Below are 114,517 nucleotides of genomic sequence, written 5' to 3' on the forward strand. Positions count from 1 at the left end.
ATGCTTATCAAAAACAAGTCAAAGAAAGAGGCATGACTATGAGTATGTCCCGAAAAGGGACGCCCGCAGACAATGCCTCCATTGAATCGTTTCACTCTTCTCTAAAGACTGAAACCTTCTACCTCGACAACTTAACCTGTACTACGACCGCCATCGTAAAACAGATTGTCGAAGACTACATCACTTATTATAACAATATCCGTATCCAAACGAAACTAAATAACCAGTCTCCGGTCCAATACCGAAAACTGGCTATTTAGATGGTGTTTTGATCCCTGTCTCAAAAACGGGGGGCAGTTCCTAAATTTATTTTATGGTCTTTTTTGTGTTTAAGTATCTACATATTTTTAATAAGAGAGAGTTTAGAGATAAATTACATCTATCAATATTATTTTTTTAGACCAGCTGCAAATAGAGGACCATTATAGGTCATCGTTGATAGGATACGTGCCATTTCTTGAGGAGATTCTTTTCTGCCATATTGGAGCCATTGCTGAACGACCCCTAAATGTGCTGAAGAAATATAGGAAGTTAAATATCTTTCCGGAACGAGTAAAGCTTCCTGTTTAATAAAGGAATTTTGTTCACCATCTTCAAAAAGTGTCTTTCTCATAAATTCTTTTATTTTTATTTGAAAAGATAAATCTCCTTTTGGTCCCAATACAGCTTTCATAAAGTCTGCATTTTGACTAAGATATTCAAATATGGAAATTGCAAAAGAAAAGGCCAATTCGCTATCCAATACACCTTTTGAAAGGGTGGTCTTTGCAATAGTGGCCATCTGATACATGATTTCCTGCTGACATTTATCCATGAGATCATATTTATCCTGATAATGTAAATAAAACGTTCCTCGATTAATCTCGGCTTTTACCGTGATATCTTTCACAGTTATGGCTTCAAATCCTTTTTCTTCTATGAGTTCGGTTAAGGCATTTCGAATGGATGTTTTCGTACGTAGTACTCGTAAATCCGTATTGAGCTCTTTCAATAGATTTCCTCCTAAATTTTATTCAACAGATATAGATCATGTGTTCAATATGCATCATATCTATGATTTCTGTTTATTGAATAACTCTATATCTATACTTATAATCCAAAGTACAAGTAAATCAACACAATGTTCATTATAATTTAAATTAGGAAGAAGGTATATTCACTTGTTAAAAAATAAGCTACTTTTTATATCCCCTTTAGTGGTGCTTTTAGTTATTGCTTTATTTGGTTTAACTCTGATCCCTTCTGTTCAACAGAAACCAAAAAATCTCCCAATTGCTTTAGTCAATGAAGACATTGGTGTTGTAATTCCCCATCAGGGAAAAGTAAATATGGGAAATACTATCACAAACATGCTGAAAAAGAATATAACTTCTACAGATGGTGAAGTCCCCCCCGTTAAGTGGAGTGATGTGGAGAGTAAGGAAGACGTGTTGAAAGGATTAGATAATCAGGAATACTATGGTGCTCTTATTATTCCTAAAAATTTTAGTCAAAAACAATCATCCTTAATGACTTCAAAACCAGAAAAACCTGAAATCAGTATCCTTATCAACCAAGGAATGAACCCTGTTGCAGTTAATGTAACAAGTCAGATGTTAAATACGATGGGGGATAATCTAGAGAATGGAATACAAACACAAGTCCTACAAGGGTTAGCCAAGCAAAATGTTTCTTTGAAAGCCAATCAACTAACTGTACTGACAGATCCTCTACAAGTTAATGTAAAGAATGTGAATGGGGTCGGAACAGCAAGTATGAATGGGAACGCTCCTGTGGCCTTGTTTCAGCCTTTATGGATGTCAAGCATCGCCGGAGCAGTCGTACTTTTCTTTGTTGCCAATTCGCTTACTTTTGTGAATAAAAAGCAAAAGCTATATACCGTGCTTACCCAAGTTCTTGCTGGAACTGTTTTAAGTCTAGTAGCCGGTTTTGGTTTAACATGGATTGCAGACCTATTAGGCATTCGCATCTCAAACTTTATGGATATCTCTTTATTCTTAACCATTACTTACTTTGCATTCTTCTTGCTTATTACAGCTGTTCTATCTTGGCTTGGAATGAAAGGAATTCCAATTTTTGTTCTCATTCTTTTCTTTGGGGCTCCACTACTTTCAATGGCGCCAGAGATGATGTCTACTTTCTATCGAGATTATATTTATTCATGGTTACCTATACGATTTATGGTGGAGGGACTACGAGAATTATTCTTCTTTCATCAGGGCTTTAGCTTTAGTAGTCCAACGTCTATCTTATTATGGATTGCTTTAGGAAGTTTCTTGATGCTCATATTATCTGTTTTGAAAGTACAAGGTTCAGCTTCAGACAAGAGTTCCTATGGGAAGGGAGAAGCAAGAGCTACTAAAGGATAAAGGAAATGGGAATGGTTGTTCGTAATATTTACAGAAAGATTCATGTATGTAATGGTTTGTTTGTCATCTATTCCTATTCTTTTTATAGATGAGATTCTTATAATACTTAAGTAGAACTTTTAAACTTCTTATAGACTACGCGGGATTTGTTATTTAAATATTTTAAGGAGGAGAAAGTGATGAAACCTCAAGTATTAATTGTTGGAGCTGGTCCAACAGGATTAGCGTTAGCCCTCGGGCTTCAGAAACAAGGAATTCCCTTTAGAATTATTGATAAAAACCAAGGACCTGGAGAAGCATCTAGAGCGATGGCTGTTCATGCTAGAACATTAGAATTTTATCGTCAACTTGGTTTTGCAGATGAAATAGTTCAATTAGGAATCCCCGTCCAACAAGTTCAAATTTATAAAGATAATAAACAAAGAGCGAAGATGAACTTGGGCCACATTGGAAAAGGACTGAGTCCTTTTCCATACGTATTGAGTTTTCCACAAGATGAACACGAACGTATTCTAATAAATCAACTGAAAGCAAAAGGGATTTGTATAGAGTGGGATACAAAGCTAATCTCATTTCATCAGGAGGAAGAACGAGTTCGTGTCATCACTACCAAGCAAGGGAGCGAAGAAAAGCATCATTATGCTTATTTATGCGGGTGTGATGGATCTCATAGTTCAGTTCGAAAGGGACTTGGCTTCGATTTTGCAGGTGGAACATACAAGCAGGTTTTTTACGTGGCTGATGTTCTAAGTGAAACACCTATTGATGGTTTACAGATGAAACTCTTCAAAGATGGTTTTGGTCTGATTTTTCCTATTCGGACCACAAATTCTCTGCGCTTAATTGGTCTTGTTCCTCAGGCATTATTAGATAAAAAGTCAGAGATTGATTTTACTGAAATTGTTCCTTATATAGAAGAAAACTTAGGAGTGTATACGAATAAGGTGAACTGGTTCTCCACCTATAAAGTCCACCATCGAGTAAGTGAACACTTTCGAAAAGGACGTGTATTTATTGCGGGAGATGCTGGACACGTACATAGCCCAGCAGGAGGACAGGGAATGAATACCGGGATTGGGGATGCTATAAACCTTTCATGGAAGCTTGCTGCCGTTCTTAAAGAGAAAGCAAAAGAAGAAATTCTAGATTCCTATGAGGATGAGAGAATGGCTTTTGCTAAGAATTTAGTTGCCACAACAGATAGAATGTTTTCCGGAATCGTTGGAAAGGGTTTTTCCACGAAAATGATTCGTGAAGTATTGATTCCTTATGTAGTTCCAAAAATGACAGGCATCTCTTCAATTAGAAAAACGATATTTAAAGCTGTATCGCAGATCCGTATTCATTATCGTAATAGTATGCTCAGTACAGGAATGGCTGGTGCTATTCATGGGGGAGATCGTTTGCCATGGGTACACAGGCAAGGCGGGGACAATTTTAAACCACTGCAAACCTTTGATTGGCAGTTCCATGTGTATGGAGAGGTAAAGGCTGATCTTCGTGAACTTGCTAAAACTGCTACTATTCCCCTTCATGAATTTCCATGGACAGAATCCATGAGGGAAGCTAGGATTAATCCAGGATCTATGTTCCTCGTTAGACCTGATGGTTATGTAGCATTGGCTGATTCCGAACAGGATATTAAAAAGATTAAATCTTATCTTGATGAATTAAAGGTAGTTCAAAATTAATTTAATAGTCCCTTCACATACAATCAGTAAGCTGTATATTTACGTTTAGATAATCTAATTCTAAAAAAGAAAAAGGGAAATATACTTTTATATTTTCACCTATATATTGTCTTGATATCTGATTAACATAAAACATGTTAGAGGTAGTAAAAAAGAGCACAAACTCGTTTAGTGACCACGAGTTTGTGCTCTTTCTTTTCATATAGTTATACCTTTTCGAACGTGAAGATACTTGCTAACTCTAAGGGAAATATTAAGAAAAGCAGTAATTTGTTTTGAGTCTACATAAAGAACAAGGAGCAGAAGGTGGCTGTCCTGGGTGCTTTACTTCAGTAGGAAATAGATGTTGATAAAGTGTATGATTATATTGAATATCCTGATAAAATTCTATCTGAAGTACAATAAGAAGGGAATAGATAGTTTAATATATACCTGTCTATCTTCTTATATTTTAAACTAACTAGAGGCTAAACAAACTATGCAAATATTAACGGAGCAGCTTTGTGAATTACTTTAAAATAGGAGTGTGTAAGGATCCAGAGCTAACTGCATTTGATATTTATTTACTTGGTCATGATGCAACGGCTTTTCATACGATTAAGTTTACTAAGGTAGAAAATCAGACTTATTAAATTAACTGGAAAGGGAAATTAGCACTTACTTATGCAGGTGATTACGAGTTCCGATATGACTTTCATACATTGATTTCTTCCACGTCATTCATTGGAATTACTATTCCTGATGAACTACCTGACCTTAGAGCTTATGAACTTCTGGAACGCTTTGTTAGTAGACCTGCATTATTTGAGTTGAAAAATGATAATGGTAGCAGATGGTTCGTATTAAAATAATGGGGTACTTTTATTTGCAAAAGCTGCTTCCTATAATAAAACTTATGTAAACAAACTTCATATATAATATACAGGCTAAAAAAGAAAAAACTCCTAATGCTTTTATAAAATAGGAGTTTTTCTTTGAAGAAGATAATTGGTCTTTTTATTTATCAAAGAATATGGATTTGTGAGGTGTTTTTAATCAAATTTTATTACAAATCTACATCTAGAAAGTAGTATATATTTGCATCAGAATCGAAAAAACAGCCTTGAAATGCTTTTCTCTAACAATTATATAAAAATATTAGTTTCTTGGATCTACATAATCCGGATAATCCGTAATTATTGCGTCAACTCCCACATCTAATAAAAAATCTGCGGCCTCTTGACTACGTACTGTCCATGATCCAATTTTCATACCAAGGGAGTGAACTTGATTTACTAAATCTTCAGTAACAATTCCGTAGCTTGGGTTAAAGTAATCGGCATAAGTCGAAAATTCTTGTAAGGCTTGTTCGGTTGTGTCTGCACTTGAAGATGTTAAAACGCCAATTGAAACTTTGGGAAGAAGCTCATTCATTTTTTTCATTGATTTATGATTAAATGATTGGACAATTATTTTTTCATTTTGTGGTTTATCAAGATTTCGTTCTTTTAATTCTTTAGCTACATTTTCTTCAATCCCAGGATAAAGCTCTGGAGCTTTTAATTCTATCAATATTCCAATTTTCCCATGGTAACGATCAAGTATCTCATCAAATGTTGGGATTTGTGCCCCTGCAAATTGCTCGCCTTTCCAGCTACCTGCATCTAGGTTTCTTAGTTCTTTAAACGTGAGATTTCCAACCTTTCCGGATCCATCCGTTGTACGATCAACTGTCGTATCATGGATAAGAACTAGTTTGCCATCCTTACTTCTTTGAACATCAATTTCAATATAGTCCGCCTTCATTTCTACTGCTTTATCAAAAGCAGCAATCGTATTTTCAGGTGCGTATGCTGATGCACCGCGATGGGCAACATTATCAACCTTTCTTAAATCCCCTGTTGTTTCTGCTGCAAAAGCCTGACTTAGTGGACTGAATAACAAAGTAAATGCTAATCCGGCAACTGCCAATAATTTTGTGTTCATGTTCTTCATCTCCAATCTAAAGTATGAATACCTCTATTATTTTAGAAAAAGAATGTTATCGAAGTATGTAGTTATATTTACATCCACATAATGATTTTGTAAATAAAAGTAGACATTTTGACTTAATTTTATTTACGAATATTACATTTATTGGAAAAATAAAGACCTCTCTACTATTTCTTACTGAACTGTTGCATCTCTATAGTTAAGTAGAAACCTTTACAGTTTCTGAAGCTTATGGTTCGAAAACCTTATCCCTTATAAGCTAATATAAACAGAAAAAGAAAAAACGACCTTCATGCGAAAGGAGAAAGGTCGTTTTTTCTTCGTAGGCATATTATATATGACGTAGCAACTTGGATGCTTTATAAGTAGCCTTTAGGCTATAGGTAAAAGCCCTTATCCTTCTTGAAATAATAGTCATACCCATACATAACAAAGATCGCCCCGTATTCATTAAGTGTATAAGGCGGTCTTAAGTATATTTATAACCTATGACTATTCATTTTTTCATGACTTGAATTTAAATGAAATTAATAATTTCTAGTTTACATAAAACATGTTCGAGGTAGTAAAAAAGCACAAACTCGTTAATTAGTAATGGATTTGTACTTTTTCTTTATAATATCTTGTAATTTAAGTAAAATTAACAAATTTTTTCACTGTTAATACTTGCCTTAGAGTCCACTCTAACATTTAAAATATCGTTATATCCCTTAAAGAATAAGTATTTAAAGAAATCTTTAACAAAAAGTGAGCTGCATTACCAACTATACAGCTTAGAAAGAGAAAAATAAGTGGACAGGAATAAGGGGAGAAAATATGTTGATGAAGAATCTTATTGTTCAACTACCACGAGGACTTCAAGCGAGACATACAGCTTTATTTGTATGCAAAGTGGTTGCATTTAAAAGTGAAGTCATTCTTTCTAAAGATGGAAAAACCGCAAGTGGCAAAGACATCATGAAGATTATGGATTTAGTCGTCAGAGAAGGGGATGAAATTACATTATTGGTAGATGGGTGTGATAAACAAATGGCAATGGAAACCTTAAAAAAATATCTTTCAAACCTTACATAAATATAATGAGTAAAATCTTAGAAACAATACTGAGATTCGAAGGGATGCTCCAATGATAACAATATGATCACATGTAGCAGATTACTTTGTAAGTTATGTAAAGAGTATGAAGATAAGGATCTTATATGTCTCAGTTTTTTATTATAGAAAAGGGTTTATATAAGATAGGAGGTTTCTTATATTGAAGAAGTATAAGTGGGGATTGATGTTATTAGTATTAGCATTCTTCATAGAATGGTCTTATCATTTTCTGAATTATGAAAGAGAGGTTGCTAAGAACTTCGCAGACAAACTCTTCTCTTATCCACTTCCTCCTAAAACAGAGATCACAGATAAAGGTTTTGATTATGAAGTTTTATATGGAGAAGACCTTTGGGGAAGTAAAGATCAACCCACGGTCGTTGCTTACATGAGGCTATCATCTAAACTTAGTGAAAAAGAATTAATGGACTACTATAAAGAAAACAATGATGTAGAGTCTGGGGTTAGTTCCTTAAAAGGCTTTGAGGTTAAAGTTGAAGAGGAAATAGAGAACCGAGCCACATTCATGAGTGAGAAAGATTGGTACGAAGAATTAAATAAAAGAAATAACGAAGAAAACCCTCTAGAGCTTATTGTCCAGGTGAAAAATAGATCTAACTCTAATTCGATAGAAATGACTTGTTCCTAGAACTAGGTAGAAAAGGTGTCTCCATTATTACTTGATTTTTGGAGTTCTAAGCCTAGTCTTCCTTATAGATAAGTAGGAAATGGTTATAGATTCCTCAGTAAAGCTACAGAAAAGCCGATCATCTTAATTAAAATGATCGGCTTTTTTTCTTTAATTGTTTTGTAAACAATAACAAATTGCAAAAGATCGTTTCATTAAACCTCACTTAAACACCAAATTATTTGCTTCTGCTGTATTGTTACCAATCGATGCGTTTTCCATCCCTGAAAAATTCTCCGTTAGGTCCTTCAGGTCCAATCGTTGCTAACCAAAGGATAGACCTAGCAGCTTGCTTTGGAGTTCTTGGGGCAGATGGTCCACCCATATCTGTACTTACCCATCCTGGATCGACTGCATTTATTTTGATATCACCATTCATTTCTGCAGCTACCAATTGTGTCAATCCATTTAGGGTAAGTTTAGACAACTTATAAGCGCCTACTCCTGGAGATGACATTTCACTCATTGCCCCATATTCTGAGGAAACATTAATAATTCTCCCATAGCCTTGCTGTTCCATGAGGGGAATAAAGGAACGGATCACATGGTAAGCGCCGAAGAAATTTGTTGCCATCGTTTTCTCTAGAACTGAAGGTTCCATGTTCAATAACTTGTCATTTTCATCCAAATACACGCCGGCATTATTAATCAATACATCTAATCTTCCGTATCGATCACTTACTGCAATCGCACCTTGACGGATGCTTTCTTGATTGCCTATATCCAACTCCACAAACGAAACATCAAGATTTGACTCCTTGAGTTTTTGCGCAGCTTCATGACCCATGTCTGGATCCCGACTTGTCAAAATGACTTTAAAATCATTCAACGCCAATTGTTTGACTAGTTCATATCCAATACCTCGATTCCCGCCGGTGACAAGTGCAACTTTACTATCCTTTGACATTTTAAGCCCTCCATTTTTCAGCTATTAAGCTTGTAATCTTTTGCTAGAGTAGATCTCCGCACCCTAGAAATTTAGTAAAAGAAAGACAGGGAACATAAATGAATCATGCATAGGGATCCCTTAAAGAATGTTGAATTTATTCCTTATCTAGAAAGTTGCTTTGTAGGATTATTTGTAGGATTATACATGTAGTTTCTTAACATAATACATGGCAAACCTAAAAGTAGGGATAATAATCCCACTAATACAATGTATTGTATACCCATTTCTGATATAAATAACCCGCCTGCAGCTGTACCAATGGTTGTTCCTACGTTACAGGCTGATATGAATAATCCATTGGCGAAATCAGGAGCTTCGGGAGCTGAAGACGCAATCAAATATTGATTAATATTTGCCATTATCCCTCCAGCTAATATTCCCCAAATTAAAGTTATCATTTCCATAGGTACTGTAAACTGTCCTGTGAAGAATAAAATGATGTAAACAGCCCCCAATACCAAAGGAAAAGCTCCTACAGACTTAATGGGACTATGAGTAAGTAACTTTCCTGTGACAATGTTTCCAATAATACTGGCTCCACCGAAGAGGAATAACGTTAAACTTATGGTATTCGGAGACATATTTGTTACGGTTTTCAGATATTCAGCAAAATAACTATACACCCCAAATACAGCTGAGTTTAATAAAATGACGGTTACGATGGAAAGCCATATCATAGGTTTTTTTAATACGGAAAGTTGTGTACCATAAGAAAGTCTTTCTTCAACAGGCATAGATGGTACAAAAATCAATGTAGCAATGAATACAATAGAATTCACAATAGCAAAGAATGCCATTGCCATTTCATACGAAACCGCACTATCAATAAAACTTGCGATTGGTACGCCGGCTACCATACCAGCAGATACTCCTATAAATATTTTAGAAACAGCTTTTGGAGCTTCTTCTTTACTTACTGAGTCAGCAGCTACTGTAAATGCTAAAGAACAATAAATGGGATGAAAAAAGGCTGGGATGATACGGGCAATCAATGCAATGGTAAAGTTAGTTGTAAATATGGATATAATGTTACCAAAAACGAAAACTCCTAATACAAGTAACATGACCTTTTTACGATTTATTCCTGAAAATAATAACGGCAAAACTGGACCAGATATTGCAATGCCAAGGGCAAAAAGGCTCACCAGCAACCCTGCTTGAGTTACACTGACATTATAGTGATCAGCGAGGGAAGGTAATAACCCAATAACCCCCATTTCGGTATTTATGATGCCGAAAACTCCTATGGTCAATATGAAAATCAACACATTATTTCGTTTAGCCAAAAAAACAACTCCTATCTTTACTTATATCCAATTACGTAGTAGATTTTTCGCGATCTTTTAAAGGGATAGAGAACTAACAATGCAGTTTTTGAGACATACATTTCGGTTTTATAAATAAGAACGATTTAAAATGCCATCAGTTAATAAAATGCTCTCCGAAAACTAAGGAGACATTTTTTATTGTCTTGTAGGACAAATCATTATTTTGTTAATCCATACAGCTATTAGATATTTTGTTTAGTTGAACGAATCATCATTTCGTTTACCGCAACCGTTTCATTACTGGCTACAGTTATACACCAAACTTTATGATCAGACATGTTGATTACCTCCTGTCATTATAATGAGCATCCATTACATGAGTAAGTATAAAAGTTATAGTCAACTCTAACGCAAGAGAAAGTTTTAGAAAAAAGGGAAACTAATCTAACAACTTGACTAATCGTTAACTCTATCTCTATGTTGTAAAGTCTTTTTGAGTTAGTTATAAGGAGGGAATTTAAGGATAAACCTTATGATGACTCCATAGTGGCCATGGTGGGGCTGTATATTATGTTACTAAGTTTGGGGTGGGGATAGGGCAATTATGTAAGGGTGGTGTCAGGAGGAAGGGGAAAATGAACTGCTGATAACGTGTCAGTGAGTGAAATGATGATTCGGCCAACTAAGCAGGAAACATAAAAATCTCCAATAAAAATAGGGGAGAATGAGTAAATTTTCTTTCATTCTCACCTATTTTTTTGAATTAGTAAGCAAAGGTTAAGGATTTTAATTGAAATAAACAAGTATGGTGGTGAGAGAACAGAGATAGAACATGTTCCATACAAATAGAGCCATCTGTCTTTCAAAGCAACAGTTATGAAGGACAGGTGGCCCTCTGTTAATTAAATTTTCCTATTTTATCGTTTTTATGAATATCTTCCGTTCCAGCATCCAATGCAGTCTTATAATACCAGCATTTATGCTCGATGACTTCCATTGTTTTTTTTAGTTCTTCCATCTGAGCCTCTACATTAGCTTTTCTTTCCATAAACATGTCATATCTTTGTTGCAACGTAGAATCCCCATCAGAACACCAATCGATAAAATCTTTAATTTCCTTGATAGGCATCCCAGTGGCTTTCAGGCATTCAATTATTTTTAAGGCGTCGATATCAGATTCTTTAAACAACCGTGTTCCGTTGGGTGTCCGTTCTACAAAAGGCATAAGTCCCTCCTTGTCGTAGTAACGCAAGGTATATGTTGTAAGATTCAATTCTTTTGCCACTTCACTAATAGAGTAGGTCTTCATTATTTATCTCCTCTTTTTAAATATTTACACTTAGAGTTAACTCTAATTTTTGTGAACAATCCTATCACGATATTTGTTAATTGTCAAATTCAACGTATAGGGCAAAGGAGAGATTGGCTCCATTTAACGGAGATATACTTATTTTAAAAAACGAATTATATGGATAGAGGATATCAAACCTGTATCGGCACGAACCGTCAAAAAAAATATAAAATAACCACTTGACTTAGAGTTAACTATAACGATTAACATGGTTTTTCAAGAGAAGAAGTAAGGATAAAAATGAATGAAAGGAAATTTTAATCTCAGTTATTCATTTATATCCGATACAAACATGTTCTCTTAAAAAATATAAATGAAAGGATGTTATTTAATATGCCAAACTATATTTTTAAGTTAAGCGATAAGGTAACAAGGAAATCTGTTTCATACCATAACAGGTTTGGAATCAAAATTGCGGCAGACCTCTACTTGCCAAAAGACTTTGATGAGTCAAAGAAACACGCAGCCGTTATTATAGGGGCACCCTATGGTGGTGTTAAAGAGCAGGGGTCGGGTATTTATGCTCAAAACATGGCAGAGCGTGGTTTTGTGGCTCTTGCATTTGACCCATCGTACAACGGATACAGTGGAGGAGAGCCACGACACCTTTCTTCGCCTGATCTATTCGTAGAAGATTTCAGTGCAGCCGTCGATTATGTAGGTACGCGTCCATTTGTATATAGAAATCAAATTGGTGCCATCGGTATGTGCGGTAGTGGTGGCTTTGCGATCAGTGCAGCGCAGGTTGATAGACGTATCAAGGCCATAGCTACGATCAGCATGTACGATATATCTCGTGCGCAATCCAATGGCTTTAAGGACTCGTTTACCGAAGAAGATCGCAACACCGTACTCGATGCCATTGCCGAGCAACGCTACGCGGAGTTTGAGGGCAACCCTCCAGCGCTGACCGAGCGAGGAGCACCTATTGGATTTGATGATAATACAGACCCTATCGGTCGCGAGTTTGGCGAGTTCTATTCTACGCCTCGTGGGTACCACCCAAACTCCATTACTCAGTTTACCGTGACAAGCAGCATGTCATTTATGAACTTCCCTCTGCTTACGTACATTAAATCAATTTCACCGAGACCAATTTTGTTTATTATGGGGGAACATGCTCACTCACGATACTTTAGTGAAGATGCTTATGAATTGGCGGCAGAACCAAAAGAGTTGTACATCGTTCCAAATGCAGGACACGTTGATTTATACGACAAGACGGATGTGATTCCATTCGACAAGTTGGAAGCATTCTTTACCGAGAATTTGAAGTAACAATCGCTTCAAAGTAAAAATAAGGATTTGCAACTGGAAAAGATCAACGTTAAAAGGTGATAACGTTGAGGATTTATTCCCTAAAAATAGAGATAATAAAACACCATTGTTAGAGAATCCTTAAATCGGACAAAATTTGTACTCAAAACATTTTCATTAAAGCTAGATCTAAGGTTTAAAATAACGACATTAAGTTTGAAAGGATGAAAAAACGAAATGACAATTGAAAACAAAGTGATTGTAATTACAGGAGCAAGTTCAGGTATTGGGGAAGTCACAGCTAAGCTGTTAGCTGAGAAAGGCGCAAAAGTTGTACTTGGTGCAAGACGTGAAGAGCGTTTAGTACAATTAGTTGAAGAAATCAAATCAAATGGTGGTCAAGCGACTTATCGTGTAACAGATGTGACCAATCCAGAGGATAGTCAGCAACTTGTTCAGCTAGCTAAAGACACTTTTGGTGGTGTTGATGCGATTTTCTTGAACGCTGGAATTATGCCTAATTCACCACTTTCAGAATTAAAAACTAACGAGTGGAACAGTATGATTGACATTAACATCAAAGGGGTTTTAAACGGTATTGCAGCAGTATTACCAACGTTTACAGCACAAAAGTCAGGACATATCATTACTACTTCATCAGTAGCTGGACTTAAAAATTACCCGGGTGGTGCGGTTTATGGCGCAACGAAATGGGCTGTGCGTAATTTAATGGAAGTTTTACGTATGGAATCTGCCCAAGAGGGTACCAACATTCGCACGGCAGCGATTTATCCAGCAGCAATCAACACGGAATTGTTGAATACAATAACTGATAAGAATACGGCAGAAGGTATGACTGCGGTGTACGAGCAATATGGTATTACACCTGATCGAGTTGCCAATGTTGTGGCGTTCGCGCTTGATCAACCAGAAGATACTAATATTAACGAATTTACAATTGGACCAACAAATCAACCTTGGTGATATTTAACATTTAACAAAGAGTGAATCCAATTTAATCAATCTTTTTTGAATTTACAATTTATCCTACAAAACAAGCATAAAACTACTAATAAAAAATCCTGTCTCTTAAAGTAAAGAGACGGGATTTATCTACTATTATTAAGTATAGGAAGAGGGATATAATCATGAACGTACTTATCATAGGAGCAAATGGACAAATCGGCCAACGCCTTGTGAGAAAGCTACAAGAATCAAGTCAGCATAACCCCATTGCCGTGATTCGCAAGGAAGAACAATTGGCAAGATTTGAGGAACAAGGAGTCAAAACAGCACTCGTTGATCTGGAAGGAAGCATTGATGATATTGCCAATGTAGCGAAAAATGCGGACGCAGTTGTATTTACAGCTGGTTCAGGCGGTCATACGGGTGCTGATAAAACAATGTTGATTGATTTAGACGGAGCTATTAAGTCAATGAAAGCAGCCAAACAAGCTGGAGTAAAACGTTTCATCATGGTTAGTGGAATTGGGGTTCACAGATGGCATGATAACAATCACTTGGAGTGGATGGACAGCTCACCATACTATAGTGCAGCCAAGTATTATGCAGATGTTTGGTTAGAGAGAAGTGGTCTTGATTATACGATTATCCGTCCAGGAAGTCTCACCAATGATCCTGGGACTGGAAAGGTAAAAGTGGCGGATGACCTTGAACATGAGCAAATTTCTCGTGAAGATGTTGCTTCAGGCATTATTGCCTCACTTGAGGATGACCAAACAATCGGCAAAGCTTTTGATATGATTAATGGAGAAACGCCAATTGTAGAGGCATTAAAAACATTATAAGTTGCTGCTCTATCAAGAAAACAGAATGTTAATACTAAAAAATTTAGCAGTTCACCCTAATATAAATGAATGGAGGTCAGCAAAAAAATTAGTCTGACCTCTGATAAACTTCTACGAATTGTCAAAGAGCAATATTTTAATTGGAGATGACCTTGAATTTAAATTTGAAAGAATGAAAAAACGAAATGCCAATTGAAAACAAAGTGGTTGTAATTACAGGCGCAAGTTCAGGCAAAGGAAGATAGGTATGTTACTTTTGGTGATTAATAAAAGTAACTTCGAAAAATGTTTCATTTCTTGAAATCAAATAATTTTTCAATCAAAAATATAATTTAATGAATAAGGGAGGTACCTTAATTATGAAAAAGATAGTATTGAATAATGGTGTAGAAATGCCAATGCTAGGTTTTGGAGTATTTCAAGTATCCAATAATGAACAATGTGAGCAAGCTGTTTTAGAAGCCCTTAACACGGGTTACCGACTACTTGATACAGCAGTAAACAAAGGAGAAACCTTTAAATGAGGGTTCTCCTTTAATCAACTCCATAAATTAAGATAAGCAAGTCCCTTTTAATCCAATGTAGTATATTCTTCTGATTTTATTTGTTTTGCTATAATGTTAGTAACGTTTCTTATAAATTCCTCTTTTGTTAATGACGCAGTCCCTCCACCTTGAGCTAACGTTTTATTTCCTCCACCTTTTCCATCAATAAGAGAAAGGCTTTCTTGCATAAGGGTTCTCATGTCCATTTTATTTGTTGCTCCTCGCCCACAAACCAATTGGAAGCGATTGTCGTTCTCTGATAAGAGAAAAATAAGGGCTCGTTTTTCTCGATCAGCAATCATTTTTGCTAGTTTTTGAAGTTCTTGGATAGGTCGATCTGAAAACGATTCTATAATCTTTACAGTATCATTTTTAATGACGCTTTTGGCTAATAATTCATTGGCTTCATACTGAAGTATTTTTTCATTAGATTCTAGAAGCTCTTTGTCTAGCTTTTTTACATTTTCAAGTAAACGTTTTACAGATTCACTTAATTCCCCTTCAGGACGATTAAGTAATCCAGTCAGTTCAACTATCACCTTTTGTTTTTGATCGAATTGGGTCATTACCCGATTACCACATACAAAATACAAACGGATTTTTTTTCGTTGTCTTTCCCAATTCAATACTTTAATTGCTCCGACTTCACCTGTAGCATTAGGGTGTGTTCCACCACATCCGTTGTAATCAAATTCATCAATAATGACAAGACGAATATTTTCTTTTACAGATGGGGTTTTACGAATTGGATAATTTACTAAGTCATCATATTCTATCCACTTTGTGACTATTGGTCTGTTTTCAATTATAATGTCGTTTGCAAGCTTCTCTGCTTTGCTTATCATTTCCTCTGTTAATTCTGATATGTTAAGGTCAATGGTAACTATATCTTTTCCAAGATGAAATCCAACTGTACTAATATCATATAACTGCGCAAATGCCGCCGACAAAATATGCTGACCTGTGTGCTGTTGCATGTAATCAAAGCGTCGTTCCCAGTCAATAACCCCAACAACCTTATCATCTGAATCGGGTAAAGTCCTCTCTGTATAATGACGAATTTCTCCATCTAGCTCTTCAACGGTTAAAACTTTGATTCCATTCAATGTCCCTATATCATGTGGCTGGCCACCACCTGTTGGATAAAAGGCTGTTTCTTCTAAGATAATGTAAAAATCACCTTTTTTGTCCTGTAGTTGTTTCAAGATTTTAGTTTCAAAAGTTTTTTGATAGGGATCTTTGTAAAATAGTTTATGATTATTCATGTCATCGCCCCTTATATATAAAGATTTCCAGATAAGTTAAGGATATTTTTAATTAGGTGTTTTGTTCTTCGATTATTGAAGTATTCCTCTACCTTCAATGTTTAATTTGTCTACCACCTCTCCATTAGAGACTAGATAGGCTTTTTCATGTAAATTAACAACCGAACAAATATGATTAGGGATTATTTGAATCTTGTCTCCTATATTCACTTGTTTACTAAAATCTTCATTGTAAATAATAGCATCTGTTCCTGTTACGGTTGGTCTCCTTTGAGAACCTGTCACAACTATAGGTCTTTTATCTGAAATTACTAAGTCTAGAAAATACGCAGTTTCTTCTAACGTATCCGTACCAGGAGTCACTACAATTCCATTAATTTCTTTATCGCTCAGTATTTCTTCTATTTTCTCTTTTAATGTAACAAGGTGTTGAAACGTCATGTGATTACTAGGAAATTGAAAGATAGAAATAACATCTACATCTAGATTTGAAGGTAAATCGCACATTTCTGAAAGTTCTTTATAGGACATCACACCAGCTGTCAATAAGCCTGTATCAGCATTCTTCTTACTAGCAATCGTTCCACCGGTACTAATTAGGCAATTTTCTTATTCATACCCTTTCTCTAAAAGAACTGAAAATATGTAGTTGACTGTTAATTAAGATACTACGCTCTTCTTCAATCAGCGTCAATATAAAAAAATATAAATAACAACTATAAGACTACTATTTTATATAATTTATTATCTGTTTTTTATATAAAAAGCTTGGTTTTTTAACAAAAATGAACTTTTTATATAATATTTTATCATTTTTTGTATAAAAAATTATATACTTTTATAGACGTTTATGTAAGAATGGATATGAGAATTAGGATTTGTTACAAACAACACGAAGAGATAAGGAGAAATAAAATGAACGAAGTTTTAATTTTAAATCAAGAAGAGGTTAAAGAGATTTTGCATTTAGAGAAAGCGATCGAGTTAGTTGAAGAATGTTATACAGAATTTAACGAAAACAAAAGTGTAATTTATCCAGCTGTCAGAGAGATAGTTGATGAACATGAAGGTATTTTTGGTATTAAGTCTTCGTACTTAATTGGTGATAAAATGATTGGCTTGAAAGCAGGAGGTTTTTGGAAAAACAATATGGCTCGTAAGCAAAAGATGAATCACCAATCTACGATGGTCTTATTTAATGCAGAAACAGGAGAGCCTACGTGTTTACTAGATGCTAATCATATTACCATTACTAGAACAGCCGCAGCAGGAGCCGTTGCAGCCAAACATCTTGCGAAGAAAGACAGTCAAACCGTTGCTATTATAGGTTCAGGTGTTCAAGCAAAGGTACAATTATCAGGTTTACTTCACCAATTCTCTATTAAGAAGGTTTATGTATATAGTCGAGCAACGGAAGCAGCAGAACAATGGGTAACGGAATTAATTAACCAAGGTATCTCAGCTGAAAATGCTCAAGAAGCTGTAGTTAATGCGGACATTGTGGTAACGACTACACCAAGTTACACTCCTATTGTTAAAACATCTTGGTTAAAACAGGGAGCTCATGTTAATGCCATTGGAAGCGACACAAAAGGAAAAAATGAAGTTCAAATGGATAAATCCATTGATAAAGTAGTTTGTGATTTATGGGAACAAAGTTCAATTATGGGTGAACTACAACATGGATTTGCTAAAGAATTTTTATATGCTGAAATTGGAGAAATTACAGGGCTTGTTAAAAAAGGGCGTGAAACAGATGAGGAAATCACAATGTTTGATTCAACAGGAATTTCCGTACAAGATATGAAAGTAGCAGCTTATGTATATAAAAAAGCGAAAAAAGAAGGAATTGGTCAAATAATTAAGTTATAAAAAGAATAGGAATTAAAAAATTCCATTTATAATCCTTGTAACAATAACGATTCACAAATAGGCAATAAAGCAAGAAGGAGATACAGGATGAAGCAGAGTAAGCCAACTATTAAGATTATTGCAACGGGCGGAACCATTGCAGGATACAATGACCACTGGCTACCAGCCAGGAGCTTTACACATTGATGAATTACTGAAAGAGATTCCAGATCTAAGCAACCTCTCAAATATAGAAGTCGAACAGTTGTTTAATATTGATAGTGTAGATATGACAACGGAGCGATTATTGGAGTTGGGTAATTATGTAAAACAAATATTGCTAGAGGATGAAATCGATGGTGTTGTCATTACACATGGTACAGATACCCTTGAAGAAACAGCTTATTTTTTACATTTAGTTGTTAAAAGCTCTAAACCAGATGTTATAGTTGGGGCAGTTAGACCTGCAACAGCCCTGAGTGCAGAGATGGTCCTTTAAATATATACAATGGGGTAAAAGTTGCTTGTAATAAAGAATCACACGGAAAAGGTATTCTTGTTGTTCTTGGTGACCGAATTGGGTCTGCCCGTTATATGACAAAAACACACGCTACAACGGTTGATACGTTTAAAGCTCTTGAACAAGGGTGCATCGGATCAATTGTTGGAAGTGACGTGCACTTTTTCTATAAAGATATTACGTACCTTCATACTACTGAAACCATTTTTGATATAACATCCGTTCAACAATTGCCTAAAGTTTCAATTATATACGCCCATCAAGGAGACGAGTCATTTTTATATGACGCGGTAATTCAATCTGGAGCAAAAGGAATTGTGATAGCTACGACTGGAGGATATACATTGTCCAAAGAAGCTGCTATTGGAGCTCGTAATGCTTTAAACAATGATATTGTTGTTGTGCGATCATCACGATTAAGCTCGGGAGTTGTTAGTCTTACTCATATGGATACTCATCATGGTTATATTGTAGCTGAAGCGTTAAATCCTCAAAAAGCACGCATGTTGCTTATGCTTGCGTTAACAAAAACAAATGACAAAGAGGATATTCAGCAGTTTTTCTGTACGTATTAAAAGAGGTCTTGCTACAAGAGTTCTTCTTTTATTGATCAAAGAAATCTAATTGAGAAGTTTTTTTTGCTTATTACAACTTAAATTCTTCATAAAGATGCTTTCTGTGCTTTAAACTATGGGGAAGTTAATAACAAGCATCATTTTAAAATGTTCTAAGGTTTTTGTATAAAAAAATACACATATTGAATAAATGTATAAAAAATTATATAATTTGAATTAATATTTATAAATTAGACTTCTATTCAGTAAGTTCTAGAAGGAGAGTAATCAAGGGAATGATTAGTGAAGCAAGACAATTATTAAATAATTACATTCCGGTAGCTAAAACCATTGCAAAAATGTTTGGTTCACAGTGTGAGGTAGTAATTCATGATTTAACTCAGCCTCAGTCATCGGTCATTTTTACAATCAATAATCATGTAACAGGGAGAGAAATTGGCCAATCGTTTGACCATTTAGTAAAACAGGTTCTATTATCTGAAAGTTTTAAAGAAGACCACTTAGCAGGTTATGAGATTGAGACGGATGATCATCGAACGATTAAATCCTCTACAGCTCTTATAAGAGACCAACATCAACAAGTCGTCGGGGCTCTTTGTATTAATTATGATGTTAACTTAGTAGTACAAATGAAAGAAATGTTAGAGACGTTATTACCAGGAGATTTTGTACAAAAAGTAAATGCTGAAGAAGTACAGGAATCTGAGGATTCTATTCAAAATGTAGAAGAAATTACAGATCAATTAATTCAAAAAATTATTGGGAATAGCCGACATCCTTTGATGAAGCGTCATGAAAAAATTGAGCTAATACGATTTATGGATAAAAAAGGGATATTTTTAATGAAAGGATCTGTGGAAAAAGTAGCAGAGCAGTTAGGTATCTCAAAAGTCACCGTATATAGCTATTTAGATGAAATCAAGAAAAAGTAAGAAATTAAAGCTTAGAATAAGATAAAGAATAGATTTAGATAGGAAATCTATATTCAAATTCACCTTGTATATAGGTAACTATTTATCAGAATAATATGAATGTATCTGGACAATTCATCCTTCACCTAACAAATTGGCACAATTGAAGAAGAGAAACCCCAAACATTAGAAACTAGAGGGTTTTGTAAATTCATTTTATAACGTTTTTTAGGATCATGAACCAATGTGTTCAATTGTGCCAAGAAATAAGTGAAGAATATTTTAAATTTAATATTGAAAGATTATGATTCTTAGTTTGGGGTAAAATTTTTTATTCATTTCATATAAAAAAATATATAAAATATAAAAAGATATACAACAAGGAGTAGAGAAAGATGAGCGAATATTATGTATGTCATTCATGCGGGACTAAATATGAAATAACAGAAAATGTATGGAAATGTAAGTGTGGAGGTATGTTGGATTTATTAAAACAGAAAGTAACACTTGATCCATCAAAACTTTCAGAGCGTCCTCCAACTATGTGGCGATACGTAGATACGATGGCATTTGAAAATGATTCAACAATTTGGAGAAAAGTTACGATGGGAGAAGGATATACTCCTTTAATTGTACTAGATGAAACGAAGCCAAATACACTTGTTAAAGTGGATTACATGATGCCAACTCTATCTTTTAAAGATCGGGGAGCAGCCGTACTTATTGCTAAAGCAAAAGAATTAGGCGTGACAAGGGTTATTGCTGATAGTAGTGGAAATGCAGGTACAGCAATCGCGGCTTATGCAAAACGAGCTGGTATAGCATGTGATATTTTTCTAAGAGAAGGAACTTCACCGAAGAAAATTGCCCAAGTAAAAGCTCATGGTGCAAATGTTCGAACAGTAAACGGTACAAGAGAAGATGTAGCTGCAGCTGCTCAAAAAGCTATAAATGAAGAAAAACACTTCTATGCAAGTCATGTCTATAATCCTTTCTTCTATGAAGGAACCAAAACATATGCCTATGAAATTTGGGAGCAAATGAAGAGTGAGCCTGACACTCTTATCATTCCTGTTGGAAATGGTACATTACTATTAGGAGCTTATTACGGTTTTAAAGAATTATTAGAAAACGGATTAATTAAGAAAGTACCTAAAATAGTGGCCATTCAAGCAGAAAATTGTGCTCCTCTAGCAAAAGCTTTTGTAAATAATGAAATTGAAGCAGAGGAGATTAAAGGGAAGGAAACATTAGCAGAAGGAATTGCTATTGCAGCCCCAGCTCGCTCAGTTCAAATTTTAGAAGCAGTTCGTACTACAAACGGTGAAATTCTCACAGTAAATGAAGAGGAAATCTTACAAGCTCGTGCTGCATTAGCTGGTAAAGGTTTTTATGTAGAAATAACAACAGCTGCCAATTACGCTGGATACTTAAAATATAATCATTCACTTTCTGAAAAAATTATTATCCCTTTATGTGGTGCAGGCATTAAATCAAACTAGTGAAAGATGTTAAAAAAATATCTTTTTCGCGCGATTTAAATGACACGACAAAATGAGTTTATAGGACATGAAGTATAAGGTAAAACCCCAACCATATTTTTATAGTTGGGGTTTTACAAGCTTATTTATCTTCTAAGGAAATTTCTTTATATTTATCATCATTCTAATGAATAGAAGAATCATATCTTCACATCATTCTTCTACATTTTATTCTTGAATACCGCGTATAGTTTTAGTTAACATAACCTATATTATTGACAATATACTCGATCTTCAAGAAGCGCGGATAGGGCTTCTTTTTTTTATGAAACCATGCTATTATCGTTAAGGTTTGTTGAGAAAGGAAGGTTTTTGTCCTTAAGCGCATTTTTTTGGTATAGTGTAAAAAAAGTAAGGAGTGGATAGGTTGTTTTTCTCTGGACTGTTCCAGCAGTTCCCTGTAAAGGTTTTAACTGTGGCGCTGCTGATTATACTCATCGTTTATTTTATCCGCAAATCCATCAAGCTTTTCTTTGACAAAACGAGCTTCTTGGATGAAAAACGAGAAGAGACATTGATGCATTTCTCCAACCAAGTGACAAAAGTATTAGGACTGGCTCTCTTCTTTATTTATTTGCTTAGCCATTTCTTCAAACTGGGAAAGCTTATCACAGGTTCGGTTGTATTGGCAAGTGCCTTGGCATTGATTTTCCAGCATATCATCCGCGATTACATAATGGGGCTGACCTACTTGCTTGAACGTCAGATCCATCACGGGGATTATGTCATCCTTAATGGAAACCGTCAGGGGAAAATAGAGGAAATTAGCATGCGTTATCTAAAGATTCGCCAGTATGACGGATACCTCTATACAGTCTCCTATAGCAACATCACGGAACTTCAGAACGGGAACCGAGGAAGGCGCCGAGTAAACGAAAGCCTTGTCCTCAACTATAGGCAAAATCCGGATGATGCCTTCAAGGTGATGGAGGAAGTGGCACGAATATGCAACGAGAAATACGGTCAATATCTGTTAAAAGATGAGAACGGAGTTCCCGAGGAGAGTTTTCAATTCAAGCAAATCACTGAACTGAACGTGGATTTCAGAGGTCACCAATATTCATTATCAGCTCTTGTAAAGGAAAATGATTTTGTGGAAGCAAGCAAAAAGGTGAGGTATGAACTGGCAATGGCTGCCTACAAGAACGACTTGATGATGGCTGAGAGCTTCAACACAAATTAAACGAAGACTGTAAAATGGATATAGACAAGGTGAAAAGGGGGAGATTTTTTGAGCGAAAGCATTCCGCAGGGCAAAAAATACGACCTGTACCTTGTCTATATCCAAGCTTTTATAGTTACCATAATGAGTGTGATAAGAACCAAAACGAGGAGATTTTATTATAAGATCCTCGTTTTTTTAGATTGATAACTTAGCATGGCTAATAACAGTGCTATCGAGAGATAAACAATACCTATGGGGATAATACTGAGAGGAATTAAAATTTTTCTCGCTTTACTCTTGCTGTATTTTATTCATTTGGAAAAAGAATATGAAATATAAATAGATTTATTAGTTTAAATAGTCGGAATATTATTTACTTTTTGTAACATCTCATGTTATATTTATTTACATCTTTTGTATATATTAAGGAGGTTTATAAGATGAGATTAACAGAAGTAGAGAAAGAAAAATTGTTAATTGTTGTTGCTGGTCAATTAGCTCAAGATCGGAAGGAGAGAGGGGTTTTACTAAATTACCCTGAAGCAACAGCCTACCTAACTTGCTATGTCATCGAAAGAGCCCGAGAAGGAAAAAGTGTTGAAAAGATTATGGAACTTGGTCGTAATGTGCTTAGCGTAGAAGATTTAATGGAAGGTGTTCCTGAAATGCTAGAGAGCATTCAAGTAGAAGCAACGTTTCCGGATGGTGTAAAGCTTGTAACGATTCATCAACCAATACGCAAGGAGGTAAAAGCATGAAACCAGGGGCATTTCAAATAGGAGAAGGGAAAATTGAAATTAATAAAGGTAAACCTCATTGTGAACTTATCGTGAAGAATACAGGATCACGCTCCATTCAAGTTGGTTCACATTTTCATTTTGCAGAAGTGAATCGAGCTCTCTCATTTGATAGAGAAAAAGCGATTGGGATGCGCCTTGATATCCCATCAGGTACAGCAGTTCGAATTGAACCTGGTGAGGAAAAGAAAGTAACCCTAGTCGCATTAGGAGGGCGCAAGACGGTATACGGGTTAAATGGTATAAGTGAAGGGTTTATTGATGAACGACGTAAAGAAAAAATGGTAGAGAAACTGGAAACCTATATCACTAGCACAGAGGAGGTTTTATCATGAGAATGTCTAAGCAACAATATGCAGATCTTTTTGGTCCTACAGTAGGGGATAAAGTACGACTAGCTGATACAGATTTATGGGTTGAAATTGAAAAAGACTGCACTGTATATGGAGAAGAAGTTATCTTTGGCGGAGGTAAAACGATTCGCGACGGTATGGGACAGAACGGACGCTTAACAGCTAAAGCAGGTGCTCTTGATTTAGTGATTACAAACGTTATTGTGATTGACCATACAGGTATTATAAAAGCCGATATTGGAGTTAAAAATGGAAGAATCGTAGGGGTGGGGAAAAGTGGAAACCCAGATATTATGGATCATGTTGACCCTAACTTAGTTATTGGTGCTGGCACTGAAGTGATATCAGGCGAAGGGAAAATTTTAACAGCTGGTGGAGTTGATACTCATATCCATTTTATTTGTCCACAACAGATGGAGGTAGCATTGTCTTCAGGTATTACGACAATGATTGGTGGAGGAACCGGACCAGCTACAGGAAGTAAAGCCACAACTTGTACTTCAGGCCCTTGGTATATGGAAAGGATGCTTGAAGCTGCTGAGGAATTCCCTGTAAACGTCGGATTTTTAGGGAAAGGAAATGCTTCTCATAAAGCTCCTTTAATAGAACAAATTGAGGCTGGAGCAGTCGGTCTTAAGCTTCACGAAGATTGGGGATCAACACCTCGGGCAATCGAAACGTGCATGGATGTCGTTGAACAAGCTGACATTCAAGTTGCCATACATACAGATACACTAAATGAAGCTGGATTTCTAGAAGATACACTTGAAGCGATTGGAGACCGTGTCATTCATACGTACCACATTGAAGGTGCAGGTGGAGGTCATGCTCCAGATATTATGAAACTAGCCTCTTACTCCAACATTTTACCTTCTTCAACAACACCAACAATGCCTTACACAACAAATACAATGGAAGAACATTTAGATATGATGATGGTATGCCATCATTTAGATGCAAACGTGCCGGAAGATGTTGCTTTTAGTCGCTCAAGAATTCGCGCAGCTACGATTGCAGCAGAGGATGTGCTTCATGATATAGGGGCCATTAGTATGATGTCTTCAGATTCACAAGCAATGGGTCGAGTTGGTGAGGTGATTATCCGCACATGGCAAACAGCTGATAAAATGAAAAAACAGCGCGGCGCTCTTCCAGGTGAACGAGGGAATGATAATGAACGTGCGAAACGTTACGTTGCCAAATATACGATTAATCCAGCTATTACACATGGCATAAGTCATGAAGTTGGTTCAATTGAGAATGGGAAGCTTGCAGACCTTGTTTTATGGGATCCCATGTTCTTTGGCGTAAAACCAGACCTTGTTTTAAAAGGTGGAATGATTGCACGCGCTCAAATGGGAGACCCTAACGCTTCTATTCCAACTCCAGAACCTGTCTTTATGCGCAGAATGTATGCGTCATATGGTAAAGCTAACTCTTCTACAGCCATTACCTTTATGTCACAGGCAAGCATTGACCGTGGTGTTCATGAAAAGTTAGGATTATCCAAAATCATCTCACCCGTACACAACATTCGAAACTTAAGTAAGCTCGATATGAAGCTAAATCATGCTTTACCTCAAATTGAAGTAAATCCAAAAACATATCAAGTATTTGCCGATGGGAAAGAAATTTCATGCGAACCTGTTAATCAAGTTCCGTTAGCACAGCGTTATTTCTTATTTTAAACGCCCTCCAATATAAACAAAGAAGCATAAGTGAAGAACTTATGCTTCTTTGGATTTTAAATCCCTAATCTAACGTCTTTTACATAATTTTTTCTTGCTTGCAAATCGTATAATCATTTTTGTGTTTGTCTATTTTAGCATCATATACTCAACAAGTTAAAATAATAATCCCAGACTTTTTTCCTTAATCAGAAAGTATATTTTAGATTATATATCGTATACAAAACTAGTTTACATAAAATATGTTCGAGGAAGTAAAAAAAGCGCCAACCTGTTGAGTGACAAAAAGTTGGCGCTTTTTCATTTCCTTTAGGAATACGTTTACGGACTGTTTTAACTTATCCATATCCTCTTTCTCTGTAATCTTTTTAAGACACTTGTAAGTCAACAAAAGGTTGAGCTAACGGATGCAATGTGATTCTGGAGAAACATTACCATTCTTCTCACATCGTGTATCTACTTAACTTGATAAGGATGCAATACTAAACTAATATAAACAAGTACAACAATTGATTTCAAAATAAGAGGTGTATCTATGAAACTAGATGAGTTCACAATTGGACAAGTATTTAAAACTAAGTCTTTTAAATTAACAAAAGAGAGGATTATGGGATTTGCAGAAGAGTTTGATCCTCAATATATGCATTTAGATGAGGAAAAAGCGCAGCAAGGGAGATTTAATGGAATCATTGCTTCTGGAATACATACAATGGCACTTTCATTTAAACTTTGGATTGAAGAAGGTATGTATGGCGACGATGTTATTGCTGGAACTGAGATGAACAATATTAAATTTATAAAACCTGTTTATCCAGGAGATGAATTACATACTATTATAGAAGTTATTGATAAAAAAACGAAAAAAAGCGAAACCGGAATTCTTACTGTTTTATTATCTACTTATAATGATAAAGAACAAAAAGTATTTGAAGGTGACTTGTCGGTACTGATTAGAAGATAAGGTCTTATTGAAAATAAGTAAAATCCTCTAATAATTTTTACAGGTATATGTCATATGCAAAATTAGTTTGCACAACATCGATTATCAGAAGAAAAAAAGCGTAAGTTCATTGAGGGATGATGAGTTTGCGTTTTTTCTTTATGTCTCCTTTTCCGTACTAAAAGAAGCCTTATAAATTTCATACGGCTTCCTAATCTCAATGTTTCTTGTTATATCCATTTTTTGTATAAAGAGTAATCCTAATATAGGTCCAATCAAAGCACCGAAAATAAACAAATTAAAGGATTCACCAATAAACTCTTAAAGAATAGCGCGAAACTATAACCATTAAAATCTCATTGAATAGATTATGATTACTTGTTTAGAGACAGGATTAATGTATTCAAAGCTTCGTTATATAACTTTTCAACACCTGTTGTAATTCATATAAGAAAAGGGGAGGTTCACTGAAAACTCTATGACATATAAAAAATAACGTATTTATTTACCAGCGGTAATCTTTATATGATTATTGAATATGTCCAAGTTATGAAAAGAATCAAAATACATCTCAATTAGGAAAGGAGAGGGTCAAAAAACCTTCTCCTTTTAATTACTTACTTATGTTTAGATACTCTTCTTCATTCCATATACTTGTACACTTGGCCTTCACGTAAGAAAACACCATGCTTTATCAAACAGTTAAAGAAAGCTCAATGACCTTAATCATCTTTGTCCTGAAAGAGTAAAATATCAATTACTTATTCTTTACTAATCGTCTCATTATGGATCTTTTCGATATGCTCCCAATTCAATACCTGCTTGATTTCTTTGTAAACTTCCTCACCACTAAGCGTCATCCCATTTTCGATCCACCAATTTAAAACGCCTAGAGTAGCTCCGGCAAGTGCGGCTATCCCAATTTCAGAAGAGGTAGAAATGGATGGAGTTTTAGCGTCACTCGAAATCTCCTGCTTCATCCCCATAGTCATTTCTTTTCTTATGACATACCTCAATGAATCCCTTTCTTCTAAGAATAGCTGAGAGAATAATCGTTTATATTTAATCGCCACATTAAATAATTTTAAATGCACCTCTTCAAGGTTACTATCCGTAAAATGAAATTCCTCGGCAATTTCTTTTAATGAGTAAGCCAACAAATCATACTTGTCATTAAAATGTGTATAGAATGTAGCACGATGAACCATTGCTTCTTCGCAAATTTCTTTTACAGAAATGGAATGAAAGGAATGGTGCTCTATTAAAGAAAGCAAAGCTTGAGAGAGAAGCTTACGAGTTCTTTTGACTCGTAAGTCTTCTTTTTTTTCTTGTCCCATATACATTACCTCGTTTCTGTATCGTTAATCGACAGTTCCCCTATATTGTTTATTGATAAAAATAATTATACAACCTAACATATAAATTACAAGAATAAATAAAGTATACACATGTCTTAAAAAGTTATGTGTATCAGAAAAATCTTAATGATAACAAATCTACATTCACTAGGTACTTCTACTCTTGTGAAAAAAATTCAAAACCAAAGTGACAGAATCACTTCCATATTAACCACTATCTAAACCGTATCATTTGCACATCAAATCATTACTATTTACGCTTCCAATCGGAAGATAGAAAAGGAGACCGTAAAAATGAATACACCGTTAACATCTCATCAACCAAAAGAAGAAAAAGCCATTGTGATTGGAGGAGGCATTGCAGGTTTGCTCACGGCTCGCGTTCTTTCTGATCATTATGAAGAAGTAATAATTATAGAAAGAGATGAGCTACCTCAAGAGCCATCTACTCGTTCAGGTACGCCTCAAGCTTTTCATCCTCATCGCATACTGCCACGCGGAAGTATGATTATGGAACGTTTCTTCCCTGGCTATATTGATGATTTATTAGTTCAAGGAGCTCCTTCTACACAAAATGAAAAAATGAGCCTATTCACTTCGTACGGAAGTCTACAAATGGTTCCTCCTGAGAAAAATGCATCAAGTAGTCGAGCCCTATTAGAGTGGACGTTCCGCCAGCGTGTACAACAGATTTCAAATGTACGTTTTCTTTCTAAACAAGAAGTGACAGGTCTTCAAACATCGGCTGATCAAAGCCAAGTGACAGGTGTTCATATAAAAGAACGAAGTGAACAAAAACAAGAAAGAACAGTGACTGCTGATTTAGTAGTGGATACAAGTGGACGCTCTTCAAAGTTGATTAAATGGCTTGAAGCTATGGGACTTGAGGTACCACAACCAGAACGTTTAAAAGTATCTCTTGGCTATAGTACGCGCTATTATCGAATACCCCGACATGTTAAGGAGAAATGGGGAGGGGTGGTTTCGGAAGCACAACCGGATAAAGGGATTGGCACGGGAATGCTAGGCTATATCGAAGATAACATGGCTCAAACATTATTATTTAGTGCAGGTGGTGCGCACTATCCGTCAACGAACCCAGAAGAATATGAAAAAGAATTACAGGCACTCGCTACCCCGATGATCTCAGAAATAGTCAAAGAGCTAGAGCCAATGGGTGTTCCGCGAGGCTATCGTACACCTGAATCGGTTCGTCAACACTTTGAACAAATGGAAGATTGGCCAGCTGGTTTACTTGTAGTCGGCGATGCATTTTGTAACTTTGACCCTATTCATGGACAAGGAATGACGGTAGCTGCGATTGAAGCTGAAATGTTAGACATTTGTTTGCATGAAAAACGTCATACCTCTCAATCTCACTTTGAACGCCACGTATTGCAACGTATGCAAGAAGCAATTGAACCGGCATGGTGGCTGAGTTCAGTTGCAGATTTACGTTGGAAAGGCGTTGAACATGTGGGAGCTGAGCCCTTAAAAGGTGTGTCCTTTGCACAGAAGTACTTCAATTTGTATGTTAAACAAGCCGTGAAATTGGCGAACGAAGAGAACAATCCTTCTATGTTCCAACAGTATTTTATGATGAATGCATTAGTCCTTTCCCCGCGTGACATTATTAATGCTCATACACTGAACATGTTATTGACAGGGAATGGATCCCTAGAGGAGAAGCAATTGTTAGCTGAATTAGGAAACGTAGACGAACAACAAATACAAGAAAGATTAGATGAGCTGATTCCTTCCTTTTCGTTGGCAGTTGATGAGAAGGCCTTACATTCATTTCCTTCCATACCCCTTTCGAATACCAAGGCATGAAGATGGACCAAAAGGCTAATATGTTGTTCAAGATTCTTAAAAAGAACCTGATGCTTCAAGAAATTAAATCAGAAAGTAGAAGAGGGGACGTTCATTCGTAAAACTTATTACTCAAATCATTGGTCAAGTTTCTATGATTGCCTTAGTAATAATAGAGACTGACTCATAGAAAGGAAAGAAATATGCGTATTTATACTAAGGTAGACCAAGATACATGTATTGCATGTGGGGCTTGCGGAGCAACAGCTCCAGATATTTATGATTATGATGACGAAGGCATTGCGTTTGTATTAATCGATGAGAATCAAGGTACGCTACCTGTTCCTCATGAAGTAGAAGAGGATGTTCAGGATGCGTGTGAAGGATGTCCAACGGATTCCATTAAAATAGCCAATGAAGCCTTTGATAAGTAATATATTTGCTTGACTTATATATGAGTCTATAAAAATAGAAAAATAAGAAAATCCTTTGCTGATTATAAGCAAAGGATTTTTTTATTAAAGAGTATTTAGGATAAATCAATTATTATAAAATTAGTGGTTAGAGGTAACTAAAATTCTCTGGCTAATATAAATAGGAAGAGTCTATACAATACTAATAAAGATTAGTTGTCAAAACGTATGGTATCTATAGGATAATTGCTACATTTTATAAGGTCAATGAGCGTTGCCAATAAACATGAAATGGATAATCTTATTAATTGAAACGTCTACCTTAGAAAAGAACACTGAAGAAGAGGATAATGGTAATGAAATGATTGAATATTTTACAGACTCGCTTGATGAGGTTGTATATTCAATCATTGATCCAACCCTCTTAAATCCAAATGTCGCGTTAAAACAAGAACAAAAAGTTGAAATTATAAGTCAGTTATACAAAAAAGGAATATTCCAATTAAAAGGGGCCGTCTCTCAAGTTGCTGAGTTACTGAACATATTTGAACCTAGTGTGTGTCGATACTTAAAAATGATTGATAATAATAAAAAATAAGCAAGAGGAACGATAAAGTTCCTTTGTTTATCTTTTATTATTCAACCCGCTGAAGTATCCCTTTAAACGTATGCTTCTAGTTACTATAATGTTGATTATTGACACAAAAACAGGAGAGAAGCTTTAAAACTTCTCTCTTGTTTGATGTCTAAACTTAATCTTATAAGGTAGTGTCCTCTGAAGTTAATCCAATTCGATTTTAGCTCCATCTAGTCCAAGAGTTTTCCCTTGGACTATATCATCCTCTCTTTCTACAGAGTTTCCTGTTCCTATTGGTCCATTTGTTTCAATGCTATCTTCTCTTAATTAATAAATAAACGGTAATTTATGTTCATAGAGCCTAATATGCATAGAATCACACTTCCTAAAAAAAGGTGGTAAGGTTTTGAACAATATAATGGTGAGAGAGTTTAGCATCCTTTTGGTCTTTGTCTTTTTAAAAATGAATTACAACATATCAATATTAAGGTTATTATTTTCCAACTCCCCACAGTAAGCCCTACCTTTATGGACACTCCTATCAAAAGTGCATCAAAAGGGGAAGTTCCAAGGGATGATTGTATAGTGAAGGATATACCAATTTGACTTTACTCAACATCTTTATCATTATTTTTATTGCAAATGCAATAAATTTAAGTTAAGTTTAATATATGTTATTTTTGTTGCGTTTGCAACGAATTATGCGCTAAGGAGTGAATTATGAAGGGAATTCTTCGTGAAATTGGAATGATAGCAAGGGCATTAGATTCTATAAGTAATATAGAATTTAAAGAATATGACCTTACAAAAGGACAGTATTTGTACCTTGTGCGAATATGTGAAAACCCAGGAATCATTCAAGAAAAGTTAGCTGAGATGATAAAAGTAGATCGAGCAACAGCCTCTCGGGCTATCAAAAAACTTGAAATGAATGGCTTTATTGAAAAGAAAGAAGATACACATAATAAAAAAATAAAAAAACTCTTTCCAACAGAGAAAGGGGAAAATGTGTATCCTTTTATAAAAAGAGAAAATGATTATTCCAATACCGTGGCATTAGAGAGGTTTTCTGAAAGAGAAGTAGAAACCATTTTCCATCTTCTTCAAAGAGTAAGAAAAAATATAGAAAAAGACTGGGAATTTGTAAAAAAGGGCAACAAGAGAAATTATTGATGACATAAAGGAGCGACTGATTCCAATGACGATAAATCTAAAAAAATGTACCCTTGAAGATTTACGTAAACTTCAAGAAATTAGTTATGAAACATTTAATGAGACATTTAAGCATCAAAATTCACCAGAAAATATGAAGGCTTATTTGGAAAAGGCTTTTAACTTAGAACAAGTAGAAAAAGAATTATCTAATACGTCTTCCCACTTCTTTTTTGTTTATGTTGATAACAAAATTGCAGGCTATTTAAAGGTCAATACCGATGATGCTCAGTCTGAAGAGATGGGGGATGAATCCCTTGAAATCGAAAGGATCTATATAAAGAACAACTTTCAAAAACATGGGATTGGTAAATATCTGTTCAATAAAGCAATAGATATGGCAATGGAACATAATAAAAAGAAAATCTGGCTAGGTGTATGGGAAAAAAATGAAAATGCCCTTGCTTTTTATAAGAAAATGGGATTTGTTCAAACAGGAGTCCACTCTTTTTATATGGGGAATGAAGAACAAGTAGACTTCATAATGGTCAAAACACTCGTATAACTTCTTTGGAGAGGAGAGGTGGAGGATTATGTATATTCCACGATATTTTAAAGTCACAAATGTTGATGAAATATGGGAGTTTGTTCAAGAGAACTCCTTTGGCACGATGGTCACAACAAAACAAGGGAAACCCATTGCCACCCATTTGCCCTTGCAATTAGTGAAAGAGGGAGATACTTACTATATAACGGGGCATGTGGCTTATGGGAACCCTCAATGGAGAACATTTGAAACCTGTGAAGATGTATTGGTGATGTTCCAAGGACCGCACGCTTATATCTCTTCTTCTTGGTATAAGCAAGAAAATGTGCCGACATGGAACTATCAAGCTGTACATGTATATGGTACAGCTAGCATTTTGAACGAAGAAGAGTTAAAACAAGACCTGACAAAGTTGCTGCAAAAATATGAAAAACACCGTAAGAATCCAGTTTTATGGGATAAGCTTTCTCCTGAAGTTTTAGAAAAACAACTAAAAGGGATTGTTGGATTTAAGATTAAAGTACAGGAAATTCAAGCTGCCAATAAACTAAGTCAAAATCGTAATGAAGATGACTATCAGAACATCGTTAATAAACTCTATGAAGAAAAGGATTTGAATTCCCAACAAATGGCACAATTGATGGAGAGGAAGTTCAAAAAGGACAAATAAGTCTTATAAAAAGGCTGATCGTTTTAAAAAGATTGATCAATACCGTTTATTCATTTTAAAGGTTATCTTTTTAACCTTAAACTACAATACTATTCTACTAAAGGTTGCTTTTCTAAAGTAAGATTATTATTTATGAACTGAACGGTAAAAAACGTTCAGTCTATTTTTTATCAATAAAGTATATTCTATTGATATAGTTGTTGTACTTCTGAATAAATGGGAATAAAGTGAGAAACCTTTCCTCTTCAGTAGCAAGAATTACATTACTGAAAAGGAAAGGTTTTGTGGTGTATACTTACTTTTTCGAATGGATTTATAACACCTAAACGCCTAGTTCATATAACTTACATTATTGGAAGTTTGAATTCCTATTTAATGTTTGAAATTCGGAAAACTTGAATGATTAATATTATTAAAATTTAATGGATTTACTTTTAGAAATGTGATTTAAAACCGTAAATAATTGAAACAAGCAGTGCAGTCACTACTATTCCAGGAAGAAGATTAGCCACTTTGATTTTTGTAATTCCTACTAAATTTAAACCGATGGCAATAATCATAATTCCACCGGTAGCTGTTATTTCTGTAATAAAACTATTCATTAAAGCCTGAGGAATAAAACGCTCAATTTGAGTTGCAAAAATAGCAATTGAACCTTCATATAAAATGACTGGAATTGCAGAAAATAAGACCCCAATCCCTAGTGTTGTAGTCAATATTAACGCTACAAATGTATCTATAATAGTTTTTGTGTATAACACATCATGATTACCCCTAATTCCACTATCTAAAGCACCAATGATACCCATTGCTCCAACAACGAATACTAAAGTACCTGTTATAAATCCTTGAGATATACTTCCCTCTTTATTTGAGCCGATTTTTTTCTCTAACCAACCTCCTATGTTAGTTAGTTTATCTTCTAAGGCAAATAACTCACCAATTACTGCCCCTATAGCAAGACTTAAAATCACGATAAGGAAATTCTCACTTTTAAATCCCATTTGTACTCCCATGACGATAATGGCTAAACCCATTACATTCATGACAGTGTGTTTCATGCTATCTGGTATACGACGAAGCAGACTGCCTAATAAAGTACCGATACTTACACCTATTCCGTTTAATAAAGCCCCTATTAAAATCATTTTCTTTCACCTGTCCGTTTCTATACAGCTGTATTTTCTCAAATTATAGAGGTAAACTACATATAAATAAAATCAAAGTTTTCAATATTTAACATGAATAAAATTTATGGATAGGAATGATAAAAATGAGTCTTGCCAAATATGAGGTTTTCGACACTGTTGTTGAACTAGGTAATCTAACCAAAGCTGCGGAAGCTTTAAATTTAACTCAGTCTGCTGTTAGTTATTCTATCGCAAATCTTGAATCTGAACTTGGATTTCCTCTACTTATTAGAAGTCGATCTGGTATCACTTTAACAAGCAATGGGCAGAGAATCTTAAAATATATACGAACGATTCTACATTGGGATGAAAAAATGAAGCAAGAAGCCGCCTGTATCAACGGACTTGAAGTTGGTTCAGTTCGGATAGGGGCATTTACAAGTGTTTGTATTCAATGGCTTCCTAGATGGATAAAGCATTTCAAACAAGAGCATCCCTTTATAGAAATTAAGATTTTACAGGGAGGCTATCAAGACATTGAACAATGGATTGCTAATGGAGTTGTAGATTTTGGTTTTGTTAGCTTACCTACATTAGAGGGTTTTGAAACGATACCGCTAAAAAAAGACAGATTGGTTTGTATCCTTCCATACAATCATCCTCTGGGTAATCAAGATAAGATTCGTATTGAACAATTAGAGAATGAATCCTTTATCATACAAAAGTCTGGTTATGACCACGATATAAAACGTATATTTAAAGAGACCGGTGTTACGCTCAAAAACGCATTCGAAATGGCTGATGACCAAGCAATTATAGCCTTGGTGGAAAATGAACTAGGTGTGAGCGTCATTCCTGAATTAGTTCTGCAAGGTCTGCCTCATAACGTTACCATTCTTAGTATAGAGCCAGAACAGCATCGATTTATCAGCATTGCTGCACCATCTCTAAAAGAAATCTCTCCTGCTGCCAAAAAGTTTATTGAATATGTAAAAACGTTGTTAAAGTCAAACTAATATATCTAATTATGTATATGGTATTCCTATGAAGTTAACATAACAGCTCTTATCGGCAATCATTTTAGGAATTAATAGATAACTAAAGTTATTATCTACTACCTCGACATAACAAAACTCCAAAAGTATAAAGAATGAATGTATTTTTTTGTAAAAGGAGAAGAGTTATGAAAGAATTATATAGCGTAGATAAAGATACAGTAGTTGACATCAATGATATTACTAAATTAAGAGTATGTTTGCTTAAAGAAATAAAGGAAATTTAAACAAAAGAAGAAGAAACTCAACTCATAAATGCTACCAAGATCTATTTAGAAACTGAAATCTCCAATAATCATTTTGTTTCTTATATAGCTAAAAATGATGAAGGAGTTGTAAGTGTAAGGGGAGTGTTTTTTAAAAAAAGACCTTCTTATTTAGAGGATTTACAAGGCATAGAGGCTTATATCTTTAATATGTACACCTTACCAGCGCATAGAAGCCAAGGGTTAGCTAGACAATTATTTGAGAAATGTATTGAAGAGTGTAAGAAAAGAAATGTAAAGGGAATCTGGTTACATGCTTCTAAAGATGGTGAACCATTGTACGGGTGTAGGGGCTTTAACTTTAAAGGTAGTGAGGAGAGTTATTGCTCTAAAAAAGCATGTATATGATATACAGAGCTAGTTTACATAAAATATGCTTAGGGAAGTAAACGCTGCGTAGACACTTTGAGCATCAAAAAAACTATGCCTTCTGTTTTCCCTTCATTGTGGATTATTAATTTTCCCTTAGAATCTTATAATTTAGGAAAACATTTGGGAGAATGGTAATAGATGAACTTTCAAAATAAATTCTTAATGATTAATATTAGGTTTTAATATTCTCGCAGCATATAAAAATGTTAAAATATATGTGTTAACCCAGTTAGTGTAATAGATTTGCACTTGCTAATAAAAGCATCATGCTTAAACTCACGGAGGGGATGAATAAAATGAAAAAAGTATTAGCAGCTTTACTTACGACAGTACTTATATTTTTACCCGTTGGAAACTTTGCTTTCCAAGATCATTCAACAACAGTGGAAGCAAAATCTTACAGGTCAGGTAAGAAAAGTTTTAACAACGATAACAACAGTACAAATAACAATTTAAATTTCCAAAAGAAAAAAGAGGACTCTACTACAACAAATAAATCCACAAACGCTAAAAATAACAAAGGCGGATTTATGTCGGGTGGTCTAATGAAAGGCCTTATGATAGGTGGACTTGCTGGATTATTATTTGGTAGTCTATTTGCAAATATGGGTATATTAGGATCTATTTTAGGCTTACTAATTAATGTTCTAGCCATTGTCGTTTTAATTGCTGTTATTCGCAAAGTTTTTGTGTTTTTCAGAGCTAAAAAGAAAAATAAGGATACTAATCCATGGGGAGCTTAAGCATTTCTGAGCAAGATATTATTAATGCCCTTTGTGTTTATATCTCTCAAAAAAAGCAAATAAAGCCTGAAGAAGTCGAAGTAGAACTAATGTATGATGATAGCTGCGGATTTTCTGCGGAAGTTTTTGTAGACGGGCGAAAGCAAGTTTTAATTACTGCAAACTTAATTGAAGCTATTCGATTATGGCTTGACGAATATCTGAATAGAGATCCTTACGCTGGAATTAAGCTAGTGCTAGATGATGAAGAAGGGATTATTGCACTAATTAATTGATAAATGGAAGATAACCAGAACAAAGAGTTTTACTGGAGTAAGGACTAGGGAGTCTATCAAACTTCATGAAAACAATTTATATTTTCATCTAAATTTAAGGGGAAATAATACTCTCTTGCTAACTATGTATGCTATATATATCAGGTGTACATAACGTACATAGTAAGATGAAACAAATTCAGGGGAGTAAACGAAGAAGCCCAAACCCGTTGATTGACAACGGATTTGGGCTTTTTCTTTTCCCATAGGCATACTTTACGGACTAATTTTAATTTCTTCATATCCTCTGTCTTGTGTACTCTTTAGAGTATGGTAAATTTAGAAGAATGAATAGAAGAATGAATAAAAGTAAATTGAGGTGTTTATGATGAAAGAACTTTTTACGATTGGAGAGATATCAAAATTATTTCATGTGAAAATCTCCACTCTCAGATACTATGACGAAATTGGTCTTTTACGACCCCAGTTTACAGATGATAAGACCCATTACCGTTACTATTCAACCCAGCAATTTGAAAGACTGGATTCAATTAAATATCTAAGGGCACTAGGTATACCAATAAGCGAGCTTTTAGAGTTTTTTAACTATCGGGACATTGATAGCCTGGTTGTGATGTTAAAGAATCAACAAGCCGAAATAGCTCAGAAAAAGATGGAGTTAGAAACAATTGAAAGGAAAATTTCTCAGCGTCTACTGCAGATTAACCACGCTATACATACACCACTTAATACCATTACTGAGGTGAAACTACCCCAGCGGCATGTAGCTTATCTTCAGCATGATTATAATCCAAGTGAAGATATTGAATTTCCTATTTCAGAGTTACGTACTAATTTCAATCTTAAAACAGATATTTTTTTAGGGAAAATAGGCCTTTCCATTTCAGTCTCTGACTTGTGTTCGGGTACTTTTAATAAGTATTCAAGTGTTTTTATGACAGTGGAAGAGGACGATGAGGTCGCATCTCCTACCAGTGTTTTTCCTCCTAGAGAATATCTTCAAATTTGCTTTAAGGGCACTCATATGGATGCTCCTCCTTATTATAAGAAGTTGATGGAATATATGAAAAATCATCAATACAAACTGATTGATGATTCGATGGAGATAACATTGATTGATTATGGAGTTACGAACGACTTAAATAAATATGTCACCGAAATATTATTACCTTATAGTCGTTTGTGACATTTTCTGTGTTCCAAAAGTTAAAATCTCACTTGACCCTCCAGCTACTGGAGGGTTTAATGTTTTATTACGTTCTAAGTTACTTTATAAACAGAAAGGAGAACATACAATGTTTGGAACAATTTTCAATACACTCACAATCGTAGTAGGGAGTGTTATAGGTAGTATCTTTAAAAAGGGAATAAAACATGAGTATCATAATATTTTAATGCAAGCTATGGGATTGGTAGCTATTGTTTTAGGAATCGAGGCTGTCGTACATCATTTACCTTCGAGTAAGTATCCTGTACTTTTCATTGTAAATTTAGCGATAGGAGGGTTAATTGGTCAAAAGCTTAATTTAGAAGTAAGATTTAACAACTTAGTTAATAAATTTTCTAAAAGTAATCTAGCTGAAGGTTTGTCGACGGCCATTTTATTATTCTGTATAGGATCTTTATCTATTTTAGGACCGATAGAAGCAGCTTTAAAAAAAGACTATACCTACTTACTTGCTAATGGAATCTTAGATGGAATCACTTCCATTGTTTTAGCTTCAACCTTTGGTATAGGAATAGCTATTGCTGGGATTGTATTATTTATATGGCAAGGCTCTATTTATCTCATTACAACTTTACTAGAAGGTGCTATTAATCACAGCCTGTTAAATGAATTGAGTATTGTAGGTGGAATACTCATTCTGGCATCAGGTTTAAATATCTTAGAAATTAAAAAGTTCAAAACATTAAACCTTATTCCTTCTTTACTTGTTTCACCTCTTCTATTCTTAATCATCCAATTATTTTAATTCTGATATTGATGAAAGCCGAAAAGAAGGCGGAATAAAACCTAATTAATTTTAAAAAAGAATAGAAGTGATATAAAAAAGAGCTGGTTTAAGAACCAGCTATATATACCTTTAGTTCACATAGCTTCTATTCTAGGTAGTTTTATCTCTGAATATTATATAAACTAATATTGAGTTCTAGATTTGAGTCAATAATAAGGAGTTCGCTTTTTTCGCTTATTGAGAAAGGAATATCCTTGTCTCTTTTCAATTGATTTGATTAAGTTAAAATAATAAACATATCACTATTTGGAAAGGTGAAGAAATTGAGAAAACCTTTCTAGATCCTCAAGAACTAAAGATGATAAAACAATAAAATCTGATGACCTTGTTAAAAAGCCGTTTAAATAAAATGAGGTACCCCCGCTAGGGATACAGAAACTTTAGCCTTAATATACATTCGTTTTAACAAGAGTAAAAAAGAGCTCTTCTCGGTAATAAGGAGAGTTCTTTTTCTTTTATAAATAGCATATGAATAGCAAGGTATAAATTACGAATCGATGGATAATAAAGCTGTATAAAAACAGTTATAACAGGAGCGAAGGGCTAACGGTAAGGGAATTCACTTTCAACATATAAGGGGTTAACGTTTGCTGTTCATCTATCATTATAGTGTTTATTTTTGAGGGAGTGAAATTATGGGCGACAAAACTGGAGAAAAATTTAGCTATATTGATTATTAGGAAGAGAATTATGCAAATGGAGGGAATTCGGGAAACGGGTCTTACGGAGTTTTAGCACAATTCAAGGGGGATGTAATTAATCAGTTTATAAACAAGAAACAAATTCACACGGTGATTGAATTTGGATGTGGCGATGGAAACCAATTGAAATATATGAATTATCCTAACTACTTAGGTATGGATATTTCATCAACGTCTATAGATATATGCTCAAAGATGTTCGAAAAAGATGAGGCAAAAAGTTTTCTCCTATATAATCCTAAATATTTTATTAATAATGGATATTTCACAAGCGATTTAGTAGTGTGTTTAGACGTTTTATATCATATTACAAATGAGGATGATTTTTGGAAAACTTTAGATGATATTTTTTCTTGCAAAGCTTCTTTTATTATTTTGTATACGAGGATTACTAAACCAGAAGAGTTTGTGCATGGTATTCCAACAATTCAGGATCGGGATATTTTAAATTGCTTATCTAAATACGAAGACTATAAAATTACTGAAATTATTGAGCAAAAATATATAAAGAATTGTCAGGAGCAAGTTTTATTATCTTAGAAAAAGTTTAGTAACATGATTTATCCTCATCCAAAGGAGGAGAACGATGAGTATATTTACTTCAAGATTTATTCTTAAAGATGATCCGTATTCAAAGCATTTTGTCTTTAATTTGCCAAATACCTGGGAGACTAGACCTCATGAATATGAATGGGCAAAGCATTTTGCTGAGACTGGGGATATTGTATTAGATGCAGCCTGTGGGCTTTCTCACCCACTGAAATTTTATTTAGCTGATAAATGCAAAGAAGTATACGCTTGTGATATTGACAACAGAATTCTATCCAAATCCTCTATCCTTAAAGATATTGAGGATACTTATGGAACCGTAATTGAAGATTCTTTTCTTAATCATTATTTCAATCCCATCCATTTTTCCCAGTCCTCTTTGACAAACCTCCCATATCAAAACAAGAGTTTTGATAAAATTTTCTGTATCTCTGTTTTAGAACATCTAAGTAAAGAGGATATGGAGCAAACCTTTAAGGAATTTAGGAGAACATTAAAAGATAAAGGCTTACTTGTTGTTACCTTTGACTATCCTACTATTAATTTAGAGGAATTAAAGATCCTGCTTGATAAGGTGAAATTGAAATTTTACGGTGATTACTCATTTGATAAACCTGATAATGTTTTAGTTTCAACAATATGGGGAGAGCTAAATTGTTTTAGAGCTGTGTTAATAAAAAATGAAGATGAAGGTTTTAGTATGTAGATAATTTGTTAAAATGACGGAGCGGGAGCGCAAGACTATATATTAAAATGTAATGCTATAAAAAATAAATAATAGAAGTAAAAAGAGTAAGTTCGTTCAAAGACAACGAACTTGCTCTTTTTTGTACTGCTGTACACTTTTATGGGCTTATCCTAAATCTTTATGAACGAAGTGTTTCAAACATTAGTGTTTAAGATATAGAGATTTTAAAACGTGATGAGGCGAACAGGATGATTATGTATGTTTGATTTTTGAGTCTTTTCTCTTACATAAACCTTGTATGGTTCCAATAAGAAATAAAATATAGTAAACTACTGTCATTTGTAACAGAAGAAATCCCATCCCATAATCATCGTCTGGAAAATTAGGTTTTGGTAATAAAGGAATACTCGCTATTGAAAGCATTAGAGCGAGGTAGGCCACAATATTAATAAAAGGGATAAAGAGTAAAAATCTCCATATTCCAAACTGAAAGCGTCTACTAACTTTTGCACAAATAGGGATGTATAAAATAATGACTACACCTGTAATAATCAGTACGAACGGAGTAACCAGGCCATACCAAACAAAGAGAAATGTCTGATTTATAATAAGTAATAGAAAAGCTGAAATAGATAAATAGAGGATGAAGAAAAAGAAACCTATTGCTTGTTTTTTTATATGTTCTACCATAAAAATACTCCCTTTGACATCATTTGCTGTAAAATAAACGAAGCTCATCCTTATTTCTTTGCTTAGATGATGAGAAAATAATATTTAAAAAGATTGAATGGTGTATTGAGTGAGGAAGTGTACGAAAAACAAAAACTAAATGTAAAATTTCTTATATGTTGTTTCGTTATGTTTCTGAAACAGGTGGATAAGGAAGAAAAGATTTTCTGCTTATTAGGTAGCTGCTTTAATTTCTCTTTTTCGACTCAGCATATGATCTACGATACAAAACAAGAGGGCAATTCCTAGCGAATAAATAGTAAGAAACCAAAGAATGAAACAGGGAAGGATACCAAAGAATGCGTGTCCTATAATAGAGAACTGAAATTGCCCAGCTTCCATCTTGTTGGTTACGGCTCCAATTAGGAGAGAGGTAGGTAAGCCGTACAAGAAAACACCTGGAAGTACATACATAGCATAAGCTAAAGGACTGTATAATACACTCTTCCAATAGTTGTCCATTTCCCCAAAAAGGCTATCTATTGGAGTGAGAAAAGAGATAAGGATAATAGACAAGATACTTGTAATAAAAGCCGTTAACAATTTTCTTTTAAACACGTGCTTGCACCTCCTTTTTAAAGTGGAAACCTTTAAACTCAGCTTCTCCTATATCTAACTCCAAAATTAAGATAAACAAATAGACAATTAGAGAGGCGGAAGTAATAGTGATCCAAAAAGGTCAATTCTTCGCTTATCAATGTTAGTGTAAAATAGAGAAAGAAGCCTTCACGTAATGTTGATTATCGGCATACAAAAGGGATCTTTGATGAAAGATCCCTTTTGTATCTATTTTTGATAAGGGATCCAGCGAAGAGGAATTTACCACAGCGGTTCTTCCTCGTTGCTAAGTTTATAAAACAATGGCATACAAATAAAAACTGTAATAAAAGATACGAGTTCAACAGTTAAGACATATTGAAAGGGCATACTAAAAGATACTAAAGGTATCCAAATCAGAAATGGAATCATTGTAAATACACTTAATTTGTTTCTTGATTGCTTTGAAATATATTGAAATTCTCCACATGATGAACATTTTAACTTATTTCTGAACGTAAACATTTTTATAAAAGTTTCTCTCCAGGTCCACTTATATCCGCAATTTTGACAGGTTGGCATCAAAACCAGCTCCTTTCAAAGTTATATCCTAATATTATTTTAACACATATTACCAAAAGAGATTTTAAAATCGAATGTATACTTCATTCATTTTCGGTCTACATAAAACAAATGATAGACAGTAAAAAGCTTGGATATTGCCTTCCAAGATTTTTAAATTCATTAAATACAGACGTCGATTGATTTTTACCTTTGTTCTATGCATTCTCTGCACCCTCTTTCACAAATCCCTCTTTAGAGTCATTCTTCTTCTATCTATCCTGCGTATAATGATAAAGATATGATGAGTAAATATTCTTAATAGGACTACTTAACGTAGAGGAAGGAGCTTATATCTCAACATTTAAACAAGCTATTATCACAGAATGTTATTATTGAATCTTTTGACGTCCGAGACTAGTAAGGAGGAAAAAGAAATGGAAATTACAAGAGAAGAGAATCAGGCTTCTGCTCAAAATAATACGAAGAAGCAAAATCTAGGAAACTCCTTATATCGTACTGTATGGCGATGGCATTTCTATGCGGGAATTTTGTTTACACCGTTCCTTGTTATTTTAGCTGTGACAGGTTCTGTTTATTTATTTAAGCCCCAAATTGAACAAGTCCTTTATCAAGAGTACTATGAAATCAATCCTCAAGGAGAAAAAGAGCCTGCCTCGCAGCAAATAGAGGAGGTCAAAAAACTGTACCCTGACGCTTTAGTCACCTCTTATCGTCCAGGAGAAACAGACGATCGATCAAGTGAAGTGGGCATCGTTTCCCATGATGAATCTCTTACTGTTTTTATGAATCCTTATACAGGTGAATCTATGGGAACGTTGAAAGATGAAGATCGTATCATGGATAAGATTGAAGAAATTCATGGAGAATTGATGGCTGGGACGCTAGGAGATCGAATTGTAGAATTGGCAGCCTGCTGGGCCATTGTTCTTATTGTAACTGGGCTATTTTTATGGTTTCCAAAAAGGAAAAAAGGGATGGGCGGAGTATTGTTCCCCCGATTTAAGAAAGGAAGCAAGATTTTAAGAAGAGACCTACATGCTGTCCCTGCATTTTGGATTACAGCTGGTATGTTATTCTTGATTTTCACTGGTCTTCCTTGGTCAGGTTTTTGGGGAACCAATTTCCAATCGATCGCTACGAATTCAGGATCAGGATACCCTCCTTCCATCTGGACAGGAAGTGCTCCTACTTCTGTTGTAAAAACAAAAGACGTTGCAGAGGTACCTTGGGCAGCGGAAAACTTAGATGTCCCTAAGTCTGAACTTCAGGGATTAGTCCCGCTCTCCATTGACAATGTAGTGGATATTGCAAATCGCAAAAGAATGCATCCTAGTTATACGATTAGTATTCCAAATGATAAAGAAGGCGTATATACGCTATCAGCGTTTCCACCTAAAGCACAAGATGAAGCGACCATTCATATTGATCAATACTCGGGTGCTGTGCTAGCTGATTACCGTTATGATCATTACGGATTTATTGGAAAACTAGTGGCATTGGGAATTACATTACATAAAGGAACCCAATTCGGTTTCCTTAACCAACTTGTTAGTCTTGTCATTTGTTTAGGTATTATTTTTATTGCCGTTAGTGGTTTTTATTTGTGGTTGAAACGTAAACCGAAAAAAGAGATGGGCGCTCCTAAAGCTCCTAGTATCAGAACCATGAAGGTTTTTCTCGTTGTTTTAATTGGATTAGGCATTGTATTTCCTTTGGTAGGGCTATCTCTTATCTTTGTTTGGTTGTTGGATTGGCTCATTATCAAAAGAATTCCTTCTGTTAAGAAGTTTATGAATGCTTAATTCCAATATAAAGGAGGTTTTAATCCTTGAAAAAGAAACGATATATGTATATAGGATTCTTTTTTCTTCTCAGTCTCTTGCTTTCGGCTTGCTCTATTAAACCAGATGCAGCGAAACAATATAAGATGGAACATCCTCTTCAAGCTGAGATTATTCTACCAAAATCGTTATCAACGAATACAGAGACAACCTTTAGAGTCAATCTAACTCAAGATGGAAAAAAAGTTGAGAATCCAGATTATGTCCATTTTGAGATATGGAAACAAAATGGCTCAGTAAAATTTCCAATGGAACAAGCTAAGAAAGAGAAAAACGGCACTTATCGTTTAACGAAAAAGCTAAATCAAGATGGGCTATATTATGTACAAGTACATGCCAGTAAAGGCGAAGATCCTATTATGCCGAAGAAACAGTTTATTGTAGGGGAATTATCTAAGAGTGAATTAGAATTTCTACAAGATGGCGCTCCTAAACCAGAGAATGGACATCAACATCATCACTAATTTAGTAAAAACCCCTCCTTCTAATAAAGGTAGGGGTTCCTTACTATCTTTTACATCCATTCAAAAACAAGCATAATACCTAAAAGGACCGAGCGTTTTAGGTCTAGTTTTTCTTAGGTTTCTATAAAAAGTACCTTGTTTCATTTGTTCAAGCTTGTGCACTTTGAATAAGGCAATAAGTCCATCGTCTATCATAGTTGTTCGGATTATATCGAAACATCGCTTTCAATTCGCTTCTTATAAACAAACTTGGAAATGGTGATACTCAATTCATACAGAAGCAGCAAAGGAACAATCACTAGAATATCCGAGATAAAATCAGGCGGAGTGATTAAAACCGATACAACAATGAGGGTGAAATAGGAGAGTTTCCTTGCTTTAGCTAATCTCATTGGATTAAGAATTCCCAGTCTCGTTAAAAACATTACGACCAAAGGCATCTCGAATAAGAAACCAAAGGGTAAACTCAAATGAAGCATGAAGCGAAAATATTCCTCTGCCGTAAACATTGTTTCGAACTGCCCAACGGACAAGTTTGTTAAAAATCCTAATACGGTCGGGAACAGTACAAAATATCCAAAAGATATTCCTGTAATAAATAAAACAAATATCCCTGGGATAAAGCTTAAAGTCACCATACTTTCTTCTCTTGTCAGAGCCGGCTTTACAAATCGCCACACCTGGTATGAAGCTACAGGGATAGTAAAAGCTATGGCGCATATAGTCGAGATAATCATATATACCCATAAAATATCACCCGGACCCAAGATAGCTAATTTCCCATCAAGATCTCTAACTAACCAATTATACATATCCTCTACAAAAATGAATGCAGTCACAAGGAAAATGATAAAGGTAAACAAGATTTTAATAATTCTTTGACGAAGTTCATTCAAATGTCCAATAAGTTCTCCATGGTCGTTTTCCATGTCAGTTGCCTCCTGCTATCATATAAGTATGAGATAAAATAGAAATAGACGAGTTACCCCGTCTATATATTCCTTATTTAATTACCGATTTCTCTTGCGGCTTTTCAACAGCCGTTAATTGAGGTTTTTTCTCTTCCTCTTTATCATCCTCATAAACTAACCCCTTAGTTGCGCTCTTAAATTCGGTCAAAGTTCGACCAAAAGCTCTCCCGATCTCAGGTAATTTAGAAGGTCCAAAAATCACAAGGGCAATAATAAGAATTAGAATCAAGCCTGGAATACCGATATTTTGAAACATCACTTAAATCCTCCATTCAAAAAAATTCTTCTACACATAAGCTCTAGGGCACTACTTTTCAAAGTTTTCGGGTAGGATCACCTAGTAGCACTTTTCGCACGGTTGACAGTCGTAAGGAAGCCGTTTATTTATAATTCTTTTCATATATTCCCAAAGCTGTTCATTTTTTATACGTGATTCAAAAAGACTAACAATTCTATCCACATATTTATGAATAAATAACCAAATTATAGGCTTTTTCTAAGTACTTTAATCTAGTAATACATGTTTCTTATTACATAGGGAATCGTAAAGAATTAAAGATGATATAAATCAAGAAAGGGGAATGACCATGAATAAAAAACGGTATCTTATCATGACAAGTATATTTTTATCCGCTTTGATGGTAGTTGGCTGTAATGCGAATCAGGATCCTAATCCTCAAGACGGTCAAAATCAGGTGGATGAAAATGAAAATGCGGATAATATTGATAAGATGAATGATCACATAGATGATACAACGGAAGATGTGGATGATATTAATGGTGATAAAGAAAACGAAATGCCATCTAGAATTGATGAGGATAATAAAGCAGAAGAAGATGCAGTTTCAGATCCAGAAGATCCAGTAGGAGATCTAGAAGATTTGAACGATGAAAATAAGAGAGAGAATTAATAAAATGCTTTAATAGAACCATAAAAAAAGAAACTCTGATTCAGAGTTTCTTTTTTTATAATCTTGGCTATATTAAAGTCTCAAAAATCAGCATGTTTCTTTAACAAGGCTATAATTTTAGGAGTTGATTAAAAATAAAGGATGGGAGGCAAAAGAAGCAATAAACCTATTCACTCTTACCCTTTACGCCTCTCCATATCAACATAAATCTCTCTACTACATTAATTCATTCAAAAAGTTGTAATATTTGTATTAATTCACCTGGAGATACCGATACTTTATTAATAAATGTAAAAATGGAGGAAATTACATGACTAATGAAAAAGATACCATAAATCACTCGCGCAGACGCTTTATAAAAAAGTCTGGTTTAGTAGTGGGAGGTACCCTATTAGGAACCTTTATAGGCACTAGTGTCCAAGGGAATAAACAACAGTCACCTCCTCCTCCAACAAGCGAAAAGAAAAATTACAACAGAGCTTTAAAATTTTTCACCCGTCGTGAGGATTTTGATACGCTAAGCGCTGCCACTGAACGTATTTTTCCTGAAGATGAAAATGGACCAGGAGCTATTCAATTAGGCGTTCCTTATTTTATTGACCATGAGTTGGCAAGTGGATATGGACATAATGATAGAGAATATATGAAAGGACCTTTTTTCTTAGGAAGTGAATTTCAAGGTTACCAATCACCACTCAAACGACGTGACCTTTTCTTAAAGGGGCTTCGTAAAATTGAAGAGGTCAGTAAAAATGATTATAATGCTTCCTTTGTCGATCTGAAGGATGAACAGCAAGATGAATTGTTGACTAAGTTTGAAGAAGATAAGGTAGAGATAAAAGGCGTAAAGGCTTCATTTTTCTTTAATACGTTAATATCTGCCACTTTTTCCGGTGCTTATGCCGATCCTCTGTATGGCGGAAATGCCGATATGAAAGGTTGGAATATGAAGGAATTTCCGGGCGCCCAAATGAGCTATTTGAATGAGATCGAAGAAGAAAAATTTATAAAAAAAGGACCAATTGCATTAAATGATCATATGTAAAGGAGAAAGTCTATGGTTACAAAATTGGACAAGGTTGATGTTGTAGTAGTAGGTATCGGTTGGGCAGGGGGCATTATTTCTGCGGAACTGGCAAAACAAGGCTTAAAAGTCGTTGGCCTTGAACGAGGAAAATATAAAACAACTGAAGATTACCAAATGGTGCATGATGAGTATCGATATGCTGTTCGTTATGAGTTAATGCAAGATTTGTCGAAAGAGACCATTACTTTCAGAAATAACCCAGATGAGCAGGCATTACCGATGAGACAGCTTGGAGCGTTTCTACTTGGAACTGGAGTAGGCGGAGCGAGTACCCATTGGAATGGGGATACGTGGCGTTTTCTTCCATATGATTTCGAGCTGAAGTCAATGACCGAAAAAAAATATGGGAAAAATAAAATTCCTAATGAGTATACCATTCAGGATTGGGGCATTACATACAACGAATTAGAACCTTATTATGATAAATTTGAAAAAACAGCTGGCACAAGCGGGGAAGAGAGCCCTCTTGGACCACCAAGAAAGAATCCATATCCTAATCCACCAATGAAAACTACACCAATGCTGGAGCTTTTTACAAAGTCCGCTAAAAACCTTGGACTTCATCCGTTCCGTCTTCCATCAGGTAATCTTTCACAAACATATACAAATCCGGATGGTCAAACGCTAAATCAGTGTCAATATTGTGGATTCTGTGAAAAATTCGGTTGTGAATACGGAGCAAAATCTACTCCGGTTGTGACAGTTATTCCGACAGCTGAGAAAACTGGTAATTTTGATTTACGTCCATATTCCAACGTAACGGGTATTATTCATGATGGGAAAAAAGCTGCCGGAGTACGCTATGTAGATGTACAAACAGGAGAAGAATTTGAACAGGCTGCAGATGTAGTTGTTTTGACAAGTTATACAATGAATAATTCCAAATTGTTGCTGTTGTCTGAACTTGGTCGCCCATATGATCCAAAAACCGGTGATGGCGTGATCGGTAAAAACTACTGTTATCATATCACTGCAAAAGCAACAGGCTTCTTTAAGGATAAATATAATGCTTCTATGGGGGCAGGAGCCCTCGGTGTAACAGTGGATGACTATAACGGCGATTTCTTTGATCATACTGATCTAGATTTCATTCATGGTGGGTCCATTTCAATTAAACAATTAGGCAAACGGCCAATTTTAGAAAATGCTGTTCCTAAAGGAACTAAACCATGGGGGAAAGAATTTAAACAACAATCCATCAAGTACTATAACCGTTCTATTGCTGCTTGGGCTCAGGGAACTTCTTTGCCACATCGCAATAATTATATTAGTTTGGATCCGACCTATAAAGACGCATATGGACTCCCACTGACCCGATTAACCTATGATTTCACTGAACACGATGCTAAAATTTTTCATTTTCTTACTGACAGAATTGCAGAAATTATAGAAGAAATGGGCGCGGAATTAGTCGAGAAAGGGGAAATAAGTGAGCACTTTGATATCGTACCAGGATGGAATGACCATATCACTGGTGGAGTTATCTTAGGAGACAATCCAGAAACATCTGCACTCAATAATTATCTCCAAATGTGGGATGTAGAGAATGTTTTTGTCATTGGTGCGTCTGCTTTTCCACATAACGGAGGCTATAATCCTACAGGAACAGTAGGTGCATTGGCGTATCGGGCTGCTGAAGGTATTCAAAAATACTTAGAAAAAGGCGGGCAACTTGTGAAAGCCAACCTCAAAAATAAGCTTGCATAACATAAAGAAAAACGAAGCGACAAAGGACAAGGAACCATTAACTTTCGGCTTAATGGTTCTTTATTTACTGTGAGTTTTTAGATAGATAATAGAGATAATAATTGCCTTGGATGTAAATAATAAAATATGACCGAAACAGGTGCTAACGTTATTAAGCTAGAAAATAGTTTTCACCTTCATTGCCCACCATAATTAAGTTGTCATAGAAAATTTCGATTCGGAGGTTATAATATGAAAAAAATATTGATTACTTCTGGAATCAATATTGTTCTCATAGGATGTCTATTATTTTTACTGTTTTTTTATAAAGGATCTCAAGATCTACAAAATGAGGACGGGGAAGCAACAACTGTCGGTAATCCAGAAGAAATTGTAAGTCAAAACTGTATAGCTTGCCATGGAGACAACTTACAAGGTGGATCTGGACCTCCTTTAAATAGAGTAGGTTTAAAATATCAACAAAATGAAATAGAAGATATTATTAATAATGGTAAAGGCGCTATGCCAGCGGGGGTTATTTCTGCGGAAGAGGCTAAAGTTGTGGCTGAATGGTTATCACACAAAGAGAAATAAGCATACATGGAGCGATGGGGCAATGAATAAAAATATTTTTATGATTTAAATGAAATACAAAGCGGCCTGTGCCTAATAAATGTGACGCAAGCTGATTTATATTTTACAAATGCATATAGTTAGAAAAAAGAAGACCAATTAAAAAAGACAGACCAAACAATGGTGTTAACTAATAAGCCACTAACTAAAAAAATCCATTGGTTTTCTTTCTCTTCCCAGCAAGTAACAATAAGGGCAATTCCAATTAGAACTCCGATAAAGGAAAGCCATGGGAATGGATCAAAGGTTTTTAAACAATAAATACCTAAGCAAAGTGTTAACAGTAAAGACAATAAAAGCTCACTGAATAATGATAATTCAGTTTTAATATGATTATTCATTTTTATCCTCCTAAAAAGTATTTTATCTTCAATATCCTTATGACTTAGAATGCCGTGAAACTTTCTTAACAGCTATCCAAATTTAATTAAAAGCAAAGTGTAAATGTAACCTAAAGAGTAAGGCATCTTTAATTTACTCAGATATAAAGACGTTTATACGATGGGGAAATATCACAACGATTTCAAGAACATGGCATATAGGAGGCAATTTTTAAAGCCCTTAATGCAAACCAAAGAATTTTTTGATGTTTAGATAGTAAGGGGACATTATCTCTTTAATTAGATAAGAAGTGTGTAAAAGGAGAATGCTTTATATTTGTTGCAGAAGCTAATGTATATGAACTATAAAACTGCTCAAACTAATAACATATTTCCCATTTATATAAATTTGAGAAGCCTTTGCTAGCGATAAGCAAAAGATTCTTTTTACTGTCTTTTATTTAGTATCTTTAGCATAAACTTTCACTGCACATAATGTTGGTTATCAGAAGAAAAAAACGTAAATCCATTGAATGACACCAGGTTTACGCTTTTTCTTTTCCTTTAGACAGATCGGTTTAATCTATATGTAATTCAGCAACTAAGAGTAGAATGAATCTACAATAGTATATACAGCTTGTTTTTATTCATAAAGAAGAAGACCGCGTATCTTCCCCTTTATCTTGGATACAATAACCTTTGACTTATAGGTGAGCATTTTATTAATACTAAAAGTCCTATAAAACTTCTATAACTAAGAAGGTCCAATATCAAGATGGGAGAAGATTAGTTATCATGAAAAGCAAGGATATACACCCTGCGTTTCTTATTCTAGGAACAATTATTGTCCAAATGGGACTCGGGACAATTTACACATGGAGTTTATTTAATCAACCATTAGTTAATAAATTCGATTGGGAGCTTAGTTCCGTAGCTATAACGTTCTCTATCACGAGTTTTGCCTTAGCTTTTGCTACTTTATTTGCGGGAAGACTACAGGAAAAATGGGGAATTCGTAAATTAATTGCCTTATCTGGTTTTATTCTTGGGTTAGGGTTAATTCTTACCTCACAAGTTTCTTCGCTCCTAATGCTTTATTTGCTGGCGGGTATTGTTGTAGGTTTTGCTGATGGAACAGCTTATATTACATCTTTATCTAACTTAATTAAATGGTTTCCGAATCGTAAAGGTCTCATTTCTGGAGTTTCTGTATCTGCATATGGATTAGGAAGCTTAATTTTTAAATACATTAATACAGCTCTCATTAATCATGTAGGTATCTCCCAAACCTTCTTCTACTGGGGTATCATCGTTATGGTCATGGTAGTTGGAGGATCTTTACTTTTAAGAGAAGCTATTATAGAGGAAACACCTATGAATACAGAGAATACGCAGAATAAACGAGATTATACAGTTAAAGAAATGCTAGTAACAAAACAGGCTTACTTACTTTTCATTATGTTCTTTACAGCATGTATGAGCGGTTTATATTTGATTAGCATTGTTAAAGACATAGGTGTTCAATTAGCTGGTTTAAATGTTGCTGTGGCTGCTAATGCAGTGGCTATGATTGCTATTTTTAATACAGTCGGTCGCCTTATTCTTGGTTCACTCTCTGATAAGGTTAGTCGTTTGAAAGTTATTGCCTTCACTTTTTTAATTACAGCTATAGCTGTGCTTATACTGAGTTTTGTTCAGTTGAATTATGAAATTTTCTTTGCTTGTGTCGCAGCCATCGCTTTTTGTTTTGGTGGGAATATTACTATATTTCCTGCTATTGTAGGTGATTTTTTCGGTTTGAAAAACCATAGTAAAAATTATGGAATTGTCTATCAAGGCTTTGGTTTAGGGGCACTTGCTGGCTCTTTTATTGCAGCATTTCTAGGAGGATTTAAACCAACATTTATTATTATAGGGATTCTTTGTATTCTATCCTTTATTATAGCTATCGTTATTAAACCACCTAGTCACTCAAAGGGAAAAATAAATTAGATAATACAACAAAAGCGAAATTAATGTAACAACAGTGGAAGTAGAGCTAATCTATTTTTATCAATCTATTCTATATTTGAATGCTGTATAAATAGCGAATAATTAGACATGTTAAACAAAAATATACACATGGCAAACATTCATATAAAATTGACTCTCGCTAGCAAAAAGAGCATCTAATATCATTATTAGATGCTCTTTTTGCTTCCCTAATCCAGTTAGTACTAAAACCGACCACATTTTCTTCATGTGACACAGCTGACCACGAAAAGGTTAAGAACTCTTTTTATGAAAAATTCTCAAATATTAATGATTAGAAAGGGAGATAAATAAATACAAAAAGGGATTTTAATTGAACATTTAGGATTGACAACAGATTGTTTAACCCTATAAACTATACTTTGTGATATTGTTTATCCCTATAAACTATATAGAGAAAGGGGAGAGGAAATTGACTAAAAGAAATTTATACCAAGCGGTTAAACTTTTTGAAGACGTTTTGCTTACAGGCTCTGAAGTGATTAGTAAAAAAGTGGACCAAAACTTGTTTGATCACGTTTCTAAACAGCAGTTTGAGCTGTTAAACACGCTCAAAATTAAAGGTCCTTCTTCACCAGGGAATTTGGCTCTTGTGCAATGCGTACATAAAAGTGCGATTTCAAATCGATTGAAAAAATTGCTAAATAAAGGCTTGGTTCAATGGGAAAACCCTGATGCAAATGACGATAAGCGCTCAAAATTAGTAAGCATTACCCCTCAAGGTGAAAAGCTTATTAGTGAAATGGACAAAGCGATTTTTGCTGTCATTGAGGACATATTAAGCAACATAGAAGATGAAAAAATTGATACATTTATCGATATTTTCACAACCGTAAAAGAAACGTTGATTGCAAAAGGAGATAGTACAGATGAGACTAATCATTAAGTTTAAATGGGTAATCGCTGCTTTATTGATTGTCCTAACAGCTGCGTTGATGCTAACGGCTCCTAATTTAACAAAGCTTGCGAATGAAAAAGGGCAAACACAGCTTCCAGATGATGCGGTTTCTCAGCGAGCCGCCGAAATCTTAAAAGATGCAGGAGAAGACAATAACACGATAAGCGTTGTTGTTACGCTAGATAAAGCGTTGGATGAACAGCAAGGAAAAGATATTCAAAGCTTAATAGACAAAATGGAAGATATTAAAGGAGTGAAGTCGATTACAACTCCTTTAACAGAAGACAAAGAAGTACGAGAACAGCTGATGTCAAAAGATGAAAAAACCGTACTTATTCCGGCAACTGTTGAAGGATCTGATGAAGAAGTTGAAAAAATTGCAGATGATATTTATAAAGAAACACCAAAAAGTTTAACAACATATGTGACAGGGGCATCGCTCATTAATCAAGACTTTGCACACAGTTCTGAAGATGGATTAAAGAAAACAGAAGTAATTACAGTCTTCTTAATTTTAGGATTGCTTCTTGTTGTATTCCGTTCAATTGTGACACCATTCGTTCCTATTTTAATTGTCGGTGTTACGTATTTAATCAGTCAGTCATTGTTGGCCATTTTAGTGCACAGTTTTGACTTCCCAATTTCTACGTTTACACAAACGTTTTTAGTAGCAATCTTGTTTGGAATCGGCACAGACTACTGTATCTTAATTCTCACTCGCTTCCGTGAAGAGCTTGCGAACGGACATGATAAAGTAGAAGCAACATTAATTGCTTACCGCACAGCAGGACGAACATTATTCATTAGCGGGATTGCCGTTTTAATTGGTTTTGCAGCCATTGGATTTGCAAAATTTGCGATTTTCCAATCTGCTGTTGGTGTAGCCGTTGGAGTTGCTATTTTACTTCTTGTGCTATTTACGCTTTTACCATTGTTCCTCGTTACGATTGGTCCGAAACTTTTCTGGCCATCGAAAAAAGTTATTTCCCATAATGAAAATAAGCTGTGGGGATTTTTAGGAAAACATTCTGTAAGAAGACCATTTTTATTTTTAGTCATCACAGCGATCGTCACAGTACCGTTTATTCTCACATATGACGAGGAAATTTCATTTGACTCAACGGCGGAAATTAGCAGCGACTATAAATCGATTAAAGGATTAAATGCTATGAGTGAAGCGATTGGAGAAGGAAAGGCATTCCCTGTTACAGTCGTCATCAAAGGCGATAAAGATTTAACAACAGCCAAAAGCATTCCATACTTAGGAAATCTCAGCAAAGAGATTGAAAAAGTAGATAACGTTGACTCCGTTATGACAATTACACAGCCAACAGGTGAGCGTATTAAAGATTTATACGTTGATTCACAGCTAGGGATTGTTTCAAATGGTCTTGGAGATACAATTAATGGTCTTAACGATGTGAAAAAAGGGTTAACAACGGTCCAAAACGGATTAAATCAAATTTCAAGTGAAACAAGTGCTTCATCAGGAAACAGTGGAAGTTCTCTTTCACAAGCTGGGGACGGTTTGGCACAAGCAAATGAACAGCTTGGACTTGTAAGTCAAAAACTTGCTTTAACAGGAAACGTTGACGAAGCTCTTCCGCAAATTACAGCGATTAATAGACAACTTGGCACAATTGCAGAAGGTCTACAAGGAGCAAACACGCAAATTGAAGGAGCACAGCAACAAACAAAAGCGCTAAGTGAAAACTTAAGCAAACTTTCTCAAGGAGTGAAAGATGCCAATGATGGATTAACACAAATTTCGGATGGTCTTACAAAAGCAAAAGACACGTTAGGGAATATGAGCAACAGTCAAACTGTTCGTGAAACAGGCATTTATATTCCAGAAGAAACAATACAAAATGAAGATTTTAAACAATCAATCGACACATATTCATTTGATGATGGAAAAGGTTTAAAACTAAGCGTTGTGTTAGATTCAAATCCGTATTCTGAAAAAGCGATCGCAACGGTGAAAGATATTGAAGAAGCGGTAGATCGTGCTGTTGTTAATACACCTTTTGAAGGTGCTGAAATTATGTATGGCGGCATTTCAAGTTCGAATGCAGACTTAAACGATATTTCCACAACAGATCTTTCAAGAACCATGATTATTATGATGGTTGGACTTTTCGTTGTGCTTACTATTTTATTCCGTTCGATGATCATGCCCGTATATATGATTGCTTCACTGCTTGTCACATACTACACAGCGATTTCGATTTCAGAGTTTCTGTTTGTAAATGTGATGGGTGAAAGTGGTATAAGCTGGGCTGTTCCATTCTTTAGCTTTGTTATTTTAATTGCATTAGGAATTGACTATTCTATTTTCTTACTTGATCGTTTCCAAGAAGAAGTTAGGGAAAGCATACCAGATGCAATGGTGATATCAATGCGTAAAATGGGATCTGTCATTATTACAGCATCCATTATTCTAGCAGGAACGTTCGCAGCCATGATTCCATCAGGCGTGCTTACGCTTGTTCAAGTTGCAACAGTCATTATTATTGGGTTGCTTCTATACGGAATTGTCATTTTACCACTGCTTATTCCAGCCGTAACTGTTACGCTTTCTGAAGGAAACTGGTGGCCATTTCGCCGCAAGAAAAGAGAAGAATAAGTAAAAGAGGAGCTTCCTACATGGAGGCTCCTCTTTTACTTTTAATATTCAGGATGGTGATGGCGCGGACATCCAAATAAGTAACAAGTAGTTTGAAAAGAAGGAGTGAATTCAAGCTCGGGGTGAGAAAGGGAAGCAACGTTTTTCATCATATTTTCAAATTCTTTAAGGTGCTTCAATTCGTCTTTTATATATTCTTTACGATCATCTTCTGACCAGCTTTCATCTTTATCTTCCTTAGCATCTTTAATGTTTTGCTTTTTCTCCATAATGAGGCTTTGTAATAATTTCTGAGCACGAGGCATATCGTTCATTTGAAAGAGAGCATACATAAATCCGCTAATCCAATGAGGATCTTTAAAATAGTCATTCCAACCGTTCTCATACCAAGTGACAGCTTCCTTGTAGCAATGTAACTCCACATACAGTTCCGCCACTTCAATTTCTCCGACAAAGTTAGGAGCGTCTCTTCGAAAAGCTTTCATTTGTTTTTTCGCTTCGCTTTTTCTTTCGTCCTTAATGAGGCAAACAACATAGCCATAAAACGAATAATCAGAGTCATCAGATGACTTAAGGAAATAAGAAGCCGCTTTCTTGAACTGACCTAACTTGTAATAGGCAATCCCAAGGTTGTAATAAGTAATCTTAGAAGGAGCAGTGTTAATAGATTTAATTAACATCTTTTCTGCAAGTAGCCATTTTTCTTCTCTTAAGTACATTTCTCCGAGCAATCGGAACGGAAAAGGAGAAGTCGGGTTTAGGCTGATGGCTTCTTGTAATAAAGGAAACGCTTTTTTCATCTTCTTCCATTTCATTGCAGTACATCCAAGCAAGATTTGTTAAAGACTGAACAGTGCGTTTTTGTTGAACAGCTTTTTGAAACTGATCTAACGATTCTTCATATCGATTTTGTTCGAGTAATTGTAGTGCTCTTTCATTTGTATTCAAAAGATAGCTCCTTTTTTAGAAAATATAAAGATATTTGAAGGAATAAGAAGAAAAGGTCAGAAGTTATGACTAAGACCTTTTTTAGTTTATCACGTTTTAAAAGTGTGAAGGAGGGATGAAAACAAATTTACTTGCAAGACAGGAGGAACAAAAAATGCCCCCATGTTATATCATAAAGAGGTTGAGGAAAATATGTTAAAATAGAAACACTCCTAATTCTTATAAAACGTATGGATGGTGTTCAAAAAACGAGAGGAGGGATGAGAGAAGTATATTTTCATACAAACTCTTCTCTATATTGTTATATGAAAAATATTTCGTTAATTTTTGTGTTTGTGCTTTCTGCTCTTTCATTTGTTTTATTTCTTCTCACAGGTCTTCAGTACGTTCTGAGCCTTTTTCTTGACGTGCACTACACCCATCAATATAGTTCGCTTTTTTTATCTTTGCACGTTTGTCTTGGGTTCCTAATTCTTGTGCCTGTGGACGTTATTTTAGAAGATATTATGAGACACTTTCAAGGAAACAACAAAAAGAGGGTTATTTTATCTCACATTTTTCAGTTTCTTTTATTTTTTCTTTATATGAAAACAATGGTAGCTTTTATGAACATTGCGACATTTGACTCTATCGTTTCAGAAGTCTTGCTCTATACCATTATGTACGCTATATTCTTTGCTCTTGAACTTATAGGAGATAAGGTGAAAAAGGAAGATGAGCAGAGATTTCAACTTCACAAATAATGGGAGAGAACAGCGTTTACTCGGTACATAGAGAAAATAATAAAAGAAATTGAACTGTTTCCTGTACAAAAATATCCCGCGATCATTTGGTCGCGGGATATTTTGCTTATTTAGATGGCACTTTTTCTTCTGTTAAATCATGGTGAAGCGCAGGATCCGGAACATTTGGATTTGGAGCTTGTCCTTGTGGCTGAGGATTTTCGACGTGAACGTACTTTCCAGTTCCGTCTGGTGATGTTCCTTGTGACCATGGACCTTCTTTTGAAGCTGTTCCTTCTGAGAGATCCCAGAACTTATATGCTTCTTCTTGGGCTTCTTTTTCAGCTTCAGGTGGGAATGAAGAAGGAACAACAACGCCATTCTTTTCTTCTAATTCATTGATAGCTTCCATCCACTGATATTGATGATAACGGTCGCGAGCAAGCATTTTACGGAACACTTTGCGTACCCCTTCATCTTTTGTCATATGATATAAACGCGCTACTTGAAGTCTCCCTTGACTTTCCGCATGTAAATTTGAACGCATATCTGCTAAAAGGTTGCCACTTGCTACAATATAGTTTCCGTTCCACGGAACTCCTTGAGAATTTGTTGGCAAACCGCCTAATCCACTTACAAGTAGATGTTGAGGGTTGATTCCACCCATAATAGCTGCTGTTGCTGGATCTTTAGCTGCTTCTGCTTGATCTTCTGGGGAAGCTCCATCTAAAAGCTGGCTAATAAGAGAACAAAGCATTTCAACATGACCAATCTCTTCTGTACCAATGTCCATTAACATATCTTTATACTTTTCATTTCCGCGACAGTTAAACCCTTGAAAGAGATATTGCATCATAACCGTCATTTCTCCAAATTGTCCGCCTAAAACTTCTTGAACTTGTTTTGCTAGCATTGGGTCTGGCTTATCCACTTTTACTTCGAACTGTAATTCTTTTTGATGACGAAACATAACACAAATTCCTCCTCTAGTTTAATAGAATGTCCCTTCTCACTTACCCTGTTTTTCTTTCCTTTAATCACTTTATTATCCAATCATGCACATTGACTAGGTTAGTTTTTTTAAACTTTTGTTAGATCACGTATTGTTTAACTTTCGTTACTAGGGGAAATAGAAACTATAGAACAAGACAAGTAAAGGAGAGATAACAATGCCTTATCAATCGCTAGAAGAGCTTCCAAAAGGAGTCAGAAACAACGTTCCAAAACACGGACAAGAAATCTTTAAAGAAGCCTTTAATTCAGCTGAAAAAGAATATAAGAAGGAGGAAACGGCGTTTAAAGTAGCTTGGAGTGCAGTTGAAGAGAAGTATAAAAAATCAGATGATGGAAATTGGGTAAAAAAATAAAACAAGCATGAGAAAGACGACGAGCTCCTTGTTCAAATAAACATTATAAATGTAAAAAAGAGAAGACAAAATCTGTCTTCTCTTTTTTATTTACGTTTGATTCGTGAGGAATGGGCTAACTAAGATGCTTATAAAAATAAGGAGATAAAAATGGAGATAAAAAGTGGCTGTTCATAATTAATGAAATTACACTAGCAGGAGGCATAATAATCGTAGAAAACACCTTTAGGATAAAGATAGGAGTTAGAGAACTTTTAGAGTTTTTCGATGGTTTAAGAGTAAGACGGTAAAACCTCGCATAAAAGCATGGGAACGAGAAAAACACGCTTTTATGCGAGGTTGTTTAAATAAACAGGAGAAAAAGAACAGCAATTAGAATACTTTGAACAAGATGTACAATACGCACCTTTATTTTATTTCCTTTTTTGCGTAAGAGGAAAAGGTTTAATGCAAACCCTGTTACACTCACAGCTAAAAAAGCTATAATGAACGTTAGCATAAAATCATACGTCATCATGTCAACTCCTTGTTAGGCTATGTTGATTTTAAGCGTTCTTCATATCCTATTATCGGAGCTTGTCGAACATGATAAACAAATGGAGAAATAGAAATTGAACTAAAAAAACCCCCGTCTTCAGATAAAGAAGACGGGGGAGGGATGATCACTTTGTCTTTTTGAAAAGTTTATAAATTCGAGCAGCACTCGCTACAGCAATCAAAATGCTTAAAATAATAAAAGCTAATCCATTATCTGTATTTTGATAGTTCACGATATTTGCAACTGTCAGCAGTACAGCAAATACAAAGATAATGATATTAAAAATGATAATAAACTTATTATAGTTTTGTGGAGAAGCCATGTTAGAGTTCCTTTCTAATTAACCTTACCTTTATGTTACCGCAAGAACGAGCACTTTTAAACTAAATTGCTAATTTATTCAGTTTACATAATAATATTCTAGTAAATAAAAATTATATTTTTCGTTTACTGAATAAGAGTTGTCCGCCTGTAAAAAAACAAGTGCTAATTGATTGTATAATCGTAAAATTTCCATCTGCTTACTAGTATTCTTTAAGATGAAGGGAAGAGGTCTTCGTTTTTGCAGCTTCCCTTATAGCGAATGCAACGATTGAGAAAATTGTTCAATAGCATCTCTTATTTTTTCCTTTTGCAGCCGTGCAAATGTAAATCTAGCATAGCCGTCACCCATTCCATATACGCTTCCTGGCATATATAAAAGCTTGTTTTTTATCGTTTGTTCTACAAGCTGTTTATCGCTTACTTTTTTGCTTAACTTCCCCCAAATATGAAGACCTCCCATTGGGGTGGAAAAGGCTATTTCATCTCCCAATATGTCTTTCAAAGCCTGTATCATCTCATCCCGTCGCTCTTTTAATTGCCGGGTAAGCTGTTGTTGATGAATGAGGAAAGAAGGGGATTGTAAAAGTTCATTTGCGATAGTTTGAGGAAACACGCTTAGCCCGAAATCCATTTGCTGTTTTGCTTCTCCAAGTCGTTGAATAACAGCTTCAGGTCCTGTTATCCAACCAATTCGTAAGCTTGAAGCTGCTACTTTAGAGAGGGAGCCGATATACAAAACATTTCCGTTTGTATCATATGATTTGATCGGTTTATGATGAGGTTCTCCGAATGAAAGAAAACTAAATGGATCATCTTCCACCACGGGAATGCCAAGAGACTCAGCTATTTCTAAAATGTGTTTCCTCCGTCTTTTATTTAAGACCGTTCCAGTTGGGTTTTGATAGGTTGGATTTAGAAAAATCATACGGATGTTTTTCTCTCTGTAGAGCTCTTCAGCATCTTCTGGAATGATGCCATTCTCATCAATAGGAAGTCCAAAAATCCTTAAACCTGCTGATTGGAATAAAGGAAGCGAGTAAAGATAGGAAGGAGATTCAATTGCTATAGCATCGCCAGGGCTTAGCAAACATTGTGTAATAAGATAGAGAGCCTGCTGGGCGCCTGATGTAATTAAAATGGACGAAGGTGAGGCTTTAATGCTATACGCTTCTTTCAGATGAGAAGCAAGCGTTTTTCTTAGTGGCAAGAATCCTTGTTGATGAACATAGCTCAAGTCTTCTGGGAAAGGGCAAGTTTTTACACAATGTTGTAAAAGCTCTGTCGGAAACAAATCTTTTGAAAGTTCGCCGCTTGCTAAATCAAAGTCAATATCTCCTTCGCTCGCCATCTCGCGGATCCTTTGCACAAGAGGATAGGAAGTCCGAAAAGACCCACCTTCAACATAGCGCCGCCAGTTTGTTTCATTTTTCGAAAATACGCCCCAGTTTGTTGAACTAACAATCGTCCCGCTTCCACGTTTTCGTTCCAGAAATCCTCGGGCAAAAAGCTCATCATAGGCATGTACAATAGTCATTCGGTTCACTTCAAGTTTTTCGGCTAACTTTCGTTCCGAGAGAAGGCGTGTTCCTGGCGGATATTCACCATAGGAAATTTTTCGTTCCAGCTCATCTACAATTTGTTGATATAAAGGGGTGCTGCTTGTTTTATCTAGTTTCCATTCCATATAAACGCTCCTTATTTTTTCTTGATTATAATTTTAGTAATTGGATTAGTCAATGATAATCCAATTGGATGCATACAAAATGATCGCTCTCTTTTAAAATAATCGTAAAAGAAAGGAAGCGATAAATATGGAAAAAGTGAGAGTAGCAGTTGTACAAGCAGCTTCTGTTATTATGGATAGAAAAGAAAGTATCAAAAAAGCCGTATCTTTAACAAAAGAAGCAGGAGAAAAATCGGCAAAAATTGTTGTTTTTCCAGAAGCATTCATTCCTGCTTATCCAAGGGGCTTAACGTTTGGAGCAACGGTTGGCAGTCGTTCAGAAGAGGGAAGAAAAGATTTTTTACGCTACTTGGAAAACGCGATTGTTGTTCCAAGTGAAGAAACGCATATTCTCGGTGAAGCGGCTAAAAAAGCGGGAGTCTACTTAATTATTGGCGTTATTGAACGAGAAGGAGATGGAAGCAGAAGCACGCTTTATTGCTCTGTTTTATTTTTTGGACCTGATGGTAAGCTTCTTGGCAAACATCGTAAGCTAAAGCCAACAGGTTCAGAGCGTCTAATATGGGGAGAAGGAGATGGAAGCACGCTCCCTGTTTTCCATACTCCTTATGGAAGAATTGGCACGCTTATCTGCTGGGAAAATTACATGCCGCTTGCTCGTGCTACAATGTATGCAAAAGGAGTTGATCTTTATATTGCTCCAACAGCAGATGCAAGAGAGGTATGGCAATCCACAATTCGCCATATTGCAGTTGAAGGCCGATGCTTTGTACTTTCATGTAATCAATATGTAAATAAAGAGATGTATCCAAAAGATTTAGCATGCTTTTCTGATTTGGAATCTTCTCCTGATGAAATGTGCCGAGGGGGAAGTGCGATTGTAGGTCCTCTTGGAGACTATATAAAAGAGCCTGTATGGGGAAGAGAAGAAATGATGATAGCTGATCTAAATTTAAAGGAAATTGCGGCAAGTCGCTTTGATTTTGATGTTGTTGGCCACTATGCAAGACCAGATGTGTTTCATCTTACAGTAAACGAAACAAAGAGAGATCAAGTAACATGGGAAAATAAAAAAGAAGCAAATAGATAGAAAAAAAAGCAGCGTAAAGCTGCTTTTTTGCCATAAAAGAGTTATAACTTTTTGTAGCGCCGAATGGTTTTATACATATCTAAGTTTTTGAGTTTTCGAAATCCTTTTGTACCTGGACGGGAATTTACTTCAATAATGAAAATACGCCCCTTTTGATCAATACCAACGTCAAGTCCCCAAATCCGTTGATGAAGAGAAATATCTCCGAGTTTTCCTGCTGTTTTAAGGGCAATAGAGTCTAAATCTTGAAGAAGTTTTGTGATATTGAGATGACCAAGCCCTGACTTTTCAACAGCTTCTTCGATCGATAATACATCGGCATCTGTTGCAAGGTTTGTTGTAAAATAACCAAGACTTGCAACTTTCGCATACTTTCCAGTCACAATCCACTCCGAGTGTTCGTTTCGTTGGACAATGATGCGCAGATCAAGTGGGCGCCCTTCAATCGTGGCAAGATCAATATATTGTTGAACAAGATAAGTTTGGTTCTCTATCATAGTTTGTAAAAATGTAAAAGCTTCTTTCTTTGTTAGGAATTGCTTATTTTCGTTTCGATATTGAATAAGATAAGAAAGTGGTTGAACCGAAACTTTAATGACTCCTGACCCTGAGCGTCCAAAAACAGGCTTTAAAATAATTGTTTTATGCTCATCAAGCATATTCCATAAAACTTCTTCACTGTTCATGACGTTTGTTTGGGGTAAAACAAGTTGAAGAGACTCATCACTTTTTAAGACAGTATAAACATTTTGTTTTTGCTCTTTGATATAAAGGGGCTTTGAATTTGCTTTTGTTACCCAAAGCTTCTTTTGTTCATCAATTCCGATGCTTATTTCCCACATGGGATATCTCGGAGCCTTCCTTTCTAGTTTTTTTACGACTTTTAGAATGTTCTCATCAAGAGAGATAAGCGTTTCAAGCGGAAGGTTTAAAAGGGAAAACGTTTCTTTTACGCTTAAAATATCTGTTTCTTGCTGTGATATACTTTTTACTTTTACATATTTTTCTGTTATCTCCCAATTTCCTTCTGGTCGTTTTTCAACTTTTATCTTTAAAGAAAAAGGACGGTTTTTTAATTGGAGGAAGGGGATATGTTGTTGAATAAGATAAGAAGTCTTGATTTTAGAGGTTAAAAAAGTGAATAGGCCTTCTTTGTTAGCGAAAAGGAAAGACCCTTCAGAAGTAAGCACTTTGTAAGAACCCTTCTCATCTTTTAGAACTTGAAAGGTAGGCGAACTATGATTAGAAGTGGGTTTCAATAAAATATTTTCATAGTTACTTAAAAATCGAAAAAACGCTTCCCTTTTGGTAAATTTGATACTTTCCGGAAATGAGATTCCTGAAGAAAGAGAAAAATGATTACGTTTTCCGTTAAAATGAACAACTTTCCTTTTTCTATTAGTTTTGAATGGTTTACTAGACATCGTACTCCTCTTTTCTCAATAAGCTAGTATTACTATATGAAAAAAAATGATATTCGTATGGGTTATGATGGAGAAATTGAAGTTTCTTAAAGAAAACAGAAAGATTTTTATATAAGTATAGAGCCTTCTTTTTTTGGACGAACATCTCCTTACTCTTTAAAATATAAAGATTGGGAAGTTCATGGTAAGGGATTTTTTTATGTTCATGAGATAGCCTGACTTCGTTGAACACCTCCTTTTGTAATGTCATATATTACAAAAGAAAAGAGGAGGTTGAGTATGAAGCAAAAGGTCAAAATAAAACAGTGCTCTTATGAGCAAAAACAATCAATTAAAATAGGCGAAGATGTTAAAATATTCAGATTTAGGACAGAAGATGTAGAAGATTGTGCAACAGACATAGTGGGAGTTATTGAGAATGTAGGAATAGATTTTGTTGAATTAATAAAACGAGATCATACCGTAATTAGTATTCCAATGAATCGAATTGAAAATGTGACGTGGTTAGAAAAAAAGGTATTCTCTCGTTCTGATGACTATGATCGAGCAGACACTTGCCTACATTGTGAGCAACAAGAGTGTAGGTGCGTTAAGAAAAGAGTGTTTAATTTTCGCCCATGTAATTGCGAACATAAATCCCGCTGCAATTGTCAGAAAAGATTTATAAGATTTCAAGACTGTGTGATCCCTTTTTGCGACAAAAGGGTGGAATTACGATTAGGTGGTTTAACAGATAGTCTGAAATTTGAATTATTCCGTCATATAGGAAGCAAAGTAAAACTGCACGTTCTGTAACTAAACTTGTTCAAAAATTTTACAAGTTAAGAAGTTATGTAACTTAAAAAGGAATCCAGTACTGGATTCCTTTTTAAGTTGTTATTCTGTTGAGGGAGTTAACATTTTAATGAAGTTATTTCTGGTTGTTTCATCTTAATGAAGCATATTTTTTCAAAGTCTATTCCTTTTTTCTTTCTTGGGGTTTCGATTAATAAAGATCGTTCTGACACTTTTACTAAAGTCCCCTGAGTTTCTTTATTATCAAATGTTTTCACACAAAGATCGCAATCTATAAAACTTTTTAACAAAAAAGAAAGTTGCAAAGGAAAGAACAATTTTAAAAGAAAAGGACTTTTGGGAACAATTTGACCGAAGTTAAACGTAATTTCTCTTCTGAGACATGGATCAATATTTAACAATGGTTGATCTTCATTAAGTACTTCTTCTTGTTCTTTTTGAATCATCCATCTAATTTTTGCAAAGGGGATCCATACTGTTTCATCATCCTTTGTGTGTAAAATAATAAAGTCTATACCACTATAGATAAATTTCCCACAAACTTTTTCGAATTGATTTTCACATGTTAACGTTTCTTCAGACTCTATGTCTTCTTCTGTACAACTTATTATAACTTCAACCATCTGTCCTTTTAACGTATTCAAGTTTTGTAGAAGAACATCATCTTCTCCTACTTCTCCATCCTCTTCTTGCTGAAGACCAAGCGTTAACAGCAGTTCATTTGCCTCTTCTATACATGCATCGATTACTTCTAATTGCTCAGGTGGAAAAGAACTTGTTGCTGAAGGGAATTGTGGTTGTATAATCCGTTCAGGACATGTATCAGGAAGACAAAAATCATCTTCTATTCCTCCCGGTTCACAATCAAAGCACTCTTCTTCTCTTTCTATTTTAGGGACTACATCGCGTTTTCTTCTAAGATTTATAGGTTTGGAATATCGAATAATAAACACCCTCTCCTTAGTTCATACACCTAATATATGGTGAATAGTTGAATCTGGTTGGGCAAATGTCCCATAGTGACCCGGATAATCATAAAAATCTCTGCAAGGAAGAGAAGGAACTTGCATGGAGTTTTCTTTTTGTTTTTGATGAGTAATGTCATAATCTTTAATCCGAAATGGGAAATATTGAAGAATAAGGCAAGCCTTGTGTTCATAATTGTTTATAGAGTTTACTTCAGCACTTTTACTATTCCTCAGTTAGGAATAAAGATGAGACAGAGGGAACGCAACGTAAAGAGGGAAAGAATGATGCACATTGTTGGGGTGATATAATTGCTGATCCAAAACCTTGGTTTTTTGCTTTGTGTCAATCTTCTTTTAACAGGTTCTGCTTATCTTTTCCTTTTTAAAGTTCGAAAACTTATTGGGTTTCAGTTAGGAATGAATATTTCAAATTTAGCTGGAGGCTTCTTTGCTATTGTGACAGGCATTATTTTGATTTATCAATTTCCCTTACATTTTGTTCCAATAACAATGATTACAACCGTTATTGGAATGGTTGTCGGAGCACTTTTTGGAGGGTTATTTGATTATCAAACACTATTAACAGGAATGATTAACGGATTGATGATGGGAGTTATGGCCCCTATGGTTGGCGCAGCTTCTCAAAACAATCTTATCTTTTTAGTTTTTATTGAACTTGTCTTTATATGTAGTCTTTTTTTGCTCCTCTTTTCTGCCAAACGTACATAGCTTAAAGGAGGGAGTGATATATGCTTTTCTTTCTTTATGGAATGCTTATTCTCAATGGTTTAATTGGGGCTTTCCTTTATATCATGATGCACAAGAAAAGAAAAATATTTAGTGATCGATATGGAATGATTATGGCGATGTGTGCAAGTGGAGTTTTGAGCTTTGCGTTAGGAATGGTAATTGAATTTTTGAATAAAAATGATTTTATCGTTATTACGATTCTTGTTCTTGTAATAAGCGGGACGCTTGGAATTACTTTTGGAGCTCTTGTAAGGTTTCAATCTTTGCTTTCAGGTTTTTTTCAGGGGACTGTAGGAGGAGTAATGGGAACGATGTTTGGCGCTGTTGTGAAAAACCCTTCTTTATGTAATTTACCTTCTGAATCTCTATATACTGTTGAGCAAAGTATGGTGATATTCAGTTTGTTTAGCACCGTTCTCGTCATCGTTACAGCGAGCCTACTTCTTTACTCATTTAGAGTGTGATACTAACGTCAGGAGAGGAGCCTAAATGGAAGATAAAAAAATTCGGTTAGATGAATATAGAAAGAAACTGTTAGAAAAACGAGAAAACGAAGAGCTGAAAAACGATATTATCAACGAGTTCAACAGTCAAAATGGAAAAGGGTTAACATCGCCAACAACACCTACAACAACAGAGGAAACACGGTTATTAATGGAATATATTGATCGAGCTAACTTATTTAATATTTCTAAGCAAAATGAAAAACGAGGAAAAACCTTAAAATACCGTAAGTTTTTTAAATCCAAAAGAAATCAGCAAGTTGAAATCTACTTTAAATGTGGTACCCAGTCTCTTTACACAGAAGGTAAAGTGAGTACAGTTGGGCGAGATTTTGTAATGCTTACAAATTTAAAGGAAAGAAAATGGATTCCTTATCCTATTATTGAATCTGCTAACATTCCGTTCGGCATTCCAAACTACTCTAATACTCATCAACATTATATTTTTGATAATAATTTACGGAAAAAATTGCTATATGAATTTGGGGAAACCATTTCAAAACGGGATATTCTACGCCAACAATTTTTTGAAGAAACACTTCAAACGAATTTAGATTCTTGGCAGGAAACATGGGTGATAGTGCACCTTAGTGAGGAAGTTCGAAAAATAGGGAAAATTTCAAGCGTAGCGAACCAGCAGCTCACCCTTACTTTTTTTAAAGAAAAAGAATGTATTGATTTAAAAAGCGTTAAGTACATTAGCACAATAAGACTTACTAGTTTATTTTCACACGTGTTTAAACGTTTCTCACATAAAGAAGGCAACCAGTAGGAAAGTAAAGGAGGACTTTTCATGTCATCAAATAAAAAGGAAACAGGAAAGAAAAAGAGCGAGTATAAAGAACAGGAAAAGTATCGTTTTGGCGAAAAGATAGTAGATAAAAAGGTAGATAAAAAAGTAGAGAAGGTAGAGAGAGAAGAGAAGATAGAAAAAGAAGACAAGGTAGAAAGAAAAGATCGACGAATTTTGGAGGCTCCTGTACGTGTAGATATAGAAGGTGTGGAAGATCCATTATTCGATGAATTACAGGGGTTAATTGGAGAATCTATTCTAATTATCACAGAATCAGATCAGCTGAATTTATTTGGGCAAGCATTTCGTCCGATTTTTTGCGGAACCATCTTTAGCGTTGAGCAAGGAAATATCACATTATTCCCTGTCACAATTAAAATGGTAACTGCTCCATTTTTTCAGTTTCCAATTCCGTTAAGTATTCCTTTAGAGAAAATTGCCCAGTTTACGCCTAATTTTGATTGTGATATGAGAATACCGCTTACATAAGTGCAAGGAGGGAGTTAAACATGAAGCATAATAATGATGATGAGAGAGTCACAGAAATACAGTTACCTTCAAATAATGAGATTCATGATGAAGCGCTTATTCAAGAGTTTGAGAGAGGGATTGGGAGTCAAGTATTTATATTAACCCCTTCTTTCCCATTTGTCTTCATTGGAGAGATTACGGCAGTAGTAGGAGACAATGTTGTGGTAGACGTTCAAACGACAACAATTGGAGAATTAGAGAATCGAATTTGGTCGATTCATATTCACCAAATTGAAGTGTTTTACATTGAACAAGAAGGATTGCCGGCAATTCCAGAATTAAGAGACGATATGTAAAAGGGGAAGGATATATGAAACGATTTTACCATGTGGTAGCTATTGACATTCGCATTGTATTAAACACTTTTGGAGATCACAACGAACATGGGAAAATATATATCTTAAAAGAAAATGTTGATAAAGTGAGAAGAGCTGTCGAGAAAAACCCGTTTACACCTGTTGATTTAGTTGAACCACTTTGTATTCGAGCGAATAAAGGAGATACAATTGAGATTTTATTTGAAAATCAAATCAAAACTTCAGCTGGGATGCATTTTCAAGAAGTAGACTATGATGTATTGAATTCAGATGGAGCAAATGTAGGGTTTAATCCAAATACACTTGTGAAGCCCGGGGAGAAGATTCTCTACCGTTTACGGGCAAATCATGAAGGAATTGCTTTCTTCTCTGACTTAGGAGATCCAGATAGTAGTGATGATGGCACAAACATTAACGGTTTGTTTGGAGCCTTATTCATTGAAAAAATGGGATCCACTTGGACAGATCCTGTGACAGGTGGCCCTTTAAAGAGTGGACCAATTGCGGATGTTCATCATCCTTTTGCTCCATCGTTTCGGGAATTTGGTTTTATTTTCCACGATGAAATGCCAACGCAAGATATTACAGGAAATAGACCTCTTGATCCTGTCACAAATCAAGAAAGAGAATCTACTCATGCCATTAACTATCGTTATGAACCTCTGCAAAACCGTAAAAAACTGATCGAAGAAGGGGTTGTATGCCCAGATTGTGAAGGAGAGGAAGTTCATCATGATTCATGGGTATTTGGCGACCCTGCAACACCTATTTACCGAGGATATAAAGGAGATCCTGTAAAGTTTAGACTTGTTCATGGTGGCGTAAAAGAAACGCATGTTTTTCATTACCATGTTCATACTTGGTTTAGGGATCCGCAAAATACAGAGTCTAACATTTTTGATGCCCAAGCGATCAGTCCACAAAACTGGTATACAATCGACGTATTATATGGTTTAGGATCATTACAAGAGGCAATTGGAGATGCTATTATTCACTGTCACTTATATCCTCACTTTGGGGTTGGCATGTGGGCTCTCAATCGGATTTTCGATACTCTTCAAGACGGAAGTCAATGTTACCCAAATGGAATTCCAATTAAACCGCTTCAACCTTTACCAGATCGTCCTGCTCCACCCCGGCCAACCAAAGAAAGACCAGGATTCCCCAATTTTATTCCTGGGAAAGTAGGATGTAAAGCACCAAGACCGCCACTTGGAATTGTGGGAGGGCGCGGGTTAACAGAACTTGAAAGAAATGCAGCTGTTCCTACTGCAAGACCTGGCGCTGTTTTTACAGATCCTTGTATTATTGAAGAAAATCCTATTGTGCAGGAATTCAATGTTTCTCTTATTGAGCTGCCTCTTGTCTATAACCGAGAAGGATGGAATGATCCGAAAGGAAGAATTTACGTTCTTGATGAAGATCTAGACGACATTTTAGCAGGACGGAAGGAACCAGAGCCTCTTGTTATTCACATGAATGCTGGAACATGTCTATCTGTTAACTTTACAAATCGTCTTAACGAAGTAGCAGGAGGGGATGCCTTTCAACTTGTGACACGAACGTACGAAGTAGGATTTCACGTTCATTTCGTTAAATTTGATGTTCTAGTTAGTGATGCAGCGAATGTTGGGTGGAATTATGATTCAAGCGTTCTTCCTGGTGAAACGATTCGCTATGAATTTTTTGCAGACACGGAACTCAAAGCATGGTTTCTACACGACCATCTTTTTCCCAACTATCATCAGCAACATGGGGTGTTTGGCTCAGGGAATGTTCATGCTAGATTTTCAAAAGTGTTAGATTCGAAAACAGGAGAAGAAGTGCAGTCAGGCGCACAAGTTACTGTCACACATCCTTTAATTCCAGACTACCGAGATTTTGCTCTATTCGTCCAAGATTTCACTCTTTTATTTGATAAAAACGGCTGTCCACTTGAACCACCGGAGTTTCCTGGATCTGAGGACGACCCGGGGTTGTTTGCTGTAAATTATAAAAATGAACCGCTTCAGTTCCGTTTAGGAGAAGATTGTGACCCGGCGTACTCCTTTAGTTCGTTTGTAAATGGAGACCCTGTAACACCTATCTTAAACTGCTATGAAGGAGACCCTATTAGAATTCGCGTACTGCAAGGATCTCAAGAAGAATCTCACAGCTTTAACATGCATGGTTTACGCTGGAAAGCAGAGCGGCCTGATAGTGAAACATCCTTTGTTTGTCAAGAACATATTGGAATATCTGAATCCTTTACATTCGAATTGGCTGTGCCGAACTCAGGAGATTATCTTTGGACGTTTGAGACAGAAGAGGATTTGTGGAACGGCTGCTGGGGACTAGTGCGTGCATTTGACGAGGAAGTCGATTTTCTTATTCCTCTTCCAGACAGACCTGATCCGCCAAAGCGAACAAAAAATTTACCTGTTTGCACAGGAAAACCGCCAGAAAAAGCAAAACTTGTTGAAGTAGATGCGCCACCTAATGCCCCTGTGAAGCGCTTTGATATTGTTGCGTTTCATATCCCGATTCCTTACAGCAAATGGGGAGAGAAAGATCCATTTGGAATTGTTTTTGCGCTTAAGAAAGATGTAAAAGCTATTTTAGCAGGAAAGAAAAAGATACAGCCGCTGATTATCCGTGCTAATCAAGGCGATGTAGTGGAAGTTAACTTAGAAAGCCGACTAGAATTCGATGAATTCCCGTTTCCTGATGGAATTTGGCCATACCCCCCTGTAAAAGAGCAGGCGTTTTATCCACCATCTGTCCGAATTTCCTTGCATCCTCAGCTTATTCAATATGATGTGAAATCTTCAGCAGGAGAAACGGTTGGCTTTAATCCAGATCAGACCGTGGGACCTGGCGAGAAGATTACGTATCGCTGGTATGTTGATCTTCCTGTTGGGGCATGTGGGATGTGGGATATGGCCGATATTCGCAATCATCGTTCGTTAGGGACTTTTGGAATGTTTATTGCTGAACCAAGAGGGGCTCAATTTTTAAGCCAGAAAACGTTAAAACCGGTTATTACAACAGATCGAGCTATTATAAAACAACCTTTTTTACCGACTACACGAGAATTTGCGCTTATTATGTATGATGGAGCTAGACTAGTAGATAAAAACGGGAAGTTAATTATTGACCCTGTTGATGGCATATTAGGTGGCGTAGATCCAGAGGAGTTAGGTGATCTAGTTGATACGTATGATAACGGATCAAGAGGATTTAACTACCGGACAGAACGATTAATTAATCGTCTTAACCAGGTGCCTGTATTAAAAGACTTATTTAGTTCAAAAGTACATGGAGATCCTTCTACACCAATTCTTGAGGCTTATCCTGGTGATCCTATTACAATTCGCTTTGCAAATCCATCTGAACGAAGACGTGCCCACGGATTTCATGTGCACGGTCACTATTGGAATACAGATGATAAGGATATTTTCTCACAGGTGAAGTCCATCCGAGATCATATCGTCTTAGGAGACGCCTTTGATATTCAGCTGCACTACGGGGCAGGAAGTCTTTTTAACTTCCCTGGTGATTATATGTACCGCTCTGGGAATATTCGTTGGGATATTGAACAAGGCATGTGGGGAATTCTTCGTGTCCATAAAAAACTACAAAAAAATCTTCAGTCCTTAAAAGCGATAAATGATGTGAAAAAGCGAAATAAAAAGAAATGACTTTTTCTTGAATTGAAATAAGAAGGTGTACAACATGAAGAGAAAGTATTTGTTAGCCATCTTTTTAACGATCATTGTAATTGCTTTTGCGCTCGTTTATTGGCTATGGCCAAACAATGAAAAGCTTCCAGTACTAGATGAATTAAAGCCTGTAGCATTACAAAATGTTCATGGTGGAGAGTATGATTTTAAGAGTGAAAAAGTTAAGCTTGTGACTTTTTTTTATACGAATTGCCCGGATATTTGTCCGTTAACAATGAGTGATTTTAAAGATTTACAAGCAGAGCTAAAAAAGGATGAGATATTTGGTTCAAAAGTAGAACTTGTAGCTATTTCACTTGACCCAGAACAAGATACACCCTCTGTTGTAAAGAAATATGCAGAATCTTTTGGAGCGGACTCTTCCGGATGGAAATGGTTAAGAGGTTCTTTAAAGGATACGAAAAAAATTGCAGATGATTTAAAAATGCAGTACAAAAAAGGGGAAGGAAATTTTCTCTCTCACTCTACAACGATGTATCTTATTGATGAAAATAATAAAATTAGAGCGCTTTATGATATGGCTTACTCGGAGGAACCGATTGATAAGAGGAAAATCTTAAGGGATATCCAGTATTTAGTGAACCAATAAGAAAAAAGGGCTTCAATCTTCTACTGTTATGAAAAAATAAAAATCCCCCTTCTTCATCTTTTTACAGATAAGAAGGGGGATAAAACATGGAGCTAGCGAGAATCGAACTCGCATTACTTGACTGCCAGTCAAGCGTAATCCCATTATACCATAGCCCCATTTTAGAGATATTTAGCGAATATTCTTTTATTATAAAGGAAACTGTTACACAGTACAATAAAAAAGAGAAGAGGAGGAGAGAAAATCTCATTTTTAGCCGACTTAAATGAGATTTTTTAATCATGAAAGTGTATGAGAAGAAAAGGGATGTTGCTCATCACCATATATGACTTCGCTTAACAAGGAAATATCTTCTGAAATTTCTTTTTTCAATGAAGGTTTTTCACAATTTCTATAGTCATCCAGCAATCGGGCTAGCTCTTTTCGAAAAAAGAGCACTTCTTGATTGTCAATCATCGTAAAAACCCCTTTTTTAAATCAACTTCACTAAAGGTCTAACGTCACCGTATACTTATTAAAGTTGCCCATAAATATTATTTTCAAACCCGTTTAGAAGTATTAAGAAATTTTCGAAAGAATAAAAAAGCTGAATCTAGGCTTTTTTTACTATATGCAAATAGAAAAAAAGAGTGCCTATCTGTTTTTTCTCTTTAACACGTTAAATTGGTAAGGAGTTCATTTGAACTAATTTGTTTGAGTAAACGAAGGGACGGGTAGAAGTATAGGGGATGGAAAACTTGAAGGTGAAGGAGGAGGTTTAAATCGTGAAAAAAGCGAAAATGATTGCTGCTACAGCTTTAATTGGAGTATCTTTTACAGGCGGTATTGGCGCAACTGTTCATGCAGAGAGCCCAAACATGACAAAAACAACAAATATTAAAGATGAGCAAAAACAAATGGCGCTAAACACTCTTCTAGGCTTGTATAGTAAAGCACAAGAAGGTAAAGTTTATGGAGGGTTTAGCGATCAGTTTGTTGTTGGAGAAACAACGCGTACAGAGGTATATAACAGCATTGGTAAGCCTTATTCGGTAGAAGGTAACTTTGAACATTATTCAGGTTCAATGGGGCAAGCTTCTTACGACTTCTCCTATGATAAAAAAGGAGTGTTAAAAGAAGTGCGCTACTTTGGTACAAATGTGGAACGCCAAACAAATCTTGGCGGCATTACACCTGACATGATGATAAAGCATTTAGGGAAAGAAGACCGCACACACATTATTACAGGAACAAATGAAACAAATCATATTTATGATTTAGGAGACTACACACTTGAATTTGTGGAAAGCGCTGACCATACGATAAGTCACGTGAACTTAGTCGCACAATAAAAAAGAGAGAATCCGCTCTCTTTTTTATTGTGTTTTTATAGGTGCTATACAACTAAATAAACTAAAACCGCTAGGACGTTTGGAATGGCAATCGATATAAATCTCTTTGATTCTTCCACACGTCCGATTTTGCGTTTTTTTCGATGAGAAGACATTGTGCCTTTATTTCCTAGAATTAGACTGTCAAGGAAGTAGGCTAGTGCTAAAACGAGATTAATAAAGGCAAATCCCCCGCAAATATAATAAACATATTTCCATTCTCCAATAAAGTAGGAAGTGATGAGCACAACAAGTAAAAGAAGCATGCCTGATATTAATCCTTTTTTTACGATAATTATCCCTCCTCTTTGAACTTATATACATATTTTACCATAAATTTATTTTTATAGAAATAGTAAGGAAATCATTCTCGTACAGGTAAAAGGGGAGAAGCATTAGTAATAACGGAGTTAAGTTGTAAAGGAAGCATTCTTACAGACTTCAGGAAGAGAAGAGGTGTGACTGGGAATTTCATTTACATATAGGCTACTATGAAAATGGTTGTAAAGTAGTCGCTCATAAACGAAAAAATGAATAATTTGTATTTTGTCAAACAGTAAGATCATCTCTTTTATGTTATAATTTGTATATGAAATGAAAAAACACAATTCGGTTGGTAGTCCGGATGCATCATAATAAATGAATGTCAGTAGCCTTCCCCTCCTCGGGATGTCCATCATTTCATAGTAATTTGTAGAGGAGGGAATCGTTATGAAATTAACGATTTACCATGATGGTCAGTTCTGGATAGGGATGATTGAAGTTGTTAGTGACGGACATTTAAAAGCATTTCGTCACGTGTTTGGAGGAGAACCGAAAGATTCAGAAGTGTTAACTTTTATCTATAATGAACTTTCAACTCTTATTCATACTTCACATCAATCAGGTGTCCATGTAAAACAAAACTGCTCCAACCGCATCAACCCTAAGCGTTTACAGCGTAAAGTAGCAAAAGAGATGAGAAGAACCGGAGCATCAACAAAAGCCCAAGAAGCGGTTAGACAAGAATATGAAGAACAAAAAAAGCAGTGTAAGCACATAACAAAGCAGCACCGTGAAGAAGAAAAGCAGCGAAAATATCTCCTTAGAAAGAAAAAGGCAAAAGAGAAGCACAAAGGAAGATAGAGAAAAAAAGATCCTCCGAAAAGGGGGATCTTTTTTGATTTAATGTTATTTCACACTTTCACTAAGCGCTTGATGTTTAAAAGAAAAAATTTCGTCTACAGCTTTTTTATATCCACCCGCATTTTTGAAAGAGGTGCTAATTTTTGTAGCCTTCTCTTTGTAAGAAGATTCACATAAGAGGGTATGAGCTGTTTCTTTTAATTTCTCTGCAGTAATACTGTTAAGATCAAGATGAATACCTGCTCCTAGCTCTGCAATACGCTTTGCAACAATAGGTTGATCAACACTTACAGGAAGTACAGCTAATGGAATATTAAAATATAATCCTTCACTTGAACTGTTCATTCCTCCATGTGTAAAGAACACATCTGTATGTTCCAGCACTTCTAGCTGAGGAACATAGTTTTTCACAATGAAGTTTGCAGGAATAGCGCCAAGCTCATCTATTTTTAATTTCTTACCGATGGACATTACAACGGTTCCTTCAAAATCTTCAAAAGCTTTAAAGCATGTTTGATAAAATTCAATGTTCTCATTGAATATTGTTCCAAGTGAAATAAAGATTACAGAATCGTTTTCTAGCTTTTCTAATGGAAACTCGATATTATGCTGTCTTTTGACAATAGAGGGACCAACAAATTTAAACGTATCATCGAGCTCTTCACGATACATTTGATAATGTTCAGAAGTGTAGACAATCGTTAGATCGCCAGGGTTTGGCATAATAGAGCCTTTATGACGGATAAAGGTTAAATCTACGTTGTGTTTCTGTTCAATATCTGCTAATATTTTTTTACTTTCTTCATCAAAACCTTCTATATCTTCTGTTATATTTAGATGTTTTTTCATATCTTCTAACATGTTTTTTGTAAAAGCAAACGTTGTGCAATTGCAGATTTTAGGGATGTTTAGCATTTTCGCTAAAATGATGCCGGCTAGACAAATTTCATCGTAAACAATATAGTCATATGTTTCATCTTGAATGTCAGCCACGATCTGGTCTAACAGAAAACTGTTCGCTTCTAAGATCTTTGACATGTTAGGAAGAGTATTGGCATTCATCGTTTCTGAAAAATCTTCGTATGTTCGGACAACGGCACCAACGTTTTCGAGACGCTCTCTAAATCGTTCTGCGCAATAATATGTAATTGTTTCGCCTCTCTCGACTAACTCTTTAACTAATCCAACGGTTGGATTGACATGTCCTTCGGCTGGTAAGTTAATAAATAATACATTAGACATAAAAAAGCCTCCTTTTAAATAAATACTCACATTTAGAGATAATTTTAAATTTTATTCACGTGAAAATCTGAATGTGGAGATTATATCACTTTATCATAAAGTAATTCTAGTGAATTTGTTGGATCAGGAAGATGAACCTATTTTAGTGAGAAAGAATGTCTTACATAGTTTAGGTCAATAGTAACCTAATACATTATGTTTCTTTTACTTTAGGGGGATGTTTCACCTTAAATCCAAAAAGCATGCGGTTTATTATAAGGTTCAAAACAAAAAAGCACGATAACAATGAAAAGATGCATAAGCAAAAGAGCTCCATACTAGCTATGGAACTCTTTTTGTCGTTAATAAACAGCATATACTTTTACTTCAAAATCTTCGGTAGCACCTTCCGGATTAGCAATCATAAGAGCTGGAGAAAAAAGTGGTGAGGAAGCAAGGTCTGTCGTCACTCCATTCGTGACATTGTGGAAAACTGGAACATCCATAAAAGGTGTTAACCCTCTGTACACATCAAACGTTACGCCTTCCGGTGCTACCCATTTAAGTGCATAGATACCTTTTGGTAGGGAGTCTAGAAAGAGTGTATCTGATGAATGTAGTTGTCCTGGCATATTCTCATAAGACGGTGGTCTATTAGTTGGAGAACTAATAACCGTGCCAACAAGTTTTAAGCGCTCTTCTTGTTGCGCTATGTTCACTTCTTGTTCAGAAGTGAAAGTTTGAGCAAAAGTAGAAACTTCACCTGTAGATAGCACAAAAGGTACGACAAGTGACGCAATTAGAAGCTTTGTTTTCTTTTTCATCCTATTCTCTCCTTAAATATAAGTAGTGGGTAGCTACTTATATTTAAGAATTAGTCAAAGAAAGGAAAAACCCTTTAAAATTTCTTTGTTTTTACATTTATATCTAAAAAAATCATTTTATTATTTATATGAGATTCGAAAATTTAGAATATCGAAAAAAGAATGATTGCTATCATCGTTTGCATGCATGATACAATGCCTAACCTTTTTAATGAGCTTTCTTTTTTCATAAGAAAGGTGTCGCATAAAAGATTAAGCATAAAGAAAATAATTAGGGTAAAAAGAGCTTCACCAATGATCATCTCTCTCTGCTCCCATCTTTAAAGACTGATTAATTCTTCTCCTATTATATAAGAAAACTTTATTTTTATGGAAATTTATTGAATTAACTTTTCTTTTAATGTAATCTATATATAACAATAAGTAATATATAGATTGCATTATGTTGAGAAGGTGTTAGTTTGGAAAATAAAGTGAAATTAGCGCGCGTTGAAAAGTCGATGACTCAGCAAGACTTAGCTAAGAAAGTTAAGGTGACAAGACAAACGATTGGATTAATTGAAAAAGGAGAATATAATCCATCGCTAAAGCTCTGTCTTAATATTGCACATGCTTTAGGAAAAACATTAGATGATCTATTTTGGAAAGGGGAAGGAAGATGAAAAACTCATGGCTATCGCTCTTTTTACCAGAAGATGAATACAAAGAAAAAAGGATTTTATACTTTTTAGGGGAATCTGCTATTTTAGGGTTATGTGTCAGCCTTTTATTTCTAATTGTAAGCTATATTTATCCACTTCGTCTGATAGAAATGAACATGTTTTTTAGTTTCGTTGTAGTTGGACAGGTTATCTATGTCTTTTTAAGATATATCTTCTCTGGAATGGAATATACGGATACGTTTAGCAGCAAGGATTATAAAAGAGAAATGAAAAAGATCTTTTTTCAATCTTTGACATTTACGCTTGTATTTTTTGTGCTCTACGTATTGATTAGCGGTTTTCCGCAAGAACAGCCCGAGTGGAGAGACGTGATTGGTTTGCCAATTATTAGCGGTTTTTTAATGTTTTTAATTAACTTCATTTCTCTTAAATCATCGTATAGAAAAAATAATGGATAGGTACATGAGATAGGAGAAAGCAAAATAAAGAAAATAGGATTTCTTGTCCTATCATTGTTTGTTGTTTCTTTATTACTTGCTTGCAGTGATAAAACAATAACAAGTGAGCTAGCTAAGTCTAGCTAAGTCAACCGTTAAAGAAGTATTAAAGGAAGACAAAGTAACGAAAAAAATAAAAATCGGGGAGATTGATTCCACGTTTTCGAAAGGACAAGATATTCGTTCTTTTCAAAATGAAATGATAACTGTTTTATCTGTAGGAACGGAGATCTATTCTCCTGGAGAAAATAAAGATATTTTGATTGCTGAAGTAAAATGGTGAAATGAAGAAGGATGTAGCATTAGCGGAAGGATAGGAAGTACGATTAGAGATAATGCAGCAAAAAAATCATAGGGGGTTAACCCCCTATGATTTTTTTGCTATAATGCACCTATTAGAACATTATAAACATTATACGATTGAATTTTGTTCAACATCTTCTTTAAGAAGAAAATAGTGTTGCGGAAGTTCTGCAACTGTGAACAAAATAGCTGTAAACACTGCGCCAGGAAAAAGGACGTATGCATTTTCAAATCCGTACGGCAAAATATAGGTAAGAAAGAACGCCGTGAAGAAATCGATAATGAGCGTAATAATCTTAGTATGAGAACGAAGCAAAATGCGTTCCACATACCTTGTGACAAGAGCAATCGCCACACCAATGACAATTGGTTGCCAGTAGGAAGAATAAAAGATACCGGGGAAAATAAAGGCCGCAAATGTTGCTAAAACAGGGGTTAAAATAAGTTTGATAAGTAAAATAGTCATTGTGCGTCTCCTTTTTATAAGTTAACGCTAGTATGTGTAATAAAAAAGAATTCACGCATACTACAACAAAAAAAGGCTCCTAGATGGAGAAGCCTTTTTCCTTTTATGCCGAAGGTTTATAATTTGATGCGGGTTTTTTTGCGGGTTTTGGTCTTAAATTTTTAAGCTGTTTTTTCAAGTATTCTTTTAAAAGTCGCTTCTTCCGGATACTTTTATCTCGATTTTTCATTTCACATCACCACCTCTATTGTACTCAAAAGGGAGGCATTTCGTGCTAGATAAAAGACATAAAGATACTATCGACCTTGCATGTTTGTTAATTTAGATAGCATGCGCTCGCCGCTTTTCATTGAGGAACCACATAAAGGGCAGCTTGGCTTTTCATCGAACGAGAAGTTTTTTCGCATCCATCCTACGCATTCCGTTGATTCACATTCCCATACAGCAACTTCTTCTTGTACTTCTTCTTCGGTATTTCGTTTACTCCAATGCATAACACCACTCCTCTTTTTTGACAGAGTACGTTCACGTTTGTCACGCTTTGTAAGGAGAACGAATCTGTTTGTTTGCTTAATTTATATTGCCATTAGATGAAAGCGATTCAGCCTGTCTAAGCATTATAAATAAAAAATTCACATATCTCCTTGTATTCGCTAAGATGGTACTTTTATGAATACTGTTAACATGTGAAGGAAATCTGTTATAATTTTTCTAACTAATCTTAATTATACGCTTATTATTCATCCTTTTCAATGTATATTTATTACAGAAAAGCATGCATATAAAGATAAATGCGTCATATATGCTCTATAATGTTTAATAAGAATATTTTTAACATCTTGTGTAAGACAAGTGGAGGGGAAGTTGTGAAACAAAGATTTGATGCAACAAATATTGCTTATACATCTATTATTACATACAGTATTACTGTTTGGTTTATCCAGTCCGAATGGCTTTTGTTGCTGCTTTTACTTGCGGTTATTAGCTTTTGTTGGCCACATCGGCATATGTTAAAAAAGCTCCGTTTTTACGAACTAGCTCTTTTAGTAGTTGGTTTTGTTGTGCTTATTACCATTGGTTCAGTGCTTGTATGGGGAAGCGATGCGCTCATTTCAAGAGAGATTACAATTGGAGATAATGGGAAAATTGGCGTTCAGTTCTTGTTGATTTTAATGGTGTTGTTCGGTCTAGGGTACTTATTTAAACGTCTATTCAAAAAAATGTTCGGAAAAAGAGTAAATAAATAATAAAAAATAGCGAATTCTCATTTACTTATTCATTTTTTCGATGTAGTCTTATAGAAATAAAGCAATTTAAAAACATAATGAAAAAGTGGGGAACGCAGAATGATTAAAGCTGTTTTTTTCGATCTTGATGATACGCTGCTTTGGGACAAAAAAAGCGTAAAGGAAGCCTTTGTGGCAACATGTACATATGCAAGTCAGAAATATAATGTAGATGGAGAAAAATTAGAAGAAGCGGTAAGAGAAAAAGCCCGCGGACTTTACTCTTCTTATGAAACGTATGAGTTCACTCAAATGATTGGAATCAATCCTTTTGAAGGACTATGGGGAAACTTTTTAGATGATGATGATAACTTTCGCAAAATGAAAGACATTGTACCAGCTTATCGAAAAGAAGCGTGGACACAAGGATTAAAGGAGCTTGGCATTGATGATGAAGCATTTGGAGCGGAGCTTGCAGAACGCTTTCCACTTGAACGTCGTAAGCATCCGTTCGTATATGAAGAAAGCTTTCGTACGTTAGATAAGCTAAAAAAGAATTACCGTCTTCTTTTATTAACAAACGGTTCTCCAGATCTTCAAAATACAAAGCTTGAAATCACACCTGAGATCGCTCCTTATTTTGACGAGATTATTATTTCAGGAGCATTTGGTCGAGGTAAGCCTGATCCAACCATTTTCGAACACGCTCTTGAAAAAATGGGATTAGAAAAAGATGATGCCATTATGGTAGGAGATAACTTAATGACGGATATTTTAGGTGCATCGCGCATTGGAATGAAATCAGTGTGGATTAACCGTGAAAATAAAGAACATACTGAAGTTACCCCAACGTACGAAATTACCCATTTAGAAGAGCTATATCCCCTGTTAGAAGAGTTGAATAAATAAAAAAAAGCCTCCGCAACGCGGGAGGCTTTTTTTATTTCAGTAGGTCGATTGTCTTTTCAAGCCAGACAATATATCCTTTTTCTCTTTCAATGGCTCTCGTTAAGACGAGGTAGTGGCCAAATTGAGGAGAGGAGAACGTAATAGGCATTTCGCCTTCTTCTTCTAATAAGGATAGCGTTTTTTGAAGCTTTGAAAGCTTTTCTTTCCGCTTAACAAGCTGATCATTAAAAAGGTCATATGCTTCTTCTTTCTCCATAGCTGAAATAAAGTATGTTTTTAGCATAAATTCATCTTTGTTTACACTTGAATCTCGCTCCACTTTTTCAAGCCACTCTGAAAGCTCTTTTTCTCCAAGCGAAGTGATTTCATATACTTTTTTTTCAAGTTTTGTTCCTTGAACAACGACTTCATATTGAATAAATCCTTCATCTGTCAGCTTTCGTAATTCAGGATAAATTTGGCTATGTTTTGCTGTCCAAAACTGCCCAAGTGGCCCCTTAAATTCACTTGTAATATCGTACCCTGTTAATTTCTCGTTGTAGAGAAGTCCTAGTATCGCATATTTTAAAATCCGCATGCTTTGCCTCCAGCTCTATTATTTGACACTATTATATCATAGTGTTAATATGAACATGTAAATAGTTACATGTTTTCTTCTTACCTAAAAGAAGAAGGGGGAAAAACTATTATGAATAAGCCGTCATTGAAAAAAGTGACTTCTGCAGAAATTGAAGTTGCCACACCGATGGTTGTTGGCCACACAAAACTTGGAAGACGACAGTTTATTCCAATCAAAGGTGGGAAAATAACCGGAGAGATAAATGGCAACATTATAGACGGTGGAGCCGACTCGCAAATCATTCGTGCTAACGGACGAACAGATTTATCTGCCCGTTACGTTATCGAAACGAACGATGGTGAACTTATTTATATCGAAAATAACGGTATACGCCAAGTGAGCGAGCGTTTTAGAGATCGTGCCTCAAAAGGAGAGATTATTGATCCTGAGCACGTTTATTTCCGCACAGTCCCGACGTTTGAAACAAGCAGTGAGAAATACGAATGGCTTGAAAATTCCCTGTTTGTTGGAGCGGCTCTTCGTACAGAGACAAAGGTAGTATTAGATATCTACAAGGTACTTTAATCAAGAAGGAGAGAGAAATATGGAAAACTTTATTGGAAATCACATGATTTATACGTATGAAAACGGTTGGGAATATGAAATGTATATTAAGAATGACCATACAATTGATTATCGGATTCATAGCGGAATGGTTGGTGGACGCTGGGTACGTGATCAAGAAGTTGATATTGTAAAATTGACAAAAGGCGTTTATAAAGTATCATGGACAGAGCCAACAGGAACAGATGTATCCCTTAACTTTATGCCTGAAGAAAAACGCATGCACGGCATTATTTTCTTCCCAAAATGGGTACATGAACATCCAGAGATTACGGTTTGTTACCAAAACGATCACCTTGATTTAATGAAAGAGTCAAGAGAAAAATATGAAACATATCCAAAATATGTTGTACCTGAATTTGCAGACATTACGTATCTTAAAAACGTTGGAAAAGATAACGAAAACATAATTTCAAAAGCTCCATATGAAGGAATGACAGACGATATTCGTGCTGGAAAACTTCAATAAGTATGAAAAAAGCCAAGTACATGTACTTGGCTTTTTTAGTGTATTTTATTTTCAGAATAGTTTTATTATAATGAGAGGAGAAAAACTGCAGAATTTGTCATCTTTTTTGTGCAAACTCTAAAAGAGAAAAGAGGGATGTTCATGAAAATTGTTCAGTTTGAAGTCTTGAGAGAACGAAGAAAGAGGCGCCGACGGATAAAGGTCGCTGAAATCGGAGTCATTTTTCTTCTTTTATTGGCCGAGCTCTTTCTTGTATGGAACGGAGATTTTATGATGCATGAGGCATTTGAAAGGGGAAACGCACTTTATTATACCCTTATTCTTCTTTCGCCTTTTTGTCCCATTTTGATGCTTTTTCTATTTTTAAGAGTTTTTAAGCAAAAAGAGAGACGTTTATCATAAAATGGTCCATATTATCTAATAACGAAAAAAGCCCTGACTAAAAGTCAGGGCTTTTTTGTATTATATACCAAGCAATGAAAGAATATATGTCCATAAGCTAATAAGTACAAGTAAAAATAAACTATATTTAAGCGTCATTGTAAGCAGTTTAGATTCTTGACCTGTTTCTTTAACAGCAGCTGTTGCAATCGCAATAGACTGTGGTGAAATAAGCTTAGCCATAACACCTCCGCTCGTATTAGCTGCTAGAAGAAGTGATGAGCTTGTGCCAATTTGAGCGCCTGTTACCACTTGTAAGTTACCAAATAGCGCATTGTTGCTAACAACAGAGCCTGTAATAAAAACGCCAATCCAGCCTAGCACAGGAGAGAGAAGGGGAAAGATATCACCTGTTTTAGCTAGCGCAAGCCCAATAGAAGAAGAAAGACCAGCAAAATTGGCAAGATTTGCAAAGCCCATAATCAAGCAGATTGTTACAATCGGAAGCCAGAGCTCTTTTACGGTTTCACGAAGTCCTTCCCACGTTTTTTTCCCATTCATATTACGACTTAAAAGGGCTGTTAACAATACGGCAATAAAGATAGCTGTACCTGTTGCCGCTAAAATATCAAATTTGAATATGGCATCAAGCGGCATTTTTTCAGCTGAGATAGGCGGTATTTTCATAACCTCTTGATCTAAGTTAGGAATGTGAATCATCAGCGTTGTTTTCGCTAGAGAACCACCTTCTGCAAAAAGAGACTTAAAAGCAGGTAAGCTCCATAGCATAATCATGATTGTTAAAATATAAAAAGGTGACCATGCAAGCACAATATCTTTAAATGAGAAATGAGGTTGTGTGCTGATTTTTTCTTCTTTGTTTTCTCGATAAATATGTTTTGGCTGCCATTTTCGAAGGAAAATGGCTAGAGCTGTCATGCTGAGAAGAGCAGGAATGATGTCGGCAAGTTCTGGACCTAAAACGAACATTGTTAACATTTGAAAAATTGAGAAAACTAAACTTACAACAAGAAGTGCTGGAAGCGTCTCTTTAATTCCTCTCCACTTGTCTAAGATGAATACAAGTAAAAAGGGAATGATAAAAGAAATGAAAGGGAGAATGAAAATAAGCGTATGTGATAAGTCCAATGTTTTTAGATTTCCCATTTGTGCTCCTACAATAACAGGAATGCCAATAGCTCCAAATGCTCCAGAAGCAGCATTTGCAATTAAACAAAGCATAGCAGCTTTCAGTGGACGAAAACCAAGTTCTGTGAGCAGAGCTGCACAAATAGCAATTGGAACGCCAAAGCCTGCTGCTCCTTCTAAAAAGGCATTAAAGCTAAATCCGATTAATAGCACTTGCAGGCGTTGATCTCTTGAAATGTTAGCAATACTGCCTTGTATAATCGCAAACTTTCTAGACTTCACGGCAATTTTATATAACCAAACAGCCACAATAATGATGTAGCCAATTGGCCAAAGTCCGTTCGCGATGCCTTGTACAATCGCTGCTAATGCTTTTGTGATTGGCATATGAAAGCCAATCACAGAAACACAAGCACTAATAAGTAAGGTAAGAAGGGCGGCTATGACGCCCTTCATTTTAAATAAGGTGAGTGAGAGCAAAAAGAATAGTACAGGTAGAGCTGCAAGTAGTGCTGATAAATAAACATTATCTAAAGGATTATAGTTTTGAACCCACATGATGACCCACTCTTTCTTTTACGTTATTTTGTTACTTCTTCAAAGTGTGGAGCTAAAATCTCTTTTAATACATGTGCACTATGAGCAAACTTTTCTTCTTCTTCCTTATTTAAATCAAGTTCTACAATTTCTCGAATTCCATCTCGATTAATAATGGCTGGAACCCCGATATAGACGTTTTCTTCGTTATATTCACCTTCTAAGAGGGCAGATACGGTTAATATGCTGTTTTCATTGCGCAAAATAGCTTTTGTAATGCGGACAAGTCCCATCGCAATGCCATAGAAGGTAGCACCTTTACTTTCAATGATTTGATAAGCAGCGTCACGTACGTTTGTAAAAAGTTCATCTAAATCTTCTAATTGGTATTCTTCATTACGTTCAATCATTTTAAGAACAGGGATGCTGCCAACATCAGCAGAGCTATAAACAGGGAGCTCGCTATCGCCGTGTTCTCCAATAATATAAGCATGCACATTTTTAGGAGCAACATTGAAATATTCACCAAGAAGGAAGCGGAAGCGAGCCGTATCTAAAATTGTGCCAGAACCGATTACGCGTTCTTTTGGCAAGCCGCTAAATTTCCAAGTTGCATAGCTTAAAATGTCTACTGGGTTTGTTGCGACAAGAAAGATGCCATCAAATCCGCTAGCCATTACGTTATCAACAATGTTTTTAAAGATTTTTAAGTTTTTTTCAACAAGATCAAGGCGAGTTTCGCCAGGTTTTTGGTTAGCCCCTGCACAAATCACGACAAGGTCTACGTTTTTACAATCTTCATAATTACCAAATCGAACGTGAGTCGGATGAGGAGCGAAAGCTTTTCCGTGATTAAGATCCATCACATCTCCCATTGCTTTCTTTTCATTCAAGTCAATCATAATTAGTTCATCTGCAATACCTTGGTTTACAAGAGCAAAAGCATAGCTTGATCCTACAAATCCTGTTCCAATTAATGCGACGCGGTTTACTTTTTCCATGAATAACTCATCCTTTCTGACGTTAAGAAAATGTATAAATTTGTTTGTGAATCATTTCACAATTAAATCATACATTATATTTTTATAGTTGACAACAAACAAAATCCAATCATTTTGTCTAATTTGTGAATAATATCACAAATTGATTTTATTCTTTAAAAATAAAGAAGAAACAATATTACGTTTTCCTCGAAAAACCAAAAAATAAACATCAATCAGTTGAAAGGGAAGAATAACCTAATAAAAAGAACAGTAATTCAAGAAAACTATGTTCTAAATGATATTAAATAAAAAAACTCAAAGAAAATTCTTTGAGCAAAAATTAACGACTTGAAAATAATAAACTAATACCAAGTAGTCCAAAAACCGTTCCTTTTGTATATTTTAAAACATGCTGAAAGCGTAAGCTTTGAATAAACTTTTGACCAAGCTTAGAAGCAAAGAAAGCAATGATACTAAAAATGATCAACGTTTCGATAATAAAAATAAAACCAAATAAGAGCATTTGTAAATTCATATGTCCGAGCTCTGGACGTACAAATTGAGGAAGAAACGTCAAGAAAAACAGGGCACATTTGGGATTCGATAAATTCATAATCATACCTTTTCGAAAATAGTGTTCTTGCTTTTTATGAGAAAGCACCACTAATGGATTCTTTTCTCGGAAAGCTTGAAAAGCTAAGTAGAGAAGATAAATGACCCCAACGATTTTTAAAATGTTAAAAGCAAGAAAAGAGCTTGCAAAAATAACGGAAAGACCAAAAGAGGCAAGCAGCGTATGAAATACTGTTCCTGTAATGGATCCTGCAACAGTTTGCAGTCCTGCTTTTTGTCCTGAAGATAGGCTTTGGGTAAGAACAAAAAGCATGTCTTGACCTGGGATAAGGACAATCGTGACGGATACAAGTATGTAGGGTAAAAGCCATGAAAGTTCCATATTTTTTTCTCCTTTCTTTTTATTCAGCTTTTTTATTCTAATTTCTTTCGACAATCTTCTCAAGAGTATCAGATAATGAATTAATATAGTAGTTTGGTGAAGGATTGAAGGGAACTTTGTCACGTATTGTTTTAAACGAAAGAGCAAGCATGATAAAATGAAAAAATAACCATAAAATAAGAAGTGAAAGTAGAGGATACAGCGATGAAAAGAGAACCATCTTTTGCAACAGGCTGCTTTTATGGAATACTGATGTCGATTCCACTTTGGTTAATCATTTTATGGGGCGTAAAAAAATGGATTCTATCATAAACATCAATATAGAATGCACAGAAAGAATCCTGCTTCTTGTTTTATAGCAGGATTCTTTTTAGTAGAAAAAGGGAAGAAGTTAGAGAAAATATAGGTTGAAGGGTGTAGAACAGGATGGGATCAATTATAAAAAGACGAAATATTATTAAATTTACGAATGGAAAGACAATAAACATAGAAGATTCTGTTGTTACAGAATTTCCAGTTACAATCAAAGTAAATGAAAAAGAATTTATGACAATGGTATGCACACCTCAGTATATAGAGGATATGGTAATTGGCTATTTAGCTTCTGAACGAGTGATTCAGTCCTACAAAGATATTAAAAACTTATGGATTCAAGAAAAAGAAGGATTTGTTCATGTTGAAATTGAAAATCTTCATACATATTATGAAACCTTTCAAAACAAGCGCTATATTACATCATGCTGTGGAGGAAGTCGACAAGGTTTCGTTTTTACAACAGATGCGCTTACGGCTAAGAAGATAAACTCCAATCATGTAAGCGTTACCCCTGAGGAATGTATTCATTTTATGAATAAGCTCCAAAATAGTGCAGATACGTTCAAACATACAGGAGGCGTTCACAATGCCGCTCTTTATGACCAAAACGGCTTCTCTCTAGAAAGAATGGATATTGGGAGGCACAATGCCCTAGATAAAATCTACGGCTATTGCTTAAAGAACAACATTGACTTACATGGGAAAATTGTGGCTTTTAGCGGTCGAATCTCTTCTGAAATTTTGCTTAAAGCAAATAAGATAGGCTGTGAGGTTTTACTATCTAAATCTGCTCCAACCGAGCTAGCGCTAGAACTTGCAGAAGAGCTTGAGATGACAACCGTCGGCTTCATTCGAGGAGAGGACTTTAATGTTTATACAGGAAGCGAACGCATTATTTTTTCTTCCTAAAAAGAAATCTTTTCTGGATATGGATAGCTGTATAAAGCCTCTTTTAATTTGAGATGAAAAAAGAGAAAGGATTATAATGAGAGCTAGAATGGTTCAGTAAGTGAATTGTTTTTTTAGAAAGAGGAGAATTGGAGTTCAAGAGAAAAGGGGAGAAATGATGGAAAAGACGGTTGGAGTTACAATTAATGGGGAACAACATAAAGTTCAGCAAGGGACAAGGCTCTTAGATTATTTACTAGCTCAAAATATCCCCCATCCTCATGTTTGCTATTCCGAAACGTTAGGTCCCATTCAAACATGTGATACATGTATGTGTGAAATTAATGGCGATATTATGCGAGCTTGTTCTACTGAAGCTAAAGAAGGAATGGAGATTTTAACTTCATCTGAACGTGCCAAAGCTTCTCAGAAAGAAGCAATGGATCGCCTGTTGGAAAATCATTTATTATACTGCACAGTTTGTGATAACAACAATGGAAACTGTCGTGTACATAATACAGCAGAACAGCTTGAGATTGAACATCAAACACGCCCGTTTCGTGAAAAAGGCTATGAAAAGGATCATTCTCATCCTTTTTACCGCTATGATCCAGATCAGTGTATTTTATGTGGGAGATGTGTAGAAGTTTGCCAGGACGTTCAAGTGAACGAAACGCTGACAATTGATTGGGAACGGAAAATGCCGCGTGTTCTATGGGACAATGGAAAAAGTATTAACGAGTCTTCTTGTGTATCCTGTGGCCAATGTGTCACTGTTTGTCCATGTAATGCTCTAATGGAAAAATCGATGATTGGAGAAGCTGGATTTTTAACAGGGATGTCAGAAAAAATATTAGATCCAATGATTGATCTTGTGAAAGAAGTAGAGCCAGACTACAAGACTGTTTTTGCTTTATCAGAAGTAGAAGCAGCAGCCCGAGAAAAACGAACAAAGAAAACCAAAACAGTATGTACTTTCTGTGGTGTTGGATGTTCATTTGAAGTATGGACAAAAGGCCGAGAAATTTTAAAGATTGAACCAACAGAACAGGCTCCTGTTAACAGTATTTCGACCTGTATTAAAGGGAAATTCGGCTGGGATTTTGTAAATAGCGATGAACGCCTAACAACGCCTCTAATTCGAAAAGGCGATCAGTTCGTTCAAGCATCTTGGAATGAAGCTCTTACGCTCATTGGAGAAAAGCTCACGTTTATAAAAGAAAAATACGGTGGAGATGCCCTTGGATTTGTAAGCTCTTCTAAAACGACAAATGAAGAAGCATATTTAATTCAGAAGCTTGCGCGTCAAGTTTTTGAAACAAACAATGTTGACAACTGCTCCCGCTACTGTCAATCTCCTGCCACAAATGGATTGCTTGCAACTGTTGGCTATGGAGGAGACTCTGGCACAATTCAAGATATTGAGAATGCTGGTCTTGTAATTACTATTGGCGCAAATCCAACAGAAGGACATCCTGTATTAGCAACCCGTGTCAAAAGCGCTCGTAAACTTCGCGGCCAAAAGCTCATTGTAGCTGACCTTAGAAAACACGAATTAGCGGAACGCTCAGATTTATTTCTTCGCCCGAAACAAGGAACAGACTATGTATGGTTAACGGCTCTTGCAAAATATATGATTGACAAAGGATGGCATGATGAAAAATTCATCCGAGAGCGTATTGACAATTATGAAGAATATATAGAGCTCTTAGACAAATATACGCTTGATTATGCATCAGAAGTGACAGGTCTCTCTAAAGAAACGCTTCACAATACAGCAAAAATGATTTATGAAGCGGATGGAACCTGTATTCTTTGGGGAATGGGCGTGACGCAAAATATCGCAGGATCCCACACGTCAGGAGCAATTGTGAACCTTCTGCTTGTAACAGGTAATTTTGGACGAACAGGAACAGGCGCTTATCCGCTTCGGGGGCACAATAATGTACAAGGGTCCTGTGATATGGGTGCACTTCCACAGTCACTTCCTGGAAATGAACCCCTTACAGATGATGAAGCAAGACAAAGGTTTGAAGAGGCTTACGGAGTGTCTATTTCAAAAGAAAGCGGCTTAACGAACGTAAATATGTTAGTAGGAGCGCAAGCAGGGAGTTTAAAAGGCATTTATTTAATAGGAGAAGATATGGCCTTAGTTGATGCAAATGCAGAGCATGTTCAGGACGCACTGAGTAATCTAGATTTCTTTGTTGTGCAAGATTTGTTTTTTACAAAAACGGCTCAGTTTGCAGATGTGATTTTACCAGCTTCACCGTCCCTTGAAAAAGATGGAACGTTTACAAATACAGAACGAAGAATCCAACGTCTTTACCAAGCGATCGAACCATTAGAAGATTCTAAACCAGACTGGTGGATTATTCAAGAAATAGCAAACAGATGCGGGGCTCAGTGGAATTATCACCATCCAAGCGATATTATGGATGAAATTGCTCGCCTTTGCCCAAACTTTGCAGGTGTTTCATATGAGAGATTAGAAGGATGGAAGAGTCTTATATGGCCTGTTCAACACAGTGGGAAAGACGAGCCGCTTCTCTATACAAAACGCTTCAATTTTCCAGATGGAAAGGCACGGTTCTCACTCAAAGAATATGTACCTCCACTCCAGTTTCCAAAAGAGTATGACTTAACGTTAAATAATGGCCGGCTTTTAGAACAATTTCATGTTGGCAATATGACAAACAAATCGAAAGGCATTCAGTATAAGCTTCCTGAAGTATTTGTGGAAGTTTCTCCACATCTGGCAGCAGAGAGAGGAATAAAGGATGGTTCACTCGTTCGCCTCCGCTCTCCATATGGGGCGATTAAACTTCATGCCCTTATTACAGATCGTGTTGAAGGAAATGAACTTTATGTGCCCATGCACTCTGTTCAGCATGAAAATGCCGTCAACCTTTTAACAGGAACGGCAGGAGATCTTCAAACCCAAACTCCTGCCTATAAGCAAACAAAAGTAAAGATGGATGTTTTAGCAGAAAACGGGGAAAAGCCGCTTCCGTCTTACAATCACCGTTATGCCAAACGTCATCCTCAGCTTGGGGTTGAAGTTGAGCGAAAATGGAAGCGCGATGATTATGAACCGATTGCAGATCAAAACGAACCTGTAAGAAAAGAAACAAACGTCAGAGGGGGAGTATAATGGCGAAACCTATTACAAAAATTGAAAAACCAGTATTAACAGAAGAGGAAGAGCAAGAAAGAATCCTTCAAGAAGTGCTTCACGAACTTTCTAAAAACGTGGGTGGTATGAAAGAAACGATGATATTACTTCAAGAGCTTCATAAGAGTGGGATATTAGGAGCAGTTAATCACCTTGTAGAAGCCAAAGAAGACGTCACGAAAATTGCTGTTGAGCAAATGCTTCGTCCCCCTGTGACAAATGCCATTAATAATGCTATGGCAGCAGCAGGAGTGCTAACAGATGTTGATCCTCAAACAACAGAAAAGCTTGCAAGCGGGTTTGCCAAAGGATTGCAAAAGGCGGAAGAAGGATTAAAAGAGGAGAAAAAAATGAGTATGTTTGAACTCGCTCGGTCATTGAAAGATCCAGATGTTAATCGGGCAATTAAATTCTCTCTAAACTTGTTAAAAGGAGTAGGAGAGGGCCTAAAAGAAAAATAGAAAGCTTTGCCGCTTCTTTATAAGGAGCGGCATTTTAATGAAAAAGAAATAAAAGATGGATGATGATGTTTAGCTCTCTATCTAAGGAGGAATGTGGTATAGGAAAGGAGCTGGCATTATGCGTTTAAAATATATTTTTCTCATGAAAGAAATCTTTCACTACATTCAAAAGAAAACAACTCGTTGTTAACAGATTGAAAGAACAAATGATTGGAAAATATAGTATAATAAAATAGAGAGATAGAAAATAAAGAAAAGATTGATTCGAAAGCATATTAGATACACTTTAGCTTATATGATAGAGAAAAGCTACTATCTTGGATTCAGCCCTCTTCTATCGTTTACGAAGGGAGAAAGTCATTGATGGATGATAATTTTCTCGAATTTCTTGCAAATCTTCTTCCTCCCATTTGGAGTAGAAAACCTCTAACAACACAAGAAAAAATCAATGAAAACATAAAAAAACTTCGAAATGTTCCGTGGTTTCAATCATTATTCGCTTCCTATATGGATATTTTCACCACTAATTGTTATGTTCGCTTTTCCATCGGTTTACAAAATGTAGAGAATTTATTAAAAAGTGAGCGAAAACAGAAAATGTTTAGAGAAGATTTAGTTCATACTCTACAAAAAATTAGAATGTCACAGCAACGGAAGAGGAAACAGTAATCATCTAATGAAGGAAAAATGCTTAAAGGATATACCCACTTCTATAATAAATAACACTTCCATCCTCTTGATTCTTGAATACCCCGCTCGAAGTGGAAGTGAACATTAAAGAGTAAGGTGTGTGAATATTGGAGACGATTATGGAGCTAAGGAATATTACAAAGTATTATAGAAACAAACTAGTTTTAGAAAACGTTTCTTTCTCAATACATAAGAGGCAAATTATCGCGCTTGTTGGAAAAAATGGGTCTGGTAAAAGTACCTTATTAAAAATTATAGGAGGATTGATCAAGCCAGACAGCGGGGAAGTGTACAAACTGGCATCTCCTTTAAAAATGGGGTATGTTCCTGAAATTACTCCTTCTCGTATTCCATTCACTCTAGAAGAATATCCTATTCATATGGGAAAGATTAGAGGGATGGATAAACAACACTTAAGACAGCGAATTGATTGTTTACTAGAAATGTTTCATTTACAAGCAGACCGCCGAACAGCTATTGCCGAGTTATCTAAAGGAATGAAACAGAAGGTGATCATTATGCAGTCGCTGATTGAGGAGACAGATTTCCTTATATTAGACGAGCCCTTATCTGGACAAAAGCGCAAAGTGATGTGGAAACGATTCTCTTGTCTTTAAAACAAAGAGGATTAAATATTATTTTTACGTGTCATGAAACGAAATTAATAGAAAACCTAGTGGATAGACTCCTATGTATCAAGAATCACCAGATTGTTCAGACTAGTGTTCCTGTTCATGCTGACATCGGAGGAAACAAACTTGTTTTTAAAATTCTTGCGCAAACATCATTAAAAGAAGTACTTCCTCTTATGAAAATTCAACAACAGCATGATTTGAGTTCTAATGTGAATGAGATAGAGGCTATTGTCAAGCCAGAAGATACAGATAAACTCTTAAGAGAACTTTTGCAAAGAGGGGCCTCTATTAAGAAGCTTTTCCCTATAAATGAAGAAAACGAGAAATTGTATAGCCATTTTTAGAGGAGAGGAGAATTAAAGACAATGAAGGGCTTATTACACTATCACTTTCACAATTACTTAAGATCTCATCGATACATTCCTCCTCTTTCCCTTTACATCTTGTCTCTTGTTATCAATTATACATATACACCAAATCCGATATTAGACAGTTACTCCTTTACGTCTTTACTCCTTTTCTTTATGATGGGATGGTTTACAGTCACCATATTTCATGCCGAAGATGAAGGGCAAAAAAGGATTACAGTGCTACATTGCAGAAATCTAAGAAAATATTATTTATCTTTATTTACAATGTGCATCCTTATTGGGTTTTGTCTCAGCTTTATTTCAGTAGCTTATCCAATCGTTTTTAACGCGTTTGGTGTAGAAACGCGAGTACTACATCTTATAATGGGTTTTTTGTCTCATTTTAGTTTATCCCTCTTAGCCCTTTCACTTTCCGCTCTCTTTACAAGGGAACTTATACAAAATCAAAGCAATACATGGTGGGGAGTTCTTGGTGTTCTTGTTATATCTGTCGCCATTTCTACTTTGAAAGATACGATAAACGGATTTATATGGTTCTTCATTTCTCGTTAGAAATCATGAGTTCAGAAGATAATATGAAGTCTATACCTGTCTTATTTTGGGGGCAGTTCAGTTGGATTTTTCTCTATGCTTTTCTATTAATAGGACTCTTCTTTTGGATAATGAAGAGTAAACATCCCTTGTAAAAAAACGAGGAGAAAGCAAGACGCTTTCTCCTTGGGGTTTAAAGCGGGCCTATTTCATTAAATGGCCAAAAGCGAAATACTGCTTGTCCTTGAATGCTTTTCATAGAAAGTAAACCGAAAATCCGACTATCTTTGCTTATTGGACGATTATCGCCAAGAACAAATACATATCCTTCAGGGACCACTTTCTTACCCGTTTTTTCTTCTAGAGTAAAGTCTTCTGTCCAATGCTGGCTAATCGATTCTTGTTTGGCTACAGAATTTAAATAGTCTTCTGAATAAGCTTTTCCATTCACATAAAGGGTATCATTTTTCATTTCTACCGTATCTCCAGGAAGGCCAATTACGCGTTTAATATAACGATCATCAGAGTCTGGAGCATCAAAGACGATGGTATCAAATCGATCTATATCACTCAGTTTACTCACAATCACACGATTATCATTTTGAATAGTTGGCATCATAGATTCTCCATGAACCGTGTATGGAGAAAAGATGAAATTGCGCGCGATTAACGCAATCACAATAGCAAAGCCAAACACTTTGATCCAAGAGAAGATTTCTTTACGTTTTTCCAATCATTTCACATCCTTAAAGCAACAGATTCTTTATTATGTTACCACAAATTCCATAGATAGGAAACGGAGAAATAGGATGAAAGAACTAAATCTTGTATTAATGACAGAAGAGGAGTTTCATATATTTATAGAAAGCGAAGTTTCTCGCTATGCGGAAAGTCTTTGTAAATATAAAGGATTACAGAGAGAAGAGGCACTGAAAAAAGCTCACTTTGAAACACAACGTCTTCTTCCTCATGGAATAAAAACGCCCTTTCATATTTTTTATCGTTGCTGTAATTGGACTGAGGACGTTGGAACACTTTGGATATATGCTAATGAGAAAAAGAAGCAGGCTTTTATTTATCAAATTACGATTTTTGAAGGTTATCAAAGAAAAGGATATGGGAAAGCTACATTAAGGGAAATAGAGAAGATGCTTAGAAAACAAAAAATCGACACCCTCTCGCTGAACGTCTTTTATGAAAACCAGCGGGCTTACCACCTTTACAAAGAAATGGGATTTAAAACCGTCAGTATGACGATGAAGAAAGAATTATGAAATAAAGGATGAAAACAGAATAGAAAAGGGTATAAGAATAATAAGAAATGTGTAAAGGAGCGATAGTAAAATGGATATTAAACAAAACGAAGAATCTTTTTATATTGGTGAGGAAGAAGGAAAAAAAGCAGAACTACATTTTACAATAGAGGGAGAAACCATTGTGGTAGACCACACTTTTGTCTCAGATGAACTAAGAGGTCAAGGAGTGGCAGGAAAACTGCTCCATCAAGTTGTGCAAATGGCTCGAGAACAAAATAAAAAGATTACGCCAACGTGTTCTTATGCTAAGAAAAAGCTGCAAGATACGAAAGAGTATCATGATGTCCTGTCGTAAAAAAAGGGGGAAATAAAATGAAATATGTGATTATCGGTGGAGATGCAGCAGGAATGAGTGCTGCGATGCAAATCGTCCGCAATGATCAAGAGGCGGAGGTCATCACCTTTGAAAAAGGAGAAATTTACTCCTACGGTCAGTGTGGTCTTCCTTATGTGATTGGTGGGAAAGTTCCCTCAACCAATGACTTGATTGTACGCAGTGTTGATACGTTTCGAGAGAAATATGGCATTAACGCTTATACACATACAGAAGTCAAAAAGGTAGATGAAAAAGAGAAAAAGGTTTATGGCATACATACAAAAACAGGAGAAGGGTTTTCCCACTCCTATGATAAACTGCTCATTGCGACAGGGGCCAGTCCAAATCAACCTGATTGGCCTGGTGTAGAGCTAGGGCATGTTCATCTGTTAAAAACGATTCCAGATGCCAAAAAGATTCAAGAAAGTCTTCAGGATGAGATTCAGAATGTCACCATTGTAGGTGGAGGTTATATTGGGCTTGAAATGGCTGAAAACTTTCTCCAATTAGGAAAAAGAGTACGTATTATTCAACGAGAAGGACAGCTTGCTTCTCTGTTTGATGAAGATATGGCTACACATATCCACGAAAAGGCAAAGCGAAAAGGGATCGAGCTTTGCTTAGAAGAAGATGTAGAAGCACTGATTGGGGAAGAGAACGTGCGGGAAATTCACACGAATAAAGGCACGTATGAAACAGATCTTGTGCTGCTTGCAACAGGGGTTCATCCTAATACGCGCTTTCTAGAAGGAAGCGGTGTAAAGGTGGGAATAAAGGGAGCAATTGAAGTGAACGCCTATATGGAAACGAACGTAAAAGATATTTATGCGGCAGGCGACTGTGCCCTTCACTATCATCGTATCAAACAGAAAAATGACTATGTTCCGCTTGGCACAACGGCTAACAAACAAGGAAGAATAGCGGGATTAAATATGCTAGAGAAAGGGGTTCCTTTTCAAGGGATTGTAGGTTCTTCGATTATTCAATTTTTCGAGCTAACGCTTGGAAGAACCGGTTTAACCGAAAAGGAAGCAAAAGAGCTTCACTTCCCATATGAGGTGATTGCTTTCCAATCTAAAAGCCATGCAGGATACTATCCACAAGCAGAGGATTTTTATCTCAAACTTCTTTATCGAAAAGATAGCGGCATGCTTTTAGGGGGACAAATCATCGGAAAGCAAGGAGTAGATAAACGGATAGATGTGCTCGCTACCGCTCTTTACCACAAGATGACTGTTCATGAACTTGAAGATTTAGATTTAAGCTATGCTCCTCCTTACAATAGTGTATGGGATCCGATTCAACAGGCAGTAAAAAGGCGATCATCGAAGTAGAGAGGTATTAAAGGACCATAAAAAGAGGAAGAGACCTGTCATGGTCTCTTCCTCTTTTTGCTTAACTTGCAAGCATGCCCAAATATTCCTTCAGTGCTTTATACGTTGAAGTAATCATCGCAGGAGAAAACTGATTTGGATATACTTCTGTGTTCTGATTTGATGAATAGTCTGTCGGATATGGCTCTACCGGAAGGCCGACGTTATGAAAGTGGTTGACAGCACGCGGCATATGATAAGCAGAGGTTACGAGAATCGGTTTTTGAAAATGCTCTTTCTTTAATAACTCTTTTGTATATTTCGCATTTTCTTCTGTGTTGCGACTTTTCGTTTCTACGAAAATCGCATCTTGTTCAATGCCTAAACTGACTAGCTGACGTTTTGCAATATCGGCTTCACTTCCGTTATCAGGATAAACCGTGCCTCCAGAAATAACAATAGGCAATCCTGTTTGATTATGTAGTCGAGCCACTGTTAGTAAGCGATTTGCTGCACTTCCATAGAGATGACCTTTGCCATCGATATCAGGAGTATCAAATGTTGCCCCGCCTCCAAGCATGACGATCACATCTCCTGATACTTCTTTTGGAGGAGTGTATTGCTTCTCTAACGTGTGAATTAAAAAGTGACCTGTAAAAGGAATAAAGAAAAGATACAGTAAGAAAGATAACAAAAGGAAGCAACGAGCTAGCACTTTATCCCGTCGATACGCAAATAAGCCAAGTAAAAGCGTTCCTGTAACAAATAAACCAGGAGGAAGAACAAACCCATATAAAAATTTAATAACATAAATCATTCCAATATCCGCCTTTATTTCAAAAGTCTTGATGCCGCTTCTATTATAGCTCATTTTTCCTTTCAGATTGATGTCATTTGAAATTTTAACAAACCTTTTACGAAATTCCTTATCAAAAGAATTATAGGCACCAGGAAAAGCGTTTTTGTAATTTTTATCAAACATAAGAATAAGAAAAAATTGACATAATTAACACTAGGTACTAATATTAAGTAATAAAATCTAGTCATATTATAGGGGGAAGTAAATCATGAAATCTACAGCTAAAATCACAGCCATTGGGCACTATTTACCACAACGAGTTTTATCGAATGAAGATTTAGAAAAAATGATGGACACAAGTGATGAATGGATTGTTCAGCGAACAGGGATGAAAGAAAGACATATTGCAGGAGAAGAAGAATTCTCTTCTGATTTAGCGATTAAGGCCATTGAAAATTTGATTCATCAATATGACAAAACAGTAGAAAATGTAGATTTGATTATCGTTGCTACCACAACTGCGGACTATGCTTTTCCAAGCGTAGCATGCCGCATTCAACACTATTTTGATATTAAAGAGACCGGTGCTTTCGATTTGAACGCGACATGTGCTGGTTTTACGTATGGGCTTCATCTTGCCAACAGTCTTATCACATCAGGTCTTCACAAAAAGATACTTGTTGTGGCTTCTGAAACGCTGTCTAAAGTAACGAACTATGAAGATCGTTCAACAGCTGTTTTGTTCGGTGATGGGGCAGCGGCTTTCCTTGTGGAATATAGTGAAGAAAATCCAAGCTTTATCAGTGTACATATGGGCACAAGAGGAGAAGGGGGCATACATCTTTATCGTAAAACATTTGCTGATAAAATTGACGGAGCTTCCCTTGATCCTAGTGGGAAAATGGTACAAAACGGACGGGAAGTGTATAAATGGGCCACGCGTACAGTACCAAAAGGAATGGAAACATTACTAGAAAAAGGGGAAATGACAAAACAAGACTTAGACTGGTTTATTCCTCATAGTGCCAATCTGAGAATGATTGAATCTATTTGTGAGAAAGTGGACTTTCCCGTTGAAAAAACGCTAACAAGTGTAGAGAAATGCGGAAATACCTCATCTGTTTCTATTCCACTTGCTATTGGCCTTGGTGTTCAAGAAGGAAAAGTAAAAAAGGGCGATCATATGCTTCTTTATGGATTCGGAGGAGGATTAACACATCTCGGTCTTCTGATTCAATGGGACATTTAAATATTAGTCTGTTTTCTTAGGGCTTGTTGCTCATGATGTATAGAGATTTACTTACTTTTTTGTGCTAATATTTAATATATGGATTATTTAACCAAATGAGCGAGATACTTAAAAGGATGATAGATAAAGGGGAGGGATGTAAAGAAAATGACATCGGGGGAATTAAAAATGAAACAAAATGTAGGTACCAAAGAAGCGATTAAAAGATGGGGGGCATTCGCAGATACATATTCAAAAAATCATACTGAACAAGGAGACCTTCATAAAGAAGTCTTTTTAAACCCGACTTTATTTTCCCTTATGGGGAATGTAAAAAACAAAAAAGTTTTAGATGCAGGATGTGGTGAAGGGTATTTAAGCAGGATTTTATCCAAGTCTGGTGCGACTGTAACAGCAATAGACTATACGCCAAGAATGATAGAAATTGCGAAAGAAAGAACTCCAAATGATTTGTTAATTGATTATGAACAAGGTAATTGCGAGGACTTAAATACTCTAGGAGATAAAAGTTTCGATTTAATAGTGTCCAATATGGTGATTCAAGACCTTGCGAATTATGAAAAAGCATTTCAAGAAATGTATCGGTTATTAGTAGATGGAGGACATTTTATTTTTTCGATATTGCATCCTTGTTTCGTTACTCCCGAATGTGGTTGGGAAAAAACAGAAAGCGGAGAAAAGTTACATTGGAACGTAGATCAATATTTTTATGAAGGTGCGTATGAACAAGGTTTAGGTGATCAAGAAAAAATGCTGTTCTTTCATAGAACATTGACAAGTTATATCAATACTTTAATCAAAACGGGTTTTGTTTTAGAAAGCATTGTAGAACCTATACCGTCAAAAGAAATGCTAAAAAAATATCCTTCATTTGAAGAAGATTTTAGATGTGCTGACTTTATAGTGTTTAAATTAAAAAAATAAATGAATGACAATATAAAGTGTACAACGAACGGGTCACTTTAGTTCGATAACGATTATAGCCATTTCCTTGTTGGATATGGCTTTTTTATATTTCTTGTACTTCACCGTTATGTAATTCGAATTATGACAAACACTTTATTTTTAAACCCTTTCTATGGCAGTATTCTAGCCCCTACTTGGAAGGTGGTCAAAATAGCCACAATCTATACGAAAACAATCAAGCATTAAAAAGGAGTCCATATCACCTCCTTTTTAATGACTTTTTCGTTGAACAATCCATAACATCATAAACGAAATTATGATAATCGTTCCTACCCAACACCAAGCAAGCGTCATGTTACCTGAATCTAGCGCAACATAAATGGCCGTTGGAATCGTTTGTGTCACTCCCGGAATATTTCCTGCAAACATAAGAGTTGCTCCAAACTCTCCAAGAGCCCGGCAAAAACTTAAAATCCCTCCGGAAATCAATGCGTTTTTAGCGAGAGGAAGGGTAATATGGAGAAAAACTTTCCACTCCGATGCTCCGTCCATGCGAGCGGCTTCCTCAATAGAAGCCTCAACACTTGCAAATCCGACTTTTGCAGACTGATACATAAGAGGAAAAGCGACAACAGCAGAAGCAATAACGGCTGCCCACCAAGTGAAAATTAACGATTGACCAAAAAGTGACTGGATAACTTCTCCTATGAAACTATGTTTACCAAAGATAATGATTAGAAGAAATCCAACAACGGTTGGAGGCAAAACAAGAGGAAGCATTAGGGCTGTTTCAACAATCGCTTTTCCACGAAAGGACCTCCGTGCAAGTCCTTGCCCTGCAAGTATTCCTGCCACTAATACAACGACCCATGCAACAATGGCTACTTCTAGAGAAAGAGAAATAGGGATCCAAAATTCAGAAAATGTAAGGTTACTTAGCTGAGAATCCATATTCTTTTAACACATTCATGGCTTCTTTCCCTTGAAGGTAGTCATAAAAATCATGAGCTTCCTTCTCGTGATTGGAATCCTTAATGACTCCAACAGGGTAAACGATTGGATCGTGGGAAGTTTCTTTCGCTGTATCGATAATTTTTACTTTATCGGATACAAGAGCATCTGTTTTATAAACAATCCCTGCTTCAACATTTCCTGTTTCTACATAGGAAAGCACTTGGCGCACATCTTTTGCGTAGACGACTTTTGGTTCAACATCTTTCCATAATGATAAATTTTCAAGTGTTTGCTTTCCATATTCTCCAGCTGGCACCGTTTCAGGCGTTCCGAGCGCCATCTTTTCTATCTTTTGGTTATGTAAGTCTTCAAAACTAGTAAGAGAAGAATTCTTTGGTGCAATGAGAACAAGACTGTTTTGGATAAGGTCCGTACCATCTTCTTTATTAATCTCTCCCTCTTTCACCAGTTCATCAAATTTGTCTTCTGCTGCTGAGAAAAAGAGATCAACAGGAGCCCCTTGAGAAATTTGTCGCTGAAGCGTCCCAGAGCCGCCAAAATTAAATTTAAGATCAACATGAGGATGTTCTTTTTCGTATTTTTTCTCAATATCCGCTAGGGCGTCTTGTAAGCTTGCTGCCGCTGAGACGGTTAGCGTTATATCTTCTTGCTTACTTTTACTGTCTCCCGATGCTTTTTGTTCTGAATTTCCACATGCACTCATAAGGAGCGTACCGCATAATACAGCAGATAGTGCCATTGCTTTCTTTTTCATTTTATTTACCTCCTTTATTTTATTGTTAGTTATAATTAGATATAACTAATTATAATTGATTATAATATATATAGGTCTTTGCATTCATCCTTTTTTTGCAAGAAAGAGAAGATTATACTATAGAAGAGGTGATATGATGAGCACGACTTCTTACACAATCGAAGAACTCGCGTCGATTTTAAAAGTTTCAAAGTTGACCGTTTATGATTTAATAAAAAAAGGAACTCTTCCGGCCTACCGTGTTGGACGACAAATGCGTGTAGACGAAGAGGATTTAACGGACTATAAAAATCAAACGAAAAATGTCGTTACATCTCAAAAGCAAGAGAAAAAACAAAAAACACGCCCTGTTGTGATTAGTGGACAAGATGTGTCGCTTGATCTGTTAAGTAAAAGTTTAGAAGGGGAACTAAGCCAAACACCGCTTCGTCTTTATAATGGCAGTTTAAACAGTTTAATAGATTTATATCATGGAAAATGTGATATTGTGAGTCTTCATTTATATGATGGGGAAAGTGATACATATAATCTTCCGTATGTGAAGCGCCTTCTTGTTAGTGATGCTTATGTTGTGATTCATCTTGTGAAACGAACAGCAGGATTGTATGTGCAAAAAGGCAATCCTCATAACATCCAATGTTTTAAAGATATAGCTGAAAAAGATATTAAAATGGTAAACCGAGAACGAGGGGCAGGGGCACGTGTCCTTTTAGATGAAAAATTAAAACAACTAGGTCTTTCAGCGTCTCACATTAGCGGGTATCATAACATTGTTACTACTCATCTCGCCGCAGCCTCTGCTGTCTCAAGCGGGAAAGCAGATGTTGGAATTGGCATTGAAAATGTGGCAAGAATGAGCGATGTCGAGTTTATTCCCCTCATTGAGGAACAATATGACTTAGTGTTGTTAAAACAGGAGCGAACAGAAGAGATCATTGCGTCTATAAAAAAAATACTCTCTTCAGAATCCTTTCAACAGCAGCTTCTTTCTCTTAATGGATATAAGACAGATCAGACGGGAGAAGTCTTGTACGAATCTATTCTATAAAAAAGGAAGAAACATTTCACAAATTGACGAATAACTCCGTGTAAAGATGTGTACAAATGTATACGTGCCAAAAAGGAGGCGTCACAATGGACCAAGATTTCCGTAAAAAAACGTTTCGAGGCGCAAAGATTGAAGATATGATTTTAGAATTAGAAAATTTAAGTGCTTTATGTGAAGAAAAATCGCAACAGGGTGAGCAAACGAAAACAGGCGCGAGCGAAACCTGCTCGTTTTGCCAAAGAAGCAAAGAGGAAGTTGGTGAGCTTGCGATGGGGCCAGGTGTATCCATTTGTAAGAGCTGTTTAGAGTTTGGAGTAGAAGTGCTGAACGCGCCTGCACCCAATTCTTAATGTTTTGATCCCCTATAATTCTTCTTGTAGAATTTTCACATGTGACAACCTCTCCTTTACATATCGTGTAAAGAGACGAGGTGAGGAAGATGCGAGCGAAGACGAATCCTATTGTGATTTATACAATAGAAGCTTCTACAATTAAAAAGATTGTCGTGGTAGATCTTTTTTTTGGTACAGGAATTTACTATGCGGCGAAAATTATCTCTGCAAGCGTTATGATTGGAATGATTAGTAGTATAGCGGGAACAGAAGGGGTCAAAAGATTTCAAAAAAGGAAAAATAGAGATAGAAAATTAGTAAAATAAAAACCAAGACGGGAAGCTTCTCGTCTTGGTTTTTATTTTAAATAATCTCATCAATCACACCATAGTTTTTGGCTTCTTCCGCGCTTAGGAAGTAATCACGGTCCGTATCTTGAACAACTTTATCATAAGGCTGCCCTGTGCGGTCTGCAATAATACGATTAATGTGTTCTTTTAGTTTAAGGATCCGCTTTGCTGAAATTTCAATTTCAGTGGCTTGACCGCGTGCTCCTCCAAGCGGCTGATGAAGCATTATTTCACTATTTGGCAAAGCAAATCGTTTTCCTTTCGCTCCCCCAAGTAGTAGCAGAGCTCCAAACGAAGCAGCCATTCCTGTACAAATAGTGCGAACATCTGGTTGAATATGCTGCATTGTATCAAAAATAGCAAATCCCGCTGAGACTGATCCACCTGGACTGTTAATATAAAGGGAAATATCTTTTTCGGCATCATCCGCTGTTAAAAAGAGCAGTTGTGCAACAATGCTGTTGGCCATTGAATCATTAATTTCGTTGCTCACCATAATAATGCGATCTTTTAAAAGACGTGAATAAATGTCATATGAACGTTCACCAGATGCTGACTGTTCAATTACATATGGGATATGATTCATGCTTAATCCTCCTTTTTCTTATGACGCGATGTTGAGAGAACTGTAAGAGCGGAATACCATATGAGCCATTGGTTCGAATGCCTTGTTTTGTTTGAGGAAAGAAAGTAAAGGTGCAGGATCTTCCCATTGAACACTCTTTGAAATAGCATCTACAAGTTCTTGATTGTTGATTTCTTCTTCTCTGTTTTCTCCGCGAAGTTTGGTTCGCGCTCGTTTTAAAAGAGCTTTAACCCCAGGTTCTGTCATTTCAAGAATAGATGAGATTTCACTGATCTTATATTGAAAAGCTTCTTTTAAAGTGAGTATTACCGCTTGTTTGGGCGTGAGTGAATTTAAAAGAGCCTCAACTTCTTCCTTCCGGCTTTCTTTCGTTAAAGTATGGTGATCTGTTTCACCAACCGTTTCCCGACTTCTTTTACGCTTTTCATCTATCCATTTATGATAGGCTATTTTTTTTAATAAAGCAGGGGTAAGAGACCCGTAGGTTTGCATCGCTTTTACCATCGTTTCTTGCGCTAAATCTTCTCCATCCCACTTGTCTCCAGAAAGGAAACAACAGTAAGAAAGAAGGCTTTTATAAAGCTCCTGTACCTCAATTTCTTCCTTGTTTTTCTCGTTTAGCTCTAACATGGATTTAATCCTCCTTTTAAGTCCTCTCTCTTTTAAAACGAATGAAAGTGTTAAAAAGATATGGGGACTTCATTTATATATATAAAATCATTTTGCTCTTTGTCTTATCAAACACAGGGAATTTGAGGTATAATGAAGAAGATACAAAGATGACAACCCTTCATTATAGTGGATTTTTGTCATCTTTAAGCGTATAATACATATCGATTTAAAGTTGAAAGTGAGTGTTCATGATGGGACGTAAATGGAACAATATTAAAGAAAAGAAAGCATCAAAAGACGCGAAAACAAGCCGAGTTTATGCTAAATTTGGTCGCGAAATCTACGTGGCAGCGAAAAGTGGAGAGCCTGATCCAGAGGCAAACCAAACGCTGAAATTTGTGCTTGAGCGCGCTAAAACATATAACGTGCCAAAAGCGATTATTGATCGTGCAATCGAAAAAGCAAAAGGCGGCGGCGAAGAAAACTATGACCAACTTCGCTATGAAGGATTTGGTGTAAACGGATCAATGGTGATCGTTGATGCGTTAACAAACAACGTCAATCGTACCGCTTCTGACGTACGTGCAGCATTCGGAAAAAACGGCGGAAACATGGGTGTGAGCGGTTCTGTTGCTTACATGTTTGACCCAACAGGCGTAATTGGTCTTGAAAGCAAAAATGAAGAAGAAGTGCTTGAAATTTTAATGGAAGCAGATGTTGACGCACGCGACATTCTAGAAGAAGACGAAGCAGTGATCATCTATACAGCACCAGATGAGTTTCAAGCTGCTCAAGAAGCACTTCGCACTGCAGGTGTTGAAGACTTTACAGTAGCAGAGCTTACAATGCTTCCTCAAACTGAAGTCACATTATCTGAAGAAGACCAAGCTTTATTTGAAAAAATGGTGGATGCACTAGAAGATTTAGAAGACGTACAACAAGTGTATCACAATGTTGATCTAGGTGAATAATCTAAGGTAAGTTACGGGACTAAGCCTCACTTCTTGTATGAGAGATGCACTTATACAAGAAGTGAGGCTTTTGTTTCGAGAAGATGGATAAAATCATACAAAAGTCCTCATTCCTTCCTGTTATCATAAATCATTCATCCTTGAATATATTGCGTTTAGAGTGATCATCTCGTCCTTTTGTAAAAGAGCTCATGTAGTAGATGTATTTGTGTGACTTGTGTAAGTGTTGTTCATTTACTTAACAATATGCTACAAAGTAAGGAGAAGAACATGAAGAAACTCATTAGTATGAGGATGGCAAGTCATATCATCCTTACTATTAATACGATGGCTCTACTTATGCATGTGCTAATATTGCTAACTATTTTGTCATATGACTTTGTATGGGGAGGACGATTAAAGAGACAGGAAGACGCTATCATCTTCGAAATGGTATCCATTCTGATCCAAATCGTATTTATTTCAATTATTGCAGTGAAATCAGGGTATCTTTTGAAAGGAAAATTTAAAAGAACGTCAAACATCGGGATATGGGTTATATTTGGAGTGATGATTCTGAACTCCATAGGTAATGTAGTTTCACACTCTTTCTTAGAAACAGTAGTCATGACACCGGTTACGATTTTACTTGCTCTTTTAGTCTTCAGATTGGCAATTGAAAAGTAATCGTATATAAAGTCTGGAAAATCTAACGAAAAACCTATATCTTCTAGAAAAGCAAGAGGAGAACAAAATGAGTGATGTATATAAAAATTATCAAGCTTTAACATCAGACAAAGTAGAAGGCATCCATTATCAAGTTCGATATCAAAATCACCAATCGCTTCTTTGTCTTTCCGCTCCACATGGAGGTGGAATTGAAGCAGGCACAACGGAGTTGGTTGAAGCTATTTCGATGAGTCGACCTTCATGGTCTTGGTATGTGTTTGAAGGATTACAGTCTTCAGGGAATCGTGATTTACATATTACCTCAACCAACTTTGACGAACCTCGCCAACTTCGCCTGTTAGAAAACGTTCACTGGCATATTACGTTTCATGGCATGCGTGGTACAAAGGCTGAAACGTATATTGGAGGACGGGATGTTGAGTTAAAGGAAGCGATTAGACGCAAGCTTACGGAAAAAGGATTTATCGTAAAAGACGCAAGAAAAGGGGTTGCAGGGATGGAAGTCCGGAATATTACAAATGCAACCATACGGGGTATGGGCGTGCAGCTTGAACTGACCGCAGAGCAAAGAAAACAATTTTTCCAGCATAATAATTGGGCAAAATCGAACCGTCGACATCCCTCGAACTGGACAAAGTCTTTACATCATTACAAAAATGCGCTGATTGAAGCGATTGAGGAACATATGAAACGAAGACCTTCTTAGGAAATAAGGAGGTTTTTTATATTTCTTTTAAATATATAATTGAATAAAACATTTTGCACCTGATCTGGCGTGAATCACCTATAGTTTTATGTTTTTGTTAGCTTTTTATAATTTTTTGTCGTTCTTTCTCTTTTTTTCGAAAAGGCCACTTGACAAAAATCCCATAAAAGGGATAAAATGATAAAAATTAAAAACTGAGCGTTGATGAGAAGAGTACGTAGAAAACGAAAAACACAGAGAGCCCTAAATCGCTGAGAAAGGGTATTTTCATTTCTACCGAAGCAAGCCTCTGAGCTTCACATTGGAACCTTTCCGTGAGGAGATAGTGTGACAGGAGCTCCTGTTATTGAGCTAGGGTATATTTGTACCTGATAAGGCTTTCTATGGCAACATAGAAGGCGAACTGGGGTGGCACCGCGAAAACATCTCGCCCCCAAGATTCTTCATCTTGGGGGTGGGATGTTTTTTGTTGTGTAAATAGAGGGAGGGAGCTTAGGATGAAAAAAGAATGGAACACGCTGAATCTTTTACTTGTCAATCTTGGCATTACAGGAGTAGGAAGCTGGGTTTACTTTATAGCCTTAAATCTGATTGTGCTTGAGCAAACGTACTCTGCCTTTGCCGTTACCGTGCTGTATCTTTTAAAAGCAAGTGCCGCTCTTTTGGCGAATATTTGGGCTGGAAGCCTTGTGGACCGTGTTCGCACAAAGCAGCTTATGGTTTTTCTTCAACTTATTCAAGCAGGGCTAATGGTGCTTCTTCCTTTACTCGATCCCATCCTTATGCTTTATGTTTTCGTATTTTTCATTAATATCGCAAGCGCTATATATCATCCTACGGTGCTGTCCTATACAACAAAGCTTGTCGCTCGAGAGCATCGCAAAACCTTTAATTCGTATAAAAGCTTGCTTGACTCCGGAGCGTTTATCACAGGGCCTGCGCTTGCTGGTTTATTTATGATGAAAGAGGAGGGAGACCTCGCTATTTATTTGAACGGAGCGGCTCTTTTACTGGCAGCTTTGCTCACCTTATTATTACCAGACGTAGAAGAAGAGAGAGAAAAACAAGATTCTTTATCATTCGCGATGTTTAAAAAAGATGTAGCTCTTGTTGGCCGATTTTCAGCTACATTCCCGTATGTCGCGTTTATTTCACTTCTTTTTCATCTGATGACGGTTCTGATGACAGCTACAGATTCACTAGAAGCAGCTTTTGCTACAACGGTTATTGGGCTAACAGAAGGAGAATATGGAGTGATTGTAAGTGGGGCAGGTGGGGGGATTTTAGTTGGGTCTTTTGTTAACGCGTGGCTTATTCATCACCTTTCTCTCTTACGATTAATGAGTATAGGAGCCGTCATCACTTCGCTTGGCTATTTGCTTTTTGCCTTTTCAAACATGTTTGCTTCCGCTTTTGTTGGATGTTTTACCCTTTCTTTCGCCCTTGCGTTTTTGAATGCTGGATTTTTAACCTTTTATCAAAACAGCGTTCCCGTTCATTTGATTGGACGAATGAGCAGTATGCTTACCTTCATTGAATCACTGCTTGTTCTTTTCTTTACCGTTTGTTTCGGATGGTTAGCCGAAATGTTCTCCATTCGGTTGCTGGTGGTTATTGGAGCTTGTAGCATGACGCTGCTCGCTATCGTTTTTGGAGGTGTGAATTTTCAAGCGGTTCGTGCTCAATTCTACTTAAATAGGGAACGTAAAGAAAAAAATTCCGCTTCAAAACCGCTCTAATCCCCTTAATTCTGATACTATAGAAAGGAACTGTTTTTTAAAACCGAACGATTGGAGTTTTTTTATGCTAGACCGTCTAAATTATTATATTGGAAAGTGGATGCCATTGATCACACCGCTCAGCGTTGCTTTGGGAGTGTTAGCTTACACAAACTTACACTCACTCTCTTTTCTAGTGCCGTGGCTGTTCGCTTTCATGACGTTTGTGGGGAGTTTAAAATCAAACTTTAAATCTCTCCAAAATACAGTATTACATCCGTTTCCACTTCTTTTAACGCTCGTTGTTCTTCATGTTATTACCCCGCTTTGGGCATTTGCCATTGGTCATTTATTTTTTCCAAATGACCCGTTTACAGTCACAGGAATGACGCTCGCTCTCGTTGTTCCAACAGGAATCACAAGCATGATTTGGGTGTCCATGTATAAAGGAAATATTCCGCTGACGCTGTCGATTATTTTAATTGATACCCTGCTTTCTCCTTTTATTGTTCCGTTCAGCATGTCTATGTTAGCAGGGGAAACGGTTGAGATGCAACCGCTCGAAATGATGAAAGGGTTATTTTTTATGGTGGTGCTTCCATCTCTTCTAGCGATGCTTGTGAACCAATTCAGTGCTCGGGCGCGCATTGAGAAAATGAGTCGGACGCTGTCTCCGTTTTCCAAGCTTACGCTACCTGCTGTTATTATGATTAATAGCTCTGCGATTGCGCCTTATTTGCGCCATATTGATGCAAAGCTTTTGGGGATTTTAGGGACGATTTTATTTATCGTTTTGGCGGGGTATCTTTTTTCTTGGGGATTAGCCGCTTTGTTCAAGCAAACGCGCGAAAATGTAGTGGCCATTATCTATACAGGAGGCATGCGTAACATTAGTGCTGGTACGGTCATTGCGGTTAGCTTTTTTCCAGCGCAAGTGGCTGTTCCCGTGGTGTTTTGTATGTTGTTTCAACAAGTGCTCGCCGCTTTCCATGGCTATCTTTTGACAGCCTTTTACAACCGACGCACACTCTTTGCTAAAAATGTGAATCACTAATGCTAAAAAGAGGCCTTGTTTAAGAAAAAGGGCCCCTTTTTAGTTCTCTTCTCTCTACTTCATATCTTGATCTTCCCTGTTCATTTCAACGCTTTCTACTTTATCGTCCTTTGTTACTTCCAAACGAACCACTTTATCTTTTAAATCTTGATTGCTGTCATCATCATGTTCAAAATCAGCCGTTTTTTCATATGTTTTTTCACCGCTTTTTACTTTAACGGTAAGACTTTTGTCATCTTCTTTCACAAATGTCCCGATGACGTTATATTCCCCGTCCTGATCTTTATCGTACACTCCGTTGTCGTCTGCTTTCGCTTGTGGCATAAGCTCTAAACTTTCGGCTTCCTCATTTTTGGCATTTACTTCTACCTTCACAAGTTTCCCTTTCACTTCTGTGTTGTCTGGTTCATCCGTTTTAAAAGAAGAGGCTTTCTTTACAGTCACTTTTTCCTTATCAATCATCATCACAAGCTCGTTGTCTTTTTCACTTTCTAACGTTCCGACAAGATCGAAATCATCTTCCATGCCATCATCTTGTTTGTTGTCATCACGAGCGTACTGTTTTAAATCATTTGACGTATCGGATTCATTTGTAGCAGCGTTGTTATTTGTTTCAGAAGTTGAATTGGTATCGCTTCCATTTTGAGCTGTATTTTCTTCACTGGTGCCACATCCTGCAAGCGTACCAATCGTTAACATCCCAATAAGAGGGAAGGTAAGAAACGTTTTTTTCATTTTCCATACTCTCCTTTATCTGTTTTTCATCTTTATAGCCGTTTTCTTTCCTTTTTAAACAAAAAAAGAGAGAAGAAATCTTCTTCTCTCTTAGTTCGCCGAAGCATCTACTTTTTCCGTTTGAAAATAATAGTCACTAAGTACGTCTGTTAACGCAGACACGGTATTTGCTAGTTCATCCATATTGTTGTCAACGCCGCCAACTTCAATTAAAATTGCTCGAGGGGAAATGTCTTGATTGTAGACGCCGTTTCCGCTTGCGCCTGTTTTCCCGATAACCCCTCGACTTAGCCCTGGATATTTCTTTTCAAGGGCATGGTGAAGATCTTGGGCAAATTTGACGTTTTGTTCATAGTTTGGCTGTTCTTTTCCAATTACAAATGCGACTTTTGCGTAGCCTTTTTCCTTAATTTTAATGGTGGTATGATCGCCTCTTAGTGAATCACGATGAAGGTCAATAAAATAGGAGAGATCATCACTTTGACTTTTCGCCGCTTCTACGACTTCGCGCGAAGCTCGGTAGGCTTGAACCGTTCCCCATCCTTTTGTATTCAACTTTTGGGTCATATTTGTTGTATCCACAATCGAGCCGATGTTATTTTTCTCTAAACTGTTGCCAAGCATTTTCCCAACAAGCGTAATGTTTGTTTGATTGTCTACCGCTTTATCAGCATCAGGATCATCGGTTAACCCAAGGATCGGAAGGTAAGATTCCCAGCTGTGCGTATGATAAATATACACCTTTTTCTCTTTAATTCCCTCGTTCGGCGGTTGCTGCGGCTCTTCTGGCTGCTCTGGTTCTTCCGCTCCTGAATCGTTATTTTGATCTTTTTCTAAAATGGTATCAAGCGATGGAGAAGATTCCACAGGCGTATTCGTATAGTTTGTCCCTTGTCCAGGTGTGATAATTTCAGAATGATAGGAAAAGAAACCAGGTAAACTATCGCCAAGAAGGGTAATCGCGCTGTTTAATTTAATATTTGTTGTCGCCTGCAATCCAAGAGAAGAAAGAGACAAAGGCTCACGCTTCTCAGAAGCAAACGCAGGCGTTTCGGTTTCAAGCATGGTTAAAAAAATGCTGTCTGAACTATTATTTAACGTATGGCTAATATAAGAAGGAAATCTGAGCTGAAGTTTAAAAGTAGTTGTCGTAAGGGCCGTGACGAAAAACGTAAACACAATGACAATTGCAATGAGCGCTGATAGAGGAAGAAAGGCAATCTTTCCATGCTCGTATTTCCATTTTTTCATAGTTTAATCCCTCATTTAAAATTGAAGTATAATAGTATCTATGCAAAAAAATAGTAGGTTATGATAGAATATACGAATTTTACTAGAGTTAAGGAAAAATCCTTAGTTTACCATAACTAAATTCACGTAAACTATACTATATAGATGGGAACATTATACATATTCTATTTAGGGAATGGACATGCTAATGAAAGCTCATAAAAGGGAGGAAAATACCTATGTTTCATGAGGGAAAAATACCTGAGTTTTCAACATCGTACTGGCGAGAATCAACAGATGTTCCTTCGTTTTCACCGCTAAAGGAAAACATTGATGTAGACGTAGCAGTGATTGGAGGGGGAATTGCTGGGGTAACAACGGCTTATCTGCTTACGCTTGAAGGCAAAAGTGTTGCGCTTTTAGAAGCAGACAAGCTTTTTGATGGCACAACAAGTCATACCACAGCGAAAATGACCACTCAGCATGGATTGATTTATGACAAGATGATTGGATATGTAGGCGAAGCAGAAGCGGCTCTTTATTATGAAGGAAATAATGAAGCGCTCAAGTTTTTACAACATACGATTACATCACAGAATATCTCATGTGATTATACCGTTGAGGATGCTTACGTATATGCGACAACAGATACATATGTCAAAAAGGTCGAAAAAGAATATGAGGCCTATAAAAAGCTTGGAATTGAAGGAGAGCATCTCACTTCAATTCCGCTTGATCTAGGTGAAAAAGCGGCGGTGATGATTCCAGATCAAGGGCAGTTTCACCCCTTAAAGTATCTCGTTCACCTTGTGAAAGAGATGACAGCGAAAGGAGCTCAAATTTTTGAAACCACCCAAGCTGTTGATATTAAAGAAGGAAAAACGCAAACTGTTGTCACAAAAGAAGGGCATAGTGTGAATTGTAAAGATGTGGCCTGCTGTACTCATTTTCCCTTCTATGATGGAAAAGGCTTTTACTTTTCACGTATGTATGCGTCACGCTCTTACGTTCTTGGGATTACAAGTGAGAAACCATATCCAGGAGGAATGTACTTAAGTGCTGAGCCTTCATCTGATTCCCTTCGTTATACAACGGTGGATGGTCAGAAACTGCTCCTTGTCGGAGGGCAAGAGCATACAACAGGACGAAGTGAGAAAACACTTAAGCATTATGAAGCGATCTATTCATTTGCTCATAACTCCGTTGGCGTAAAAGAATGCTTGTACAGATGGTCGGCTCAAGATTTGATCTCACTTGATGAAACACCTTATATTGGACGCATTTCAGAAAATTCTCCGCATGTTTACGTTGCTACAGGATTCCGCAAATGGGGCATGACACATGGAACGCTTTCAGGTATGATGATTCGCGATGCCATTCTAGAGAAAGAAAAGCGTTATGCTTCCTTCTTCACACCATCTCGGTTCCGCCCAAATCCGAGTGTGAAAAATTTGGTCACACAAAACATGGAGGTTGCAGCAGAGCTTACAAAAGGAAAGCTTGATTTCACAAGAGGAAATGCCTATAATTTGAAAAAAGATGAAGGGGCCGTTGTGAGTGTGAACGGAAAACGAGCGGGAGCTTACCAGGACAGAGAAGGCTGTCTTCATCTCGTTGACACAACGTGTACGCACATGGGCTGTGAAGTGGAATGGAACAGCGGTGAGCGAACATGGGACTGTCCTTGTCATGGTTCACGTTTTTCATATGATGGCGAAGTTGTCGAAGGACCCGCTCAAAAGCCGCTCGCTTCATTAGAGGATGAGGATAGCGAGAAATAAAAAAAGCTTCTCTAACTACGTTAGGGAGGCTTTTTTTGTAGTGTGCAAAAGTAATACATTTCAAACAAAAAGTAAAATATATGAAAAAAGATGAAGGGGTCTTGCATAATAAGCTTCATGTGTTACGAGCAGAGCGGAAATGGACGCAAAAAGAAGTGGCTGAAAAGATGCAAGTTAGTCGACAACCCATTGTATCTATTGAAGCAAATAAGTATAATCCATCCTTAATTCTTTCTTTTAAATTAGCTCAGCTTTTTGGCGTCAGGATTGAGGGGATTTTTCAATATTCAGAAGGGATGACAGACGATGAATAATATTTTCGATCTATTAATGCTAGAACTTCCTTTGCTTCTTCTTGTAGTGAGTTTCATTCCTGGTTTGTATCTATTTGTATTTGCAAAACAGCAAGGAGATGAGCGCGGCAATTTTATTATGTATCGCTCGTATGGTTATACATATGAATTTA

At 36.1% G+C, this 114,517-nt stretch carries 127 protein-coding genes, 1 tRNA gene, 1 pseudogene and 1 other annotated feature (1 of these 130 cut by a window edge); of the genes and pseudogenes, 85 read left to right on the plus strand and 44 right to left on the minus strand.

Features of this window, described 5'->3' with window-relative positions; all coding sequences use genetic code 11:
* Positions 1-260, plus strand: a 260-nt coding sequence (locus tag BM012_RS08945; protein ID WP_139210321.1) for an IS3 family transposase, incomplete at its 5' end; no start/stop codon positions are given.
* A gap of 128 nt (positions 261-388) precedes the next feature.
* On the opposite strand, the gene BM012_RS08950 is transcribed toward BM012_RS08945, so the two are convergent.
* The gene (locus tag BM012_RS08950; RefSeq protein ID WP_061804430.1) at positions 389-991 is read right to left on the minus strand and encodes a TetR/AcrR family transcriptional regulator; all 603 of its coding nucleotides are present in this window, start codon (positions 989-991) and stop codon (positions 389-391) included.
* 169 nt (positions 992-1,160) lie between these two features.
* Here BM012_RS08950 and BM012_RS08955 point away from each other — a divergent pair, with 169 nt between their 5' ends.
* Complete coding sequence (locus BM012_RS08955) at positions 1,161-2,369, plus strand: YhgE/Pip domain-containing protein (RefSeq protein WP_061804429.1); 1,209 nt, start codon at positions 1,161-1,163, stop codon at positions 2,367-2,369.
* 179 nt (positions 2,370-2,548) lie between these two features.
* Entirely contained in the window at positions 2,549-4,060 is a 1,512-nt protein-coding gene (locus BM012_RS08960; protein ID WP_061804428.1) for an FAD-dependent monooxygenase, read from the plus strand.
* A gap of 1,137 nt (positions 4,061-5,197) precedes the next feature.
* On the opposite strand, the gene BM012_RS08970 is transcribed toward BM012_RS08960, so the two are convergent.
* Entirely contained in the window at positions 5,198-6,025 is an 828-nt protein-coding gene (locus tag BM012_RS08970; protein WP_061804427.1) for a glycerophosphodiester phosphodiesterase, read from the minus strand.
* Positions 6,026-6,847: 822 nt separating this feature from the next.
* On the opposite strand from BM012_RS08970, the gene BM012_RS08975 reads away from it, so the two are divergent.
* A complete protein-coding gene (locus tag BM012_RS08975; protein WP_061804426.1) occupies positions 6,848-7,105 on the plus strand; it encodes an HPr family phosphocarrier protein in 258 nt (85 codons plus the stop codon).
* A 181-nt stretch (positions 7,106-7,286) separates the two neighbouring features.
* Complete coding sequence (locus BM012_RS08980; RefSeq protein ID WP_061804425.1) at positions 7,287-7,775, plus strand: hypothetical protein; 489 nt, start codon at positions 7,287-7,289, stop codon at positions 7,773-7,775.
* A 238-nt stretch (positions 7,776-8,013) separates the two neighbouring features.
* Here the strand turns inward: BM012_RS08980 and BM012_RS08985 are convergent, their stop codons facing one another.
* The 3 genes from BM012_RS08985 to BM012_RS08995 form a co-directional block, all read right to left on the minus strand.
* Complete coding sequence (locus BM012_RS08985) at positions 8,014-8,721, minus strand: SDR family oxidoreductase (RefSeq protein ID WP_061804424.1); 708 nt, start codon at positions 8,719-8,721, stop codon at positions 8,014-8,016.
* A 143-nt stretch (positions 8,722-8,864) separates the two neighbouring features.
* Positions 8,865-10,049, minus strand: coding sequence for an MFS transporter (locus BM012_RS08990; RefSeq protein ID WP_061804423.1), 1,185 nt, complete (start codon positions 10,047-10,049; stop codon positions 8,865-8,867).
* Between the two features lie 880 nt (positions 10,050-10,929).
* The gene (locus BM012_RS08995) at positions 10,930-11,340 is read right to left on the minus strand and encodes a MerR family transcriptional regulator (protein ID WP_061804422.1); all 411 of its coding nucleotides are present in this window, start codon (positions 11,338-11,340) and stop codon (positions 10,930-10,932) included.
* A 375-nt stretch (positions 11,341-11,715) separates the two neighbouring features.
* Between BM012_RS08995 and BM012_RS09000 the strand changes: the two genes are divergently transcribed.
* The 4 genes from BM012_RS09000 (at position 11,716) to BM012_RS09015 (ending at position 14,971) form a co-directional block, all read left to right on the plus strand.
* Entirely contained in the window at positions 11,716-12,660 is a 945-nt protein-coding gene (locus tag BM012_RS09000) for an alpha/beta hydrolase (protein ID WP_061804421.1), read from the plus strand.
* Positions 12,661-12,876: 216 nt separating this feature from the next.
* Complete coding sequence (locus BM012_RS09005; RefSeq protein ID WP_061804420.1) at positions 12,877-13,623, plus strand: SDR family oxidoreductase; 747 nt, start codon at positions 12,877-12,879, stop codon at positions 13,621-13,623.
* A 164-nt stretch (positions 13,624-13,787) separates the two neighbouring features.
* Positions 13,788-14,447: an SDR family oxidoreductase gene (locus tag BM012_RS09010; RefSeq protein ID WP_061804419.1), complete on the plus strand. Its 660-nt coding sequence runs from the start codon at positions 13,788-13,790 to the stop codon at positions 14,445-14,447.
* A 359-nt stretch (positions 14,448-14,806) separates the two neighbouring features.
* On the plus strand, positions 14,807-14,971 hold the full coding sequence (locus BM012_RS09015; RefSeq protein ID WP_192800098.1) for a hypothetical protein: 165 nt from the start codon (positions 14,807-14,809) through the stop codon (positions 14,969-14,971).
* Between the two features lie 47 nt (positions 14,972-15,018).
* Here the strand turns inward: BM012_RS09015 and BM012_RS09020 are convergent, their stop codons facing one another.
* Both BM012_RS09020 and BM012_RS09025 read right to left on the minus strand, forming a co-directional pair.
* Complete coding sequence (locus tag BM012_RS09020) at positions 15,019-16,257, minus strand: alanyl-tRNA editing protein (RefSeq protein ID WP_061804418.1); 1,239 nt, start codon at positions 16,255-16,257, stop codon at positions 15,019-15,021.
* A gap of 72 nt (positions 16,258-16,329) precedes the next feature.
* Positions 16,330-16,803 (minus strand): asparaginase domain-containing protein, encoded by a 474-nt coding sequence (locus BM012_RS09025; RefSeq protein ID WP_061804417.1) that lies wholly within the window; start codon positions 16,801-16,803, stop codon positions 16,330-16,332.
* A 369-nt stretch (positions 16,804-17,172) separates the two neighbouring features.
* On the opposite strand from BM012_RS09025, the gene BM012_RS09030 reads away from it, so the two are divergent.
* The 10 genes from BM012_RS09030 (at position 17,173) to BM012_RS09070 (ending at position 26,619) form a co-directional block, all read left to right on the plus strand.
* Positions 17,173-18,129, plus strand: a complete 957-nt coding sequence (locus BM012_RS09030) for an ornithine cyclodeaminase family protein (RefSeq protein ID WP_061804416.1) — start codon at positions 17,173-17,175, stop codon at positions 18,127-18,129.
* Positions 18,130-18,277: 148 nt separating this feature from the next.
* Entirely contained in the window at positions 18,278-18,607 is a 330-nt protein-coding gene (locus tag BM012_RS25835; RefSeq protein WP_139210322.1) for an asparaginase domain-containing protein, read from the plus strand.
* Between the two features lie 2 nt (positions 18,608-18,609).
* A complete protein-coding gene (locus tag BM012_RS25840) occupies positions 18,610-19,203 on the plus strand; it encodes an asparaginase domain-containing protein (protein WP_082802574.1) in 594 nt (197 codons plus the stop codon).
* A 278-nt stretch (positions 19,204-19,481) separates the two neighbouring features.
* On the plus strand, positions 19,482-20,135 hold the full coding sequence (locus BM012_RS09040; protein WP_061804451.1) for a helix-turn-helix transcriptional regulator: 654 nt from the start codon (positions 19,482-19,484) through the stop codon (positions 20,133-20,135).
* A gap of 374 nt (positions 20,136-20,509) precedes the next feature.
* Positions 20,510-21,616, plus strand: a complete 1,107-nt coding sequence (locus tag BM012_RS09045) for a threonine synthase (RefSeq protein ID WP_061804413.1) — start codon at positions 20,510-20,512, stop codon at positions 21,614-21,616.
* Between the two features lie 406 nt (positions 21,617-22,022).
* Positions 22,023-22,838, plus strand: a complete 816-nt coding sequence (locus BM012_RS09050) for a mechanosensitive ion channel family protein (RefSeq protein WP_061804412.1) — start codon at positions 22,023-22,025, stop codon at positions 22,836-22,838.
* A 422-nt stretch (positions 22,839-23,260) separates the two neighbouring features.
* Positions 23,261-23,578 (plus strand): urease subunit gamma, encoded by a 318-nt coding sequence (gene ureA / locus BM012_RS09055; RefSeq protein WP_061804411.1) that lies wholly within the window; start codon positions 23,261-23,263, stop codon positions 23,576-23,578.
* On the plus strand, positions 23,575-23,952 hold the full coding sequence (ureB, locus tag BM012_RS09060; RefSeq protein ID WP_061804410.1) for an urease subunit beta: 378 nt from the start codon (positions 23,575-23,577) through the stop codon (positions 23,950-23,952). Before ureA ends, ureB begins: the two co-directional genes overlap by 4 nt.
* A complete protein-coding gene (ureC, locus tag BM012_RS09065) occupies positions 23,949-25,658 on the plus strand; it encodes an urease subunit alpha (protein WP_061804409.1) in 1,710 nt (569 codons plus the stop codon). Before ureB ends, ureC begins: the two co-directional genes overlap by 4 nt.
* 535 nt (positions 25,659-26,193) lie before the next feature.
* Positions 26,194-26,619, plus strand: coding sequence for a MaoC family dehydratase (locus BM012_RS09070; RefSeq protein WP_061804408.1), 426 nt, complete (start codon positions 26,194-26,196; stop codon positions 26,617-26,619).
* Positions 26,620-27,359: 740 nt separating this feature from the next.
* Here the strand turns inward: BM012_RS09070 and BM012_RS09075 are convergent.
* Positions 27,360-27,935: a TetR/AcrR family transcriptional regulator gene (locus tag BM012_RS09075; RefSeq protein ID WP_061804407.1), complete on the minus strand. Its 576-nt coding sequence runs from the start codon at positions 27,933-27,935 to the stop codon at positions 27,360-27,362.
* Between the two features lie 315 nt (positions 27,936-28,250).
* Between BM012_RS09075 and BM012_RS09080 the strand changes: the two genes are divergently transcribed.
* From BM012_RS09080 to BM012_RS09090, 3 genes are all read left to right on the plus strand, one after another.
* Positions 28,251-29,789, plus strand: a complete 1,539-nt coding sequence (locus BM012_RS09080) for an NAD(P)/FAD-dependent oxidoreductase (RefSeq protein ID WP_061804406.1) — start codon at positions 28,251-28,253, stop codon at positions 29,787-29,789.
* A 182-nt stretch (positions 29,790-29,971) separates the two neighbouring features.
* The gene (locus BM012_RS09085) at positions 29,972-30,202 is read left to right on the plus strand and encodes a ferredoxin (RefSeq protein WP_061804405.1); all 231 of its coding nucleotides are present in this window, start codon (positions 29,972-29,974) and stop codon (positions 30,200-30,202) included.
* Between the two features lie 265 nt (positions 30,203-30,467).
* The gene (locus tag BM012_RS09090) at positions 30,468-30,779 is read left to right on the plus strand and encodes a helix-turn-helix domain-containing protein (protein ID WP_061804404.1); all 312 of its coding nucleotides are present in this window, start codon (positions 30,468-30,470) and stop codon (positions 30,777-30,779) included.
* Between the two features lie 419 nt (positions 30,780-31,198).
* Here the strand turns inward: BM012_RS09090 and BM012_RS26770 are convergent.
* A pseudogene (locus BM012_RS26770) lies at positions 31,199-31,360 on the minus strand (YitT family protein); the annotation flags it as partial.
* Positions 31,361-31,478: 118 nt separating this feature from the next.
* On the opposite strand from BM012_RS26770, the gene BM012_RS09095 reads away from it, so the two are divergent.
* The 3 genes from BM012_RS09095 to BM012_RS09105 are packed head-to-tail and all read left to right on the plus strand — an operon-like array spanning position 31,479 to position 33,127.
* A complete protein-coding gene (locus tag BM012_RS09095) occupies positions 31,479-31,931 on the plus strand; it encodes a MarR family winged helix-turn-helix transcriptional regulator (protein ID WP_061804403.1) in 453 nt (150 codons plus the stop codon).
* A gap of 25 nt (positions 31,932-31,956) precedes the next feature.
* Positions 31,957-32,475 (plus strand): spermidine/spermine N(1)-acetyltransferase, encoded by a 519-nt coding sequence (locus BM012_RS09100; RefSeq protein ID WP_061804402.1) that lies wholly within the window; start codon positions 31,957-31,959, stop codon positions 32,473-32,475.
* A 28-nt stretch (positions 32,476-32,503) separates the two neighbouring features.
* Positions 32,504-33,127 (plus strand): FMN-binding negative transcriptional regulator, encoded by a 624-nt coding sequence (locus tag BM012_RS09105; RefSeq protein WP_061804401.1) that lies wholly within the window; start codon positions 32,504-32,506, stop codon positions 33,125-33,127.
* A 434-nt stretch (positions 33,128-33,561) separates the two neighbouring features.
* Here BM012_RS09105 and BM012_RS09110 read toward each other — a convergent pair whose 3' ends face one another.
* Complete coding sequence (locus BM012_RS09110; RefSeq protein WP_061804400.1) at positions 33,562-34,275, minus strand: DUF554 domain-containing protein; 714 nt, start codon at positions 34,273-34,275, stop codon at positions 33,562-33,564.
* 125 nt (positions 34,276-34,400) lie between these two features.
* Here BM012_RS09110 and BM012_RS09115 point away from each other — a divergent pair, with 125 nt between their 5' ends.
* The 8 genes from BM012_RS09115 to BM012_RS09150 all read left to right on the plus strand — a co-directional run bounded on the left by BM012_RS09115 (position 34,401) and on the right by BM012_RS09150 (position 40,939).
* Positions 34,401-35,273 carry a LysR family transcriptional regulator gene (locus BM012_RS09115; protein ID WP_061804399.1) on the plus strand — a complete coding sequence of 291 codons (873 nt, stop codon included), beginning with the start codon at positions 34,401-34,403 and terminating at the stop codon, positions 35,271-35,273.
* 323 nt (positions 35,274-35,596) lie between these two features.
* Complete coding sequence (locus BM012_RS09120; RefSeq protein ID WP_082802573.1) at positions 35,597-35,926, plus strand: GNAT family N-acetyltransferase; 330 nt, start codon at positions 35,597-35,599, stop codon at positions 35,924-35,926.
* Positions 35,927-36,246: 320 nt separating this feature from the next.
* Positions 36,247-36,693: a hypothetical protein gene (locus tag BM012_RS09125; protein WP_061804398.1), complete on the plus strand. Its 447-nt coding sequence runs from the start codon at positions 36,247-36,249 to the stop codon at positions 36,691-36,693.
* Positions 36,681-36,968: a YxcD family protein gene (locus tag BM012_RS09130; RefSeq protein WP_061804397.1), complete on the plus strand. Its 288-nt coding sequence runs from the start codon at positions 36,681-36,683 to the stop codon at positions 36,966-36,968. The genes BM012_RS09125 and BM012_RS09130 overlap by 13 nt, the downstream gene beginning before the upstream one ends.
* Before the next feature lie 367 nt (positions 36,969-37,335).
* Entirely contained in the window at positions 37,336-38,154 is an 819-nt protein-coding gene (locus BM012_RS09135) for a MerR family transcriptional regulator (RefSeq protein WP_061804396.1), read from the plus strand.
* Positions 38,155-38,263: 109 nt separating this feature from the next.
* A complete protein-coding gene (locus BM012_RS09140) occupies positions 38,264-38,941 on the plus strand; it encodes a DUF554 domain-containing protein (protein WP_061804395.1) in 678 nt (225 codons plus the stop codon).
* 833 nt (positions 38,942-39,774) lie between these two features.
* Positions 39,775-40,224 carry a methyltransferase gene (locus tag BM012_RS09145; protein WP_225985229.1) on the plus strand — a complete coding sequence of 150 codons (450 nt, stop codon included), beginning with the start codon at positions 39,775-39,777 and terminating at the stop codon, positions 40,222-40,224.
* A gap of 46 nt (positions 40,225-40,270) precedes the next feature.
* On the plus strand, positions 40,271-40,939 hold the full coding sequence (locus BM012_RS09150; RefSeq protein ID WP_061804394.1) for a class I SAM-dependent methyltransferase: 669 nt from the start codon (positions 40,271-40,273) through the stop codon (positions 40,937-40,939).
* Between the two features lie 234 nt (positions 40,940-41,173).
* Here BM012_RS09150 and BM012_RS09155 read toward each other — a convergent pair whose 3' ends face one another.
* The 3 genes from BM012_RS09155 to BM012_RS27220 all read right to left on the minus strand — a co-directional run bounded on the left by BM012_RS09155 (position 41,174) and on the right by BM012_RS27220 (position 42,769).
* Positions 41,174-41,611, minus strand: a complete 438-nt coding sequence (locus BM012_RS09155) for a hypothetical protein (RefSeq protein ID WP_061804393.1) — start codon at positions 41,609-41,611, stop codon at positions 41,174-41,176.
* 213 nt (positions 41,612-41,824) lie between these two features.
* The gene (locus tag BM012_RS09160) at positions 41,825-42,208 is read right to left on the minus strand and encodes a hypothetical protein (protein WP_061804392.1); all 384 of its coding nucleotides are present in this window, start codon (positions 42,206-42,208) and stop codon (positions 41,825-41,827) included.
* Between the two features lie 261 nt (positions 42,209-42,469).
* On the minus strand, positions 42,470-42,769 hold the full coding sequence (locus BM012_RS27220) for a TIGR04104 family putative zinc finger protein (protein ID WP_061804391.1): 300 nt from the start codon (positions 42,767-42,769) through the stop codon (positions 42,470-42,472).
* A gap of 416 nt (positions 42,770-43,185) precedes the next feature.
* Here BM012_RS27220 and BM012_RS09170 point away from each other — a divergent pair, with 416 nt between their 5' ends.
* Positions 43,186-44,574, plus strand: coding sequence for a PepSY-associated TM helix domain-containing protein (locus BM012_RS09170; protein ID WP_061804390.1), 1,389 nt, complete (start codon positions 43,186-43,188; stop codon positions 44,572-44,574).
* 26 nt (positions 44,575-44,600) lie between these two features.
* Complete coding sequence (locus BM012_RS09175) at positions 44,601-45,077, plus strand: FixH family protein (RefSeq protein WP_082802572.1); 477 nt, start codon at positions 44,601-44,603, stop codon at positions 45,075-45,077.
* A 206-nt stretch (positions 45,078-45,283) separates the two neighbouring features.
* Here BM012_RS09175 and tatC read toward each other — a convergent pair whose 3' ends face one another.
* Positions 45,284-46,006, minus strand: a complete 723-nt coding sequence (gene tatC / locus BM012_RS09180; protein ID WP_061804389.1) for a twin-arginine translocase subunit TatC — start codon at positions 46,004-46,006, stop codon at positions 45,284-45,286.
* A 73-nt stretch (positions 46,007-46,079) separates the two neighbouring features.
* Complete coding sequence (gene tatA, locus BM012_RS09185) at positions 46,080-46,304, minus strand: twin-arginine translocase TatA/TatE family subunit (protein WP_019394379.1); 225 nt, start codon at positions 46,302-46,304, stop codon at positions 46,080-46,082.
* A 331-nt stretch (positions 46,305-46,635) separates the two neighbouring features.
* On the opposite strand from tatA, the gene BM012_RS09190 reads away from it, so the two are divergent.
* The 4 genes from BM012_RS09190 (at position 46,636) to BM012_RS09205 (ending at position 50,326) form a co-directional block, all read left to right on the plus strand.
* Positions 46,636-46,959: a hypothetical protein gene (locus BM012_RS09190; RefSeq protein ID WP_061804388.1), complete on the plus strand. Its 324-nt coding sequence runs from the start codon at positions 46,636-46,638 to the stop codon at positions 46,957-46,959.
* Between the two features lie 310 nt (positions 46,960-47,269).
* Positions 47,270-48,004, plus strand: a complete 735-nt coding sequence (locus BM012_RS09195; RefSeq protein ID WP_061804387.1) for a gluconate 2-dehydrogenase subunit 3 family protein — start codon at positions 47,270-47,272, stop codon at positions 48,002-48,004.
* Between the two features lie 12 nt (positions 48,005-48,016).
* On the plus strand, positions 48,017-49,753 hold the full coding sequence (locus BM012_RS09200; RefSeq protein WP_061804386.1) for a GMC family oxidoreductase: 1,737 nt from the start codon (positions 48,017-48,019) through the stop codon (positions 49,751-49,753).
* A gap of 231 nt (positions 49,754-49,984) precedes the next feature.
* Positions 49,985-50,326 (plus strand): c-type cytochrome, encoded by a 342-nt coding sequence (locus BM012_RS09205; RefSeq protein ID WP_061804385.1) that lies wholly within the window; start codon positions 49,985-49,987, stop codon positions 50,324-50,326.
* Between the two features lie 119 nt (positions 50,327-50,445).
* Here BM012_RS09205 and BM012_RS09210 read toward each other — a convergent pair whose 3' ends face one another.
* Positions 50,446-50,706, minus strand: a complete 261-nt coding sequence (locus BM012_RS09210; RefSeq protein WP_061804384.1) for a hypothetical protein — start codon at positions 50,704-50,706, stop codon at positions 50,446-50,448.
* A 774-nt stretch (positions 50,707-51,480) separates the two neighbouring features.
* On the opposite strand from BM012_RS09210, the gene BM012_RS09215 reads away from it, so the two are divergent.
* The 3 genes from BM012_RS09215 to BM012_RS09225 all read left to right on the plus strand — a co-directional run bounded on the left by BM012_RS09215 (position 51,481) and on the right by BM012_RS09225 (position 56,240).
* The gene (locus BM012_RS09215; RefSeq protein WP_061804383.1) at positions 51,481-52,677 is read left to right on the plus strand and encodes an L-lactate MFS transporter; all 1,197 of its coding nucleotides are present in this window, start codon (positions 51,481-51,483) and stop codon (positions 52,675-52,677) included.
* Positions 52,678-53,128: 451 nt separating this feature from the next.
* A complete protein-coding gene (locus tag BM012_RS09220; RefSeq protein WP_061804382.1) occupies positions 53,129-53,602 on the plus strand; it encodes a MarR family winged helix-turn-helix transcriptional regulator in 474 nt (157 codons plus the stop codon).
* On the plus strand, positions 53,586-56,240 hold the full coding sequence (locus BM012_RS09225) for an MMPL family transporter (protein WP_061804381.1): 2,655 nt from the start codon (positions 53,586-53,588) through the stop codon (positions 56,238-56,240). The genes BM012_RS09220 and BM012_RS09225 overlap by 17 nt, the downstream gene beginning before the upstream one ends.
* A 41-nt stretch (positions 56,241-56,281) precedes the next feature.
* Here the strand turns inward: BM012_RS09225 and BM012_RS26065 are convergent, their stop codons facing one another.
* Both BM012_RS26065 and BM012_RS26355 read right to left on the minus strand, forming a co-directional pair.
* Entirely contained in the window at positions 56,282-56,959 is a 678-nt protein-coding gene (locus BM012_RS26065; protein ID WP_161939307.1) for a tetratricopeptide repeat protein, read from the minus strand.
* On the minus strand, positions 56,910-57,188 hold the full coding sequence (locus tag BM012_RS26355; RefSeq protein ID WP_161939306.1) for a hypothetical protein: 279 nt from the start codon (positions 57,186-57,188) through the stop codon (positions 56,910-56,912). Before BM012_RS26355 ends, BM012_RS26065 begins: the two co-directional genes overlap by 50 nt.
* A gap of 260 nt (positions 57,189-57,448) precedes the next feature.
* Here BM012_RS26355 and BM012_RS09235 point away from each other — a divergent pair, with 260 nt between their 5' ends.
* Complete coding sequence (locus BM012_RS09235; protein WP_061804380.1) at positions 57,449-57,931, plus strand: hypothetical protein; 483 nt, start codon at positions 57,449-57,451, stop codon at positions 57,929-57,931.
* 106 nt (positions 57,932-58,037) lie between these two features.
* Here BM012_RS09235 and BM012_RS09240 read toward each other — a convergent pair whose 3' ends face one another.
* Entirely contained in the window at positions 58,038-58,880 is an 843-nt protein-coding gene (locus BM012_RS09240) for a manganese catalase (protein WP_061804379.1), read from the minus strand.
* 199 nt (positions 58,881-59,079) lie between these two features.
* Here BM012_RS09240 and BM012_RS09245 point away from each other — a divergent pair, with 199 nt between their 5' ends.
* The gene (locus tag BM012_RS09245) at positions 59,080-59,277 is read left to right on the plus strand and encodes a ChaB family protein (RefSeq protein ID WP_061804378.1); all 198 of its coding nucleotides are present in this window, start codon (positions 59,080-59,082) and stop codon (positions 59,275-59,277) included.
* A 343-nt stretch (positions 59,278-59,620) separates the two neighbouring features.
* On the opposite strand, the gene BM012_RS26360 is transcribed toward BM012_RS09245, so the two are convergent.
* The 3 genes from BM012_RS26360 to pdxR form a co-directional block, all read right to left on the minus strand.
* On the minus strand, positions 59,621-59,791 hold the full coding sequence (locus tag BM012_RS26360) for a hypothetical protein (protein ID WP_161939305.1): 171 nt from the start codon (positions 59,789-59,791) through the stop codon (positions 59,621-59,623).
* 148 nt (positions 59,792-59,939) lie between these two features.
* Complete coding sequence (locus BM012_RS09250) at positions 59,940-60,137, minus strand: hypothetical protein (protein ID WP_061804377.1); 198 nt, start codon at positions 60,135-60,137, stop codon at positions 59,940-59,942.
* A gap of 252 nt (positions 60,138-60,389) precedes the next feature.
* A complete protein-coding gene (gene pdxR / locus BM012_RS09255) occupies positions 60,390-61,823 on the minus strand; it encodes a MocR-like pyridoxine biosynthesis transcription factor PdxR (RefSeq protein ID WP_061804376.1) in 1,434 nt (477 codons plus the stop codon).
* 127 nt (positions 61,824-61,950) lie between these two features.
* On the opposite strand from pdxR, the gene BM012_RS09260 reads away from it, so the two are divergent.
* Complete coding sequence (locus BM012_RS09260) at positions 61,951-62,913, plus strand: carbon-nitrogen hydrolase family protein (protein WP_061804375.1); 963 nt, start codon at positions 61,951-61,953, stop codon at positions 62,911-62,913.
* Between the two features lie 41 nt (positions 62,914-62,954).
* Here the strand turns inward: BM012_RS09260 and BM012_RS09265 are convergent, their stop codons facing one another.
* A complete protein-coding gene (locus BM012_RS09265; protein ID WP_061804374.1) occupies positions 62,955-64,337 on the minus strand; it encodes a YheC/YheD family protein in 1,383 nt (460 codons plus the stop codon).
* Positions 64,338-64,616: 279 nt separating this feature from the next.
* Between BM012_RS09265 and BM012_RS09270 the strand changes: the two genes are divergently transcribed.
* Positions 64,617-65,132 (plus strand): hypothetical protein, encoded by a 516-nt coding sequence (locus BM012_RS09270; protein ID WP_061804373.1) that lies wholly within the window; start codon positions 64,617-64,619, stop codon positions 65,130-65,132.
* Positions 65,133-65,230: 98 nt separating this feature from the next.
* Here BM012_RS09270 and BM012_RS09275 read toward each other — a convergent pair whose 3' ends face one another.
* On the minus strand, positions 65,231-66,085 hold the full coding sequence (locus BM012_RS09275) for a hypothetical protein (RefSeq protein ID WP_061804372.1): 855 nt from the start codon (positions 66,083-66,085) through the stop codon (positions 65,231-65,233).
* A gap of 324 nt (positions 66,086-66,409) precedes the next feature.
* Between BM012_RS09275 and BM012_RS09285 the strand changes: the two genes are divergently transcribed.
* The 7 genes from BM012_RS09285 to BM012_RS09315 are packed head-to-tail and all read left to right on the plus strand — an operon-like array spanning position 66,410 to position 73,305.
* Positions 66,410-66,829 carry a hypothetical protein gene (locus BM012_RS09285; protein ID WP_225985227.1) on the plus strand — a complete coding sequence of 140 codons (420 nt, stop codon included), beginning with the start codon at positions 66,410-66,412 and terminating at the stop codon, positions 66,827-66,829.
* A gap of 20 nt (positions 66,830-66,849) precedes the next feature.
* Positions 66,850-67,314, plus strand: coding sequence for a hypothetical protein (locus BM012_RS09290; protein ID WP_061804370.1), 465 nt, complete (start codon positions 66,850-66,852; stop codon positions 67,312-67,314).
* A 25-nt stretch (positions 67,315-67,339) separates the two neighbouring features.
* Positions 67,340-68,125 (plus strand): hypothetical protein, encoded by a 786-nt coding sequence (locus BM012_RS09295; protein WP_061804369.1) that lies wholly within the window; start codon positions 67,340-67,342, stop codon positions 68,123-68,125.
* 21 nt (positions 68,126-68,146) lie between these two features.
* A complete protein-coding gene (locus BM012_RS27175; protein ID WP_082802571.1) occupies positions 68,147-68,635 on the plus strand; it encodes a hypothetical protein in 489 nt (162 codons plus the stop codon).
* 20 nt (positions 68,636-68,655) lie between these two features.
* Positions 68,656-68,973 carry a hypothetical protein gene (locus tag BM012_RS09305; RefSeq protein ID WP_061804368.1) on the plus strand — a complete coding sequence of 106 codons (318 nt, stop codon included), beginning with the start codon at positions 68,656-68,658 and terminating at the stop codon, positions 68,971-68,973.
* A 14-nt stretch (positions 68,974-68,987) separates the two neighbouring features.
* The gene (locus tag BM012_RS09310; protein ID WP_061804367.1) at positions 68,988-72,674 is read left to right on the plus strand and encodes a multicopper oxidase domain-containing protein; all 3,687 of its coding nucleotides are present in this window, start codon (positions 68,988-68,990) and stop codon (positions 72,672-72,674) included.
* A gap of 34 nt (positions 72,675-72,708) precedes the next feature.
* A complete protein-coding gene (locus BM012_RS09315) occupies positions 72,709-73,305 on the plus strand; it encodes an SCO family protein (RefSeq protein WP_061804366.1) in 597 nt (198 codons plus the stop codon).
* 87 nt (positions 73,306-73,392) lie between these two features.
* Here BM012_RS09315 and BM012_RS09320 read toward each other — a convergent pair.
* Both BM012_RS09320 and BM012_RS26365 read right to left on the minus strand, forming a co-directional pair.
* Positions 73,393-73,463 (minus strand) — tRNA-Ala (locus tag BM012_RS09320).
* 121 nt (positions 73,464-73,584) lie between these two features.
* Positions 73,585-73,761, minus strand: a complete 177-nt coding sequence (locus BM012_RS26365; RefSeq protein ID WP_167360140.1) for a hypothetical protein — start codon at positions 73,759-73,761, stop codon at positions 73,585-73,587.
* A gap of 308 nt (positions 73,762-74,069) precedes the next feature.
* Here BM012_RS26365 and BM012_RS09325 point away from each other — a divergent pair, with 308 nt between their 5' ends.
* The gene (locus BM012_RS09325) at positions 74,070-74,636 is read left to right on the plus strand and encodes a YjgB family protein (RefSeq protein WP_061804365.1); all 567 of its coding nucleotides are present in this window, start codon (positions 74,070-74,072) and stop codon (positions 74,634-74,636) included.
* Positions 74,637-74,680: 44 nt separating this feature from the next.
* Here BM012_RS09325 and BM012_RS09330 read toward each other — a convergent pair whose 3' ends face one another.
* Entirely contained in the window at positions 74,681-74,941 is a 261-nt protein-coding gene (locus tag BM012_RS09330) for a hypothetical protein (RefSeq protein WP_206765165.1), read from the minus strand.
* A 445-nt stretch (positions 74,942-75,386) separates the two neighbouring features.
* Between BM012_RS09330 and BM012_RS09335 the strand changes: the two genes are divergently transcribed.
* A complete protein-coding gene (locus BM012_RS09335; RefSeq protein ID WP_061804363.1) occupies positions 75,387-75,800 on the plus strand; it encodes a YjdF family protein in 414 nt (137 codons plus the stop codon).
* Between the two features lie 45 nt (positions 75,801-75,845).
* Here the strand turns inward: BM012_RS09335 and BM012_RS09340 are convergent, their stop codons facing one another.
* Together BM012_RS09340 and BM012_RS09345 are read right to left on the minus strand one after the other, a co-directional pair.
* Positions 75,846-77,042: a macrolide family glycosyltransferase gene (locus tag BM012_RS09340; protein WP_061804362.1), complete on the minus strand. Its 1,197-nt coding sequence runs from the start codon at positions 77,040-77,042 to the stop codon at positions 75,846-75,848.
* A 341-nt stretch (positions 77,043-77,383) separates the two neighbouring features.
* Positions 77,384-77,845, minus strand: a complete 462-nt coding sequence (locus BM012_RS09345; RefSeq protein WP_061804361.1) for a hypothetical protein — start codon at positions 77,843-77,845, stop codon at positions 77,384-77,386.
* A 461-nt stretch (positions 77,846-78,306) separates the two neighbouring features.
* Here BM012_RS09345 and BM012_RS09350 point away from each other — a divergent pair, with 461 nt between their 5' ends.
* Both BM012_RS09350 and BM012_RS09355 read left to right on the plus strand, forming a co-directional pair.
* Positions 78,307-78,507, plus strand: coding sequence for a helix-turn-helix transcriptional regulator (locus BM012_RS09350; protein ID WP_061804360.1), 201 nt, complete (start codon positions 78,307-78,309; stop codon positions 78,505-78,507).
* Positions 78,504-78,965 carry a hypothetical protein gene (locus BM012_RS09355; protein WP_061804359.1) on the plus strand — a complete coding sequence of 154 codons (462 nt, stop codon included), beginning with the start codon at positions 78,504-78,506 and terminating at the stop codon, positions 78,963-78,965. Before BM012_RS09350 ends, BM012_RS09355 begins: the two co-directional genes overlap by 4 nt.
* A 451-nt stretch (positions 78,966-79,416) precedes the next feature.
* Here BM012_RS09355 and BM012_RS09360 read toward each other — a convergent pair whose 3' ends face one another.
* The 3 genes from BM012_RS09360 to BM012_RS09365 form a co-directional block, all read right to left on the minus strand.
* A complete protein-coding gene (locus BM012_RS09360) occupies positions 79,417-79,773 on the minus strand; it encodes a DUF2512 family protein (RefSeq protein WP_061804358.1) in 357 nt (118 codons plus the stop codon).
* 103 nt (positions 79,774-79,876) lie between these two features.
* On the minus strand, positions 79,877-80,002 hold the full coding sequence (locus tag BM012_RS27055) for a hypothetical protein (RefSeq protein WP_264158241.1): 126 nt from the start codon (positions 80,000-80,002) through the stop codon (positions 79,877-79,879).
* Between the two features lie 67 nt (positions 80,003-80,069).
* The gene (locus BM012_RS09365) at positions 80,070-80,267 is read right to left on the minus strand and encodes a cold-inducible protein YdjO-related protein (protein ID WP_061804357.1); all 198 of its coding nucleotides are present in this window, start codon (positions 80,265-80,267) and stop codon (positions 80,070-80,072) included.
* A 372-nt stretch (positions 80,268-80,639) separates the two neighbouring features.
* Here BM012_RS09365 and BM012_RS09370 point away from each other — a divergent pair, with 372 nt between their 5' ends.
* Together BM012_RS09370 and BM012_RS09375 are read left to right on the plus strand one after the other, a co-directional pair.
* Positions 80,640-81,020, plus strand: a complete 381-nt coding sequence (locus BM012_RS09370; protein WP_061804356.1) for a hypothetical protein — start codon at positions 80,640-80,642, stop codon at positions 81,018-81,020.
* 99 nt (positions 81,021-81,119) lie between these two features.
* Positions 81,120-81,908 (plus strand): HAD family hydrolase, encoded by a 789-nt coding sequence (locus BM012_RS09375; RefSeq protein WP_061804355.1) that lies wholly within the window; start codon positions 81,120-81,122, stop codon positions 81,906-81,908.
* A 31-nt stretch (positions 81,909-81,939) separates the two neighbouring features.
* Here the strand turns inward: BM012_RS09375 and BM012_RS09380 are convergent, their stop codons facing one another.
* Entirely contained in the window at positions 81,940-82,485 is a 546-nt protein-coding gene (locus tag BM012_RS09380) for a PadR family transcriptional regulator (protein ID WP_061804354.1), read from the minus strand.
* Between the two features lie 111 nt (positions 82,486-82,596).
* Between BM012_RS09380 and BM012_RS09385 the strand changes: the two genes are divergently transcribed.
* From BM012_RS09385 to BM012_RS09395, 3 genes are all read left to right on the plus strand, one after another.
* Entirely contained in the window at positions 82,597-83,052 is a 456-nt protein-coding gene (locus tag BM012_RS09385) for a DUF3237 domain-containing protein (protein ID WP_061804353.1), read from the plus strand.
* Between the two features lie 19 nt (positions 83,053-83,071).
* Entirely contained in the window at positions 83,072-83,560 is a 489-nt protein-coding gene (locus BM012_RS09390) for a phenolic acid decarboxylase (protein ID WP_019394322.1), read from the plus strand.
* A gap of 141 nt (positions 83,561-83,701) precedes the next feature.
* On the plus strand, positions 83,702-83,962 hold the full coding sequence (locus tag BM012_RS09395) for a hypothetical protein (protein WP_061804352.1): 261 nt from the start codon (positions 83,702-83,704) through the stop codon (positions 83,960-83,962).
* A 60-nt stretch (positions 83,963-84,022) separates the two neighbouring features.
* Here the strand turns inward: BM012_RS09395 and BM012_RS09400 are convergent, their stop codons facing one another.
* The 3 genes from BM012_RS09400 to BM012_RS09410 all read right to left on the minus strand — a co-directional run bounded on the left by BM012_RS09400 (position 84,023) and on the right by BM012_RS09410 (position 87,565).
* Positions 84,023-85,648, minus strand: coding sequence for an L-lactate permease (locus BM012_RS09400; protein WP_061804351.1), 1,626 nt, complete (start codon positions 85,646-85,648; stop codon positions 84,023-84,025).
* Between the two features lie 23 nt (positions 85,649-85,671).
* Complete coding sequence (locus BM012_RS09405) at positions 85,672-86,628, minus strand: L-lactate dehydrogenase (protein ID WP_061804350.1); 957 nt, start codon at positions 86,626-86,628, stop codon at positions 85,672-85,674.
* A 322-nt stretch (positions 86,629-86,950) separates the two neighbouring features.
* Entirely contained in the window at positions 86,951-87,565 is a 615-nt protein-coding gene (locus BM012_RS09410) for a LysE family translocator (RefSeq protein ID WP_061804349.1), read from the minus strand.
* Positions 87,566-87,991: 426 nt separating this feature from the next.
* Here BM012_RS09410 and fdhD point away from each other — a divergent pair, with 426 nt between their 5' ends.
* The 7 genes from fdhD to BM012_RS09440 all read left to right on the plus strand — a co-directional run bounded on the left by fdhD (position 87,992) and on the right by BM012_RS09440 (position 94,652).
* Positions 87,992-88,789: a formate dehydrogenase accessory sulfurtransferase FdhD gene (gene fdhD, locus BM012_RS09415; RefSeq protein WP_061804348.1), complete on the plus strand. Its 798-nt coding sequence runs from the start codon at positions 87,992-87,994 to the stop codon at positions 88,787-88,789.
* 157 nt (positions 88,790-88,946) lie between these two features.
* On the plus strand, positions 88,947-91,922 hold the full coding sequence (fdhF, locus tag BM012_RS09420) for a formate dehydrogenase subunit alpha (protein ID WP_061804347.1): 2,976 nt from the start codon (positions 88,947-88,949) through the stop codon (positions 91,920-91,922).
* Positions 91,922-92,404 (plus strand): helical membrane plugin domain-containing protein, encoded by a 483-nt coding sequence (locus BM012_RS09425; RefSeq protein WP_061804346.1) that lies wholly within the window; start codon positions 91,922-91,924, stop codon positions 92,402-92,404. The genes fdhF and BM012_RS09425 overlap by 1 nt, the downstream gene beginning before the upstream one ends.
* Before the next feature lie 363 nt (positions 92,405-92,767).
* Positions 92,768-93,073, plus strand: a complete 306-nt coding sequence (locus BM012_RS09430) for a hypothetical protein (RefSeq protein ID WP_061804345.1) — start codon at positions 92,768-92,770, stop codon at positions 93,071-93,073.
* 140 nt (positions 93,074-93,213) lie between these two features.
* On the plus strand, positions 93,214-93,711 hold the full coding sequence (locus BM012_RS26780; protein WP_235606156.1) for an ATP-binding cassette domain-containing protein: 498 nt from the start codon (positions 93,214-93,216) through the stop codon (positions 93,709-93,711).
* The gene (locus BM012_RS26785; RefSeq protein WP_235606155.1) at positions 93,702-94,073 is read left to right on the plus strand and encodes a hypothetical protein; all 372 of its coding nucleotides are present in this window, start codon (positions 93,702-93,704) and stop codon (positions 94,071-94,073) included. Before BM012_RS26780 ends, BM012_RS26785 begins: the two co-directional genes overlap by 10 nt.
* Positions 94,074-94,094: 21 nt before the next feature.
* The gene (locus BM012_RS09440) at positions 94,095-94,652 is read left to right on the plus strand and encodes an ABC transporter permease (protein ID WP_235606154.1); all 558 of its coding nucleotides are present in this window, start codon (positions 94,095-94,097) and stop codon (positions 94,650-94,652) included.
* A gap of 172 nt (positions 94,653-94,824) precedes the next feature.
* Here the strand turns inward: BM012_RS09440 and lepB are convergent, their stop codons facing one another.
* On the minus strand, positions 94,825-95,364 hold the full coding sequence (gene lepB / locus BM012_RS09445) for a signal peptidase I (RefSeq protein ID WP_061804344.1): 540 nt from the start codon (positions 95,362-95,364) through the stop codon (positions 94,825-94,827).
* A 76-nt stretch (positions 95,365-95,440) separates the two neighbouring features.
* On the opposite strand from lepB, the gene BM012_RS09450 reads away from it, so the two are divergent.
* From BM012_RS09450 to BM012_RS09460, 3 genes are all read left to right on the plus strand, one after another.
* Positions 95,441-95,905, plus strand: coding sequence for a GNAT family N-acetyltransferase (locus tag BM012_RS09450; RefSeq protein ID WP_061804343.1), 465 nt, complete (start codon positions 95,441-95,443; stop codon positions 95,903-95,905).
* 70 nt (positions 95,906-95,975) lie between these two features.
* Positions 95,976-96,242 (plus strand): GNAT family N-acetyltransferase, encoded by a 267-nt coding sequence (locus BM012_RS09455; protein ID WP_061804342.1) that lies wholly within the window; start codon positions 95,976-95,978, stop codon positions 96,240-96,242.
* Positions 96,243-96,259: 17 nt separating this feature from the next.
* Positions 96,260-97,597, plus strand: a complete 1,338-nt coding sequence (locus BM012_RS09460; RefSeq protein ID WP_061804341.1) for a CoA-disulfide reductase — start codon at positions 96,260-96,262, stop codon at positions 97,595-97,597.
* Positions 97,598-97,658: 61 nt separating this feature from the next.
* Here the strand turns inward: BM012_RS09460 and BM012_RS09465 are convergent, their stop codons facing one another.
* A complete protein-coding gene (locus BM012_RS09465) occupies positions 97,659-98,393 on the minus strand; it encodes a YdcF family protein (RefSeq protein ID WP_061804446.1) in 735 nt (244 codons plus the stop codon).
* Positions 98,394-98,643: 250 nt separating this feature from the next.
* Here BM012_RS09465 and BM012_RS09470 point away from each other — a divergent pair, with 250 nt between their 5' ends.
* Together BM012_RS09470 and BM012_RS09475 are read left to right on the plus strand one after the other, a co-directional pair.
* A complete protein-coding gene (locus BM012_RS09470) occupies positions 98,644-99,624 on the plus strand; it encodes a ketoacyl-ACP synthase III (RefSeq protein ID WP_061804340.1) in 981 nt (326 codons plus the stop codon).
* 168 nt (positions 99,625-99,792) lie between these two features.
* On the plus strand, positions 99,793-100,548 hold the full coding sequence (locus BM012_RS09475; protein ID WP_061804445.1) for a class I SAM-dependent methyltransferase: 756 nt from the start codon (positions 99,793-99,795) through the stop codon (positions 100,546-100,548).
* A gap of 252 nt (positions 100,549-100,800) precedes the next feature.
* On the opposite strand, the gene modB is transcribed toward BM012_RS09475, so the two are convergent.
* Positions 100,801-101,481, minus strand: a complete 681-nt coding sequence (gene modB / locus BM012_RS09480; protein WP_061804339.1) for a molybdate ABC transporter permease subunit — start codon at positions 101,479-101,481, stop codon at positions 100,801-100,803.
* A complete protein-coding gene (modA, locus tag BM012_RS09485; RefSeq protein ID WP_061804338.1) occupies positions 101,462-102,259 on the minus strand; it encodes a molybdate ABC transporter substrate-binding protein in 798 nt (265 codons plus the stop codon). The genes modB and modA overlap by 20 nt, the downstream gene beginning before the upstream one ends.
* A gap of 133 nt (positions 102,260-102,392) precedes the next feature.
* On the opposite strand from modA, the gene BM012_RS09490 reads away from it, so the two are divergent.
* The 3 genes from BM012_RS09490 to BM012_RS09500 all read left to right on the plus strand — a co-directional run bounded on the left by BM012_RS09490 (position 102,393) and on the right by BM012_RS09500 (position 103,965).
* Positions 102,393-103,307: a substrate-binding domain-containing protein gene (locus BM012_RS09490; protein WP_061804337.1), complete on the plus strand. Its 915-nt coding sequence runs from the start codon at positions 102,393-102,395 to the stop codon at positions 103,305-103,307.
* 86 nt (positions 103,308-103,393) lie between these two features.
* Positions 103,394-103,657 carry a ClpX C4-type zinc finger protein gene (locus BM012_RS09495; RefSeq protein ID WP_061804336.1) on the plus strand — a complete coding sequence of 88 codons (264 nt, stop codon included), beginning with the start codon at positions 103,394-103,396 and terminating at the stop codon, positions 103,655-103,657.
* Positions 103,658-103,746: 89 nt separating this feature from the next.
* A complete protein-coding gene (locus BM012_RS09500) occupies positions 103,747-103,965 on the plus strand; it encodes a hypothetical protein (protein ID WP_061804335.1) in 219 nt (72 codons plus the stop codon).
* Positions 103,966-104,002: 37 nt separating this feature from the next.
* Here BM012_RS09500 and clpP read toward each other — a convergent pair whose 3' ends face one another.
* Both clpP and BM012_RS09510 read right to left on the minus strand, forming a co-directional pair.
* A complete protein-coding gene (gene clpP / locus BM012_RS09505) occupies positions 104,003-104,575 on the minus strand; it encodes an ATP-dependent Clp endopeptidase proteolytic subunit ClpP (RefSeq protein ID WP_061804334.1) in 573 nt (190 codons plus the stop codon).
* 18 nt (positions 104,576-104,593) lie between these two features.
* Positions 104,594-105,205 (minus strand): sigma factor-like helix-turn-helix DNA-binding protein, encoded by a 612-nt coding sequence (locus BM012_RS09510; protein ID WP_061804333.1) that lies wholly within the window; start codon positions 105,203-105,205, stop codon positions 104,594-104,596.
* 233 nt (positions 105,206-105,438) lie between these two features.
* Between BM012_RS09510 and BM012_RS09515 the strand changes: the two genes are divergently transcribed.
* The 5 genes from BM012_RS09515 to BM012_RS09535 all read left to right on the plus strand — a co-directional run bounded on the left by BM012_RS09515 (position 105,439) and on the right by BM012_RS09535 (position 110,305).
* Positions 105,439-106,158, plus strand: a complete 720-nt coding sequence (locus BM012_RS09515; protein WP_061804332.1) for a YebC/PmpR family DNA-binding transcriptional regulator — start codon at positions 105,439-105,441, stop codon at positions 106,156-106,158.
* Between the two features lie 270 nt (positions 106,159-106,428).
* The gene (locus BM012_RS09520; RefSeq protein WP_061804331.1) at positions 106,429-106,824 is read left to right on the plus strand and encodes a hypothetical protein; all 396 of its coding nucleotides are present in this window, start codon (positions 106,429-106,431) and stop codon (positions 106,822-106,824) included.
* Between the two features lie 67 nt (positions 106,825-106,891).
* A complete protein-coding gene (locus BM012_RS09525; RefSeq protein WP_061804330.1) occupies positions 106,892-107,533 on the plus strand; it encodes a poly-gamma-glutamate hydrolase family protein in 642 nt (213 codons plus the stop codon).
* Positions 107,534-107,725: 192 nt separating this feature from the next.
* Positions 107,726-107,971, plus strand: a binding site (T-box leader).
* 59 nt (positions 107,972-108,030) lie between these two features.
* The gene (locus tag BM012_RS09530; protein ID WP_061804329.1) at positions 108,031-109,272 is read left to right on the plus strand and encodes an MFS transporter; all 1,242 of its coding nucleotides are present in this window, start codon (positions 108,031-108,033) and stop codon (positions 109,270-109,272) included.
* Between the two features lie 64 nt (positions 109,273-109,336).
* Positions 109,337-110,305 carry a bile acid:sodium symporter family protein gene (locus BM012_RS09535; protein ID WP_061804328.1) on the plus strand — a complete coding sequence of 323 codons (969 nt, stop codon included), beginning with the start codon at positions 109,337-109,339 and terminating at the stop codon, positions 110,303-110,305.
* A 54-nt stretch (positions 110,306-110,359) separates the two neighbouring features.
* On the opposite strand, the gene BM012_RS09540 is transcribed toward BM012_RS09535, so the two are convergent.
* Positions 110,360-111,040, minus strand: coding sequence for a hypothetical protein (locus BM012_RS09540; protein WP_061804327.1), 681 nt, complete (start codon positions 111,038-111,040; stop codon positions 110,360-110,362).
* Positions 111,041-111,130: 90 nt separating this feature from the next.
* Entirely contained in the window at positions 111,131-112,291 is a 1,161-nt protein-coding gene (gene spoIIP, locus BM012_RS09545; RefSeq protein ID WP_061804326.1) for a stage II sporulation protein P, read from the minus strand.
* 218 nt (positions 112,292-112,509) lie between these two features.
* Here spoIIP and BM012_RS09550 point away from each other — a divergent pair, with 218 nt between their 5' ends.
* The 3 genes from BM012_RS09550 to BM012_RS09560 form a co-directional block, all read left to right on the plus strand.
* On the plus strand, positions 112,510-114,051 hold the full coding sequence (locus tag BM012_RS09550; protein ID WP_061804325.1) for an FAD-dependent oxidoreductase: 1,542 nt from the start codon (positions 112,510-112,512) through the stop codon (positions 114,049-114,051).
* Positions 114,052-114,131: 80 nt separating this feature from the next.
* Positions 114,132-114,365, plus strand: coding sequence for a helix-turn-helix transcriptional regulator (locus BM012_RS09555; protein WP_061804324.1), 234 nt, complete (start codon positions 114,132-114,134; stop codon positions 114,363-114,365).
* Positions 114,358-114,517, plus strand: the 5' portion of a protein-coding gene (locus BM012_RS09560) for a hypothetical protein (RefSeq protein ID WP_061804323.1). Its footprint extends 140 nt past the window's final position; the window shows 160 of its 300 coding nt (coding positions 1-160); the start codon lies at positions 114,358-114,360; the stop codon falls past the right edge of the window. Before BM012_RS09555 ends, BM012_RS09560 begins: the two co-directional genes overlap by 8 nt.

It is taken from the genome of Priestia endophytica DSM 13796, assembly GCF_900115845.1.
Lineage (GTDB): Bacteria > Bacillota > Bacilli > Bacillales > Bacillaceae_H > Bacillus_I > Bacillus_I endophytica.

Coding starts and splice junctions, on each gene's coding strand:
- BM012_RS08960 (WP_061804428.1), top strand. CDS start 2,549: ATGAAACCTCAAGTATTAATTGTTGGAGCTGGTCCAACAGGATTAGCG.
- BM012_RS08970 (WP_061804427.1), bottom strand. CDS start 6,025: ATGAACACAAAATTATTGGCAGTTGCCGGATTAGCATTTACTTTGTTA.
- BM012_RS08975 (WP_061804426.1), top strand. CDS start 6,848: ATGTTGATGAAGAATCTTATTGTTCAACTACCACGAGGACTTCAAGCG.
- BM012_RS08985 (WP_061804424.1), bottom strand. CDS start 8,721: ATGTCAAAGGATAGTAAAGTTGCACTTGTCACCGGCGGGAATCGAGGT.
- BM012_RS08995 (WP_061804422.1), bottom strand. CDS start 11,340: ATGAAGACCTACTCTATTAGTGAAGTGGCAAAAGAATTGAATCTTACA.
- BM012_RS09000 (WP_061804421.1), top strand. CDS start 11,716: ATGCCAAACTATATTTTTAAGTTAAGCGATAAGGTAACAAGGAAATCT.
- BM012_RS09005 (WP_061804420.1), top strand. CDS start 12,877: ATGACAATTGAAAACAAAGTGATTGTAATTACAGGAGCAAGTTCAGGT.
- BM012_RS09010 (WP_061804419.1), top strand. CDS start 13,788: ATGAACGTACTTATCATAGGAGCAAATGGACAAATCGGCCAACGCCTT.
- BM012_RS09015 (WP_192800098.1), top strand. CDS start 14,807: ATGAAAAAGATAGTATTGAATAATGGTGTAGAAATGCCAATGCTAGGT.
- BM012_RS09020 (WP_061804418.1), bottom strand. CDS start 16,257: ATGAATAATCATAAACTATTTTACAAAGATCCCTATCAAAAAACTTTT.
- BM012_RS09030 (WP_061804416.1), top strand. CDS start 17,173: ATGAACGAAGTTTTAATTTTAAATCAAGAAGAGGTTAAAGAGATTTTG.
- BM012_RS25835 (WP_139210322.1), top strand. CDS start 18,278: ATGACCACTGGCTACCAGCCAGGAGCTTTACACATTGATGAATTACTG.
- BM012_RS09045 (WP_061804413.1), top strand. CDS start 20,510: ATGAGCGAATATTATGTATGTCATTCATGCGGGACTAAATATGAAATA.
- ureA (WP_061804411.1), top strand. CDS start 23,261: ATGAGATTAACAGAAGTAGAGAAAGAAAAATTGTTAATTGTTGTTGCT.
- ureB (WP_061804410.1), top strand. CDS start 23,575: ATGAAACCAGGGGCATTTCAAATAGGAGAAGGGAAAATTGAAATTAAT.
- ureC (WP_061804409.1), top strand. CDS start 23,949: ATGAGAATGTCTAAGCAACAATATGCAGATCTTTTTGGTCCTACAGTA.
- BM012_RS09070 (WP_061804408.1), top strand. CDS start 26,194: ATGAAACTAGATGAGTTCACAATTGGACAAGTATTTAAAACTAAGTCT.
- BM012_RS09075 (WP_061804407.1), bottom strand. CDS start 27,935: ATGGGACAAGAAAAAAAAGAAGACTTACGAGTCAAAAGAACTCGTAAG.
- BM012_RS09080 (WP_061804406.1), top strand. CDS start 28,251: ATGAATACACCGTTAACATCTCATCAACCAAAAGAAGAAAAAGCCATT.
- BM012_RS09085 (WP_061804405.1), top strand. CDS start 29,972: ATGCGTATTTATACTAAGGTAGACCAAGATACATGTATTGCATGTGGG.
- BM012_RS09090 (WP_061804404.1), top strand. CDS start 30,468: ATGAAATGGATAATCTTATTAATTGAAACGTCTACCTTAGAAAAGAAC.
- BM012_RS09095 (WP_061804403.1), top strand. CDS start 31,479: ATGAAGGGAATTCTTCGTGAAATTGGAATGATAGCAAGGGCATTAGAT.
- BM012_RS09100 (WP_061804402.1), top strand. CDS start 31,957: ATGACGATAAATCTAAAAAAATGTACCCTTGAAGATTTACGTAAACTT.
- BM012_RS09105 (WP_061804401.1), top strand. CDS start 32,504: ATGTATATTCCACGATATTTTAAAGTCACAAATGTTGATGAAATATGG.
- BM012_RS09110 (WP_061804400.1), bottom strand. CDS start 34,275: ATGATTTTAATAGGGGCTTTATTAAACGGAATAGGTGTAAGTATCGGT.
- BM012_RS09115 (WP_061804399.1), top strand. CDS start 34,401: ATGAGTCTTGCCAAATATGAGGTTTTCGACACTGTTGTTGAACTAGGT.
- BM012_RS09125 (WP_061804398.1), top strand. CDS start 36,247: ATGAAAAAAGTATTAGCAGCTTTACTTACGACAGTACTTATATTTTTA.
- BM012_RS09130 (WP_061804397.1), top strand. CDS start 36,681: ATGGGGAGCTTAAGCATTTCTGAGCAAGATATTATTAATGCCCTTTGT.
- BM012_RS09135 (WP_061804396.1), top strand. CDS start 37,336: ATGAAAGAACTTTTTACGATTGGAGAGATATCAAAATTATTTCATGTG.
- BM012_RS09140 (WP_061804395.1), top strand. CDS start 38,264: ATGTTTGGAACAATTTTCAATACACTCACAATCGTAGTAGGGAGTGTT.
- BM012_RS09150 (WP_061804394.1), top strand. CDS start 40,271: ATGAGTATATTTACTTCAAGATTTATTCTTAAAGATGATCCGTATTCA.
- BM012_RS09155 (WP_061804393.1), bottom strand. CDS start 41,611: ATGGTAGAACATATAAAAAAACAAGCAATAGGTTTCTTTTTCTTCATC.
- BM012_RS27220 (WP_061804391.1), bottom strand. CDS start 42,769: ATGCCAACCTGTCAAAATTGCGGATATAAGTGGACCTGGAGAGAAACT.
- BM012_RS09170 (WP_061804390.1), top strand. CDS start 43,186: ATGGAAATTACAAGAGAAGAGAATCAGGCTTCTGCTCAAAATAATACG.
- tatC (WP_061804389.1), bottom strand. CDS start 46,006: ATGGAAAACGACCATGGAGAACTTATTGGACATTTGAATGAACTTCGT.
- tatA (WP_019394379.1), bottom strand. CDS start 46,304: ATGTTTCAAAATATCGGTATTCCAGGCTTGATTCTAATTCTTATTATT.
- BM012_RS09190 (WP_061804388.1), top strand. CDS start 46,636: ATGAATAAAAAACGGTATCTTATCATGACAAGTATATTTTTATCCGCT.
- BM012_RS09195 (WP_061804387.1), top strand. CDS start 47,270: ATGACTAATGAAAAAGATACCATAAATCACTCGCGCAGACGCTTTATA.
- BM012_RS09200 (WP_061804386.1), top strand. CDS start 48,017: ATGGTTACAAAATTGGACAAGGTTGATGTTGTAGTAGTAGGTATCGGT.
- BM012_RS09205 (WP_061804385.1), top strand. CDS start 49,985: ATGAAAAAAATATTGATTACTTCTGGAATCAATATTGTTCTCATAGGA.
- BM012_RS09210 (WP_061804384.1), bottom strand. CDS start 50,706: ATGAATAATCATATTAAAACTGAATTATCATTATTCAGTGAGCTTTTA.
- BM012_RS09215 (WP_061804383.1), top strand. CDS start 51,481: ATGAAAAGCAAGGATATACACCCTGCGTTTCTTATTCTAGGAACAATT.
- BM012_RS09225 (WP_061804381.1), top strand. CDS start 53,586: ATGAGACTAATCATTAAGTTTAAATGGGTAATCGCTGCTTTATTGATT.
- BM012_RS26065 (WP_161939307.1), bottom strand. CDS start 56,959: ATGTACTTAAGAGAAGAAAAATGGCTACTTGCAGAAAAGATGTTAATT.
- BM012_RS09235 (WP_061804380.1), top strand. CDS start 57,449: ATGAGAGAAGTATATTTTCATACAAACTCTTCTCTATATTGTTATATG.
- BM012_RS09240 (WP_061804379.1), bottom strand. CDS start 58,880: ATGTTTCGTCATCAAAAAGAATTACAGTTCGAAGTAAAAGTGGATAAG.
- BM012_RS09245 (WP_061804378.1), top strand. CDS start 59,080: ATGCCTTATCAATCGCTAGAAGAGCTTCCAAAAGGAGTCAGAAACAAC.
- BM012_RS26360 (WP_161939305.1), bottom strand. CDS start 59,791: ATGACGTATGATTTTATGCTAACGTTCATTATAGCTTTTTTAGCTGTG.
- BM012_RS09250 (WP_061804377.1), bottom strand. CDS start 60,137: ATGGCTTCTCCACAAAACTATAATAAGTTTATTATCATTTTTAATATC.
- pdxR (WP_061804376.1), bottom strand. CDS start 61,823: ATGGAATGGAAACTAGATAAAACAAGCAGCACCCCTTTATATCAACAA.
- BM012_RS09260 (WP_061804375.1), top strand. CDS start 61,951: ATGGAAAAAGTGAGAGTAGCAGTTGTACAAGCAGCTTCTGTTATTATG.
- BM012_RS09265 (WP_061804374.1), bottom strand. CDS start 64,337: ATGTCTAGTAAACCATTCAAAACTAATAGAAAAAGGAAAGTTGTTCAT.
- BM012_RS09270 (WP_061804373.1), top strand. CDS start 64,617: ATGAAGCAAAAGGTCAAAATAAAACAGTGCTCTTATGAGCAAAAACAA.
- BM012_RS09290 (WP_061804370.1), top strand. CDS start 66,850: ATGCTTTTCTTTCTTTATGGAATGCTTATTCTCAATGGTTTAATTGGG.
- BM012_RS09295 (WP_061804369.1), top strand. CDS start 67,340: ATGGAAGATAAAAAAATTCGGTTAGATGAATATAGAAAGAAACTGTTA.
- BM012_RS27175 (WP_082802571.1), top strand. CDS start 68,147: ATGTCATCAAATAAAAAGGAAACAGGAAAGAAAAAGAGCGAGTATAAA.
- BM012_RS09305 (WP_061804368.1), top strand. CDS start 68,656: ATGAAGCATAATAATGATGATGAGAGAGTCACAGAAATACAGTTACCT.
- BM012_RS09310 (WP_061804367.1), top strand. CDS start 68,988: ATGAAACGATTTTACCATGTGGTAGCTATTGACATTCGCATTGTATTA.
- BM012_RS09315 (WP_061804366.1), top strand. CDS start 72,709: ATGAAGAGAAAGTATTTGTTAGCCATCTTTTTAACGATCATTGTAATT.
- BM012_RS26365 (WP_167360140.1), bottom strand. CDS start 73,761: ATGATTGACAATCAAGAAGTGCTCTTTTTTCGAAAAGAGCTAGCCCGA.
- BM012_RS09330 (WP_206765165.1), bottom strand. CDS start 74,941: ATGCTTCTTTTACTTGTTGTGCTCATCACTTCCTACTTTATTGGAGAA.
- BM012_RS09335 (WP_061804363.1), top strand. CDS start 75,387: ATGAAATTAACGATTTACCATGATGGTCAGTTCTGGATAGGGATGATT.
- BM012_RS09340 (WP_061804362.1), bottom strand. CDS start 77,042: ATGTCTAATGTATTATTTATTAACTTACCAGCCGAAGGACATGTCAAT.
- BM012_RS09345 (WP_061804361.1), bottom strand. CDS start 77,845: ATGAAAAAGAAAACAAAGCTTCTAATTGCGTCACTTGTCGTACCTTTT.
- BM012_RS09355 (WP_061804359.1), top strand. CDS start 78,504: ATGAAAAACTCATGGCTATCGCTCTTTTTACCAGAAGATGAATACAAA.
- BM012_RS09360 (WP_061804358.1), bottom strand. CDS start 79,773: ATGACTATTTTACTTATCAAACTTATTTTAACCCCTGTTTTAGCAACA.
- BM012_RS27055 (WP_264158241.1), bottom strand. CDS start 80,002: ATGAAAAATCGAGATAAAAGTATCCGGAAGAAGCGACTTTTAAAAGAA.
- BM012_RS09365 (WP_061804357.1), bottom strand. CDS start 80,267: ATGCATTGGAGTAAACGAAATACCGAAGAAGAAGTACAAGAAGAAGTT.
- BM012_RS09375 (WP_061804355.1), top strand. CDS start 81,120: ATGATTAAAGCTGTTTTTTTCGATCTTGATGATACGCTGCTTTGGGAC.
- BM012_RS09380 (WP_061804354.1), bottom strand. CDS start 82,485: ATGCGGATTTTAAAATATGCGATACTAGGACTTCTCTACAACGAGAAA.
- BM012_RS09385 (WP_061804353.1), top strand. CDS start 82,597: ATGAATAAGCCGTCATTGAAAAAAGTGACTTCTGCAGAAATTGAAGTT.
- BM012_RS09390 (WP_019394322.1), top strand. CDS start 83,072: ATGGAAAACTTTATTGGAAATCACATGATTTATACGTATGAAAACGGT.
- BM012_RS09395 (WP_061804352.1), top strand. CDS start 83,702: ATGAAAATTGTTCAGTTTGAAGTCTTGAGAGAACGAAGAAAGAGGCGC.
- BM012_RS09400 (WP_061804351.1), bottom strand. CDS start 85,648: ATGTGGGTTCAAAACTATAATCCTTTAGATAATGTTTATTTATCAGCA.
- BM012_RS09405 (WP_061804350.1), bottom strand. CDS start 86,628: ATGGAAAAAGTAAACCGCGTCGCATTAATTGGAACAGGATTTGTAGGA.
- BM012_RS09410 (WP_061804349.1), bottom strand. CDS start 87,565: ATGGAACTTTCATGGCTTTTACCCTACATACTTGTATCCGTCACGATT.
- fdhD (WP_061804348.1), top strand. CDS start 87,992: ATGGGATCAATTATAAAAAGACGAAATATTATTAAATTTACGAATGGA.
- fdhF (WP_061804347.1), top strand. CDS start 88,947: ATGGAAAAGACGGTTGGAGTTACAATTAATGGGGAACAACATAAAGTT.
- BM012_RS09425 (WP_061804346.1), top strand. CDS start 91,922: ATGGCGAAACCTATTACAAAAATTGAAAAACCAGTATTAACAGAAGAG.
- BM012_RS09430 (WP_061804345.1), top strand. CDS start 92,768: ATGGATGATAATTTTCTCGAATTTCTTGCAAATCTTCTTCCTCCCATT.
- BM012_RS26780 (WP_235606156.1), top strand. CDS start 93,214: ATGGAGCTAAGGAATATTACAAAGTATTATAGAAACAAACTAGTTTTA.
- BM012_RS09440 (WP_235606154.1), top strand. CDS start 94,095: ATGAAGGGCTTATTACACTATCACTTTCACAATTACTTAAGATCTCAT.
- BM012_RS09450 (WP_061804343.1), top strand. CDS start 95,441: ATGAAAGAACTAAATCTTGTATTAATGACAGAAGAGGAGTTTCATATA.
- BM012_RS09455 (WP_061804342.1), top strand. CDS start 95,976: ATGGATATTAAACAAAACGAAGAATCTTTTTATATTGGTGAGGAAGAA.
- BM012_RS09460 (WP_061804341.1), top strand. CDS start 96,260: ATGAAATATGTGATTATCGGTGGAGATGCAGCAGGAATGAGTGCTGCG.
- BM012_RS09465 (WP_061804446.1), bottom strand. CDS start 98,393: ATGATTTATGTTATTAAATTTTTATATGGGTTTGTTCTTCCTCCTGGT.
- BM012_RS09470 (WP_061804340.1), top strand. CDS start 98,644: ATGAAATCTACAGCTAAAATCACAGCCATTGGGCACTATTTACCACAA.
- BM012_RS09475 (WP_061804445.1), top strand. CDS start 99,793: ATGAAACAAAATGTAGGTACCAAAGAAGCGATTAAAAGATGGGGGGCA.
- modB (WP_061804339.1), bottom strand. CDS start 101,481: ATGGATTCTCAGCTAAGTAACCTTACATTTTCTGAATTTTGGATCCCT.
- modA (WP_061804338.1), bottom strand. CDS start 102,259: ATGAAAAAGAAAGCAATGGCACTATCTGCTGTATTATGCGGTACGCTC.
- BM012_RS09490 (WP_061804337.1), top strand. CDS start 102,393: ATGATGAGCACGACTTCTTACACAATCGAAGAACTCGCGTCGATTTTA.
- BM012_RS09495 (WP_061804336.1), top strand. CDS start 103,394: ATGGACCAAGATTTCCGTAAAAAAACGTTTCGAGGCGCAAAGATTGAA.
- BM012_RS09500 (WP_061804335.1), top strand. CDS start 103,747: ATGCGAGCGAAGACGAATCCTATTGTGATTTATACAATAGAAGCTTCT.
- clpP (WP_061804334.1), bottom strand. CDS start 104,575: ATGAATCATATCCCATATGTAATTGAACAGTCAGCATCTGGTGAACGT.
- BM012_RS09510 (WP_061804333.1), bottom strand. CDS start 105,205: ATGTTAGAGCTAAACGAGAAAAACAAGGAAGAAATTGAGGTACAGGAG.
- BM012_RS09515 (WP_061804332.1), top strand. CDS start 105,439: ATGGGACGTAAATGGAACAATATTAAAGAAAAGAAAGCATCAAAAGAC.
- BM012_RS09520 (WP_061804331.1), top strand. CDS start 106,429: ATGAAGAAACTCATTAGTATGAGGATGGCAAGTCATATCATCCTTACT.
- BM012_RS09525 (WP_061804330.1), top strand. CDS start 106,892: ATGAGTGATGTATATAAAAATTATCAAGCTTTAACATCAGACAAAGTA.
- BM012_RS09530 (WP_061804329.1), top strand. CDS start 108,031: ATGAAAAAAGAATGGAACACGCTGAATCTTTTACTTGTCAATCTTGGC.
- BM012_RS09535 (WP_061804328.1), top strand. CDS start 109,337: ATGCTAGACCGTCTAAATTATTATATTGGAAAGTGGATGCCATTGATC.
- BM012_RS09540 (WP_061804327.1), bottom strand. CDS start 111,040: ATGAAAAAAACGTTTCTTACCTTCCCTCTTATTGGGATGTTAACGATT.
- spoIIP (WP_061804326.1), bottom strand. CDS start 112,291: ATGAAAAAATGGAAATACGAGCATGGAAAGATTGCCTTTCTTCCTCTA.
- BM012_RS09550 (WP_061804325.1), top strand. CDS start 112,510: ATGTTTCATGAGGGAAAAATACCTGAGTTTTCAACATCGTACTGGCGA.
- BM012_RS09555 (WP_061804324.1), top strand. CDS start 114,132: ATGAAAAAAGATGAAGGGGTCTTGCATAATAAGCTTCATGTGTTACGA.